Genomic DNA, 113,640 nt, shown 5'->3' with positions numbered 1-113,640 from the left:
GTGTCAGGACCGAGGTGCGTTCATGTACCGCCTCGACAATCCCTTTGACCCCTTCATGGGTACCGACACCAGGACGCCACACCACGCGATCACCGGTTACCAGTGAACGCAACGTACGGCGGATATTACAGCGATGCTGGGTGCCATCCGTTGCTTCAACGTCAGCGTGCATACCAAAACGGCTGATTACGATGCCGTCCTGCGGCTCGCCCAGTTGGGAATCATCCAGTTCCGGTTTGTTATCAGTGCGCTTCAGGCGACGTTGATGGTTCGCCTGCACGCGGCGTTCTTGACCTTTGGACAGTTTGTTCTTGCTCACTGCGCCTCACTTGAATCCGCTTTATCGCTCATGGCGACCAAAAAGACTATGATACACGCTATTTTATATTAAATAACCGTTGTTAGCCGCCACGCGCAGCGTACCTCTGCCAGCAAACAGCCAGCGTCGGTCGCCGCCTTGTCCACAGTTTGTTTATCTTTTGGCTTTTACGCAGGAAATATCATGACAGGAAACGAAAATAACCTGATTTGGATCGATCTGGAAATGACTGGGTTGGATCCTGAGCGCGATCGCATTATCGAGATCGCTACATTGGTCACTGACGCCAATCTGAACATCCTTGCAGAAGGGCCGGTAATCGCCGTACATCAATCTGATGAACAGCTAGGGCTGATGGATGACTGGAACGTGCGCACTCATACCGGCAGCGGACTGGTAGAGCGTGTGAAGGCCAGCCAGTTCGACGACCATGCCGCTGAGCTGGCTACCATTGCCTTTTTGCAGCAGTGGGTGCCTGCGGGCAAATCACCGATTTGTGGCAACAGTGTTGGCCAGGACCGTCGCTTCCTGTTCCGTTATATGCCAGAGCTGGAGGCTTACTTCCATTACCGCTATCTGGATGTCAGCACGCTGAAAGAGTTGGCGCGTCGTTGGAAGCCGGAAATCCTGAGCGGTTTTAAAAAGCAGGGGACTCATCAGGCGATGGATGACATCCGTGAATCGGTGGGTGAGTTGGCCTATTACCGTGAGCATTTCATCCAGTTGTAATGGATGTGGGCCCCCTCGACAGGGGCCGTATTACCAAAAGCGCTTTAATCCGCCGCTTAATTAATCAGTTTGCCGTTTTAATCAGCAATCAAACAAAAATCGTGTTTTTTTGCTTTCAGGGGCTTGCGGCAAAAAGGATTTCTCGTATAATGCGCACCCCGTACCGATGAAGAATTTCGTTTAGTTCCGACATCGATACGCCGGGCGGGAATAGCTCAGTTGGTAGAGCACGACCTTGCCAAGGTCGGGGTCGCGAGTTCGAGTCTCGTTTCCCGCTCCAAATTCAACAATGCTGCTTTTGTGGCGTGATGAATAAAAATAGTATCAAGTAGTACCCATGCGACGCGGGAATAGCTCAGTTGGTAGAGCACGACCTTGCCAAGGTCGGGGTCGCGAGTTCGAGTCTCGTTTCCCGCTCCAAAAAATTCAAAGGCCATGTTTTGTTTGATGGCCGGATGCCCAAAGCATCTCAATGCGGGAATAGCTCAGTTGGTAGAGCACGACCTTGCCAAGGTCGGGGTCGCGAGTTCGAGTCTCGTTTCCCGCTCCAATTTTATCTTCGATTTATCTCAGTCCAACGCCTTTACCGGCGCGGTTCCTTGCCCCGTTATACATATCCTGTCGAAATGTTGTGAACAGACTTATCCACAGGTAGCGTACATAATACCGTCAGCTCAAAAAATCAACGCCACACAAATGAAATATTTATTACATTGATTTGTAAGTATATTTATTTATCGGAAAACGTTATGCCGATCACTTGCTCTTTTTGTTGCAGTTGAAAGACAAAGCATTTTTATTTTTATGCACAAATCCACAGAGTGACTCTCGGGTCAGGATGAAAGCGTTTAGGCATCCCTCGGTAATCCTTTTTCCACAGCGCGTACCAATCGTTTTTTCTGCATTGTCTGCACTTCTACACCTTGCGCCTCACGCCGTATCCATTGCTGTTCAATAGCCCAATGGATATGTTCGTCCAGCATGGCGTTCTGTTCTAAGCGGGAACGCAGTGCCATCACCACGGCATCCTGATAAGGGGCATTGCCCAGTGCGACGGCGATATTACGCAGCCAGCGCAAATGGCCGATTCGCCTGATGGCAGAACCTTCGGTGATGCGTAGGAATTTTTCTTCGGTCCAACCAAACAGGTCTATGAGTTGTGGCGCATGCAGGGCGGCGCGTGGGCTGAAATCATCTTCGTCGGTGAGCTGTGAGAAGCGGTTCCACGGGCAAATCAGCTGGCAGTCGTCACAACCGTAAATGCGGTTGCCCAATAATGGGCGGAATTCTTCTGGAATAGCCCCTTCCAGCTCGATGGTCAGGTAGGAGATGCAGCGCCGGGCATCCACAGTATAAGGGGCGACGATGGCCCCCGTTGGGCAGGTGGTGATGCAGGCAACACAACGGCCACATTGCTCCTGCTGTGGTTCATCCACCGGTAACGGCAAATCGATAAGCAGTTCGCCGAGAAAAAACCAGGAGCCAGCCTCACGATTCAAAATAAGTGAGTGTTTACCAACCCAGCCAATCCCGGCCTTGGAGGCCAGTGCACGTTCCATCACCGGTGCGGAATCGACAAACGGGCGAAAATTAAGCTCCCCGCAATAGGCTTGGATCTGATCGCCGAGCTTTTTGAGCCGTTGGCGCAGTAGTTTGTGGTAGTCACGGCCCAGCGCATAGCGGCTGATGTAGCCCAGATTAGGGTTTTGGAGTGTGCTGGCAAAGGCCGCTTTGGCTGGCAGGTAATTCATGCGTACGCTGATCACTCGCAATGTCCCCGGTAGTAGCTCATGAGGGCGGGCACGTAACATGCCATGGCGCGCCATCCACTCCATCTCACCGTGATATTGTTTGTCCAACCATGCCTGCAGTTTGGGTTCTTCCGCACTGAGATCGGTGTCGCAGATGCCGACCTGCTGGAATCCTAGCGATTGACCCCATTGCTTGATATGTTGGGCGAGTTGATTGAGATCGAGGGGGTGAGTCATGACGGGCCACAGTGAAAAACAGTACTCTGACAGTTTATCACACTCTGTCTGGTCTGCGGACTGGATCCGGCGTTCGGAAGCGAGCGCCGCTGCTTCGCTGGGTATCTCGCTCTATCAACTGATGCAGCGCGCTGGTGAGGCGGCTTACGCCCTGGCGCGCGACCAATTTCCGGCTGGCCACCATTGGTTGGTGTTGTGTGGCCATGGCAACAATGGTGGCGACGGCTATGTTGTCGCTCGGCTGGCGGCGGCAACTGGCGTTAAGGTGAGCTTGATCGCCTGTGAAGGTACACGTCCATTACCGCCAGAAGCCGATGCAGCCAGGCAAGCTTGGCTGGCCAGCGGTGGTGAAATTCATCCGGCCAACACCCGTTGGCCAGAAGGCATTGATTTGATTATCGATGGTTTGCTAGGTACCGGATTAAGCAGTGCGCCGCGGGCGCCGTACGACGCTCTGATTGAAGCCGCGAATCGCAGTCTTGCGCCCGTGATCGCACTCGATGTTCCTTCAGGCCTATTGGCCGAAAGCGGTGCCGCTCCCGGTGCGGTCATCCGCGCGATGCACACGATTACTTTTATCGCCCTCAAACCTGGTTTGTTGACAGGCCAGGCACGTGATTGGGTCGGGCAACTTCACCAGAGTACGCTAGGATTATCTGGTTGGCTGGTGAAGCAACCGGCTCAGATTCAGCGGCTTACTGCTCAATCGTTGCCTCAGTGGTTAAAACCACGCCGTCCTTGCTCGCATAAAGGTGAACAGGGGCGCCTGTTGGTGGTAGGAGGCGATCATGGTTTTGGCGGTGCAATACGTATGGCGGCAGAAGCGGCTTTACGCAGCGGTGCGGGACTGGTGCGAGTGCTTACTCACATAGAGCATGTTGGCCCCTTACTGACCGCCAGACCAGAACTGATGGTACAACCGTTGAATGACGATGCGCTGCAACAGGCGCTCGACTGGGCAGATGTGCTGGTCGTGGGGCCAGGGCTGGGCCAGGGGGAATGGGCTAGGAATGCGCTGAAAGTATTGCAAGCCAGTGATAAACCGGCGTTATGGGACGCGGATGCGCTGAACTTACTGGCATTAAATCCCGAGAAGCGTCAGAATCGTGTAATTACCCCGCATCCTGGGGAGGCCGCCCGCCTACTAGGGTGCCGTACCGCTGATATTGAGAGTGACCGCTTACTTGCAGTACGCAATCTGGTGGCACGTTACGGCGGCGTTGCCGTGTTGAAAGGCGCGGGTACGCTGATCGCAGACGACCAGGGCCAGATGGCGATAGCTGACGTCGGTAATGCTGGTATGGCCTCCGGTGGTATGGGCGATGTACTGTCAGGCATAATCGGCGGTTTGGTGGGGCAAAAGCTCTCGCTGTATGATGCAGCCTGTGCCGGGTGTGTGGTGCATGGCGCAGCCGCCGATCGTGTGGCGGCAAGACAAGGAATAAGGGGAATGTTGGCGAGCGATTTAATGCCGGAAATTCCTTATTACGTTAATCCTGAGTTGGCATAAATAGAAACTATCGAATGAAAGAACTCGTTTTACCTCTGTCGGATGAGGCATCGACTGTCGCATTGGGTGCCGCCTTGGCTAAGGCGTGCGATCGCGCCAGCGTAATTTATCTTTACGGTGACCTGGGCGCCGGTAAAACCACCTTCAGCCGTGGGTTCCTGCAGGCATTAGGCCATCAGGGCAACGTTAAAAGCCCAACCTACACGCTGGTGGAGCCCTATGCGCTGCAACCGTTAGCGGTATACCATTTTGATCTGTATCGCTTAGCCGATCCGGAAGAACTCGAATTTATGGGCATTCGCGATTATTTTGCGCAGGATGCTATTTGCTTGGTGGAATGGCCGCAGCAGGGTACAGGCGTATTGCCGGAGCCGGATCTGGAGCTACATCTCAGCTATCAGGATCAGGGCCGAGAGGCAAAAATTCAGGCGGTTTCCGCCTACGGCAGCCAGCTTTTAGACCGTATTCACGGGCCACAGGAATGACGCCGCAATGACGTATGCGTTGAGAAAACTATTCGTAATCGCCCTGATCGCCGTATTGGGGCCTTTGGGTGCGGCTAGTGCGCTGGCTGCATCATCACTATCAGATATTAAAGTTACCAATGCCCAGCGAGAAGCTACGGTATCTGTGAGTTTCACCGGCCCGCCGGACTATGCCTTCTTCCCGTTACACGGTCCGGACCGCGTGGTTTTGGACGTTAATCAGAAAGGCAAGGTCGGTGGTTTGCCGCTGAATTTTAGCGGTCAGAACCTGGTGAAAAGCATTCGTTCCAGTACGCCGAAAGATGCCCAGAGTGTGCGTTTGGTGTTTGATTTGACTCAGCGCTCGAAGACTCGGGTCGCTACTCGTCAGAATGGCAGTGTCTATACCGTGGTGTTCACTATTGCTGCTGAAGGCAGTGCTAGTACCAACATCGTACGTAAAGCCCCTGCGCCTGCGCCGCTGGTTGTAAGCCAGCCGACGCGTAAAGCACCGGTGGTTGTGGAAGAGTCTGAGCCGGAACCGGTGCGTAAAGCGCCAAGCGGTTCGAATCCTTTCACTAATAAACCTACCGTTGTTGCAGGTACCGCATCAGAAGTTACGCCGCGCAGTAGCCGAGTCTCCGCAGGTTCTGGCGATCGGGTGGTAGTGGCGATTGACGCAGGTCATGGCGGGCAGGATCCAGGGGCGATCGGCCCGAACGGGCTGAAAGAGAAAAATGTCACTATCGCCATCGCGCGTCGTCTGCAAGCACTGTTGGATGCCGATCCCCAGTTTAAACCTGTGTTAACGCGTAATGGCGACTACTTCATCTCAGTAATGGGGCGTTCCGATGTGGCACGTAAGCAGGGCGCAAACGTGTTGGTGTCCATTCATGCTGATGCTGCACCAAATCGCAGTGCTAATGGGGCTTCTGTTTGGGTTCTGTCCAACCGCCGAGCTAACAGTGAGATGGCGGGTTGGCTGGAACAACATGAGAAACAATCTGAATTACTGGGTGGTGCGGGGGATTTACTGGCCAACAGCCAGGCGGATCCTTATTTGAGCCAAGCGGTACTGGATCTGCAATTCGGTCACTCACAACGTGTGGGTTACGATGTCGCAGTCAAAGTATTGCAGCAGTTGCAGAGTGTTGGTTCATTACATAAGCGTCGTCCAGAGCACGCCAGCCTTGGCGTACTGCGTTCGCCGGACATTCCATCATTGCTGGTGGAAACAGGATTTATCAGTAATAGCACGGAGGAGCGGCTGCTCGGCAGTAGCGCATATCAGGATAAAATTGCCAAGGCGATCCACAATGGCCTGCGCAGTTATTTCCTGGCGCATCCGCTACAAGCCGACCCAAAGGTGGAAAACCGACCGCTGGACGTCGCAGCGGCGGTTAAATCCTCAACACCAGACGTCGTCAGTCAGCCTACTCCGGTCGTTAGTTCGGCCGGGGGTAGCCGTATTAGCGGTAAAACACAGATTCATGTGGTGAAACGGGCGGAGACGCTCTCCGGTATTGCCGACAGTTATGGCACCACCATGGCGGCGTTGCGTGACCTGAACAAGCTGAAGAAGGATGGCGTGTGGGTCGGTCAGCGCCTCAAAGTGCCCGCGGGAAAATCCGCCGCCGTAGTTAGCACGGTCGCCAAGGCCAAACCCAGCGTGAAGAAGCCGTCGAAGCATAAAGTGGCCCGCGGTGATACGCTGACATCTATTGCTAACCGTTATGGTGTCAGTGTCAGTGACCTTAAACGTGTGAATAAACTGAAGTCGGACGTCGCGCCGCTGGATCGGACGTTGACCATTCCGCAGGCCTAGCGCCAATATTACAGGAGTCAGCATGCCCATCCAGGTGTTACCGCCCCAACTTGCTAACCAGATTGCCGCCGGTGAAGTGGTTGAACGGCCTGCATCAGTGGTCAAGGAACTGGTGGAAAACAGTCTGGATGCTGGGGCGACGCGTATTGATATTGATATCGAACGCGGGGGTGCCAAGCTGATTCGTATCCGTGATAACGGCTGTGGCATCGGAAAGGACGATCTGGCGCTGGCATTGGCCCGCCATGCCACCAGTAAAATCAGCACGCTTGATGATTTAGAAGCCATTGTCAGTCTCGGCTTTCGCGGTGAAGCGCTGGCCAGTATCAGCTCAGTTTCGCGTTTGACACTAACCTCACGTACCGCAGAACAAAACGAAGCTTGGCAGGCCTACGCCGAAGGCCGTGATCAGGCGGTGACGGTCAAGCCGGCGGCACATCCGATAGGTAGCACGCTGGAAGTTCTGGACTTGTTCTACAACACACCAGCGCGGCGCAAATTCATGCGTACCGAGAAAACCGAATTCGGCCATATCGATGAAGTGGTGCGCCGCATTGCGCTGGCGCGTTTCGATGTGGCGATCAACCTCAGCCACAACGGCAAACTGATCCGCCAATACCGCGCTGCGAAAGACGAGAGTCAGCATGAGCGACGGTTGGGCAGTATTTGCGGCCCGGCCTTTTTGCAGCATGCGCTGAATATCTCATGGCAGCATGGCGATCTGACCATTCGTGGTTGGGTGGCCGATCCTGCGGGCGCACGACAACTGGGTGAAATGCAGTATTGCTACGTCAACAGTCGCATGATGCGCGATCGTTTGATCAATCACGCTATCCGCCAAGCCTATCAGGATCAACTGAAAGACGACCAGCAGCCCGCTTACGTGCTGTATCTCGAGGTGGATCCCCATCAGGTTGATGTGAATGTTCACCCGGCTAAACACGAGGTGCGATTCCATCAGGCGCGGCTGGTGCACGATTTTATTTATCAGGCGGTAACCACCGTGTTGCAGCAGATCGGCAATGCGCCGTTGCCGCTGGCTGATGAACCGGATCAGGAACCTGTATCCGTTTGGCAGCCTGAAAATCGCATTGCTGCCGGCGGTAACCATTTCTCACAACCGGCACCGTATCGCGAGCAGCAATCTGCCGAACCCGCCGTCGTGCGTGAACGTGCCCCGCAACCTGTCTATCATGCAGGCGGTGGGTATCAAAAGCGTGAAGGCGAACTGTACGGCAAGCTGTTACAAGCGACTACGACGGCTGAACCTCAGCAAGAAACGCAGAAACAACCACTGTTTCCACCGGCCAAGTCCGCACAGGAAACACCGCTGTCTGGTAGCCAGCACAGCTTTGGACGCGTACTGATGATCCACTCACCCTGCTACGCGTTGATTGAAAACCGCCAGCAACTGATGTTACTTAATTTACCGGTGGCTGAACGCTGGTTGCGCCAAGCGCAGCTTAATCCGTCAGAAGAGGGGTTACGGCCGCAACCGCTGTTGATCCCTATCAAGCTGACGTTGAGCAAAAAAGAAGCGGCCGCCTGTGTGCATCATCAACCGTTGTTGGTCAAAATGGGGTTAGACCTGCAGTCTGATCATGGGCGTGTGACGCTGCGCGCAGTACCTTTACCATTGCGCCAACAAAATTTACAAAAACTGATACCCGAACTGTTAGGCTACTTGGCCGAGCATCAGGAGATGTCGCCCGCGGTGTTGGCAACATGGTTCGCCCGCCATTTAGGCAGTGAACACGAACAGTGGAACACCTCGCAAGCGATACAATTACTGACCGACGTTGAACGACTTTGCCCGCAGCTGGTCAAATCACCACCGAGCGGACTTTTACAACCTGTTGATTTACAGGCTGCACTGGCAGCCCTTAGGCATGATTGAAACTGAAATGACACCACGTCCCCCGGCTATTTTTATCATGGGGCCGACCGCCTCGGGCAAGACCGCGTTGGCGATCGCGCTGCGTGAACGCCTGCCTGTGGAATTGATCAGCGTGGATTCCGCGCTGATTTATCGCGGCATGGATATCGGCACTGCCAAACCGAGCGCTGAGGAATTGGCGCAGGCACCGCACCGGTTGATTGATATTCGCGATCCTGTTGAAGCCTATTCAGCAGCGGATTTTCGCGCTGATGCGTTGAAAGAGATGGCTGAAATCACCGCTGCCGGACGTATCCCGCTGTTGGTGGGGGGCACCATGCTCTATTTCAAAGCACTGTTGGAAGGATTATCGCCGTTACCCTCCGCGGATCCTGTGGTGCGTGAACGCATTGAACAGCAGGCTGCAGAGCTGGGGTGGGACGCTTTACACCGTCAGTTACAAGAGATTGATCCCGTTGCGGCATTGAGAATTCATCCGAATGATCCGCAGAGACTGTCCAGAGCACTGGAAGTTTTTTTTATTTCGGGTAAAACTTTAACGGAACTGACTAAAATTTCGGGTGAATCGTTGCCGTATCATGTTCACCAATTTGCGATAGCACCGACCAGCCGTGAGTTGATTCATCAACGCATTGAGCTGCGGTACAATCAAATGTTGGCGGCGGGTTTTGAGACGGAAGCGCGTGCACTTTTTGCACGGGGTGATTTGCATACGGATTTGCCTTCCATTCGCTGTGTCGGTTATCGCCAGATGTGGTCATATTTATCTGGTGAGATTAGTTACGATGAGATGGTTTATCGTGGTATTTGCGCAACGCGTCAGTTGGCCAAGCGCCAAATGACCTGGTTACGAGGCTGGAACTCGGTACATTGGCTGGACAGCGAGAAGCCGGGAGAGGCTTTGGACTCGGTAATACAGGTTGTTAGTGCATAGGTTGAGTGATTGTGTACAATTGATGAGTATTCAGCGCGCAAATTTTTTAGGTCGTTTATTTTAGAGCCGACAGGTTCTTAGTTAAAAACAACAAGCAAATAAGGAAAAGATAGAATGGCTAAGGGGCAATCTTTGCAAGATCCGTTCCTGAACGCATTGCGTCGTGAACGTGTTCCGGTTTCTATTTATTTGGTGAATGGTATTAAGCTGCAAGGCCAGATTGAGTCTTTTGACCAGTTTGTCATCCTGTTGAAAAACACGGTGAGCCAGATGGTTTATAAGCACGCTATCTCTACCGTTGTCCCGTCACGTCCGGTTTCGCACCATAGCAATACTCCGAGCGGCGGCACCAGTAACTATCACCATGGTAACAACCCGTCTGCGCCGCAACAGCCGCAGCAGGAAAGCGATGACGCTGAATAAAGCGCGTTGCGAGTCAACCATGACGGGGAGCATAAGCAGCCGTGGGCTGTTTATGTCCCCCAAACTCACGGGTTCCCGTTTGAGAGGTTGCACGCTTGTTTGACCGTTATGAAGCCGGTGAGCAGGCCGTCCTGGTTCATATCTATTTCTCGCAAGACAAAGATACAGAAGATCTCAGTGAGTTCGAATCCCTGGTGTCCTCTGCCGGTGTTGAAGCTTTGCAAGTGGTAACTGGTAGCCGCAAAGCCCCGCATCCCAAGTACTTTGTCGGTGAAGGAAAGGCCGAAGAAATCGCAGATGCGGTAAAAGCCAGTGGCGCATCTGTTGTCCTGTTTGATCACTCCCTTTCCGCAGCGCAAGAGAGAAATCTTGAACGCCTGTGCGAATGCCGGGTGATTGATCGCACCGGGTTGATTCTAGACATCTTTGCCCAGCGTGCCCGTACCCATGAAGGTAAGCTGCAGGTAGAGCTGGCGCAGTTGCGTCACATCGCCACGCGTTTGGTTCGTGGCTGGACGCACCTTGAGCGTCAAAAAGGGGGGATTGGCCTGCGCGGGCCAGGGGAAACCCAGTTAGAAACCGACCGTCGTCTGTTACGTGACCGCATTAGCTTGATTTTACGCCGCCTGGAGCGGGTAGCTAAGCAGCGTGAACAGGGCCGACGTGCGCGTACCCGTGCTGACGTGCCAACCGTATCGCTGGTGGGATATACCAACGCCGGCAAATCTACCCTGTTTAATCGAATAACGTCTGCCGATGTATATGCGGCAGACCAACTATTTGCCACCCTGGATCCGACTCTGCGGCGTATTGACGTCGCCGATGTGGGCGATACCGTGTTGGCGGATACCGTAGGGTTTATCCGACACCTGCCGCATGATTTGGTGGCCGCCTTTAAGGCAACGCTGCAAGAAACGCGTCAGGCATCTTTGCTGTTACATGTAATCGACGCCGCGGATACCCGCGTCGATGAAAACATTGAAGCGGTAAATACCGTGTTGGCAGAGATTGACTCGGATGAGATCCCTACACTGCTAGTGATGAACAAAATAGATATGCTGGATGATTTTGTCCCGCGTATCGACCGCAACGATGAAAACTTACCGATCCGGGTGTGGCTGTCCGCCGCCAGCGGTGAAGGTATCCCGTTGCTGTATCAGGCGTTGACGGAGCGCTTATCGGGGGAAATCGCGCATTATGAGCTGCGCTTACCGCCAGAAGCAGGCCGTCTTCGTAGCCGTTTTTACCAGCTTCAGGCAATTGAGAAAGAGTGGAACGAAGAAGACGGCAGCATTGGCGTGGTGGTTCGTATGCCTATCGTCGAATGGCGCCGCCTCTGCAAACAGGAACAGGAACTGATTAACTTTATAGTATGATCATATCCTGTTACATTTGAGCACTCGGTCCGCAGGCGTTATCGGCGCAGCACGTTTTTGGTGCGGTCAGCGCGCAAGAATCGGAGCGTACATCAAGTACGTGAGGATTCTGAGCACTGCTCAAACGAAAACGGGCAAGTAAGATAGCCTGCTGTAACTAAGCGTAAGCCTGAAGTACCCAATCACAGAATATGGAGCTAAAACATGGCGTGGAATCAGCCCGGTAATAACGGACAGGACCGCGACCCGTGGGGGAGCAGCAATAATAATGGCGGCAACTCTGGCGGTAATAACAAAGGCGGTCGCGATCAAGGGCCACCTGATTTGGACGATATCTTCCGCAAGCTGAGCAAGAAACTGAGCGGCTTGGGCGGAGGCAAAGGCTCCAACAGCAATAACAATGGCGGTACCGGTACCTCTGGTCCGGGCTTTAGTGGTCGTATCATCGGCATTGCTGCAGTTGCGGTGGTGGTGATTTGGGCCGCTAGCGGCTTCTACACCATCAAAGAAGCCGAGCGTGGTGTTGTCACCCGTTTTGGTAAGTTCAGCCACTTGGTGCAGCCGGGTCTGAACTGGAAGCCAACCTTCATCGATGAAGTGCGTCCGGTGAACGTGGAGTCAGTACGTGAACTGGCAGCCTCCGGCGTGATGCTGACTTCGGATGAGAACGTGGTGCGTGTAGAAATGAACGTACAGTATCGCGTGACTAACCCGGAAGCGTATTTGTTCAGCGTGACGAACGCCGACGATAGCCTGAGCCAGGCGACTGACAGCGCCCTGCGTGGCGTTATCGGCAAGTACACCATGGACAAGATCCTGACCGAAGGCCGTACTATCGTACGTAGCGATACTCAACGCGTACTGGAAGAGACAATTCGTCCGTACAACATGGGTATCACGCTGCTGGACGTTAACTTCCAGGCTGCTCGTCCGCCGGAAGAAGTGAAAGCCGCATTTGATGATGCGATTGCCGCACGTGAAAACGAGCAGCAGTACATCCGTGAAGCAGAAGCTTACGCCAACGAAGTTCAGCCACGCGCGAACGGTCAGGCACAGCGTTTGCTGGAAGATGCCAAAGCGTATAAAGACCGTACCGTCCTGGAAGCTCAGGGTGAGGTTGCACGCTTTGCCAAGCTGTTGCCGGAATACAAGTCCGCACCGCAGATTACCCGCGAGCGTTTGTATATCGAAACCATGGAAAAAGTCCTGAGCCATACCCGTAAGGTATTGGTGAATGACAAAGGCAACAATCTGATGGTGTTGCCGCTGGATCAAATGCTGCGCGGCCAAACTGGCGCGGCGGCTGACGGCAATAAAGACACCAGCCTGATTCGTCTCAATCCCGCTCCGTCTGCCAACAGCGGCGCCAGCTCTAGCAGCCAGCGCACAAGCAGCGGCTCGGTCATGGACCAGCGCCGGGCGAATGCGCAGCGTGACGACACCACTCGCGTAGGGAGAGAGTAATCAATGCGTAAGTCTTTTATAGTTATCGTCCTCGCGGTGCTGGTGGCGTTATACGCCTCTTTGTTCGTGGTTCAGGAAGGCCAACGTGGCATTGTGTTGCGTTTCGGCAAGGTATTGCGTGACAGCGACAACAAACCGCTGGTGTATGCACCGGGTCTGCACTTCAAGATTCCATTTATTGAATCAGTGAAAACCCTGGATGCGCGTATCCAGACTATGGACAACCAGGCTGACCGCTTTGTGACCAGCGAGAAGAAAGACCTGATTGTCGATTCTTATCTGAAATGGCGCATCAGTGATTTCAGCCGTTACTACCTGGCAACTGGCGGCGGTGATGTTTCACAAGCCGAAGTTCTGCTGAAACGTAAATTCAGTGACCGTCTGCGTTCCGAGATTGGTCGTCTGGATGTGAAAGACATCGTGACCGATTCGCGCGGTAAGCTGATGTCCGACGTACGCGATGCATTGAACACCGGTACTGTGGGTGATGATCAAGAGGTTGCAACCACGGAAGCTGATGATGCTATCGCTTCTGCTGCGGCGCGTGTTGAGAAGGAAACCACCGGCAACCTGCCGAAGGTTAACCCGAACAGCATGGCGGCACTGGGTATCGAAGTCATCGACGTACGTATCAAGCAGATTAACCTGCCGGCAGAAGTGTCTGACGCAATTTATCAGCGTATGCGTGCAGAGCGTGAAGCTGTAGCGCGTCGTCACCGTTCACAGGGTCAGGAAGAAGCTGAGAAGTTGCGTGCAACTGCAGACTACGAAGTCACGCGTACCTTGGCAGAAGCCGAACGTACAGCCCGTATCACTCGTGGTGACGGCGATGCCGAAGCGGCCAAACTGTTTGCTAACGCATTCAGCCAGGATCCGGACTTCTACGCCTTTATCCGTAGCCTGCGTGCGTATGAAACTAGCTTCAGCAGTAATAACCAAGACGTGATGGTACTGAGCCCGGACAGCGATTTCTTCCGCTACATGAAGTCGCCTGATTCCACGCGTAAGTAACCGCAACAGGTTAATGATCGAGGGCCCGTTTAAACGCGGGCCCTTTCTTTTGGGAGTCATTGATGAATTCAACGATTTGGCTGGCACTTGGGTTAGTTTTGGTGCTGGAAGGGCTGGGCCCGATGCTGTTTCCGCAGGCCTGGCGTAAAATGATACTGGCGATGACCCAGTTACCTGATGCCACACTGAGACGATTTGGTGGTGGAATAGTGGTTGCGGGCTGTGTGATCTACTACATGTTGCGTAGTCGCGCAGGGGTTTAAAGTTTAGCCTAAAAAATACGCAACCCTATGCTAAAAGTGCTGAAACTCACGAATTACGGTGGTAGAATCCATTTTTAAGCAACCGGTGATTTTTAAAATGGGTAAGAACGTCGTCGTACTGGGCACTCAATGGGGTGACGAAGGTAAGGGCAAGGTCGTAGACCTGCTGACCGAACGGGCTCAATATGTAGTGCGCTACCAAGGGGGCCATAACGCTGGCCACACTCTGGTTATTAACGGTGAAAAAACCGTCCTTCATTTGATTCCTTCAGGCATTCTGCGTGCAAACGTGACCAGCATCATCGGCAACGGTGTAGTTCTGGCGCCAGATGCATTGATGAAAGAAATGGGTGAACTCGAAGCGCGCGGCATCCCGGTACGCGAACGTCTGTTACTGTCCGAAGCCTGCCCGCTGATCCTGCCTTATCACGTTGCGCTGGATAACGCGCGCGAGAAAGCACGTGGCGCGAAAGCTATCGGTACCACCGGTCGCGGTATCGGCCCGGCTTACGAAGATAAAGTGGCTCGTCGTGGTCTGCGCGTTAGCGACCTGTTCAACAAAGAAACCTTCGCCGTTAAGTTGAAGGAAATTGTTGATTACCATAACTTCCAGTTGGTCAACTACTACAAAGTTGAAGCCGTTGATTACCAGGCAACACTGGATTACGTGCTGTCTATCGCTGATATTCTGACTGCAATGGTTGTTGACGTATCTGAACTGCTGGACGGCGCGCGTAAGCGTGGCGACCTGATCATGTTCGAAGGCGCACAAGGCACCTTGCTGGATATCGACCACGGTACCTATCCGTACGTGACTTCTTCTAACACCACTGCTGGCGGCGTTGCTACCGGTTCTGGTATTGGTCCGCGTTACGTAGATTACGTACTGGGCATCGTAAAAGCCTACTCCACCCGCGTGGGTGCAGGTCCATTCCCAACTGAGCTGTTCGATGAAACCGGCGAATACCTGTGTAAACAAGGTAACGAGTTCGGCGCTACTACTGGCCGCCGTCGTCGTACCGGCTGGTTGGATGCCGTAGCTGTTCGTCGCTCAGTGCAGATCAACTCCCTGTCTGGCTTCTGCCTGACCAAGTTGGACGTGCTGGATGGCCTGAAAGAAGTGAAAATCTGTGTGGGTTATCGCATGCCAGACGGCCGCGAAATGACCACCACTCCGCTGGCAGCTGAAGGTTGGGAAGGTATCGAGCCAATCTACGAAAGCATGCCGGGCTGGAGCGACACCACCTTTGGCGTGAAAGAGCACAGCAAACTGCCACAGGCGGCGCTGGACTACATCAAGCGTATTGAAGAGCTGACTGGCGTACCGGTAGACATTATCTCTACTGGCCCAGACCGTAGCGAAACCATGATTCTGCGCGACCCGTTCGACGCATAATCTGGCAATAAAATAAACCGGGCGTGTCCCGGTTTATTTTTATCATTATTCTCCTCAGTTGCGGTTTCACGTCAAAAACTCCCTTCTTAACCTGTTCATGAGCCCGACATGCGCTAAATAATTAGCGGCGAACTCTCCGGCTGGTTTATTATCCAATAAGTAATCTTTTGAATAATGCCGAAAATCGGCGTATCAGACGGGTAAAATGACACCCAGAGGTAGATGTGCAGTTAACAAGTTTTACTGATTATGGCCTGCGGGCGTTGATCTACATGGCCTCGCTGCCACCGGACAAAATGACCAGCATCTCGGAAGTCACTGAGGTCTACGGTGTGTCCAGAAACCATATGGTAAAGATCATCAATCAGTTAAGCAGGGTTGGGTTTGTGACCGCGGTGCGCGGTAAGAACGGTGGCATCCGTTTGGGCAAACCGGCCGAAACCATTCGCCTTGGCGACGTGGTAAGGGCGTTAGAACCGCTCTCACTGGTTAACTGCAACAGTGACTTTTGCCACATAACCCCTGCCTGCCGCCTGAAGCAGGTGCTGCAACAGGGCGTACAGAATTTCCTTGAAGAGCTGGACAGCCACACGCTGGCCGATATGGTTGAAGACAATCCATCGCTCTACAAGCTATTGCTTGTCGAATAAAGCGTCGCTGAGAAGACAAGGCTCAGCGGCACCCTGCTGATGACAACGGAGGAACCGCAATGTCACAAGATCCATTCCTGGAACGAGAAGCAGAAAAATATGAGTCCCCAATCCCGAGCCGTGAATTCATTCTGGCCCATCTGGCGAAAAGAGAAACGCCGGCCAGCCGCGAAGAGCTGGCCAAAGAACTGAATTTAACCGGGGAAGAGCCTTTAGAGGCATTACGCCGTCGTCTGCGTGCAATGGAGCGTGACGGCCAATTGATATTTACCCGTCGCCAGTGCTATGCACTGCCGGAACGCCTGGATCTGCTGCGCGGTACCGTCATTGGCCACCGTGATGGCTTCGGTTTCTTGCGTATTGAAGGCAGCAAAGACGACCTGTACCTGTCCGCCGAGCAGATGAAAATGGCGATCCACGGTGATGTGGTGCTGGCACAGGCGATGGCCGCAGATCGTAAGGGGCGTCGTGAAGCCCGTATTGTGCGCGTGTTGGTACCGAAAACCAGCCAAATCGTTGGCCGTTTCTTTATGGATGCCGGTACTGGCTTTGTCGTACCGGACGACAGTCGCCTGAGCTTTGATATCCTGATCCCGGCCGATGCGGTTAGCGGTGCGCGCATGGGCTTTATGGTGGTGGTTGAACTGACCCAGCGCCCGACCCGTCGTACCAAAGCGGTTGGCAAGATCGTTGAGATCCTCGGCGATAAAATGGGTACCAGCATGGCAGTGGATATCGCGCTGCGCACCCATGAAATCCCGCATGTTTGGCCACCGCAGGTGGAAAAGCAGGTTGCCGATCTCAGCGAGCAAGTGCCTGAAGCGGCCAAAAAAGGCCGTGTTGATCTGCGTCAGCTGCCGCTGGTGACCATTGACGGTGAAGATGCGCGCGACTTCGATGATGCAGTCTACTGTGAGAAAAAACGTGGCGGCGGTTGGCGCCTGTGGGTTGCCATTGCCGACGTCAGCTATTATGTACGTCCACGTACTGCACTGGATGACGAAGCGCGTAACCGTGCAACGTCGGTGTACTTCCCGTCGCAGGTTATTCCTATGCTGCCGGAAGTGCTGTCCAACGGGTTGTGTTCGCTGAACCCGCAGGTAGATCGCCTGTGTATGGTGTGTGAGATGACCATCTCCGCTCAGGGGCGCCTGTCGACATCCAAGTTCTATGAAGCGGTAATGAGTTCACATGCTCGCCTGACGTATAACAAAGTCTGGCATATTCTGCAGGGCGATCAGGAGCTGCGTGAGCATTATCACCCGCTGGTCAAACACCTGCAGGAACTTCACGCAATGTACAAGGTGCTGGATCAAGCGCGTGCGGAACGTGGGGGTATTGCTTTCGAAACTGAAGAAGCGAAGTTTATCTTCAACGCCGAACGTCGTATTGAGCGCGTCGAACCAACAGTACGTAACGATGCTCACAAACTGATCGAAGAGTGTATGATCATGGCGAACGTTGCCGCTGCACGCTTTGTTGAAAAGCATAACGAGCCAGCGCTGTTCCGTGTGCATGACCGCCCAAGCGACGATCACATTACGGCACTGAGAAGCGTATTGAGCGAGTTGGGCCTGACACTGGGTGGCGGTAACAAGCCGCAACCGAAAGACTACGCGACCTTGATGGATGAAGTGTCCGAACGTCCCGATCATGAAATGCTGCAAACCATGTTGCTGCGCTCCATGAAGCAGGCGATCTACGATCCTGAAAACCGCGGCCACTTTGGTTTGGCGCTGGCTTCTTATGGTCACTTCACCTCGCCAATCCGCCGTTACCCCGATCTGGCACTGCACCGCGCGATCAAATATGTGCTTGCCAAAGAGCACGGTCAACCGAAAGAGCGCTGGACGCCGACAGGCGGCTGGCACAGTGAGTTCGAAGAGATGCTGCAACTGGGCGAGCACTGTTCGATGGCTGAACGTCGCGCCGATGAGGCGACACGCAATGTCGCTGACTGGTTGAAGTGCGACTTTATGCAGGATCACGTCGGGGAAGTGTTCAGCGGTATTATTGCCAGCGTGACCGGTTTTGGTTTCTTTGTCCGCCTGAACGATCTGTTTATCGACGGTCTGGTACACGTATCATCGCTGGATAATGATTACTATCGCTACGATAATATCGGCCAGCGCCTGATTGGCGAATCTTCCGGCGTGGTTTATCGCTTGGGTGATACCGTTGAGATCCGTGTGGAAGCGGTGCATATGGATGAGCGTAAGATCGATTTCGCGTTGGTCTCCAGCACCCGTAAACCGCGCGGTGAAGGTAAAACTGAGCGCGATCGTGCCAAGAGCGGCCAACGCACCCTGCGTGGTGGCGCAGGCGCAGGTCGTACTCAAGCACCACGTAAACGTCGTGGTGGCAAAGCGCCAGCCAATTTTGAGCCTGACAGCGCCTTCCGTAAAGACGAAGCCAAACCCGCTGACAAGGTGAAGAAAGACAAAAAGGCGAAAGCCAAGAAAGTGTCCGACAAAACCCGGAAAATAGCGGCGGCGACCAAGGCCAAACGCGCCGGCAAGAAGAAAGGTGCTGAGCAGGCTTAAGCTGCCACACGTCATTATCACCGGCTGGCAAACGCCAGCCGCACAGTTAAAAGAGCATCATGAGCGAAATTATTTACGGTATCCATGCCGTCAAAGCCCTGTTAGATAACGATCCGCAACGCTTCCTGGAAGTGTTTATCCTCAAAGGGCGCGATGACCGCCGCTTGCAACCGCTGATCGCGGAGCTGGAAGCGACCGGTATTGTTATCCAGGTGGCAAACCGCCAGTGGCTGGATGATAAAGTCGAGGGCGCGGTGCACCAGGGGATTATCGCCCGGGTGCGTGAAGGGCGTCAGTATCAGGAAAATGATTTGCCGGCGCTGTTGGAAAGCGTGGATACGCCGTTCCTGCTGGTACTGGACGGCGTGACCGACCCGCATAACCTTGGCGCCTGTCTTCGCAGTGCCGATGCGGCCGGTGTACACGCGGTGATCGTCCCGCGCGATCGCTCTGCCCAGTTGAATGCGACTGCCAAGAAAGTGGCCTGCGGCGCGGCGGAAAACGTTCCGTTGATTCGCGTCACCAATCTGGCGCGTACCTTGCGTTTACTGCAAGAAATGAATGTCTGGGTCGTCGGCACGGCAGGCGAAGCCGATCACACTTTGTTCCAGAGCAAAATGACGGGCCCAATGGCGCTGGTGATGGGGGCAGAAGGCGAAGGTATGCGCCGTCTGACCCGTGAACACTGTGATGAGTTGATCAGTATCCCGATGGCCGGGACGGTGTCTTCACTGAACGTTTCAGTCGCTACCGGTATCTGTTTGTTCGAAGCAGTACGTCAGCGCAGTTGATTTACCCATAAGGGCGCAACGTATTGCGCCCTTATTAATTCGGTCCTCATTTCCCACCCTGTGATCTCATCTGCGGCAGAAATCGCCCTGACGACCATACTTACTCCTGACGCTTTTATCAGGGAGCAAGCTCATGGTCTGGAATACACACACCGTTTTTAATCAGCCGAAGCCGCTGGGTAACAGCAATCTATTCCTGTCCGACACGCCGTTGCATGAAGCCATACAGCGCGAGCAAGCCGGTTGGGATGCGGAGGTGCTGGCTTCGTTGGGGCAGCAGTTGGGTACTCAGGAATCGCTGGAGCTGGGGCGGTTGGCCAACGTCAATCCGCCGGAACTGCTGCGCTATGACGCCACCGGTCAGCGGCTGGATGATGTCCGCTTCCACCCTGCCTGGCATATTCTGATGCAAGGGTTGATCGCCAACCGTGTGCATAACCTGCCGTGGCAGGAGGATGCGCGTATTGGTTCGTTCGTGGCGCGCGCCGCGCGTTTTGTGCTGCACGCCCAGGTTGAAGCTGGCACCTTGTGCCCAGTGACCATGACTTTTGGTGCAATTCCATTACTGCAACGTTCATTGCCTGCTGAATTCCAGACTTGGCTGACGCCGCTGCTGTCTGATCGTTACGATGCACATTTGTTACCCGGCGGGCAAAAACGCGGATTGCTAATTGGCATGGGGATGACCGAGAAACAAGGTGGTTCCGATGTGTTAAGTAATACGACCACAGCTACGCCTTTGGCTGCACGTGGCCCGGGAGAAGCTTACAGGCTGGTAGGGCACAAATGGTTCTTCTCGGTGCCACAGAGTGATGCGCATCTGGTGCTGGCGCAGGCCGACGGTGGGCTATCTTGTTTCTTTCTTCCGCGTATTCTGCCTGACGGTACACGCAACGCAATACGGCTGGAACGTCTAAAAGACAAACTCGGCAACCGTTCAAATGCTAGCAGTGAAGTTGAATTCCAGGACGCCGCCGCCTGGCTGGTGGGTGAGGAAGGGGATGGTGTGCGGCATATCCTAAAAATGGGTGGCCTGACGCGATTTGACTGTGCATTGGGTAGCCATGGTTTGATGCGGCGTGGCTTATCGGTAGCGCTATATCATGCCTTGCAGCGACAGGCGTTTGGTAAACCACTGATCGAACAACCGATGATGCGCCAGGTGTTAGCGCGGATGGCATTGCGGTTAGAAGGGCAGACAGCGGCTCTGATGCGGTTAGCGCGTGCCTACGACAGCGTTGGCACCGGTGCGCCTTTGGAGCAGGCACTGTGCCGTGTGATGACCCCGGCTGCTAAGTTTGAAGTCTGCCGACAAGGCATCCCTTTTGTCGGTGAAGCGATGGAAGCGTTAGGTGGAATCGGTTACTGCGAAGAGAGTGAGCTGCCGCGACTGTACCGTGAAATGCCGGTAAACAGCATTTGGGAAGGGTCAGGCAATATCATGTGTCTGGACGTGATGCGTGCCTGGGGAAAGCTGCCGGTGGTGCAGGAGGCCCTGGAACTCGAATTTGTTGAGGTCAGGGGACAGAATCGCCACTTTGATCATCAGTGGCGACGGCTGCTCCAACTGATGCGTAAACCTCAGGAAGAACAAGGGCGCGCGGTCACCGGTGCGTTATTCAATCTGTTCGCCGCGGCGCAGCTTCTGCGTCACAGCTCTCCCCCGCTGGCAGAGGCCTGGTGTCAAATGATGCTAGATGCCCGTGGTGAAAGGGCATTGCCAGACCGGTTATGCGAAACGTTGTTTACCCGAGCGATGGGGGGCTAGGGAAAAGAGTGGCGCTACAGCGGGAAAAGCTTTTTAATTCAGCACTTGGCCCGTAAGGGATACTGACCTCTGACCAGGAAGCATGACATGGATATTCTTAGCGCGTTGGCGGCATTCGCCTCTTATTTCTTCAGTGGCTTTGCCATGGTTCTGGTGTTCTTGTTTGTTTATACCCGCATTACGCCACACGACGAATGGGCGCTGATTAAGGCCGACAATCAATCTGCTGCTTTCGGATTCGTTGGTGCTTGCTTGGGTTATGTGATCCCGTTGGCCAGTGCGGCGATCAACTCTGTCAGCCTGTTGGATTACTTGCTATGGGGTGTTGTGGCTTTAGTGGTGCAACTGCTGCTGTTTGCGGCGGTGAAAATCTACATGCCGCGCATCAGTGACAAAATTGAATCTAATCACGTGGCCGCCGGGATTTTCCTGGGGGGCGTTTCGATCAGCGGCGGCGTATTGAATGCGGCTTGCATGACCTATTAAAGATAGAGTATTGCCGAGGCGCGCCAGCCAGGTTGGTGCGCCTGTTCTTCCATCTTCAGGATGCGATAATAACTGGCCCCGTGCTCATCAGCCTTACGGGCTATCAGTTGTTCTACATCCTGAGGTGAGCCGGACAGGTTATTTAGCGTGATTTCAGCGATTTCACTGAGCGGAGTAACGCGATCTGCAGGTGCCAGTTCAGCGGACTGGGCGCTGGCGCTGAGTAACCCCATGGAAAGCAGGAGGGCGGTGAGTGCGGCGGAGCGTGTCATGGCGTTCCCCTTCGTCGGATCCTGGATCCACGCCGCAGGGTGCGGCGCGCTGTTTGCCAGTGTGCAATATCCAACTTCAGTCTGTGCAAAGCCAATGTAAATCTTATTAAAACTCTAAGAGCTACCGATACAGGATCGCCTGTGAATACCATTGGCCGGGAACCACGGTTTCACTGTTCATGATGATCATGTAATAGCGTGCCCCGCTGGCGTTGGCTTTCTGCTGTATTGCCGCTTCCACATCCATTGGACTACCGCGGACCAGCGCGCTGGTGGTACCCATTTTCACCAGGCTGCCGGTTTGTGCCCGGGTGATCTCCTGTGCTTGGCCGGTCGGTGGTGGTGGTGCTTTTGGTGTTGTGGTCATCATACCGCAGGCGCTAAGCAGCATAACCAGTGTTAAAGGGAGTAACAGGCGGGAACGTTTCATGAGCACCTCGGGAAAGTCGACAGCATGATTTCAGTGTAACCCATTATAAATTGGAACAGATTGAGCTAATGCTTTTTAGCGCAAGTTTGCCATTATGAAGGCAACAAATATGCAGAGGGAAAAACGGATGATTGAAATCTATGACGAGCGGGCAGGGAATATTGCCGTGATCCACGCGGTGCCTGCAGGGCAATATCATCAACCGCTGCCGACGATATTTTTCTACCATGGTTATACCTCATCGAAAGAAGTGTATGCCTACTTTGCCTATGCGTTAGCCAAAGCTGGGTTCCGCGTGGTGTTGCCGGATGCCGATCTACACGGTGAGCGCTTTGACGGTGATGAACAAAAGCGTCTGGCCAGTTTTTGGGAGATCCTGCGGCGTAATATTGATGAGTTACCTGTGCTCAAGGCACATTTTGAGCAACGTGGCCTGCTTGTGGAAGAGCGTATCGGCGTTGCCGGTGCGTCAATGGGCGGTATGACGACACTGGGTTGTTTTGCCCGTTATTCATGGGTGAAAGCGGCAGCCAGCTTAATGGGGGCCGGTTATTACACGTCCCTGGCGCAGACGTTATTCCCCCCGTTAGATGAGCAAGGACATCATTTGGCAAGCCGCGACTTTGATGCGCGTATTGCCGTGCTAGCAGATTATGGTTTGGAACATCAGTTGGCGAAAATTGTCGATCGTCCGCTGTTGTTGTGGCACGGGGAGGCGGATGATGTGGTCCCGGTGGCAGAAACCTTGCGATTGGCTACGGAGCTTCGCCAGAGCGGCTGGGATCAGCAATTGACGTTGCTTACGGAGCCTGACGTCAAGCACCGCATTACACCGCAGGCGCTCAGCGCAACGGCCGATTTCTTCATACGCACGTTGTAAAAAAAGCCCCCTGTATCCAGGGGGCCGACGACGACATTCACATTTTTATTTACCGCTTTTAGGCGCGGCTGACTTCCTGGCGTTGCATTTTCTCTTAGCGATACAGTTCGGCACTAACATGCATGGTGCTGTTGTTTTCAGGTTCATGCAGGGCAATGATCCGATAGGCAGTAGCGCCACGTTGCTCGGCTATTTTGTTCACTTGGCTACTGGCATCATCAGGGGAGACAACGTCCTGGTTTAGCGTGACGAACCCGACGCTTTGGCGTTGATCAGCCTGATGTGAAGTAATTTCAGTGGCGGCCATGACATGGGCGGAAAACAGTAAAGCAATGGCAGTAGCGATGGTAATGCGTTTCATAAGTGCCTCTCTTAACTGTTTGCTTCAACGGCCTGACAGCCGGTGCCAGTGCAGCAAAAAGTTATTTGCATGTATTGAATAACCTCGAATCTTTTTCGTCGCGCTGTCTGCGGCGGATAAGTACAATTTTAGACCTTCATGCAGGATTAAAAAGGGGGCTATTTTGACATCCTCTTTCAAAAAAAATGAATGAGATTTGCGAATCAGTGATGATTTCATTGAAAGATTTTTTGAAGTGATGGATCTGTGTACATAGGTTACGCAGGCAGCAAATCGTGCTATTTCCGTAGCAGGTTCGCATTACCTAGAATAAATCCCCTTCGGTCCTTGAGTTTCCTCGCTAGCGCAAGTATGATTACGCGTCATTTTTTCAGCCGCACACACATACACGTTCCTTGCTTCCATGGGCCGCGGTTGACCCTGACAGGAGGCTGAATAATCCGTAAGGAGCAATTCGATGCGTCATTACGAAATCGTTTTTATGGTCCATCCTGACCAAAGCGAACAGGTTCCGGGCATGATCGAGCGTTACAGTGCTACCATCACTAACGCTGCTGGTCAGATTCACCGTCTGGAAGACTGGGGCCGCCGTCAACTGGCTTACCCGATCAACAAACTGCACAAAGCTCACTACGTTCTGCTGAACGTTGAAGCTCCGCAGGAAGCGATCGATGAGCTGGAAACAAACTTCCGCTTCAACGACGCCGTTATCCGTAGCATGGTTATGCGCGTTAAGCACGCGGTAACTGAAGCATCTCCGATGGTTAAAGCGAAAGACGAACGTCGTGGCGATCGCCGCGAAGACTTCGCTAACGAAACCGCAGATGATGCAGATGCTGGGGATTCTGAAGAGTAATTGCTGCCGTGACATCTAATCGTCTGGTTTTGTCGGGCACTGTGTGCAAGACACCGGTTCGAAAAGTGAGTCCTTCCGGGATACCCCACTGCCAATTTGTGCTTGAGCACCGTTCGCAGCAAATGGAAGCCGGATTCAGCAGACAAGCATGGTGCCGAATGCCCGTGGTTGTCAGCGGACAACAGTCACAAGCACTAACTCAAAGATTAACGGTCGGCAGTCAGATAACCGTGCAAGGCTTTGTTAGCAGCCATCAAGGGCGCAACGGGCTGAACAAATTGGTTCTGCATGCCGAGCAGATTGAATTGATAGATTCTGGAGACTAGCCTAATGGCACGTTATTTCCGTCGTCGCAAGTTCTGCCGTTTCACCGCGGAAGGCGTTCAAGAGATTGACTATAAAGACATCGCTACGCTGAAAAACTACATCACTGAAAGTGGTAAAATTGTCCCGAGCCGTATTACCGGTACTCGTGCCAAATATCAGCGCCAGCTGGCCCGTGCTATCAAGCGCGCGCGCTACCTGTCTTTGTTGCCGTACACTGATCGTCATCAGTAATCGGCCACTGTCCATTAACGACTTTGAGAGGATAAGGTAATGCAAGTTATTCTGCTTGATAAAGTAGCAAACCTGGGCAGCCTGGGTGATCAAGTTAACGTTAAAGCGGGCTACGCCCGTAACTTCCTGGTACCACAGGGCAAAGCTGTTCCTGCTACCAAGAAAAACGTAGAGTTCTTCGAAGTACGCCGTGCAGAACTGGAAGCCAAACTGGCTGAAATTCTGACTGCTGCTGAAGCTCGCGCAACCAAGATCAACGAACTGGGTTCAGTCACCATCGCGTCTAAATCAGGCGACGAAGGTAAACTGTTCGGCTCTATCGGCACCCGCGACATCGCTGACGCAGTTACTGCGGCAGGCGTTGAAGTTGCCAAGAGCGAAGTTCGTCTGCCGAATGGCGTTCTGCGTACCACTGGTGAACACGAAGTTCAATTCCAGGTACACAGCGACGTATTCGCACAGCTGAATGTAGTTGTGGTAGCAGAAGCTTAATCGCTCCTGTTCACCAAGTTAAAACGCCAGCCTCGTGCTGGCGTTTTGCTTTTCTGCGTCCAGTAAAACGCGTTACCCTGCTAGCACCTTGGGTGAGGAGCAGTGGCAAATGGCAGTGATTTACTTAGAGCGAGTGTATGATTTTTCCGGCCCTGCGCCGGTTAACTGTTATCTGATTGACCGATTGTGGCCACGAGGTATCAGCAAGGAGCGGCTACAGGGGGTTCAATGGCTAAAGCAGGTCGCGCCAGATAATGCACTACGACAGTGGTTTCACCAGCACATAGATCAGTGGGAATTATTTGAAAGCCGTTACCGGCTGCAATTGGCAGAAAATGACGCCTGGCAGCCACTGGTGGCGTTATTACGGCAGGGAGAGCCCTTAACCTTGCTCTATGGCAGCAAAGACACACAGCACAACCACGGCATCGTGCTGCGCGACTTTTTATTGACGCAGATTTAGGCTGCCTGTCCATTGCGCGTGAATACGCGGTCAATGACGAGGCAGAATTTAACGCTCGCGGCGATAGCTGCCGTCGGCCTGGCGGCGGAACAACACCTGAGTGTTATCTGCGGCAGTGACCGATAACGCAGTAATCACGCCGTTAGTGTCACGTTCGATACGCACTTCCTGGCCGGCCTTCATGTTGCTGAGTGGCTTATCGTTACCTTCAACCTGGGCCATCGCGAAGACTTCATTCACCGGCAGACTATTGTCGCGGAACAGTTGCGCCAGCGTTTGCCCCGGTTGGATTTGGTAACGTTGCCAGTTACCGGCTGGCTCCGGTTCGGCAGCGTGCTGCTGCTGAGGATCATTTTGCAGATCGGCCTGCAGTGGTATGTTGTTGCCCTGCTGGGTGACCGGGAACGGCTGCTCGCTGTTTTCTGATGAATACGGCCACAGCAGTGCCAACAGCAAGATAATGCCGAAAATCAGGGTCCAGCGACGGTGGAAATAGGGTAATGGCTCCATCCAACCGAAGCCGTCCGGCAGGTGCCAGATCTTCAGCAGTAGCGCTTTGATGTTTTGCCCCTTACCGCTTGCCGGTGACTGTTCTGAATCCGGATCCTCTACTGCCTCTGGCGCGGAGCCTGGTTTCAGGCGCTGACTGAAGTTCAGCCAGGTGCGCAACAACGGCTGGTAGACTCGGGTGGTCTTCCTTCTCCTGGGCGAGATTCTGCCCATGGTAACCTCTCTTCAACGGCGTAAAAATATCACGGTACAAAAGGGTGTACCGCCGACCCGATGCCCTGCTTCCAGTATAGTCTGCTAACTGATTGAAGTGAAAGGCAGCAGCAAACCCATACCTGTTGCGACAGGCGATTCGCCTGGGCTCGCGGGAGCGGGTGTTAACTGAGGGTTATTGTTTCTTTTTCTACGACAAAAGTCATCATTCTCCACACAAGATTTTACCCGGCATTGCGGCGCTGTTATGCTGCGCTTTCGACTTTTTACAGACTAAAGGAAAACCCCATGACAACCCCTTCTTTTGACAGCGTTGAAGCGCAGGCGAGCTACGGGATTGGTTTACAGGTCGGCCAGCAGTTGCAAGAGTCCGGTCTGGAAGGTTTACAACCGGAAGCTTTGCTGGCAGGTTTGCGTGACGCGCTGGAAGGGAATGCCCCGGCGGTTCCGGTTGACGTGGTGCACCGTGCGCTGCGTGAAATCCACGAACGTGCGGATGCCGTGCGTCGTGATCGTCAACAGGCGATGGCTGTTGAAGGCCAGAAATTCCTGGAAGACAACGCCAAGCGTGACGAAGTGACGCTGACCGAATCTGGTCTACAGTTCTCCGTACTGGAGCAGGGTGATGGCCCAATCCCGTCCCGTCAGGATCGCGTGCGTGTGCATTACACCGGTCGTCTGATTAACGGCGATGTGTTCGACAGCTCTGTAGAGCGCGGCCAACCGGCAGAATTCCCGGTTAGCGGCGTGATCCCAGGCTGGATCGAAGCGCTGACCCTGATGCCGGTCGGTTCTAAATGGCAGTTGTATATTCCACACGACCTGGCCTATGGCGAGCGTGGTGCTGGCGCATCCATCCCGCCATTCAGCGCGCTGGTGTTTGACGTCGAACTGCTGGAAATCCTGTAATCCTCTGACAGGTTTCTCTGGGCGCCTTAATGGCGCCCTTGTTTTATGCGCCGTTCAGCGCGCGTGGGAACAACAGGCTGTTCTCCAGATTGATGTGTTCCATCAGGTCATCGATGAACTCGTCGATGCCGCCATACAGCGCCTGCCAAGTATTGCAGGCACCTTCTGGTGGCGTCACGTTGTTGGTGAGGAACTTCACCACTTCCAACTGTTCGCCCGCTTCGTCATGCTCATGTTCCATTACTGAGATCGGTCCAGCCGCTTGGCGTCCCATACCTTGCTTGATCATCGGGAACAGGATCTGTTCTTCTTTCATCATATGATTTTCCAGATCCAGCCGGATCAGGTTCAGCTGCTTCGCCAAGCCACGCGGACAGGTGGGTTTGTCGGCATGAACCCGTTCGACTTTTTCCGCCATGAGTACCAGTTCGGCTAACTGTTCGCGATGCCGCTGATGGAAGCGTGGCAGAATATAATCAATCACTTCACCGAGGGGCGCAGTATGCCAGTCATGACGTTGTTCTGGTGTGGAGGCGAGGGTGGCCAATTCGCTTTCCAGTTGCTCGATATCCAGCCCTTTACGCTCGGCAGCGCGTTGCAGTGTTTGTTTTCCACCACAGCAGAAATCTAAATCGTTCAGGCGAAACAGGCGTGATGCCCGGGGAATAGCGATGGCGAGAGCGCCGAGGGATTGGTTACGGTAATCCATAGGAGAGCCTCTTTAAATGAAAAAAATCATAACATGCATTTTAAATGCAATTTAAAGGGCGCGCCAGAGAGAAAAAGGGGTAGATGGCCGGAGGAAACGCAATTTCCCCTCCGGCCTGCTGCTTATTTGCTTCTTAAATCAATCTGATAAACTGCAAATCCGATGTTATCCGTACCTTCTGATTTCATTGGATACTGGGCATGGGTTTTGATAAACGCTGTGGCTTTTTCGCTTGGTGATGTTTCGAAGCGAATATCCAGTGGCTGCGGGCTGCTGAACGTCGCCAGACGCCAGTTATTATCTACCTGTGGCCGTACTGCACCCTGCTGCTTGGTTTCAGCGCTGATATAAGCGGCCAGTACCGAACGGTTCTCATCCGGTGAAGCGAAGGCAATATGCTGATCGCCTGTGCCGGCAAACTTACCGCCGTAGGCACGGTAATTATTGGTGGCAACCAGGAAGATGGCATTTGGATCAATAGGCTTGCCTTTGAACGTCAGACCTTTGATACGCTCCGCCTTATCGTTGATCAACTGGCATTCACCGTCGTAACGTGCAGGCTGGCTGACGTCGATCTGATAATTTACCCCGTCAATCACATCAAAGTTATAGGTGCGGAAACCATCCCAGTTGATCAGACCCTGTGGTTTGGTGCTGTTAATGTCAATCTGATTGAATTGCCCGGCGGAACATTCCAGCCATTCTTTCACCTCTTTGCCACTAGCTTTCACCACTACCAATGTATTGGGATAGAGGTAGAGATCCGAAGCGTTACGGAAGGTGAGCTGGCCTTTCTCCACTTCAACGAAGCTGGCCGGATCGTTTTTGCGTCCGCCAACTTTGAACGGCGCAGCGGCTGATAGAACTGGCAGGTCAGCCAGATCCGGATCGCCCTGAATATAATGCTCTACATAGGCTTTCTGCGCGTTATTCACGATTTGTACTGTTGGATCATCCTGAATCAGTGCCAGATAGCTGTACATGTTGTCATCTGCTTTGCCGACGGGCTTACTGACGAAATCACGTGTGCCTTTATGATCTTCGGCCAGTACTTTCACCAGATTGGCGTCTTCCGCGGCCAGTGACTTTTTGTTCTCTTTGTCGTAAATCGGCCGCGCTTGTGCTTTGGCCCCCGTGACTTTCCAGGCACCCCCGTCGTTATTCAGTTGCAAATCGACTACGCCGAGGTGATCACCCCATTGACCCGGCATCACCGCCGGTATGCCATTGAGCGTACCTTGTTCAATGTCTGCGCCTTTGATATTGGCAAAGTCCTTACTCGGGAACACCGCGTGAGCATGGCCGAACATGATGGCGTCAATACCTGGCACTTGGCTGAGGTAGTACACCGAGTTTTCCGCCATCGCTTTATAGGGTTCGCTGGACAAACCGGAGTGCGGAATCGCGACCACCAGATCGGCACCTTGTTTACGCATTTCTGGCACGTAACGTTTTGCGGTTTCTGTGATGTCGTTAACCGTAACTTTGCCCTGCAGGTTGGCTTTATCCCATACCAAAATTTGTGGCGGTACAAAGCCGATATAGCCAATTCGCAAAGTATGTTCTTTGCCATCACGGTCTTTTACCGGTGTATCGACGATAATGTAAGGTGTGAACAGGGGTTTCTGCGTTTTAGCGTCGATGACGTTAGCGTTGATATACGGGAATTTGGCTCCGGCAATGGCATTTTTCAGGTAGTCGAGCCCGTAGTTGAATTCATGGTTTCCGATGTTGCCAACCACATAGTTCAGGGTATTCATCGCTTTATACACTGGGTGTACATCACCGGGTTTCAAGCCTTTGGCCGCCATATAGTCGCCGAGCGGGCTGCCCTGAATAATGTCGCCGTTGTCGACCAGCACCGTATTAGCCGCTTGTTGGCGTGCCTGTTCAATCAGGCTGGCGGTACGGACCAGGCCGAATTTATCGGTTGGTTTATCCTTGTAGTAATCGAAGTCCATCATGTTGCTGTGCAGGTCGGTGGTTTCCAGCACGCGCAGATCGACCGTGGCCGCCTGCGCCGAGGCGCAAACCAGCACGGCAAGGGCAGACAATGTCAGCGAACGCTTCATCATTTTTGGCTTTCTCCATTCCATTTTTCGAGTTTTATCGCAGAGGGACATGTAATTAACATTGGTTGTCTCACCAAACTGTGAAGTGTGGCAGAAAATTGGCCGAGGTATCTGAGGAAATGTCACAGTTGTGACGGCAAAGACTTGAGTAATTACCGAAGGTTAAATCGTTATGATGGATATTCGACGCGAAAAAAACTAGGCTGCTAGCAATGAGAAAGGGGAAATGGCCCACGGAACCGTATACCCGTCATATTTGAAGCTGCTTCTTTGTTGGCAGCGCCTACTCACTGCGGTCACATAGTGGGCTATGCTCCCGGGGATTTGTAGAACTTGCCGCCGCGATGCAGCTCCAATTATTTAGGGTATTTATCTGAGGTGAATGATGTTAGAAAAAATTTGCCAACTGTCCCGCGAGGCGGGAGCCGCCATTATGGCGGTGTATAATGGTGAGCAACCACTTGATGTTGCACAGAAAAAAGATGATTCCCCGGTGACGGCGGCCGATCTGGCGGCGCACCACATTATCAAGCGTGGCCTGGCGGCGTTAACGCCGGATATCCCGCTGCTGTCGGAGGAAGACCCACCGGCGTGGTCTGAACGGCAGAGCTGGACGCGCTACTGGTTGGTCGATCCGTTGGACGGCACCAAGGAGTTCCTGAATCGCAACGGCGAGTTCACGGTAAATATCGCGCTGATTGAAGACGGGCAGGCGGTGATGGGCGTGGTTTACGCCCCGGCGATTGACGTGCTGTATTTGGCCGAACGTGGTAAAGCCTGGAAAGAAGAAAAAGGTCAGCGGCAGGCAATTGGCGTCAGCAATGCCCATCCACCACTGGTGGTGGTCAGCCGTTCGCACAGTGACGAAGAATTGAAAGATTACCTGAACCAGTTGGGTGAGCATCAGACGGTTTCTGTCGGATCCTCGTTAAAGTTTTGTCTGGTCGCAGAAGGCAAAGCGCAGCTCTACCCGCGGTTTGGACCAACTAATATCTGGGATACCGCTGCCGGTCATGCAGTCGCCGTAGCGGCCGGGGCACAGATCCACGATTGGCAGGGTAAACCTCTGCTCTACACGCCACGTGAATCGTTCCTTAACCCCGGCTTTCGGGTTTCGTTGTTCTAATTACTTTGCCAGAAGTTGGTGCAGTTGGGTCATGACCTGCTGCACTTCTTCCGGTGTCAGTGCGCCATCTTTGGCAAACTGGATCCTGCCTTGATTATCCAGCACAACAATGGCTGAGCCCTTCGGCTGCAAATCCCACGCTTTGCGTACGTTGCCGTTGCTGTCGACAATAAACTGCGACCACGGGAATTCTTTCTTGCTGTCTTCAATGCTGTTGCGCACAAACATCGCGGTGCCGAGCAGCGCATCGTCGGTATTCACAATTGTCGTCGTTTGGTAACGATCATGCGGTAGCTTAGCTTTCTTGATCGCTTCTATCAGTGGGTCGTTCATGTCTTTGGCGGAGCTGCGGCCAGCAATATGTTGTATGACTCGCACTTTCCCACTGAGCTGCGCGCTATTCCAGTTTTGATAGCTAAACTTATTATTAGCGTAATCCAACTCTCCCTTATCGCTGACGCCAACTGGCGCGACGCGTTGCTGGAGCTGGAAGTTGTGCGCGGAGGCGAAAAGGGGAGCAAACAGCAGGGATACAATGAGCATGTGGCTTTTTTTCATGCCTTCTCCTAAGGGGAAACGGTGCCGACAGCACCCGATAGCCTAAAGCATAGGCGGTGATCAGAGGTCTGTCCTGTTACCCGGATCGCAGTTTTTCCTTCTGGGGGCAAATGCCTGTATTTTGAAGGGATATACTGAAAAAGTTATATATTATCATATACAATTCTGTCAAAAAGTGTAAATCCAGTGCAGATCTCCAAGCGCAAATGAACGATATGGTCTTTACTGGGTCTACTACATGGCAATCACGTTGCGTTCTTACTTTAGAAGCTGCTGCCTTGGCGGCTCGCTGAGCGCATGGACAAACGGAGGAGAGTAATAGAATGAGAATCTTCCAGCGTTATAATCCGTTGAAAGTGGCAAAGTACGTAAAGACCTTGTTCCGTGGTCGGCTGTACATCAAAGATGTTGGTGCGTTTGAGTTCGATGAAGGAAAAATCCTGTTGCCAAAAATCCGCGACAGGCGCCATTTCAGTGTGATGTCAGAGGTAAACCGTCAGGTGTTACTGCTGCAATCCGAAATGGGGTGATTGGGCACAGAGCCCCAGTCAAAAAATACGGCCCCCAAGGGGCCGTTTATGTTTTTGCAGTAGGTGTCGTCAGACTGAAGGGGTTTCGTCCGGCGCTTTTGGCAGTGTTGCCGCCGGTTTATCGACCAATCGAGTGACCAGCAACTGGTCAATCTTGTAGCTGTCGATATCCACTACTTCAAACTTGTAGCCGGCATATTTGACGAAGTCGGTACGCTTAGGGATCTTGCGCAGCATATACATCATAAAGCCGCCAATGGTCTCGTAGTTACCTGCTTGCGGAAACTCGTCGATATCCAGCACACGCATCACGTCATCGATAGGCGTACCGCCTTCAATCAGCCATGAGTTCTCATCGCGTGCCACAATCTGCTCTTCCTGTCCCTGACCAACCAAATCGCCCATCAGCGTGGTCATTACGTCATTCAATGTGATGATGCCTACGACCAGCGCATATTCATTGAGAATGACCGCAAAGTCTTCACCTGCCGTTTTAAAGCTTTCCAATGCTTCAGACAGCGTCAGGGTATCTGGCACGATCAGCGCTGAGCGGATCTGTACGCCACTGCTCAGCACCAAACTTTGATTACCCAACACGCGGTTTAACAGGTCTTTGGAGTCAACGTAACCGACGACCTGATCGATATTGCCGTCACAGACCAGGAACTTGGAGTGCGGATGCGTTGAGACTTTTTCGATGATGCTTTCTTCGCTCTCGCGCAGATCAAAGTAAACCACGCTTTCGCGTGAGGTCATCGACGAAGGCACTGTGCGCGATTCCAGTTCGAAAACGTTTTCGATCAGTTCATGCTCTTGCTTACGCAGAACCCCAGCCAGTGCGCCGGCTTCCACCACCGCATAGATATCGTCTGAGGTGATGTCGTCTTTACGTACCATCGGCAGTTTGAACAGACGGAAAATCAGGTTTGCCATACCGTTGAAGAACCAAACCAGCGGTCGGAAAATCATGATCGAGAAACGCATCGGGTTGATGATCCGGACGGCGACCGTCTCTGGTGCAATCATACCGATGCGCTTCGGCGTCAAATCTGCGAACAGGATAAACAAGCTGGTCACCAGCACGAACGAGCAGATGAAGCTAACCTGCTCAGCCATCTCTGGGGATAAGAAACGGTCAAATAACACTTTAAAACTAGGAGAAAAGGCTGCATCACCGACGATACCACCAAGGATGGCCACGGCGTTCAGGCCAATTTGTACCACGGTAAAGAACAGCCCCGGGGTTTCCTGCAGTTTGAGGACTTTGGCGGCATTGACGTTACCTTCGTCAGCCATCAGTTTCAGTTTAATCTTGCGTGACGCGGCCAGAGATATTTCCGACAGTGAGAAAAACGCACTCACTGCGATCAGAAAAAGAATCAGTAAAATACTGTTTAACATAATCTATCCATACGTGCCGACGGGATGACGGCGCTCTTGAGGAAGGGTAGTACATTGTAAAAAAAGTAGTGATAACAACCAGAAAGGAGGCTATCAGGCCGCAGATGCGGCCCGCACAGTATAGCAGCAGCCCCACAGGAGCCGCCAGCGGTTAAAAAATTACCGCTGGCCAGTGGGTTAGCGTTGAGGGGGCAAGCAAACACCAATACCGCCCAAGCCACAGTACCCTTCTGGGTTCTTATACAGATATTGCTGATGGTCATCTTCGGCATAGTAAAATGGCAGCGCCGGAACGACCTCGGTGGTGATGACGCGTTTGTCACCCGCTTCGTTCATGGCTTGTTGGAAACGCTGTAGGCTGCTTTCGGCTTCGGCCTGCTGTTCTGGCGTTAGCGTATAAATTGCCGAGCGGTACTGAGTACCAACGTCGCCACCTTGGCGCATGCCCTGAGCCGGGTCGTGATTCTCCCAGAAGACGTGCAGCAACTGTTTATAACTGATGATCTTCGGGTCGAACACGACACGCACCACTTCGGTATGGCCGGTCTGGCCACTGCACACTTCACGGTAGGTTGGATTTGGCGTATAGCCGCCGCTGTAGCCTGCAGCAGTGCTGTATACCCCCTGCTGTTGCCAGAACAGGCGCTCCACCCCCCAGAAACATCCCATGGCGAAGATCGCCACCGCCATACCCTCTGGCACGTGAGTCATCGAATGATCGGTGACCACATTGAGTGTGGCAACCGGCATGGGAGTCGTGCGGCCAGGCAGTGCGTTCGCCTTGTCGACGGTTTGTGTTTTATCAAAAAATGGCACCACGGTTGACTCCTGTTGTCACAGTAAGAATTGGCCTAAGAGGCGGCAGTTCGGTTGTATCTAACCGCAACTTTGCCCACAATAAGCTACATATTCAGATTATGTATCAGATTAACGCAGTATTTAGAGCGCCAAAAGCGAAGAATGCGCCAGTTTACTGCGACAGTAAAACCGTAACATGCAGCGTCTGGAATAATGCTGAAAGGGTTGCCGTCTTGATAGCGCGGAGTATGCCCTGGTACCAGAGCGAGTGTTATTACAGGAAAGTAAAATAAATTAAGGAGAACGCGTGCCACGATACCGAGCCCTGTGCTTTTTGTGTGCGCTGCTCGCGACGCCTGCGGCGTATTCGGCGAATGTGCGGCTGCAGGTTGAAGGACTTAGCGGGGAACTGGAAAAAAACGTCCGGGTGCGTTTGTCATCCATCACGCCGGAAGAGGTCAGCACTGACGGCCGTTTCCGCGCACGTGTGGATGAAGCCGTCCGTCAGGGGCTACGAGCGCTTGGCTATTATCAGCCAACGATCGACTTTACCTTGGATGATCGCCCTGGGCTGTCGCGTCCGATACTGCACGCCAAGGTGAATCCAGGTGAACCCGTGCGGATTGCCGGTGCCAATATCGTGCTGGAAGGCGGCGCGAAAACCGATGATGACTACCTGGCACTGGTTAAAAAAGGCAGGCCAACGATAGGTGAGATCCTCAATCACGGCAAATACGACAGCTTTAAAGGGTCATTGACCGGCATGGCGCTTCGCAAGGGCTATTTCGATGCTGATATGACCAAAAGCCAGCTCGGCGTCGCAGAAGATCTGCATAAGGCCTATTGGGACATCGACTTCAATAGTGGGCAGCGTTATCGCTTTGGCCAAGTGAAGTTCAGCGGCTCGCAAATCCGTGAAGACTATCTGCAAAATCTGGTGCCCTTTCATCAGGGGGATTACTACAGCTCGGAGGATTTGGCCGAGCTGAACCGCCGTTTGTCCGCCACCAACTGGTTTAACTCGGTGGTCGTATCCCCTGATTTCCAAGATGCCAAAGAGAACAAGATTTTGCCGCTAGATGCGTTGGTGACACCACGCACCCGAAACACCATTGAAACCGGGGTGGGTTATTCCACTGACGTTGGCCCGCGTGTGAAGGGCACCTGGAAAAAACCGTGGCTCAACGATCGTGGCCACAGCCTGGAAACCAGCGCCAGCGTTTCGGCGCCAGAACAACAGCTCGATTTGACCTATAAAATCCCGTTGCTGAAGAATCCGCTTGAGCAGTACTACCTGCTGCAAGGAGGGTTCAAGAACGTTGATCTCAACGATACCAAATCTGTTACGTCAAAAGCCGTGGTTTCCCGTAACTGGGATTTGTCCAGTGGCTGGCAGCGGGCGTTAAACCTCACCTGGCGTCTTGACCACTTTACCCAAGGTACCGTGACCAATACCACTATGCTGCTGTATCCCGGTGTGAGTGTAAACCGGACCCGGTCCCGTGGTGGTTTGATGCCGACATGGGGCGACAGTCAACGTTATTCTATTGATGTATCTGACAGCACCTGGGGTTCTGATGTGGACTTCGCACTGATGCAGGCACAGAACGTCTGGATTCGTACGTTGGCCGACAAGCACCGTTTTGTTGCGCGTGGGCAGGTGGGGTGGATTGAAACCAACGACTTTGAAAGAGTCCCGCCAGACCTGCGATTCTTCGCCGGTGGGGACCGCAGTATCCGCGGCTATAAATATAAGGGCATTTCTCCTCGAGACGACGACGGCAAGTTGACCGGCGCCTCTAAAATGCTGACTGGCTCGCTGGAATATCAATACAACGTGACCGGAAAATGGTGGGGCGCAGTGTTTGTAGACTCCGGTGAAGCGGTGAACGATATCACTCAGAGTAATTTCAAAACCGGTGCTGGCTTTGGTGTGCGTTGGCAGTCACCGGTCGGCCCGGTGAAACTGGATATCGCTGCTCCGGTTGGTGATAAAGATACCCACGGGGTGCAGTTCTATATTGGTTTGGGGCCTGAACTATGAGCCTGATAAAAAAGATTTGTTTGGGTTTCCTGATTGTTCTGCTGCTGCTGATTGGCGGAATTGCGTTCTTATTGGGCACCACCAGTGGTTTGCATATGGTGATAAACGGTGCGGCACGCTGGGTGCCGGGACTGGATATCACCAGTGTCAGCGGTGGTTGGCGTGATCTGACGCTGAAAGGCGTGAAATATCAAATGCCGGGTGTCACCGTGAATGCCGGGCAGTTCCATTTATCACTCGATCTGGCCTGCTTTAAAAACAGTTCTTTGTGCGTCAATGCATTGACGGCACAGGACGTGGACGTCGTGGTGAAAACCAAAGAAATGACGCCATCCGCACCAGTCACAGAGACCAGCGAACCAACGACGAATCTGAGCACGCCATACCCGATTACTTTGCGCATGTTGGCGCTGAATAACGTTAAAGTCAGCGTAGACGACACGGCCATTTCGCTCGGCGAATTCCGTACCGGTGCACAGTGGCAGGAGCGTGCGTTGACACTGCTGCCCACCAAAATTAGCGGATTACTGATTGCACTGCCGAAAACGCCGCAAAACCCACTGCCGGAGGCTGTGCAGCCGGTGGTTGACGTAGCGAAAAAGGTAGAGGAAAAGGCCAATCAGGCAGCGAAGCCAGTACCACAGCCCGTAGAGAAGCCACTGGGCGAAACATTGAAAGAACTGTTCGCGAAACCGCTGCTGCCGGACCTGCCGGACATCCGCCTGCCGCTAGACATCACGGTCAAGGAGATCAGTGGTGAACAACTGCGGCTGACAGGGGACACCGACGTGCTGATCACAAGCTTGCTGTTGCAGGCCAGCACTCAAGATCAGCATATCAAGCTGGACAATTTCGATGTGAAATCCCCACAGGGCACGCTGTCGGCCCAGGGGCAGGCAACGCTGACCGGCAATTGGCCGGTGGAGATGGTAGCCAACAGTACGGTGAACATTGAACCGCTGAAAGGCGAAAAGATTAAACTGAACATTGGCGGCGGGCTGCGTGAAGAACTTAAGGTAGCGCTAAACCTGTCCGGTCCGGTCGGCGCGCAGCTTGATCTGCAAACCCAACTGGCCGAAGCCGGTTTGCCGCTGGCGTTGACGCTACAAAGTAAACAACTGAAATGGCCTCTGAGCGGTGAAGCTCAATATCAGATCAATGACTTCCGCCTGCGTTTCAATGGCAAGGCAACCGACTATGCGTTGTCGACTCGCGCCAATATCAAGGGCCAGGATCTGCCTCCAGCCGTATTGACGCTAGACGGTAAAGGCAACATAGAGCAATTTAAATTGGAACGCCTGCGTCTGGCAGCCTTGCAGGGTAATACCGATCTGACCGCGCTGGTGGATTGGAGCAAGGCCATCAGTTGGAATTCACAGCTGACGCTGAGCGGCATCAATACCGCCAAACAGTGGCCTGAGTGGCCGGCGAAGCTGGACGGCAAGATCACCACTCGCGGCAGTTTGCACGGTGGCAGTTGGCAATTGCAGGTCCCCGTGTTGCAACTCGACGGTAACGTGAAGCAGAACAAGGTCACAGCACGTGGCACGCTTAGTGGCAATGCCGCCGGCCAGTGGAAAATTCCGGGTATCGATCTGACCCTGGGACGCAACCAGCTGAACGTCAAAGGGCAACTGGACGAGAAGAGCTGGAATCTGGATGCGAACATTGACGCACCGCGCCTGGACGGTGCCTTGCCGGGACTGGGCGGTACGGCGAAAGGCCTGCTTAAACTACGTGGCAACCTGCAGGCGCCTCAGTTGCTGGCTGACCTGACCGCTTCTGGCCTGCAGTGGCAGGCATTACGCATCAACCGGGTGAAAATTGACGGCGACGTGCGTTCCAGTGACCAGATCCAGGGGCAACTGGCGGTACGTGTCGAACAGTTGAAGCAAGATGCACTGGACATCAACCTGCTTCAGCTTACTGCCAAAGGCAGTGAGAAACAGCATCAGTTACAACTGAAAATTGATGGGAAACCGGTATCCGGTCAACTGGCGTTGCAAGGTAGTTTTGACCGTCAGCAGCAACGCTGGCACGGCAATCTGAACAATACACGTTTCGATACGCCGGTGGGCGAATGGCGATTGACTCGCGCCATTGCGCTGGATTACCTGAATACTGCGCAGAAAATCAGTATTGGGCCGCACTGCTGGCAGAACCCGAATGCCGAACTGTGCGTGCCGAAAACTATCGAAGCTGGTCAGAGCGGCCAGGCAAGCGTCGTGTTGAACCGTTTTGATCTCGCAATGATTAAACCTTTCCTTGGCCCGGAGACGGCGCTGAGTGGGGTCTTCACCGGACGGGCAGACGTGAGCTGGAAGCCTGGTGGTGCACTGCCGGAGGCGAAGGTCTCGTTGGTGGGGAACGGGGTTAAAGTGGTACAGCAGGTACAGGGCAATGCGTTGCCGATTGCCTTTGACACGTTGAACCTCAATGCCGGTCTAACCCATGGCCGTGCGCAGGCCGATTGGTTGATCAAACTAAATAACAATGGCCAGTTTGACGGCAATATCCAGGTGGCTGATCCGCAGGTGCGCCGTAATATCAGCGGTAACGTCAATATCACTAACCTTTCACTGGCAATGATTAACCCTGCGCTGATGCAGGGGGAAAAAGCCGCAGGTATGCTGAATGCCAATCTGCGTCTGGGTGGCAGTGCACTGAAGCCTTTAGTGTATGGTCGGATGGCCTTGGATAAGGTGAAGGTGCAGGGGCACTGGATGCCGTTTGACATGACTGAAGGCCGGTTGGTGATGAATTTCGGCGGCATGACCTCAACGCTGGAAGGATTGGTTAGCACGACTCATGGTCAGCTTAATCTGTCCGGCGACGCTGATTGGCGTGATATCAACGCATGGCGTGCACGCATTGCCGCCAAGGGCGATAAATTACGGGTGACGGTGCCGCCGATGATCCGCATCGATGTTTCGCCGGATTTGATATTCGAAGCCACGCCGCAGCTGTTCTCACTCAATGGTTCGGTAGACATTCCGTGGGCGCGTATTACGGTACAAGATCTGCCGGAAAGCGCGGTCGGCGTCTCTTCCGATGAAGTGATGCTGGACGACCAGCTTAAACCGATACAGCCGAAAACGGCTTCGATCCCGATCAACAGCAACCTGATGATCCACGTTGGCAACGATGTGCGGTTGGATGCCTTTGGCCTCAAAGCGCGGCTGAAGGGGGATCTGAAAGTGGTGCAGGATAAGAACGGCCTGGGCCTGAACGGTCAGATTGACATCCCTTCCGGTCGCTTCCATGCTTATGGTCAGGATTTGATTGTCCGCAAGGGCCAGTTGATGTTCTCGGGGCCGCCGGACCAACCGTTGCTGAATCTTGAGGCGATCCGTAATCCGGACTCGACCGAAGATGACGTTACCGCCGGGGTTCGCGTCACCGGGTTGGCGGATGCGCCGAAGTTGGAAGTGTTCTCGGATCCGGCCAAATCTCAGCAGGAAGCGCTGTCTTATCTGTTGCGCGGGCAAGGATTGAGTAGCTCCGGCGCTGATGGCAACGCAATGACCTCAATGTTAATTGGGATGGGGGTTGCACAAAGTGGTCAACTTGTGGGTAAAATCGGCGAGGCATTTGGCGTAAGCAATTTGGCCCTGGATACTCAGGGGGTTGGCGACAGTTCCCAGGTTGTCGTCAGCGGTTATGTTCTCCCAGGCTTACAAGTAAAATATGGGGTGGGCATTTTCGACTCATTGGCCACACTGACGTTGCGTTACCGCCTGATGCCTAAATTGTATCTTGAAGCGGTGTCTGGTCTCGACCAGGCATTAGATTTGCTCTATCAGTTTGAGTTTTAGCGATGCGAATAATTGTCTACGGCAGTTTACGACGCAAACAGGGAAACAGCCATTGGATGACCAACGCCCAATGGTTAGGCGAGCATGAGCTCGAAGGCTATCAGATTTATAATCTGGGCCATTACCCGGCGGCGATCCCTGGAGAGGGCACGGTACATTGTGAGGTGTACCGCATCAACTCATCGATTTTGGCTGAGCTGGACGAACTGAAAAGCAACACCAAGGACTATAAGCGCGAGCTGATTCAGACGCCTTATGGAAGTGCGTGGATCTACCTGTATAAACACAGTGTGGACGGTTACCCGCGGATTAACAGCGGTGACTGGCTGAGGCGTCTCGACGAAAAGTAAAAAAAAAACACCGCTCACTGAGCGGTGTTTTTTTATCGGACGGCGGCTAAGAATTACTTCTTGGCAGCACGCTCGAAAGAGGCAACGATTTCAGCTTTGGCAGCGGCAGCGTCTGCCCAGCCTTCCACTTTCACCCATTTGCCTTTCTCCAGATCTTTGTAATGCTCGAAGAAATGAGAGATCTGTGCTTTCAGCAGTTCCGGCAGGTCGTTCACATCGTTGATGTGATCGTACTCTTTGCTCAGTTTGCTGTGCGGAACGGCAACCAGTTTCGCATCTTCACCGGCTTCGTCGGTCATCTTCAGTACGCCCACCGGACGGCAACGGATCACTGAGCCAGGCTGCAGCGGGTATGGCGTTGGCACCAGTACGTCAACCGGATCACCGTCCAGAGACAGGGTGTGGTTGATGTAACCGTAGTTGCACGGGTAGAACATCGCGGTGGACATGAAACGGTCAACAAACAGCGCGCCGGTGTCCTTGTCGATTTCATATTTGATCGGATCGGCATTGGCCGGGATTTCGATAACTACGTAGATGTCTTCTGGCAGGTCTTTGCCAGCAGGGACGTTAAGCAAGCTCATGTCGGTTTCCTTTAATCAAACCAGAAATGGAGTGGCGGCTATTATAGCGGACTCTTTTACGATTTCCTGCCCTTTTCATCAACGTGGTCCCGGCCCAGAGCCATCCATTGAATTTCCAGATTAATCCTCCGGCGATGTTAAGTTTTCACCGCGGTTGCCGATAACTTCATTAAATAATAATGAGTCGGCGAAGTCTGACTCTGCGTTTTACCTCCTCTACGTTAGATCTCACTATTTCTGAAGCCGGGAAGAACTCATGTTAAAAAAGATTACGGTCAAGGCAGGGCTGATTGCCTTGTTGAGCCTGATGACGCTGCTGCTGATTATGGTCAGCACCATCGGCGTCAACGCCATTAACGAAGGGTCGCGATCGTTGCACACCCTCAACCAGATTTTAGGCGAAGAACTGGGCTCGCTGGCCAGTAGCTCCAACCTGACGTTACGAGCCAGAACTGCTGCTTCGCTGGCAGTACGTCAGCGTGAAATCGGTCAGATTGAGGTATCCGACGCGACGGTTGGCCGTATTTATGACTACCTCGAACAGTCGAAACAGGAAATGGCGCGCTTTGTCCGTGTCGGCACCGTCACAGAACGCGGGCGTGAGCTGTCCACTCGCCTGCAAAATAGTTACCGCGCCTATCTGGAACAGGGTGTCAGACCGATGGCTGACGCCATCAAGGCCGGCAAAGTCGATGACTATTACGACATCCAGGAAACCAAAATCTCTGCCCTGAGTATCGCTTTTGAAAAAGACCTCAGCGATTTCCGCAGCTTTGCCATGAAGATTGGCCAGCAGCGGGTACATGAAGCGGAGAGCAACGCCAGTACCAAGATTACCCTGATTGTGATCGCCGGTCTGCTTAGTGTCTTGCTGGCGGTATTGGCCTGGTTTGCATTGAGGATGATTATCCTGCGCCCACTCGATGAATCTATTGCCCAACTGGAATATATCGCAGGTGGCGATCTGACTCACACCATCACTGGCGAAGGGAATACCGAAATGGGCCGTCTGGTGCGCGCAATGCAGCGTATGCAGCAGGCGCTGGCCAGTTCGGTTAGTAAAGTGCGTGACGCCAGCAGCCAGATTGACACCGGTTCACGCGAGTTGGCTGCCGGCAACCTGCATCTGGCCCAGCGCACTGAAGAATCGGCCGCCTCGCTGGAAGAGACGGCTGCCAGTATGGAGCAATTGACCTCGACGGTGAAAATGAATGCCGAAAACTGCGAACAGGCCAATCAACTGGCGTTGAGCGTATCCGGCATTGCCAATCAGGGCAGTGAGGTGGTGAGTCAGGTGATGAGCAAGATGCAGGCGATCACCGACAGTTCACGTCGCATCGCTGATATCATCAGTGTGATGGATGGTATCGCTTTCCAGACCAATATTTTGGCGCTGAATGCGGCTGTAGAGGCGGCACGTGCTGGCGAACAGGGCCGAGGTTTTGCGGTCGTGGCGGGTGAAGTTCGCAGTTTGGCCCAGCGCAGTGCGCAGTCAGCAAAAGAGATCAAAGGGCTGATTGAAGCGTCACAGAATCGCGTGCAGGAAGGCGAGCAGATGGCAGAGTCTGCGGCGAAAACCATGAATGGCATTACCGGCGAAGTCGGGCGTGTAACGGCGTTGATGCGGGAAATCTCTGCGGCTACGCGTGAACAAAGCAGTGGGATTGAGCAGGTAAACCTCGCGGTGGCTCAGATGGATCAGGTGGCGCAACAAAATGCGGCGTTAGTTGAAGAGTCAGCGGCGGCGACACGATCGCTGGAGGATCAGGCTCAGCAACTGGCGCAGAGTATGGCGGCGTTCAAATTATAATGTAGGGGTGCAGCATGCTGCACCCCTGGGGTCAATATGTAGAACCCCTACGTTGAACGCTTTATTCGTCCGGATTTTCGGCGATAAAGCGTTCTGCGTCTTCAACCATAGATTTGGTGCCGACGAAGAACGGTGCACGCTGGTGCAGTTTCACCGGGGTAATGTCCAAAATACGGTTTTTACCGTCACTGGCTTTGCCACCGGCTTGTTCTGCCAGGAACGCCATCGGGTTGCATTCATACAGCAGACGCAGCTTGCCTTGTGGGTGGCTAGCGGTGCTTGGATAAATGTAGATGCCGCCTTTCAGCAGGTTGCGGTGGAAGTCGGCAACCAGTGAACCGATGTAGCGGGAGGTGTAAGGACGTTGTGTTGCTTCGTCTTGTTCTTGGCAATACTTGATGTATTTTTTCACACCGCGCGGGAACTTGATGTAGTTACCTTCGTTGATGGAATACATATTGCCAGTGGCTGGGAAGCGCACTTTCTCATGGGACAGGCAGAACACGCCCAGAGACGGATCGTAAGTAAAGGCATGCACGCCATAACCGGTGGTGTACACCAGCATGGTGGATGAACCATAAACTACGTAGCCAGCAGCGACCTGAGCACTGCCCGGTTGCAGGAAGTCTTCTTCGGTCACCGGAATGCCTACCGGGGTAATGCGACGATAGATAGAGAAAATCGTACCGACCGAGACGTTGACATCAATATTGGACGAACCGTCCAATGGATCCATCAGTACCACATACTTGGCATTTTCAGCCCGCTCGCCGTCGAATATCACGATTTCATCTTCTTCTTCGGAAGCGATACCCGCAACTTCACCGCGCGCTTTCAACGCCGCTTTCAGCTTTTCATTGGCGTACAGGTCCAGTTTCATCTGAACTTCACCCTGTACATTGGAAACGCCGCTGGTGCCCAGAATATCAACCAGACCCGCTTTGTTGATATCGCGGTGGATGATTTTGGCGCCCAGTTTAATTGCAGAAAGTAGCGCAGTCAGCTCGCCGGTGGCGTGAGAGAAGTCGTGCTGTTTCTCGACGATAAATTCGCCTAACGTTTTCATGACACAATCCCTGAATCTACGGATGGGTAGCGGTTTGTTAACATACCGCCAACGTATTCGCGAGCAGTGTAGCCCAAAGATGAGCGCTATTCATAGGCAAATCCATTTCTTCTGGACGATTCTGGGCGTTAGAATAAGCCAACATTCGACGTACTCTATGAGAAAACTATGCGCATTCACATTCTTGGGATCTGTGGCACCTTTATGGGCGGGCTAGCGGTGCTGGCACGTTCGCTAGGGCATGAGGTGACCGGCTCTGACGCTAATGTCTATCCGCCGATGAGCACGCTGTTGGAAAAAGAAGGGATCGAACTGATCCAAGGCTACGATCCTGCTCAGTTGGATCCCATGCCGGATCTGGTGATCATTGGTAACGCCATGACACGCGGCAACCCCTGTGTTGAAGCGGTACTGGAGCAGGGGATCCCTTACGTTTCTGGCCCACAGTGGTTGCATGACTATGTGCTGCGCGATCGCTGGGTACTGGCCGTTGCCGGGACTCACGGTAAGACGACCACTGCCGGTATGGCAACCTGGATCCTTGAAGTCTGCGGATATAAACCGGGCTTTGTGATCGGCGGTGTTCCTGGCAACTTTGACGTTTCTGCTCGCTTGGGCGACAGCCCGTTCTTTGTGATCGAAGCTGACGAGTATGACTGCGCGTTCTTCGACAAGCGTTCCAAGTTTGTGCATTACAGCCCACGTACGCTGATCATGAATAATCTGGAGTTTGATCATGCCGATATCTTCGATGATCTGAAAGCAATCCAGAAACAGTTCCATCATTTAGTGCGTTTGGTGCCAGGCAAGGGCAAAATTATTTTGCCTGACAACGACAATCACTTGAAACAGGTGATGGCGATGGGCTGCTGGAGCGAGCAGGAGCTGGTCGGGGAAGAAGGCGCATGGCGTGCACAGAAGCTAACACCGGACGCCAGCCATTATGCGGTATTCCTTAATGGTGAGCAGGTGGGGGAAGTTAAGTGGTCGCTGGTGGGTGAACACAACATGCATAATGGTTTAATGGCCATTGCCGCTACGCGCCATGTTGGTGTGATGCCTGCGGATGCTTGCCGTGCGCTCGGTGATTTCGTCAATGCGCGCCGCCGTCTGGAATTACGTGGTGAAGCCCATGGTGTGACGGTCTATGATGACTTTGCCCATCACCCAACGGCTATCTTGGCGACCCTGGCCGCGCTGCGTGGCAAGGTCGGCGGTACTGCCCGAATTCTTGCCGTGCTTGAGCCCCGTTCCAATACCATGAAAATGGGCATCAGCAAGAACGACCTGGCCCCGTCGCTGGGCCGTGCCGATGAAGTATTCCTGTTCCAGCCGCACCATATCCCCTGGCAGGTGGCGGAAGTGGCCGAAGCCTGCGTGCAGCCAGCCCATTGGAGTGCCGATCTCGACACGTTGGTAGAGATGATTGTGAAAACGGCCCAGCCGGGTGACCATATTCTGGTGATGAGTAACGGCGGTTTCGGCGGTATCCACGATCGCCTGTTGGAGGCTCTGGCTCACAAGTCGGAACCGAAAGTCACCTATTGATAATATAGGGTGGCGTTAAAAACCTTTCTAAGGGCCGGCAGCGGCCCTTTTTTGCGCATAAAAAAGCCCTCGCGAGCGAGGGCAACGGGGTTCGTCGGATAGGACGACGAAGCTTCTTCAGGGAATCAGTGCTTACGACAGAACTCGGCAGTGGCAGTGACGAGGGTAATCAGTTCGGTAAGCATGTCCTCTGAATTGTTATTTATAGATTTCGGCAGTCGCATGCCAGTTGCCGTTTTCGTAGGCTTCGATCACGCGGTAGGCTTTAGCGCCTTGTTTGTCAGCCTTGTCAGACAGTGCCTGACGAATATCGGAAGGCGCGCCGGTAATGCCGCTGACGGTAATGGTACCGGCAGACTGAAGATTATTGGCCTGGTCATTTGTGATTAACGCAGCGGCAGAAGCACCGAAGGAAACAACTGACAGCAGGCTGAGTGCGACGAGGGTAGTTTTCATGCTCATGATATTAAGTCCTGTTGCGATAACCGCCTGGAAGGGCTTTTTCAGCGTTTTTATACTTGAAGGCTGTTATCGGGGTACTGGGTTCCAGAGTTCTATTGCCCGTTTCCGGGTAACGCCTTGTACTTATTTATAAATTTCTGCGGTAGCGTGGAAGTTGCCTTCGTTACGCGCTTCAATTACACGGTAAGCGGTTGCCCCTTTGGCATCGGCTTTCTCAGACAGTGCCTGACGGATGTCGGAAGGTGCACCGGCTACGCCGCTAACGGTAATTGTGCCTGCAGCCTGCATTTTTTCTGCTTGGCTTGCATCAACAGATTGTGCTGCAAATGCGCCGAAAGAAAGCATGGACAGAACGCTCATGGTTGCAATGGTAGCTTTAATTTTCATGGTTTGACCTCATCGTATTCTTTTATCAGTTCCAGTGAACTGTGATTTACGTCACGGAAATGAGTATACATCTAGTAACGCTAAAAATTAATAGTTAGCTAACAGTTTCTAGTGAAACTTTATTATGGAGTCACTCATTTTTTATAACTAAAAGGAATAAAAACAGGTTATAAAACGATCTTTTGATGTTAAATTTATGTAATTTCAATAAGGTAAGTTCTTTTGACCAAAAGTGCGGAAGATTGCAGTAGCTATCACTGGCTACACAGAAATGTCATTGAAAAGTGTTGTGGCGCGAAGGAAATCTAGAGTTATACGTGGTAGGGGATGAAGGGAACGTAAGGATAGGGTTAAAGAAACGCTAACAAAACGCGACGGCTAGCCGCATTTTGTTAGCGTTAAGCATCATAACTCTTGTTCAAACAGCGTCAGGATGGCTTCGTATAACTGGCGCGCGGTAAAACTGCTGGCTGGGGTAACAAAAATAGTGTCGTCACCGGCAATGGTGCCCAGGATCCCTTCGGATTTCCCTAATGAATCCAACAAACGGGCAATTAACTGTGCTGCGCCAGGGCTGGTATGGATGACGACCACGGCATCATTATGGTCGACATCAAGCACCAGGTTCTTCAGCGGGCTGGTGGTGGTCGGCACACCGAGTTCTGCTGGAAGGCAATACACCATTTCCATCTTGGCATTGCGCGTACGCACTGCGCCGAACTTGGTCAGCATGCGCGATACTTTGGATTGGTTGATGTTTTCGAAGCCTTCTTCTTGCAGCGCCAAAACGATCTCGCCTTGAGAACTGAATTTTTCTTCTTTCAATAACGCTTTAAACGCTTTGATCAGATCTTCCTGCTTTGCGGGATTACGCATTTTGCACCGTAGAATGTTGACAATGGAAGTGATTATTATGCATATAAATGAATTTTTATGCAATAAAAGGACGCCCAGGAAAAACAATAATGCCCGGACAATGAGGAAAGGGCGGCATTTTAACAAAATCCGTACCCCATGAATATGCCCTTTCAGTGACCTAAAAGTCGTCTGTGGTGGTAAAGAAAATGTTATTAAAATGATGTTGTTCTGATGTTATGTAAGGGTGTAATGTAACCGCCGGTTAACTTGCTCGTGAATAACCTCGCAATATTTTTGATTAGTGTGCGCTATGCCCTTAATGCGTAAGCTATTTAATCTAAAATGAGCGCGACATCGGTTGTTTTATTGCGCCAGTTCTCAAACGAACTGTTAAGAGATTGTTTTTAAAGGTGTAATAATCTAAGGTCCGTAACAAACATATTCACGGCGCTTTATATATTTAAGATAATAAAGGAGTATAGGATGAAAGTTGCAGTTCTCGGTGCTGCTGGCGGTATTGGCCAGGCCCTCGCCCTTCTACTCAAAACCCAGCTTCCTTCAGGTTCTGAACTCTCTCTCTACGACATTGCCCCTGTGACTCCAGGCGTTGCCGTCGATTTAAGCCACATCCCTACCGCAGTTAAAATCAAAGGCTTCAGTGGCGAAGACGCAACGCCAGCTCTGCATGGCGCAGACGTTGTGTTGATTTCTGCCGGTGTTGCACGTAAGCCAGGTATGGACCGTTCAGATCTGTTCAACGTGAACGCGGGTATCGTGCGTAATCTGATTCAGCAAGTGGCAACAACCTGCCCGAAAGCCTGCATCGGCATTATTACCAACCCGGTTAACACCACCGTGGCTATCGCAGCAGAAGTGCTGAAGAAAGCCGGCGTGTATGACAAAAACAAATTGTTCGGCGTCACCTCGCTGGACATTATCCGTTCTAACACCTTCGTAGCTGAGCTGAAAGGCAAGCAGCCAGAAGAGTTGAACGTGCCAGTTATCGGTGGGCACTCTGGTGTGACCATTCTGCCACTGTTGTCACAGATCCCTGGCGTGAGCTTTACCGAGCAGGAAGTGGCTGATCTGACCAAACGCATTCAGAATGCGGGTACCGAAGTCGTTGAAGCCAAAGCCGGTGGCGGGTCTGCAACGCTGTCAATGGGTCAGGCAGCGGCACGTTTCGGCCTGTCCCTGGTTCGTGCGCTGCAAGGCGAAAAAGGCGTGGTGGAATGTGCTTATGTGGAAGGTGATGGCAAATATGCTCGCTTCTTCGCACAGCCGCTGGTGCTGGGTAAAAACGGCGTTGAAGAACGCAAAGACATCGGCACTCTGAGCGCATTCGAGCAGAAAGCGCTGACAGACATGCTGGATGTGCTGCATAAAGATATTGAACTGGGCGAAAAGTTTATCAATAACTGATCAACCAACGACGTAAGAGTATGCATAAGCCGCCGGACAAGGTTCCGGCGGTTTTTTTATGCCTGCGGTTATGACCGAATGCGCGCTTTTCGATCCAGCAGATTATGGGTATGTGGATCGAAATAACGGCTTGGCCAGATCTCTGCAGGGTGTATGTCGAGACTTTCGGCAATTAACCATTCCCCTTTTGGCCAGGGGCGTGACAATGCATTTGCCAATGTTGATGAGCTAAGCCCCGCTTTGCGCGATACCGCTGCCAGTGTTGTCCCCTTCTTACGTAAAGCCGCAATGATATCCGCCGGGTGCCAGTCCTTGTTCTCTGAGTTCATGTTTGCATTCCTTTTTTTGATTAGCGAAAGTTCTGTTAGTGGTATAACTAACAGGTCAAGATTAATCGTTTAAACAACATGAATCGCTTATGCGGAAACTAGCATACCACTAAGTTTCTAAAAAAATACCCCAATAGTTTCCAAAAAAAGATATTTGCCAACTTTCCCAGAGATCATGGCTATGAAAAAAGAGTGGTTTGCCGCCAAGGAACTGACAGGCGTGGCAGGGTTACCTTCCTCACCACAGGGAATAAATTTGATGGCGCGCCGTGAAGGCTGGACCAGCCGACGCCGTAAAGGCGTACAAGGCAAGGCGCTGGAATATCATATCGACAGCTTGCCGAATAACACACGTAATCTTCTGATATTGAAAGAAGACTCTGCGCATTATGACGTTGAACGTCAGGATCCACTTACGGTGTGGATTGAGTATTTCTATCACCTGACAGAGAGCGAGCGTGAGAAAGTATTGACGTTCTTGATGCGTGAAGGGATCGGTGGCCTGTTGGCGAGAATCTTACCGGAGAAATGAGCAGACCCGCAGAGCGGGTCTGTGGAAACAGCAGATGTTTATTGTTTCTTAAAAATCACGTTGAACCGCAAGGTGTGCCAATCCTTCCAGCGCGGTGCGATGGGATGATTCTGGCAGGACCTGCAGTGCGGCAATGGCCTTGTCGGCTTCTTCCTCCGCGCGCTGGCGCGTGTATTCCAGCGAGCCGCATTGCTGCATGGCTTTTAGTACGGGTTCCAGCAAATGACGGCCGTTGCCTTGTTCAATTGCACCGCGGATCATGGCTTTCTGCTCGCCTTCACTATTATGCATGGCGTGCAGCAACGGCAATGTCGGCTTCCCTTCGTTGAGATCGTCACCGGTATTTTTACCCAGGGTGCTGCCATCGGCGCTGTAATCGAGCAGATCGTCGATCAGCTGGAAGGCGGTACCAAGATAGCGACCGTAATCCTGCAGTGCTTTTTCTTCTGCAACGCTTGCGTCTGAGAGGATTGCCGAAGATTGCGCTGCTGCTTCAAACAGGCGTGCGGTTTTGCTGTAGATCACCCGCATGTAGCTTTCTTCGGTGATATCCGGATCGTTCACGTTCATTAACTGCAGTACTTCGCCTTCTGCAATGACGTTAACGGCTTCGGACATCAGCGCCAACACGCGGAGAGATTCCAGGCTCGTCATCATCTGAAAAGCACGTGTATAGATGAAGTCGCCTACCAACACACTGGCGGCATTGCCGAAGGCGGCATTGGCTGTTGCCTTGCCGCGACGCATGTCGGATTCGTCCACCACGTCATCATGTAGCAAGGTGGCGGTGTGAATGAATTCGATCAGCGCAGCAACGGTAATGTGTTTATCACCCTGATAATGCAAAGCCCGGGCCGCCAGAACGGCGATCATCGGGCGGATGCGCTTACCGCCACCACTGATAATGTAATAGCCAAGCTGATTGATGAGCGTGACATCAGAATTCAGCTGTTCGAGAATTGTTGCGTTCACGGCCGCCATATCTTGCGCGGTTAACTCGGTAATTTGCTCTAGGTTCATTGTATTTTTTTCAGCTGTGTTTCTCTTCACCGCGTTGAGATCGCTGCTCACATCGGTACATGGCGGTAACTGTCCCCCTGATTGTACTTGAAAAACGGTTCAGATAAACGCCATGAAAGAAACTGTGCTTTTTTTCTTCTTTTTTCTGCTTCTGGTCTTATTCTGCTCTTGTCATATGCGGGATTATTGCGTAGAATTCGCGCCCTATTGTGAATATTTATAGCGCGCTCTGTACTAAACAGTTGGGCACGCGGAAAGCGGAGTTTTATATGTACGCGGTTTTCCAAAGTGGTGGTAAACAACACCGAGTAAGCGAAGGTCAAACCGTTCGCTTGGAAAAGCTGGACATCGCAACTGGTGAAGCTGTTGAGTTTGACCAGATTCTGATGATCGCTAATGGCGAAGATATCAAAATCGGCGTTCCTTACGTCGATGGCGGTAAGATCAAAGCTGAAGTAGTTGCTCACGGTCGTGGCGAGAAAATTAAGATCGTTAAGTTTCGTCGTCGTAAGCACCATCGTAAGCAGCAGGGCCACCGTCAGTGGTTCACTGACGTTAAAATCACCGGCATCAGCGCTTAAGTTAGGGGAGCAGATTAATGGCACACAAAAAGGCTGGCGGCTCGACTCGTAACGGTCGCGATTCAGAAGCTAAACGTCTGGGCGTAAAACGCTTTGGCGGCGAAGCAGTACTGGCAGGCAGCATCATCGTTCGTCAGCGCGGCACTAAATTCCACGCTGGTACCAACGTGGGTTGCGGCAAAGACCACACTCTGTTTGCTTTGAAAGACGGTAAAGTCAAATTCGAAGTTAAAGGCCCGAGCAATCGTAAATTCATCAGCATCGAAGCTGAATAATTTTTCGAGCCTTACTAAATAGATGTAAGCCCCGCAATTCGTTGCGGGGCTTTTTACATTCTAGGGTGTTGGGCTGCTTGCATGCAGACCCGTTAGCGCTGGCAAAGGTAAGATGGAAACGAAACAGCAGGTCGGAATTGGCATTTCTCTGGCGGTGACTACAGCGGTTTGCTGGGGCGCATTGCCAATTGCGATGAAAGAAGTGCTGGTAGTGATGGAGCCGTTTACCATCGTTTGGTATCGCTTTACCATTGCTGCGCTTGGGCTGGGTCTTATTTTAGCCGTGCGCGGCAGGCTGCCGCCAGTGACCCTGTTTCGTCAACCGCGCTGGTTGCTGATTCTGGCTATCGCTACAGCGGGCCTGCTGGGGAACTTCATTTTCTTCAGCTCTTCGCTGCAGTATCTCAGCCCGACAGCATCGCAGGTGATCGGCCAACTGTCACCGGTCGGCATGATGTTTGCCAGCGTACTGATTTTAAAAGAGCGCATGCGCATCACTCAGGTGATAGGCGCGTTGATGCTGATTTTTGGGTTGTTGTTATTTTTTAACGTCAGCCTGATTGAGATTTTCACTCGCCTGACAGATTACACCCTTGGGGTGCTGCTGGGCGTGTGTGCGGCGATGGTGTGGGTCACTTATGGCGTTGCGCAGAAAGTGTTGCTGCGCCGATTAGCCTCGCCGCAAATACTGGTAATGTTGTACACTTTATGTGCAATAGCCTTATTTCCTCTGGCTAAGCCAGAGGTGATTTTTCAGCTCAGCGGCTGGCAATTAGCCTGCTTGCTGTTCTGTGGCGCCAACACGCTGATTGGCTATGGTGCGCTGGCGGAAGCAATGGCGCGCTGGCAGGCGGCGCAGGTGAGTGCGTTAGTGACGCTGACACCGCTGTTTACCCTGCTTTTTTCAGATTTATTGGCGTTGGCTTGGCCACACGTATTCGCCGCCCCGACATTAAATGTCGTTGGCTATGTCGGTGCTTTCGTGGTGGTAGCGGGCGCCATGTTTTCCGCAATAGGTCACCGTTGGTGGCCGCGACGGGCAGAAACCCGCCTGGTTGCTCCTTTGAAGCAGCCCGGTGAATGATTTACGGAGACGGTAAATGAAGTTTGTAGATGAAGCAGCGATTTTGGTCGTTGCAGGTGACGGTGGTAATGGTTGCGTCAGCTTCCGCCGCGAAAAATATATCCCGAACGGCGGACCAGATGGTGGTGACGGCGGCGATGGCGGCGACGTCTATTTGTTGGCGGACGAAAACCTCAACACGCTGATCGACTACCGCTTTGAGAAATCTTTCCGCGCCGAACGTGGTCAGAACGGCCAAAGCCGTGACTGTACAGGTAAGCGTGGTAAAGACATTACGATCAAAGTCCCTGTCGGCACCCGTGTGCAAGATCAAGGCACTGGCGAAATCCTCGGCGACATGACCCGCCATGGTCAGCTTCTGATGGTCGCGAAAGGGGGTTGGCATGGTTTAGGCAATACCCGTTTTAAATCATCAGTTAACCGCGCCCCACGCCAGAAAACGCTGGGTACCGCTGGCGAAGCGCGCGACATCTTGCTGGAGCTGCTGCTGCTGGCCGATGTGGGCATGCTCGGTTTGCCAAATGCCGGTAAGTCGACGTTCATCCGTGCAGTATCCGCCGCCAAGCCGAAAGTAGCTGACTATCCGTTTACCACGCTGGTACCAAGCCTGGGTGTGGTACGTATGGATCACGAACAAAGCTTCGTGGTTGCCGATATCCCAGGGTTGATCGAAGGTGCTTCTGACGGTGCTGGGCTGGGTATTCGCTTCCTGAAGCATCTGGAACGCTGCCGCGTATTGCTGCATTTGGTGGATATCGCTCCTATCGATGAATCTGATCCGGTAGAAAATGCCAAAATCATCATCAATGAGTTGAATCAATACAGCGCAAATCTGGCAGATAAGCCACGCTGGCTTGTTTTCAACAAGATTGATGTGATTGGTGAGGAAGAAGCGGCCGTGCGTGCCAAGGCGATTGCAGAGAGCATGGGCTGGGAAGGCAAGTACTACATGATCTCCGCCGTTAATCGCGAAGGCGTCAACGCGCTGTGTTGGGATGTGATGAAGTTTATCAATAGCCAACCGAAGGCGATGGCGATCGAAGAGAGCGCGCCGGAGAAAGTCGAGTTCATGTGGGATGATTATCACCGTGAACAACTCGCAGAAGTGGAAGCTGAAGCGGATGACGACTGGGATGATGACTGGGACGAAGATGACGACGAAGGCGTCGAAATCGTTTACCAGAAGTAATCTTGTGAAGAGAAGGGCTCAGTTAACACTGGGCCCTTTTTTATCGACGTTACTTGTTCAGCACGTTTTCCGGTAGCCAGCATTGGGCATTTAGCCCACTGCTATCCTGACGGTTTTCCATCGTCAAGCGTCCTTGATGCAGTTGTACGATACGGGTCACTATATTTAGCCCCAATCCACTGCCGCCGTACCGCTGGTCCATACGACGAAACGCCTGGGTGAGCTCGCCCACCATTTTCTCTTTAATGCCGGGACCTTCATCAATCACTTGTAGCAAATAACCGTGTTTCTGCGCGGCAAGTTGTACCCGAATGTTGCTGCCTTTTGGGCTGTAACGATGGGCATTTTCCACCAAATTACGCAGCAAGAGGCGCAACAGTACTGGGTCACCGTGAACCGGCGCGGTTTCAGGCAGCTGCCATTGCAGTTTTTGTTCACGCTGTGCGACCAATTCTTCGAGCTCTTCCTGCAGGGGTTGGATTACGTTGTTTACCCAGTCGAACTGTTGGTAGTGGCCGCTGGCAAAATCTTGTCCGGCGCGCGCGAGCATCAGTAATTGTTCGACGGTGTGCATCAGTTGGTCAATGCGGGCAATTAACGGACCGCTTTGCGGAATACCCTGTTTTTCCATGAGTTCCAGATGCAGCCGGATCCCCGCCAGCGGCGTGCGCAGTTCGTGTGCGGCATCGGCAGTAAAAAGCCGTTCTTGCTGGATAGTGTTATCTAGTCGTGAGAACAGTTGGTTGAGTGTGGTGGTAACCGCCATCATTTCAAGACTGTCACTGTTGAGCGGGAGTGGTGTCAGGTTATCGGCGGAACGCTTCTCCAGTCGTTCCTGGAGTTGATTAAGTGGTCGGATAATCCAACTGATAGCCCAAAATGAGGCCAGCAGAGTGACTATCATCATGATTAACGAAGGAGCAAGTAGCGAGGCTATGGCTTCGGCGATCTCCGTATCGACACGTTCGGTGCGAACTTTAGCCGACAAGGTTTCATCTACCAGGAAGCTGATTTGCTCCTGACTTTCGTGCCAGAGCCAAAAGGCGCTAATGAGCTGGGTGACCAAAAGGATCAGCGCCAGCATCAGTAACAGACGGCGGCGCATGCTGATCATGATGAAGACTCCAGGCGGTAGCCGATACCACGCACGGTACGGATACGGTCCTTACCTAATTTGCGGCGCAGGTTATGAATATGAACTTCTAGCGTGTTAGAGCCCAAATCATCCTGCCAGGTATAAAGATCCTGCTGTAACAATTCGCGATTGACCGTTTGGCCGGCGCGCATCATCAGGCGTGACAGGATGGCAAATTCTTTCGGTGTGACTTCCACCGGTTGCTGCTGAACATACACCTGTTGGCTGGAAAGATTGAGCTGGAGATCATCCAACTGCATAAGATTGTCACTGTGGCCCTGATAGCGACGAATAAGGGCACGTACACGCGCTTGCAGTTCAACCAATGCGAAGGGCTTCACCAGATAATCGTCAGCACCGGCGTCTAGCCCATCTACACGGTCTTCAAGGGCATCGCGAGCCGTAAGGATGAGTACCGGTAAGTCGACTTGTTGACGGCGCCACTGCCGCAGCAGGCTGGCGCCATCCATGTCAGGCAGGCCCAAATCGAGGATGATCATGCTGTACTGGCTAGTGATGAGCAGGGCGCTGGCTTCCGCCGCCGTGGCGGCGCAGTCGCAGGCATAGCCTTCCCCAGCTAATGCCAGCGACAATCCTTGTTGCAGGAGCTCATCGTCTTCCACAATCAGCAGTTTCATCATTATCCTCAGTTATTCTGATAAATATCCCGGTACAGGCGGCTTTCAAAACGCACCAGCGGAGCGCGGCGCTGTTTTTGATCTTCCGGCGGTACGGCATAACCTGACAGATACTGTACGAATGCAAAGCGCTGACCGCTGGCGGTCGTAATAAACCCGGCCAGATTATATACGCCTTGCAGCGCACCGGTTTTTGCAGAAACCTTACCGTCAACACCGGCTTCGTGTAACCCGCCGCGGTAGCGCAGGGTACCGTCGTAGCCCGACAGCGGCAGCATCGAAATAAAGTTCAGCTCATTGTCATGCTGCGCAATGTACTGAAGTGCCTGCATCATGGTCGCTGGGGCCAGCAGGTTATGGCGTGACAGGCCTGAACCGTCCACCACGATGCTGTTGCCCAAATCGACACCGGCTTTCTGACGAAGTACCTGACGTACAGCATCAGCACCGGCACGCCAGGTTCCTGGGACACCAAAGCGTTCATGCCCGATCGTCCGGAACACGGTATCGGCGATCATGTTGTCCGACTTCTTCAGCATGATCTTCAGTAGTTCGTGTAGTGGTGCCGACTGCGCTTGTGCGATCACGGTCCCTTTAAGGCCCGGCTGGGTCTGGCGCTTCAGGTGACCGTCGATCTGTATGCCAGCCTGTGTCAGCTCATCTTTCAGGATGGCTCCGGCATAGCTGGCGCCATCCTGGATGGCGAAGGCCAACGGCAGTGGATCGCTACGTTGGGTCAGGCAGCCGGTCAGAGTAAAGCGATTTAGCTCACCGGGTACAACATCCAGCTCACAGTATTGAGCGTCTGGCGACCCTTTAGCCAGTGTACGAACCTGGCTGAACATATTGACCGGGTAATAAGAGGCCACGCGAATAAAAGCCATATCGCCCGGATTTGGCGCGCTGTACAGCGACACCGAGAAACAGTTTCGGTCGACAATCGCGGCTGCCGGCGGTGCGCTAAAACACTGCGTCAGGTCGTTCCACGGCCAACCAGGGGCTTTATCATGGCTGGCGAATACTGACGTATCGACCAGCACATCACCGGTAATTTGGCGCACACCCTGCTTTTTCAGGATGGCGACCATATTGCGCAGACTCTGGCGCTTAAAGGTCGGATCGCCGCTGAAGCGAGCAATCAAATTGCCGCGCAGTACGCCGTCGCTGATATCACCTTGGCTCTCCAGCGTGGTCGTGAAGCGGTAATCGGGGCCGAGCTGCAATAATGCAGCCAGCGCGGTCAGTACTTTTTGGGTACTGGCCGGTAACGCCATTTGCTGTGAATGATAATCGATGGTCGGCGTATCGGCGCCGATCTTCTGAACTACCAGGGCAAGGTTGGCCCCATCAGGCAAATATTGTGTGTAATCTTCAACCGGGGCCGCATTCGCATTTAGAACAAATGCGCAAGCCAATGCACTGACAATTCGTGAAAAACGCATAATCTCGGTATAACAGCTGGATAACGTGCCGTCATACTACGGTGCATTCAGGGAAAAAGTAAACGATGACCCTCAAGGAACTCTACGCTAAAATGCGTATCAAAATGCAAAATCGATCCTGACTTGGGCAACTGTTCCGAGTCAGGCTTCTTTTGTTTATCGCCTGGAGGCGGCGGGCATGTACCCTCCGTTTTTTCATACGAACACGTCAGGATGACGGCTATTTGAACAGGAAAGATTTAGAGGTATTTACACGATGAAACAGATTCCGATGACCTTGTTTGGCGCTGAAAAACTGCGCGAAGAGCTCGAATATTTGAAAGGCGTGCGCCGTCCGAAAATCATTGCGGATATCGCTGACGCCCGTGAACACGGCGATTTGAAAGAAAACGCAGAGTACCATGCCGCTCGTGAGCAGCAAGGGTTCTGTGAAGGGCGTATTCAGGAAATTGAAGCCAAGTTGTCGAACGCGCAGGTGATCGACATCACCAAGATGCCAAATAATGGCCGCGTGATTTTTGGCTCCACCGTTTCGGTGATGAACCTGGATAGCGAAGAAGAAGTGACTTACCGCATCGTTGGTGACGATGAAGCCGATTTCAAGAAAAATCTGATTTCGGTTAATTCTCCAATGGCGCGCGGTTTGATCGGTAAAGAACAAGACGATGTGGTCGTGATAAAAACACCGGGCGGCGATGTCGATTATGAGATCTTGAAGGTTGAATATCTCTGAACATTCGCTATTCGTTCAGAAATTCGCCAGGGTTTTGTAAAGAAAGGAAAAAGGCCGCACGCGGCCTTTTATCTGAATCAGGTGCATGGCACCTTTTCGTTAACCCAATGCTTATTAACGCGGTAGACTGATCTTGCGCTCTTTAGATGGGCGGTAAAGAATAAGAGTACTGCCGATAACTTGTACGTTGCAGGCACCCGTTTCACGCACGATAGCGTCGGCGATCAGGGTTTTGGTTTCGCGATCTTCAGCAGCGATTTTTACCTTGATCAGCTCATGATGTTCCAGAGCCTGTTCAATTTCAGCCAGCACCCCTTCGGTGAGACCGTTATTACCCAGCATGACAACCGGTTTTAACGGATGCGCCAGGCCTTTCAGGTGCTGTTTTTGTTTATTATTCAGATTCATTGTCTTTTTTGCTTAAGTTGGGATTGAAAACGGTACATTCTACCGCCATCTCATGTATATCACCAAATCGGTCTTCACCGGTGTGAGTCTACATGAGCAGCGAACCTGACATTAAGACTCTTTTTATGATAGTTGGAAAACGAGATGGCTAATAAAAAGCGTTCTGCTAGCTCCAGTCGCTGGTTACAAGAACACTTTAGCGATAAATATGTGCAACAGGCGCAGAAAAAAGGGCTGCGTTCGCGCGCCTGGTTTAAACTTGATGAAATACAGCAGAGTGACAAACTGTTTAAACCCGGCATGACCGTAGTGGACTTAGGTGCGGCACCGGGCGGTTGGTCGCAATATGTCGTGACCCAGATCGGCGGTTCCGGCCGCATTATCGCCTGTGATATTTTGCCAATGGATCCTATCGTTGGCGTCGATTTCCTTCAGGGCGATTTTCGTGATGAACTGGTGCTCAAGGCTCTGTTGGAACGTGTAGGTGAAAGCAAGGTTCAGGTAGTCATGTCTGACATGGCTCCGAATATGAGTGGCACTCCGGCCGTCGATATTCCAAGATCGATGTATCTGGTGGAATTAGCACTGGGAATGTGTCGTGATGTCCTCGCACCAGGCGGAAGTTTCCTGGTGAAGGTGTTCCAGGGAGATGGTTTTGACGAGTACCTACGGGAAATTCGCTCCCTGTTTACGAAGGTTAAGATTCGTAAGCCAGACGCTTCCCGCGCACGTTCGCGCGAAGTGTACATTGTAGCGACAGGGCGCAAGCTGTAGTACCCTAACGCTGTTTGTTAACACAGTTGTAATATGAGGTTAATCCCTTGAGTGACATGGCGAAAAACCTAATTCTCTGGTTAGTCATCGCGGTAGTGTTGATGTCTGTATTCCAGAGCTTTGGGCCCAGCGAGTCGAATGGCCGTAGGGTGGATTACTCTACCTTCATGTCCGAACTGACCCAAGATCAGGTTCGCGAAGCGCGAATCAACGGACGTGAAATTAACGTTACCAAGAAAGACAGTAACAAATACACGACCTACATCCCTGTCAACGATCCTAAGCTGTTGGATACGTTGTTAACCAAGAATGTGAAAGTTGTTGGTGAACCGCCTGAAGAGCCGAGTTTGCTGGCTTCTATCTTTATTTCATGGTTCCCGATGTTGTTGCTGATCGGAGTCTGGATCTTCTTCATGCGGCAAATGCAGGGCGGCGGCGGCAAGGGCGCGATGTCCTTTGGCAAGAGCAAGGCCCGCATGCTGACCGAAGACCAGATCAAAACCACGTTTGCTGACGTTGCAGGTTGTGACGAAGCAAAAGAGGAAGTGAGCGAACTGGTTGAATACCTGCGCGAGCCGAGCCGTTTCCAGAAGTTGGGCGGTAAGATCCCTAAAGGTGTGCTGATGGTTGGCCCTCCAGGGACCGGTAAAACGCTGCTGGCGAAAGCTATCGCCGGTGAGGCAAAAGTGCCGTTCTTCACCATCTCCGGTTCCGACTTCGTTGAAATGTTTGTCGGTGTTGGTGCTTCTCGTGTGCGTGACATGTTCGAGCAGGCGAAAAAAGCAGCGCCATGCATCATCTTTATCGATGAAATCGACGCCGTCGGGCGCCAGCGTGGCGCCGGTCTGGGTGGTGGTCACGATGAACGTGAACAAACGCTGAACCAGATGCTGGTTGAAATGGACGGCTTTGAAGGCAACGAAGGCATTATCGTCATCGCTGCAACTAACCGTCCAGACGTGCTTGACCCAGCGTTGCTGCGTCCAGGTCGTTTCGACCGTCAGGTGGTTGTTGGCTTGCCAGACGTACGTGGTCGTGAACAGATCCTTAAGGTGCATTCACGTCGTGTGCCATTGGCTCCAGATGTTGATGCCTCTGTGCTTGCACGTGGTACCCCGGGCTTCTCGGGTGCTGATTTGGCTAACCTGGTCAATGAAGCCGCACTGTTTGCTGCCCGTGGCAATAAACGAGTCGTGTCGATGGTTGAGTTTGAAAAAGCCAAAGACAAGATCATGATGGGTGCGGAACGTCGCTCCATGGTGATGACTGAAGCGCAGAAAGAGTCAACCGCGTATCACGAAGCAGGCCACGCCATTATCGGCCGTCTGGTTCCTGAGCACGATCCGGTACACAAGGTAACCATTATTCCTCGTGGCCGTGCATTGGGTGTGACCTTCTTCCTGCCGGAAGGGGACGCGATTAGCGCCAGCCGTCAGAAGCTGGAGAGCCAAATCTCTACTCTGTATGGCGGTCGCTTGGCTGAAGAGATCATTTACGGACCAGAGAAAGTCTCTACCGGTGCGTCGAACGACATTAAAGTGGCGACCTCGATTGCCCGCAATATGGTGACCCAATGGGGCTTCTCCGAGAAGCTGGGGCCACTGTTGTATGCGGAAGAAGAGGGCGAAGTGTTCTTGGGCCGTTCCGTCGCCAAGGCTAAACACATGTCTGACGAAACTGCGCGCATCATCGACCAGGAAGTTAAATCCCTGATCGAACGCAACTACATCCGTGCGCGTGCGTTATTGATGGAAAACATGGACATCCTGCATTCAATGAAGGATGCCCTGATGAAGTATGAAACCATCGATGCGCCACAGATCGACGATCTGATGAACCGTAAAGACGTGCGTCCGCCAGCGGGTTGGGACGATGCGGGTAAAGGCAGCAACTCCGACAATGGTGGCACACCAAAAGCCCCAACGCCGGTTGATGAGCCGCGTACGCCAAACCCAGGCAATACCATGTCTGAACAGCTAGACAAGTAACTTTAGCTGTGTAATAACATCGAACCCCGGCATGCCGGGGTTTTTTATTGCCCGGTGGGCAGTAAACCAGGCAATCAGGCAATAGTAAGGTGAATTAGCCATGCAGCTAACCGTGCGAGACATGACTCTCGATCTTTCCCATCCAAGGGTGATGGGGATCCTCAATGTAACTCCGGATTCTTTTTCTGACGGCGGCAAGCACAACCAGCTCAATCAGGCGTTGCTACATGCACATGCACTGATTTCGGCCGGTGCGACCATGATTGATGTGGGTGGTGAGTCGACCAGACCGGGGGCGGCAGAGGTCAGTGAAGAGGAAGAGATCGCACGCGTAGTGCCGGTAGTCGAAGCGATTGCTCAGCGTTTTGAAGTCTTTATCTCTGTGGATACCTCGAAAGCTGGGGTGATCCGTGAGTCGGCTCAGGCGGGCGCGCATCTGATCAACGACGTTCGCTCTTTGCAGGAGCCGGGTGCGCTGGCGGCGGCGGCAGAAAGTGGCCTGCCGGTGTGCCTGATGCACATGCAAGGGGAACCGCGCACCATGCAGCAGGCGCCGCACTACGATGACCTTATCGGCGATGTGCACGCATTTTTCCAACGGCATATCGAGCGTTGTCATGCTGCCGGAATTACAAATCAGAAATTGCTGCTCGACCCAGGATTCGGTTTCGGTAAGAATTTAGCGCACAATTATCAGCTTCTGGCCAGATTGTCAGAGTTTCATCGCTTCGGCCTGCCGTTACTGGTAGGGATGTCGCGCAAGTCGATGATTGGACAACTGCTGAATGTACCGCCTGATCAGCGGGTCATCGGCAGCGTGGCCTGTGCGGTGATCGCCGCCATGCAGGGCGCACAGATTGTCAGAGTGCATGACGTTAAAGAAACCGTCGAGGCGATGCGTGTCGTCGAGGCAACACTTTCAGCTAAGGGATGACAGAGACATGAGCGAGCGCAAATATTTTGGTACTGACGGCATTCGTGGCAAGGTCGGTGATAGCCCGATTACCCCTGATTTCGTTCTGAAGCTTGGCTGGGCGGCGGGTAAGGTATTGGCACGCCATGGTTCACGTAAAATTATCATCGGCAAAGATACCCGCATTTCCGGCTACATGCTGGAGTCTGCGTTGGAAGCGGGTCTCGCCGCTGCAGGTTTGTCTGCCTCCTTCACGGGCCCAATGCCGACGCCGGCGGTAGCCTATCTGACGCGGACCTTCCGTGCAGAAGCCGGTATTGTGATCTCGGCATCGCATAACCCGTTTTACGATAATGGCATTAAATTCTTCTCCATTGACGGGGCGAAACTGCCGGATCATGTTGAAGAAGCTATTGAAGCCGAAATGGAAAAGCCGCTGACCTGTGTAGAATCCTCAGAATTGGGTAAGGCTAGCCGAATCATCGATGCCGCTGGTCGTTATATCGAGTTCTGTAAAGGTACCTTCCCGAGTGAACTGAGCCTGAAGGGCCTGAAAATTGTGGTGGACTGCGCCAACGGCGCGACTTATCACATTGCTCCGAGTGTTCTGCGCGAACTGGGCGCCACGGTGATTGCTATCGGCGTTGAGCCGGATGGCATGAACATCAATGAAAAGTGCGGCGCAACAGACGTTCGTCAATTGCAGGAACGCGTGCTGTTGGAAAAGGCACATGTCGGTCTGGCGTTTGATGGCGATGGTGACCGCGTGATGATGGTGGATCACCTGGGCAACAAGGTTGATGGCGACCAGATTCTCTACATCATTGCCCGTGAAGGGCTGCGTCAGGGGCAACTGCGCGGTGGCGCCGTCGGCACGTTGATGAGCAACATGGGGCTGGAGCTGGCACTGAAACAGCTGGGTATCCCGTTTGCGCGCGCCAAAGTAGGCGACCGCTATGTACTCGAAAAGCTGCAGGAGCTGGGCTGGCGCATCGGCGCGGAAAACTCTGGCCACGTGATCTTGCTGGACAAAACCACTACGGGTGACGGTATTGTCGCCGGTTTGCAGGTGCTGACCGCTATTGTTCGCAATAGCATGAGTCTGCATGATTTGTGCAGCGGCATGAAATTGCTGCCACAGATTCTGGTCAATGTGCGTTTTGTCGGTGAACACAATCCGCTGGAGTCCGAGGAAGTGCGCAAAGTCACCGAGCAGGTTGAAACTGAATTGGCTGGTCGTGGCCGCGTCCTGTTGCGTAAATCTGGCACTGAACCACTGATCCGCGTGATGGTAGAAGGCGAAGATGAGCAGCAGGTGACTGCGCTGGCGCATCGTATTGCCGACGCGGTGAAGTCTGCAGGTTAATTGGTCATTACTGCGTTCGGGGCACTTAGCGCCCCCGGAAATCACAGCCTGCGCATTTTATTGGTGTTTTTTTCTGCAAACGCGCCGGTGGCTGCAAATTGCCCTTGCGCGGTTTGGCGCCTTTGGTTAGTATTCACACCCGCTTCAGTGGGCAGTTTGATATAACGCCTGCGACTTCTTATTAGAAAAGAAGCCTATGGGGTGTGAAGCATTTGGCACGCGGTGAAGCCGCAAGGATACGGGTACAACTATGTACGAAGCTCTTCTGGTAATTTTCCTGCTGATCTCAATCGGGCTGGTAGCTCTGATTATGCTGCAGCAAGGTAAAGGCGCTGATATGGGAGCCTCATTCGGAGCAGGTGCATCTGGCACATTGTTCGGTTCGAGTGGTTCCGGCAACTTCATGACCCGCATGACGGCTGTGCTGGCGACGTTGTTCTTCGTCATCAGTCTGATCCTGGGCAATCTGAGCACCAACCAGAGCAAGAAAGGCAGCGAGTGGGAAAATTTGGGTCAGCCAGTGAAATCTGAGCAGACTACCGCGCCGGCAGCACCAACCAAGCCGAGCAGCGATATCCCGCAGTAAGCGCCAGGCAGTAACAGAGTTTGAAAACGGTTGTTGTTACCTCGATATAAATAACAGCCGTTAGCAGTAAGAATCAGTACCGAGGTGGTGGAATTGGTAGACACGCTACCTTGAGGTGGTAGTGCCCTAACGGGCTTGTGGGTTCGAGTCCCATCCTCGGTACCAAATCCCAGAGATAACTTGCAATTTTGCGATTATCGGCGTAATATTTGCCACGTTTTCGGACGCGGGGTGGAGCAGCCTGGTAGCTCGTCGGGCTCATAACCCGAAGGTCGTCGGTTCAAATCCGGCCCCCGCAACCACTTTCCTTTAAGTGTTTATTTTCAAATACACTTTTCGATTGAATTCCGCTTTTCTCGATCAACATTTGAAAATGACACTTGTTAGAAAGTCGCACCGAAGCCGCTTAGCGGCAAACAGGGTCCAGTTGCATAAAGCCCCGAATTTTCGGGGTTTTTTGTTATTTGGCAACAGAATCACTGGGCTATTAGGCCCTTTTTTTATGTCTTGGGGGTGGGCTTGTCCACATTAGAGCAAAAATTAACAGAGATGCTTTCGGCACCGGTAGAAGCGTTGGGCTTTGAACTTGTAGGCATCGAATTTATTCGTGCGCGCCAATCGACGCTCCGTATCTATATTGATAGTGAAAACGGCATCAATGTTGACGATTGTGCTGATGTCAGCCACCAGGTCAGCGCTGTATTGGACGTTGAAGAGCCAATCACAGTCGCTTACAACTTGGAAGTCTCCTCTCCTGGCCTTGATCGCCCGATGTTCACCGCAGAGCACTATACTCGTTTCCTCGGTGAAGAAGTCAGCCTGGTCCTGCGCATGGCCGTACAGAACCGTCGCAAATGGCAGGGCATTATTAAGTCTGTCGATGGCGAGATGATCACGGTTACTGTGGAAGGGAAAGATGAAGTGTTCGCGCTGAGCAATATCCAGAAAGCGAACCTGGTACCCCACTTTTAAAGTTTGGATGAGGCAACTAGGATGAATAAAGAGATTCTGGCTGTTGTTGAAGCTGTTTCCAATGAAAAATCCCTTCCGCGTGAGAAGATTTTCGAAGCGCTGGAAACCGCATTAGCCACCGCCACCAAGAAAAAATACGAGCAGGAAATCGAAGTTCGCGTCAGCATTGATCGCAAAACGGGTGATTTCGATACCTTCCGCCGTTGGGTCGCCGTAGATGAAGTGACTCAGCCAACGCGTGAAATCACGCTGGAAGCTGCACAGTATGAAGAGCCAGGCATTGAGCTGGGCGGGTACATCGAAGATCAGATTGAGTCTGTTACCTTTGACCGTATCACTACTCAGACCGCAAAACAGGTTATCGTACAGAAAGTACGCGAAGCTGAGCGCGCCATGGTTGTTGATGCTTTCCGCCAGCACGAAGGTGAAATCGTCACCGGCGTGGTGAAAAAAGTTAACCGTGACAGCATTGCGCTGGATCTGGGTAGCAACGCTGAAGCAGTGATTGGTCGTGAAGACATGCTGCCACGCGAAAACTTCCGTCCGGGCGACCGCATCCGCGGCATCCTGTACGCTGTTCGTCCTGAAGCCCGTGGTGCACAGCTGTTTGTCAGCCGCTCCAGCGCTGAGATGCTGAAAGAACTGTTCCGCATCGAAGTACCGGAAATCGGCGAAGAAGTTATTGAAATTAAAGCGGCAGCCCGTGATCCTGGCTCCCGTGCAAAAATTGCAGTGAAAACCAACGATAAGCGTATCGACCCTGTCGGTGCTTGCGTCGGTATGCGCGGTGCGCGCGTTCAGGCCGTTTCGAGTGAGCTCGGCGGTGAGCGTATCGACATCATCCTGTGGGATGATAACCCAGCGCAGTTCGTCATCAACGCTATGGCGCCGGCAGACGTTGCCTCGATCGTTGTTGATGAAGATAATTGCACTATGGATATCGCCGTTGAAGCCAGCAATCTGGCACAGGCGATCGGCCGTAATGGCCAAAACGTGCGTTTGGCATCCCAGCTGTTAAAACAACATCGTGACGATGACCGTTGGGAACTGAACGTGATGACGGCGGACGATCTGCAGGCCAAGCACCAGGCCGAAGCTCATGCCGCCATTGATACCTTCACCAAACATCTTGATATTGACGAAGATTTCGCCACCGTACTGGTTGAAGAAGGCTTCTCTACTCTGGAAGAGTTGGCTTACGTGCCAATCAAAGAGTTGCTGGAAATCGACGGTCTGGATGAAGATATGGTTGAAGCGTTGCGCGATCGCGCCAAAGCTGCATTGACCACGCTGGCCCTGGCACAAGAAGAAAGCCTGGGCGACCAAAAACCTGCTGACGATTTGCTCAACCTGCCGGGTCTTGAGCGCAGCATGGCCTTTAAACTGGCCGCGCGTGGGGTTTGTACGCTGGAAGATCTTGCCGAGCAGGGTGTTGACGATCTGGCTGATATTGAAGGGCTTAGCGATGAGCAAGCCGGCGAGCTGATTATGGCCGCACGTAATATCTGTTGGTTTGGCGACAACGCGTAATAAACTGTAGCAGGAAGGAACAGCATGACGACAGATGTAACCGTAAAATCACTGGCAGCAGAGATTCAGACTCCAGTTGATCGCCTGGTACAGCAGTTTGCTGATGCAGGGATTAACAAGTCTGAGACAGACTCTGTAACCCAACATGAGAAAGAAGCCTTACTGGCGCACCTGAACCGTGAACACGGTAGTGCGCCGGGTAAGCTCACGTTGCAGCGCAAAACGCGCAGCACCTTGAATATTCCGAGCACCGGCGGTAAAAGTAAATCGGTGCAAATCGAGGTCCGCAAGAAACGCACTTATGTAAATCGCGATACGCCAGAAGCCCAACAGGCTGAAGCGGCAGAGCAGGCACAGCGTGAAGCGGAAGAGCAGGCACAGCGCGCAGCAGAAGAGCTGGCGAAACGCGAAGCAGAAGCAAAGCGCGCAGCCGAAGAGCAAGCCAAACGTGAGGCCGCGGAGATTGCTAAGCGTAATTCAGCGGAAAAAGAAAAAGTGACGAATCAACATACCGACGAAATGACCAAGCCAGCTCAGGCAGAAAAAGCACGCCGTGAAGCCGAAGCCGCTGAACTGAAACGTAAAGCGGAAGAGGAAGTACGACGTAAGGTTGAAGAAGACGCCAAACGTGTCGCAGAAGAAGCGCGCCGCATGGCCGAAGAGAAAGGCGAAGAATGGGCTGCTGCTGAGAAAGCCAGCGCAGCGGTTGAAACTGCCGATTATCATGTAACCACTTCCCAGCACGCCCGTGCTGCCGAAGACGAAAACGACGCTAAAGTTGAAGGCGAACGCCGCAGCCGTACCCGTGGTGGTAAAGCAACCAAGCAGAAGAAAGGCAATAAACTTTCCGAGTCTAAAGCAGACCGTGAAGAAGCGCGCGCCGTGACCCGTGGTGGTAAAGGCAAGCGTAAGCCAAGCACTCTGCAACAGGGCTTCAACAAGCCGGCTCAGGTGGTTAACCGTGACGTTGTGATCGGCGAAACTATCACCGTAGCTGAACTGGCTAACAAGATGGCGGTTAAAGGCTCTCAGGTCATCAAAGCGATGATGAAACTGGGCGCAATGGCGACTATCAACCAGGTCATCGATCAGGAAACCGCACAGCTGGTTGCCGAAGAGATGGGCCACAAAGTTATCCTGCGTCGTGAGAACGAGCTGGAAGAAGCGCTGATGAGCGACCGTGATACCGGTGCCGCTGCTGAGCCACGTGCGCCAGTCGTGACCATCATGGGCCACGTTGACCACGGTAAAACTTCTCTGCTGGACTACATCCGCTCCACCAAGGTGGCAGCAGGCGAGGCCGGTGGTATTACCCAGCATATCGGTGCTTACCACGTAGAAACCGAAAACGGCATGATCACCTTCCTGGATACCCCAGGCCACGCAGCGTTTACCTCAATGCGTGCCCGTGGTGCTCAGGCGACTGACATCGTTGTTCTGGTTGTTGCTGCTGATGACGGCGTGATGCCGCAAACCATCGAAGCTATCCAGCATGCGAAAGCAGCGCAGGTGCCGTTGGTTGTTGCAGTGAACAAAATTGACAAGCCGGAAGCTGATCCAGACCGCGTTAAGCAGGAACTGTCCCAGTACGGCGTTATGCCGGAAGAGTGGGGCGGCGAAGCACAGTTTGTCCACGTATCTGCGAAAGCCGGTACTGGCATCGACGAACTGCTGAACGCAATCCTGCTGCAGTCTGAAGTTCTCGAACTGAAAGCAGTACGCAGCGGCATGGCCAGCGGTGTGGTTATCGAATCCTTCCTGGATAAAGGTCGTGGTCCGGTTGCTACCGTACTGGTACAAGAAGGTACGCTGAATAAAGGCGATATCGTTCTGTGTGGCTTTGAGTACGGTCGTGTGCGTGCGATGCGTGACGAACTGGGTCGTGAAGTGACCTCTGCAGGTCCTTCTATTCCGGTTGAGATCCTGGGCCTGTCCAGCGTTCCTGCTGCCGGTGATGAAGCGACTGTTGTGCGTGACGAGAAGAAAGCGCGTGAAGTTGCGCTGTACCGTCAAGGCAAGTTCCGCGAAGTTAAACTGGCACGTCAGCAGAAATCTAAACTGGAAAACATGTTTGCGAACATGACCGACGGTGAAGTTTCTGAACTGAACATCGTACTGAAATCTGACGTACAGGGTTCTTGTGAAGCCATTATGGATTCACTGCTGAAACTCTCTACTGACGAAGTGAAAGTGAAGATTGTTGGCTCTGGTGTTGGTGGTATCACTGAAACCGACGCAACGCTGGCAGCTGCTTCTAACGCTATCATCCTGGGCTTCAACGTCCGTGCCGACGCTTCTGCGCGCCGCGTGATTGAAGCAGAAAGCCTGGATCTGCGTTACTACTCCGTGATCTATAACCTGATCGACGAAGTGAAGCAGGCGATGAGCGGTATGTTGGCGCCTGAGTACAAGCAGCAGATTATCGGCCTGGCCGAAGTACGTGACGTGTTCAAATCACCTAAATTCGGTGCCATTGCAGGTTGTATGGTTACCGAGGGTAATATCAAACGTCACAACCCAATCCGCGTTCTGCGCGACAACGTGGTTATCTATGAAGGCGAGCTGGAATCCCTGCGCCGCTTCAAAGATGACGTTAACGAAGTCCGTAACGGCATGGAATGTGGTATCGGCGTTAAGAACTACAACGACGTGCGCGTCGGCGACATGATCGAAGTGTTCGAAATCATCGAGATCCAACGCACCATCGCTTAACGCTAGCACATCTGCTTAAGTCTGTTCTGGGGGGCCTTGTGCCCCCCGATTTGTCTGGAGAATCCAAAATGGCAAAAGAATTCAGCCGCGGTCAGCGCGTGGCACAAGAGATGCAAAAAGAGATTGCTATCATTCTGCAGCGTGAAGTCAAAGATCCGCGTATCGGCATGGCTACCGTTTCTGGTGTAGAAGTTTCTCGTGATTTGGCTTACGCCAAAGTTTATGTCACCTTCCTGAACGTGTTGACTGAAAACGCCGATCCGGAACTGGTGCCTAACGGTATCAAAGCATTGCAAGACGCATCCGGTTATATCCGCACGCTGCTGGGTAAAGCTATGCGCCTGCGTGTAGTTCCAGAGCTGACCTTCGCTTACGACAACTCCCTGGTTGAAGGCATGCGCATGTCTAACCTGGTGACCAATGTAGTGAAGAAGGACGTCGAACGCCGTTCCGCATCAGGCGATGACGAGGAGGCTTAATGAGTCGCCCTCGTCGCCGCGGCCGTGATATCCACGGTGTCCTGTTGCTGGACAAATCGCAGGGTTTGTCATCCAACGACGCCCTGCAAAAAGTAAAACGCCTCTATAACGCTAACCGCGCGGGCCACACTGGCGCGCTCGATCCGCTGGCGACCGGCATGTTGCCAATTTGCCTCGGTGAAGCGACCAAGTTTTCACAGTTCCTGCTCGACTCCGATAAACGTTATCGTGTTATCGCCCGTCTTGGTCAGCGTACGGATACCTCGGATGCCGATGGTCAGATAGTGCAAGAGCGGCCGGTGAATTTCACCCAGGCACAGCTCGACGTAGCACTGGAAAGCTTCCGTGGCGATATCAAGCAAGTGCCTTCGATGTACTCGGCGCTGAAGTACCAAGGCAAGAAACTCTATGAGTATGCACGCCAGGGTATCGAAGTCCCGCGTGAAGCACGCAGCATTACCGTTTATGAATTGCAGTTTATTCGCTGGGAAGGGGATGAGCTGGAGCTGGAAATTCATTGCTCAAAAGGCACTTACATCCGCACTATCACCGATGACCTCGGTGAGCTGTTGGGTTGTGGTGCACATGTGATCTACCTGCGTCGTCTGCAGGTGGCGACCTACCCGACCGAACGCATGGTCACGCTGGAGCAGCTGAACGCATTGCTGGAGCAGGCGCAGGCGCAGGACATTGCGCCGGCAGAACTGCTCGATCCACTGCTGATGCCGATGGACAGTCCGGTAGAGAACTACCCGGAAGTGAATCTGCTACCCGTTGTTGCGGGTTACGTTAAGCAGGGGCAGCCAGTGCAGGTTGCCGGTGCACCGGCCTCGGGCATGGTGCGAATCACGGAAGGTGAAGAGCGTAAATTTATCGGCGTGGGTGACATTGCCGATGATGGTCGTGTGGCACCGCGCCGCCTGGTAGTCGAATATTTCGACTGAGGGTAGAAAACGCACTGCCTTGCGATCGCACTGCGCTAAGAGTAGAATGGCGCAGCTTATGCATTGGGTTGCTGAATTAGAGATCGGCGCCTGTATTTATTATCTATAATTCTGGAGTATGACAATGTCTCTAAGTGTTGAAGCTAAAGCTAAAATCGTAGCTGATTTCGGTCGTGGTACTAACGACAGCGGTTCTTCCGAAGTTCAGGTTGCCCTGTTGACTGCGCAGATCAACCATCTGCAAGGCCACTTCTCAGAGCACAAAAAAGATCACCACAGCCGTCGTGGTCTGCTGCGTATGGTTTCTCAGCGTCGTAAGCTGCTGGACTACCTGAAGCGTAAAGATGTAGCACGTTACACCAGCCTGATCGAGCGTCTGGGTCTGCGTCGCTAATCTAGCGAGTTTCAGTGGAAAGGGGCCTATTTTGGCCCCTTTCTTCTAGGAAGCATAAGCAAATCAGGTTAATGTATTACTGATGTTTCCAAATAGGATCTTCCATTACAGAGGTTCGCGCGGCTAATGAGAGGCTTTGTCTCAAGCTTGAGATAAGGATTGTCATTAGTCGCGAGGATGTAGTGAGAAGGCAAGTCGAGTCACTGGCGTGTCGAGTCGTCAATACGATTGCGCGCCTAATCAAAGGATATAATTTTGCTGACACCGATCATTCGCAAATTCCAGTATGGCCAGCATACCGTCACTATTGAGACGGGTATGATGGCTCGTCAGGCCACTGCCGCTGTTATGGTGAGCATGGATGACACCGCCGTATTCGTTACCGTGGTTGGCCAGAAAAAAGCCAAGCCAGGCCAGAGCTTCTTCCCACTGACGGTTAACTATCAGGAGCGTACCTACGCTGCTGGTCGTATCCCAGGCAGCTTCTTCCGTCGTGAAGGCCGTCCGAGCGAAGGCGAAACTCTGACCTCACGTCTGATTGACCGCCCGATCCGTCCACTGTTCCCAGACAGCTTCCTGAACGAAGTTCAGGTGATCGCGACCGTTGTTTCCGTCAACCCGCAAGTTAACCCAGACATCGTTGCGATGATTGGCGCTTCTGCAGCCTTGAGCCTGTCCGGTATTCCGTTCAACGGCCCAATCGGTGCTGCGCGCGTGGGCTACATCAACAACCAGTATGTGTTGAACCCAACTACCGACGAGCTGAAAGAAAGCAGCCTGGACTTGGTTGTTGCCGGTACCGCTGGTGCTGTACTGATGGTTGAATCCGAAGCTGACGTTCTGAGCGAAGATCAGATGCTGGGTGCTGTGGTCTTTGGCCATGAGCAACAGCAGATTGTTATCGAGAACATCAATTCACTGGTTGCTGAAGCTGGCAAACCTAAGTGGGACTGGCAGGCACCTGCAATCAACGAAGCGCTGCACACACGCGTTGCAGAACTGGCAGAAACCCGTCTGGGCGACGCTTATCACATCACCGAAAAACAAGAGCGTTATGCTCAGGTAGATGCGATCAAGAGCAGCGTTGTTGAAACGCTGTTGGCGCAAGACGACACTTTGGACGTGTCTGAAATTCAGGACATCCTGGGTAGCGTTGAGAAAAACGTCGTTCGTAGCCGTGTACTGCGTGGCGAACCACGTATCGATGGCCGTGAAAAAGACATGATTCGTGGTCTGGACGTGCGCACTGGCGTACTGCCGCGTACCCATGGTTCCGCGCTGTTCACCCGTGGTGAAACTCAGGCTCTGGTTACTGCAACGCTGGGTACTGCCCGTGATGCACAGAATCTGGATGAGCTGATGGGCGAGAAGACCGACAGCTTCCTGTTCCACTACAACTTCCCTCCGTACTCCGTTGGTGAGACTGGGATGGTAGGTTCGCCTAAACGTCGTGAAATTGGTCACGGTCGCCTGGCGAAACGTGGCGTATTGGCTATGATGCCTAAAGCAGAAGATTTCCCGTACACGGTGCGTGTGGTTTCTGAAATCACCGAATCCAACGGTTCTTCTTCTATGGCTTCAGTCTGTGGCGCTTCTCTGGCGCTGATGGACGCAGGTGTGCCAATCAAGGCTGCTGTTGCGGGTATCGCAATGGGCCTGGTTAAAGAACAAGACAACTTTGTTGTTCTGTCCGACATTCTGGGTGACGAAGACCACCTGGGCGACATGGACTTCAAAGTGGCCGGTAGCCGCGACGGTATCACCGCGCTGCAGATGGACATTAAAATTGAAGGCATCACCCGCGAAATCATGCAGGTGGCACTGAACCAAGCCAAGGGCGCGCGTCTGCACATCCTGGGCGTGATGGAACAGGCTATCAGCACCCCGCGTGGCGATATCTCTCAGTTTGCACCACGTATTCATACTATCCGCATCAACCCGGATAAGATCAAAGACGTGATTGGTAAAGGCGGCTCTGTCATCCGTGCGCTGACTGAAGAGACCGGTACTACCATCGAAATCGAAGATGATGGTACAGTTAAAATTGCTGCTACCGATGGTGAGAAAGCGAAATTCGCTATTCGCCGCATCGAAGAGATCACCGCGGAGATCGAAGTAGGCCGTATTTACCAGGGTAAAGTTACCCGTATCGTTGATTTCGGCGCATTCGTGGCGATCGGCGGCGGTAAAGAAGGTCTGGTTCACATCTCTCAAATCGCTGACAAGCGTGTTGAGAAAGTGACCGACTATCTGCAAATGGGTCAGGAAGTGCCGGTTAAGGTACTGGAAGTTGACCGTCAGGGCCGTGTGCGTCTGAGCATCAAAGAAGCGACAGCACCAGAAGCAGGTTCACCTGCGCCTGAAGCAGAATAAGTAGAAAAACTGTATAGATAGATTTACAGCTCCCCGCCATGGGGTTGGGAGCTGTTCGTATCGCGCGGGTAGGATGCTTGCGTATTAGCAAACGGATGACAGGACGTTCATCCAATGTTTGTCTTCGGGAGTGGGAAATGAAGCCTTTCTTGCGCTGGTGTTACGTTGCGACAGCACTCATGCTGGCAGGATGCAGCAACCATGATTGGCGTAAAGACGAAGTTTTGGCGATCCCGTTGCAGCCAACTCTGCAGCAGGAAGTGATCCTGGCGCGCATGGAACAAATACTTGCCAGCCGGGCACTGACGGACGATGAGCGTGCGCAGCTTTTATATGAGCGCGGTGTGTTGTATGATAGCCTCGGGCTACGTGCATTAGCGCGAAATGATTTTTCGCAAGCGCTAGCAATACGTCCTGATATGCCAGAAGTTTTCAACTACCTGGGCATTTACTTAACGCAGGCAGGCAATTTTGATGCTGCCTATGAAGCGTTTGATTCTGTACTAGAGCTTGATCCAACTTACAATTACGCGCGTTTAAACCGGGGCATCGCACTGTATTATGGCGGCCGCTTCCCGTTGGCGCAGGATGATCTGCAGGCGTTTTATCAAGACGACCCAAACGATCCCTTCCGTTCGTTGTGGCTGTATCTTGTGGAAAGAGAAATCGATCCCAAGAAGGCTGACGTAGCGCTCCAGCAGCGTTATGACAAAGCGAACCGAGGGCAATGGGGATGGAATATTGTCGAATTCTACCTGGGCAACATTAGCGAAAAAACGCTGATGGAACGCCTCAAGGCAGATGCAACGGATAACACTTCGCTCGCTGAGCATCTCAGTGAAACTGACTTCTATTTGGGTAAACACTACCTGAGTCTGGGGGACAAGGACACCGCTTCGGCGCTGTTCAAACTGACGGTTGCTAACAACGTTCATAACTTCGTTGAGCACCGCTATGCATTGTTGGAATTGGCGCTGTTGGGCCAAGAACAAGACGACCTATCGGAATCGGACCAGCAATAGCTGACGAACACCTCTACCCAAAAGATTTCAAGTTGCGGCAAGGCGGCAATCTAACGAATCCCTGGGAGCTTAGTTCACTAAGTGACGAGGATGCGGGAGAGCAGCCAAAACAGCGGCAGCTTGGAAGATGAAGGGTAATCAGCCTGAACGACATTGGTTTTACCGCCAAAGTTATCGCCTTTACGGGCGAGGGCTTTTTTGTTCGTTTTATAATCTAATTTGAGCCGGTTCACACTTTTCAATGAAAATGACTGAAAATTTTCTCGACGAGTTATGTAGACTGGCTGCCATTATTAATGAGGCACGTGTACATGACTACTGAGCTTGAAACCTCTTTTGTTGACCTGGGGCTGTCTGCTCCGATCATTTCTGCCCTGACCGATCTGGGCTACGAAAAACCGTCACCGATCCAGGCTGAGTGTATTCCTCACCTGTTGAACGGCCGTGATGTGCTGGGCATGGCACAGACCGGTAGCGGTAAAACTGCAGCATTCTCGCTGCCACTGTTGCACAACCTGAAAGCTGAGCTGAAAGCACCTCAAATCTTGGTGCTGGCACCGACCCGCGAATTGGCGGTTCAGGTTGCAGAAGCAATGACTGATTTCTCTAAACACATGCATGGCGTTAACGTCGTGGCCCTGTACGGTGGCCAGCGTTATGACGTGCAGCTGCGCGCTCTGCGTCAGGGCCCGCAAATCGTTGTAGGTACTCCAGGCCGTCTGCTGGATCACCTGAAGCGTGGCACCCTGAACCTCTCTAACCTGAGTGGTTTGGTGCTGGATGAAGCCGACGAAATGTTGCGTATGGGCTTTATCGAAGACGTAGAAACCATCATGGCGGAGATCCCGGCTGAACATCAGACCGCGCTGTTCTCTGCAACCATGCCGGAAGCTATCCGTCGCATTACCCGTCGCTTCATGAAAGATCCGCAGGAAGTGCGTATCCAATCTAGCGTCACTACTCGTCCTGACATCAGCCAGAGCTACTGGACTGTGCAGGGCATGCGTAAAAACGAAGCGCTGGTGCGTTTCCTGGAAGCAGAAGATTTTGACGCGGCGATTATCTTCGTTCGTACCAAAAACGCGACCCTGGAAGTGGCTGAAGCGCTGGAGCGCAGTGGTTACAGCAGCGCAGCACTGAACGGTGACATGAACCAGGCACTGCGTGAGCAGACTCTGGAGCGTTTGAAAGATGGTCGTCTGGACATCCTGATCGCAACTGACGTTGCTGCCCGTGGTCTGGACGTTGAGCGTATCAGCCTGGTTGTGAACTATGACATCCCTATGGATTCAGAGTCTTACGTTCACCGTATCGGCCGTACAGGTCGTGCAGGTCGTGCTGGCCGTGCGTTGCTGTTCGTAGAAAACCGCGAACGTCGTCTGCTGCGTAACATCGAACGCACCATGAAGCTGACCATTCCAGAAGTTGAACTGCCAAATGCAGAACTGCTGGGTGAGCGTCGTCTGGCCAAGTTCGCCGCTAAAGTACAGCAACAGCTGGAAAGCAGCGATCTGGACATGTACCGTGGCCTGCTGGCTAAACTGCAGCCGGGCGAAGAAGAGCTGGAAATGGAAACACTGGCCGCAGCACTGCTGAAAATGGCACAGGGTGAACGTCCTCTGATTCTGCCACCGGATCCAGTATTCAAACCGCGTCAACGTCGTGAATTCAACGACCGTGACGATCGCGGTAACGACCGTCGTCGTGATGCACGTCCAGACAGCCGTGATGGTGGCGCTGAGCGTCCACGTCGTGAGCGTCGTGACGTTGGCGAAATGCAGCTGTACCGCATTGAAGTGGGCCGTGATGATGGCGTGGAAGTTCGTCATATCGTTGGCGCGATCGCTAACGAAGGCGACATCAGCAGCCGTTACATCGGTAACATCAAGCTGTTCGCTGGCCACTCTACTATTGAGCTGCCAAAAGGTATGCCGGGCGAGATCTTGTCTCACTTCACCCGTACCCGCATCCTGAATAAGCCAATGAACATGCAACTGCTGGGCGATGCGCAGCCGCATGAGCGTCGTGAGCGTCCTGCCTCTGCCGGTAACGGCGAGCGTCGTGGCGGTGGTCGTCCATTCAACGGCGAACGTCGTGAAGGTGCAAACCCAGGTCGTCGTTCTTTCGGTGATCGTCGTGAAGGCGGTGCTGCTGCACCTGCTGGCAACGGTGGCGAGCGTCGTGGCGGTAACTTCAACCGTGATGGTCAGCGTGCACCACGTCGTGATGACGCCGCTCCGGCTACACCACGTCGTCGCTTCGGTGATGCATAACGCCTGATTTAACCGTTCGCGGTTGATCGGACTAAAAACCAGCCTTCGGGCTGGTTTTTTTATGCCTGAAATTCACCATTAAGTGCGGGAAAATGGCGTATCATTTATAAGGTTTTTTCTTATGGATACTATGCACGGGAGATGCCATGAGTTGGCAGCAGTTTAAGTCTCAATATCTGGTGCGTTTTTGGGCACCTTTACCTGCGGTGATTGCTGCGGGGATCCTTTCTACCTATTACTTCGGCTTGACCGGCACCTTCTGGGCAGTAACAGGGGAATTTACCCGTTGGGGCGGCCATGTATTGCAATGGTTTGGTTTCCACCCTGAGCAATGGGGTTACTTCAAAGTCATTGGCCTTGAGGGAACGCCACTGCAACGCATTGACGGCAGGATGATCATCGGTATGTTTGCCGGCTGTATCGCTGCGGCGCTGTGGGCCAATAACATCAAGCTGCGGCAGCCGCAGCATCGCATCCGCATTGTACAAGCGTTGCTGGGCGGTATCATCGCCGGTTTTGGGGCGCGTCTCGCGATGGGCTGCAATCTGGCTGCATTCTTTACCGGTATTCCTCAGTTCTCACTGCACGCTTGGTTCTTCGCGCTGGCAACCGCTGCGGGATCTTACTTTGGCGCTAAATTTACGCTGTTACCCCTGTTCCGCATTCCGATCAAATTACAGAAAGTGAAGGCTGCCGCGCCATTGACGCAAAAGCCTGAACAGGCTCGTCGCCGATTCCGTCTGGGGATGGTGATTTTTTTCCTGTCGATTGCCTGGTCATTATGGACGTTATTTGATGCGCCGAAACTGGGTATTGCCATGTTGTTCGGTATCGGTTTTGGCCTGTTGATTGAGCGAGCTCAGATCTGCTTTACCTCGGCGTTTCGTGATTTGTGGATCACCGGACGTACCCACATGGCAAAAGCGATCATTATCGGCATGGCGGTCAGCGCCATTGGTATTTTCAGTTATGTGCAGCTGGGTGTGGCGCCGAAAATCATGTGGGCTGGCCCGAATGCGGTGCTGGGCGGCCTGTTGTTCGGCTTTGGCATCGTGCTGGCTGGCGGCTGTGAAACCGGCTGGATGTATCGCGCGGTGGAAGGGCAAGTTCACTATTGGTGGGTTGGGCTTGGCAATATTATTGGTGCCACGCTGTTGGCTTACTATTGGGATGATTTGGCCCCGGCATTGGCAACGAATTACGACAAAGTCAATTTACTGGATACCTTCGGCCCGATCGGCGGTCTGCTGGTGACCTACCTGCTGCTGGCGTTGGCATTTGCCGCCATGCTGTGGTGGGAGAAACGCTTTTTCCGCGCCAAGCCCGACGCGCAGGTGGTTAATTTAAGGAGTGTGTCATGAAGCAAACGGCGATAGTGCCAGATTACCGGCTGGATATGCTCGGTGAGCCATGTCCTTATCCGGCGGTGGCGACGTTAGAAGCCATGCCGCAATTGAAGCCGGGGGAAATCCTGGAGGTGATCAGCGATTGCCCGCAGTCGATCAACAACATTCCTCTCGACGCACGCAATCATGGCTACAAGGTGCTGGATATCCAACAGGACGGGCCGACCATCCGCTATTTGATCCAGCGCTGATAAAATGAGGGCGCCGTAAAGGCGCCCAAAGCGTTTATCCTTTCACTAAATCGCCTTTGACGGCGGCCACAATCTCAAACGAATGTAGCCGTGCCTGATGATCAAAAATCTGGCCGTTGACCATGATTTCATCCGCTCCGGTTTCGCGCAGCAATGTCTGCAATCCGTTACGGACAGTGCTTTCATTACCGACAATCGACATGCGCAACGCCTGATCGACCCCGTATTGTTCACCGGCGGTCCACAGCGCGTGGATATTGTCCACTGGTGCGGGCAACGGACCAGGCGAGCCGCGACGCAGATTAATAAACTGTTGCTGCATAGAGGTGAACAGGAAGCGCGCATCGGCATCGCTGTCGGCAGCTACCACGTTGACGCATACCATGGCATGCGGCTGCTGGCATTGTTCTGAAGCCTTGAAGTTGTCGCGGTACAGGTTCAGAGCCTGGAACAGCATCTCCGGCGCAAAGTGGGATGCGAAGGCAAATGGCAGGCCGAGCTGGGCTGCCAACTGGGCGCTATACAGGCTGGAACCCAATAGCCAAAGTGGCACATGTAATCCCTGCCCGGGGACGGCCTGCACCGCCTGTCCTGGCTGCGCATCACAAAAGTAATGTTGCAGTTCTTGTACGTCGCGCGGGAAATTATCCACTTCGCCGGACAGATGGCGCCGAAGTGCCATCATCGTGCGTTGATCGGTGCCGGGCGCGCGACCAAGGCCCAGATCGATACGTCCAGGGTACAGCGATTCCAGCGTACCGAATTGCTCGGCGATCACCAGCGGCGAATGGTTAGGCAGCATTACGCCGCCGGAACCAAGGCGGATACTTTTGGTGCCAGCGGCCAGATAACCCAGCAGCACTGACGTTGCTGCGCTGCCGATACCCGTCATATTGTGGTGTTCAGCGAGCCAATAGCGTTGATAATCCCATTTCTCGGCGTGTTGTGCTAAATCTAAAGAGGCGTGAAACGCATCACGCGGTTTGGCCCCTTGTGGGATGGGGGATAAATCCAGTACCGAAACCGGTACCGCAGTTTTTTCAGTCATGTCATCGTCCATCAAAGAGTTGATCGCTTAAAGGGCGATTGCAGGGATCTGCAAACTACAAAGCCGAATGTGCTTTTAGTGTTAAAAGCATAATCCAATTTATAGTTATAAAAGAGGATATATGTGCTTGTAATATCCTTATGATAAAAATGGTTTTTTGGGAGCTTATTAAAATATGGACGTGTTGATTTCCGCCTGCCGCTTACCGCTCAGGGAGCTGAGATAATGAAAAAAAAGACATTGTTTACCCTGCTATTGATGGTGGTAGCGATCGCCATGGCGATTTTGTTCCGTGCCCATAATCAAGACCTGCTGCTGCAAGGGGAAGTGGATGCCCCCGAGGTGATAGTGGCGTCTAAGGCCAAGGGACGGGTAGTAGAGCGTTTGGTGGAACGTGGTGATGACGTCAAGGTCGGGCAGGTCATGATTCAGCTCGACAGCCCAGAACTGATGGCGCAACTGCGCTCTGCGCAGGCGACACGGGACGAAGCCAAGGCACAGCTCGATCAGTCGTTGCATGGTACGCGTGAAGAAAGCATTCGTAACTTGCGTGCCAATCTGGCGCAGGCCGAAGCCCAATACCGTAATGCGCAGAACGATTACAACCGCAACCTGAGCGTATCCGGCAAAGGGTATATTTCGAAGTCTGAGCTGGATAGCTCACGCCGTGCGCATGATACCGCCTTCCAGCAGGTGCAAGCGGCTAAGGCCAATCTGGACGAAGGGACCAACGGTGACCGTATCGAACTGCGTCAACAATATGCGGCGGCGTTGCGTGCAGCGGAAGAAAATCTGCTGCAAATCAAAGCACAAACGGACGATTTGCAGGTGTTAGCACCGGTCGATGGCGAAGTGGGGCCTATCCCGGCAGAGGTCGGGGAGCTGTTAAACGCCGGTAGCCCACTGTTGACGTTGATCCGTGTACCTGACGCCTATTTCGTGTTCAACCTGCGCGAAGACATTTTGGCTCACGTACGCAAGGGCGATAAGATCAAAATGCGTGTACCGGCGCTGAAGGACAAAATGATTGAAGCCGAAGTACGCTATATCGCCCCACTGGGTGATTACGCAACCAAACGCGCCACGCGAGCCACCGGTGACTTCGATCTGAAAACTTTCGAAGTGCGTTTGTATCCGTCACAGCCGGTGGAAGGCCTGCGCCCAGGGATGAGCAGCTTATGGCTATGGAAAGAGTAAGGGCAGGTTGGCGCTGCTTCAGCCACGCGTTCGATAATGAATGTCGCATGGCCTTTCGCAGCCCGGTTGTACACTGGCTAAGCTGGATCTTCCCGTTGATGCTGTTTGGTCTGATCAGCAGCAACTTTTCGGAAGGTACTTTGTTGGATCTGCCGGTGTCGGTGGTGGATAACGATCACAGCTCATTGTCCAAGTCGTTGACCCGGAGGCTGGATGCGGGCTCACATGCCCATGTTGAAGCCTATGACGGTGGATTGGGTGAGTCGCTGCACCGTCTGCGTAGTGCGCAGGATTACGCGTTGTTGTATGTGCCGCCGGATTTTGAAGCTGATGCGTTGGCGGGCAAGCAACCGAGTGTGGTGATGTATTACAACGCACTGTTCTACGGTGCCGGGCTGTACTCCACTCAAGATTTCAGTGGGTTGATGGCTGAAATTAACGCCAACTACCGTACTATTATCGCGGGTGAAATGGGTAAGACCTTACCGCCATTGGCGGACGTGACGCTATCGTATGGCAGTTTATTCAATGCCAGCGGCAGCTATATCTATTACCAGCAGTTCGCTGCCACCATCCATCTGCTGCAGTTGTTTGTCGTGACCTGCATGATTTACGTGTTGGCGCGCAGTAAATCGCTATTAAAAGCCCGGCCGTTTAGCCTGGCACTGCTCGGTAAACTGGCACCCTATACCCTTTGTTTCACCAGTCTGCTGATGGTTGAGATTGCTGCGTTAGTCGGTATTTTTGATGCTCGTGTTAGTGGCAACCCACTGTTTATGCTGATGATCGCTTTTTTCTATGTCATGGCAGCGCAAAGCATTGGCCTGCTGTTGTTTACTTTCACCAGCAGTACTATCACCGCTTACAGCCTGATCGCTATTTTGGTGAGTATTGCGCTGACCTTCTCGGGAATGGCGGTACCGGAACTGTCGATGCCGCTGCCTGCGCGTATCATCTCCAATATCGAGCCGCTGACTCATGCGCTGTACGCGATGTTTGACGTTTTCCTGCGTCAGGTGCCGGCCAGCGCCATTTTCAGCGTTTGTGCGTTGCTGTCGGTCTATCCTCTGGTGACCGCACTGTTAGTGCGTAACCGACTGTTGCCACGGCTACTGAAAGAGGGGGGCGCAGGATGAAAATCTATTGGCAAACCTTCATTCGGGTACTGCTCGGTATGTTGGAGCGGCCGATGTGGCTGATGCTGATCTTGTCGCTGTGTGTCATGAGCATGGTCTATGCCAACCGCACGGTGTGGGATTTGCCGGTGGGTGTTATCGATCAGGATCACAGCACGGCCAGCCGTCAACTGATCCGCCAACTGGACGCCACGTCAAAAATTGCCATCGTGACCTACGATAGCCTTGAACAGGCGAAGCTCGATCTCGGTTGGCGCAAGCTGTTCGCGGTGATCATCATGCCGGTGGATCTGGAGAAGAAGATCCTGAGTGGCCAAAACATCGTAGTGCCGGTTTACGGAGACGCCACCAACCGACTGGCCAACGGCCAGATCCAACAGGACGTGGTCGCGGCCTACCAACAGCTCCTGAATCAGTACAACAATGGGTTGCTGCTGCGTAGCGGATTCAGCGAACGGCAAGCGCAGGTGATCCTGACGCCGATACAAGGGCAAACGCTGGATGTATTCAACCCTGGCATCAGCTTTGCGGCGATCATCTTCCCCGGTCTGCTGGTGATGTTGTTGCAGCACTCGTTATTGATTGCCTGTGTACGCGTCAGCATTGCCATGAAAAGCATACCCGGCGGCAAGCCACCGTTGGCGGCTCATTTGGGCGGGCTGACGGCGTTGTTACCGATTTGGCTATTTTTGTCGATCGTGCTGTTTGTGCTGTGGCCGTGGGTATTGGGGTACCGTCAGACAGCGGGCATCCTGGAAATTTTGCTGCTGACCTTCCCGTTCTTGTTGGCGGTACTGGGGTTGGGCAAGTTGGTGACTGAGTGCTTGCGCAGCGTAGAGATGATCTACCTGACGCTGGCATTTATCACCACGCCGATATTTTATCTTTCAGGGACTATCTGGCCGCTACAGGCTATGCCAGCTTGGGTGCGGGCGATTTCCTACTGTATTCCCTCCACTTGGGCAACCAAGGCCGTTGCCGGGGTCAACCAAATGGGACTGTCGCTCAATGAAGTCTGGGGCGATGTGGCGATGCTACTGGTGCTGGGCGCCATTTATACGCTGTTGGGAATCGGTGTGGCACTGGTACGTAACAGCGTGGCGCTACGTAGCCTGTTCCGCAAACGGGCGAGTTAATTCAAAGGGCCTGAAGCCACCGTTTCCTTGACCCTTAACAAGGTGTGCAGGCCCGCGTTCTCCCATAATCACGCCCGTGGATCCTCTTACTGGTGTGATTGTATGGCTTACCAACTGAACCTGAACTGGCCCGAGTTTTTAGAGAAATACTGGCAGAAAAAACCTGTGGTTTTGAAAAATGCCTTCCCGAACTTTGTTGACCCTATCACGCCAGATGAACTGGCAGGGTTAGCGATGGAGCCGGAAGTTGACAGCCGTCTGGTCAGCCAGACAGGGGGGCAATGGCAGGCCAGCCACGGTCCGTTTGAAGATTTCGATGATCTTGGCGAAACAGATTGGTCCTTGCTGGCGCAAGCTGTTAACCATTGGCATGCGCCCTCAGCCGAGCTGGTGCGCCCGTTTCGTGTCTTGCCGGACTGGCGTCTGGATGACCTGATGATTTCCTTCTCGGTACCGGGTGGGGGTGTGGGGCCACACATCGACAATTACGATGTGTTCATCATTCAGGGAATGGGCAGCCGTCGCTGGCGAGTAGGTGATGCCTTACCGATGCGTCAGTTCTGCCCGCATCCGGCACTGCTGCACGTTGATCCGTTCGAGCCGATCATTGATGAAGATTTGGAGCCGGGCGACATCCTGTACATCCCGCCAGGTTTCCCACATGACGGTTTCACCCACGAAACTGCGCTTAACTATTCAGTAGGTTTCCGTGGGCCAAACGACCGCGACCTGATCAGCAGCTTTGCCGACTACGCGCTGGAAAATGATCTGGGCGGTGCGCACTACAGCGATCCTGATTTAACCGTGCGTGAACATCCAGGGCGGGTGGAAGAATATGAGCTTGAGCGTCTACGCTCAATGATGGTCGACATGATCAGCCAGCCGGAAGACTTTAAGCAATGGTTTGGTCGCTTTGCCACCACGCCGCGTCATGAGCTGGATATCGCTATGGCGGAGCCGCCCTATGAAGCACAAGAGGTGCTAAATGCGCTGATGGAGGGGGAAACCCTGACCCGTTTGAGTGGCTTGCGTGTGCTGCATATCGGCGATAGCTTCTTTATCAACAGTGAGCGCCTGGACACTGTGGATGTACATGCGGCCGATGCGCTGTGTCGTTATACCGAACTGGGCAAGCCGGAATTAGGCGATGCGTTGCAAAACCCGGCATTTGTGGATGAGCTGACGGAGCTGATGAATCAGGGCTACTGGTTCTTTAAAGAGTAGTCGCCGCTGCCTGCTTAACTGCCGGGTGGCACTATGCTTACCCGGCTTGCAGCACTAGACTCCAATTTCGTTGACTGCCTTTTACTGCACCAACTCCAGCCCGGCAACCCGCCGCCAGTAACCGTTGCAGTCGGCCTGATCGGTGAGCGTTAACGGCTGCGCACCATGTTCGTTAGCACGGAAGTGCTCGACCAGCGCCAGCGTCTCGGAACCCTGTGGCGAAAGACGCACAATGTCCACCAACCCTTGCATACCGGCCAGTTCGTTGCCCAGGTTGTAGCAGTAACCACTCATGGTCTGAATGCCATTGAGTACAAACACCTGCTGCTGTTCTTGCGAACGCATAACTCGCCCTTGTGGGTATTTGATGCAGCAGGTTTCGCATTCATCCTTGGCGCGATCTTCCGAGCGTGCGGTAAAGCAGCGTGCAGAATAGGCCAGTGGCAGATGACCATAGCTCAGTACTTCAACCTCAAACTGCTGGCGAAAGCCCAGTTCATCGCACTGTTCCAGCAGCTTAGCCAGCCAGTCACGTGACAGTTCGACAGGCATACACCAGCGCATCATGCCCTGACGGTGCAGCAGGCGCAGAGTGTAGGCGTTGTAGCAGTTCAGCGCATGACCAGCGACGAACGGCAGGCCGCGCTCCGCCGCCATGTTCACGCTACCCAAATCGTTGGCTTCAATCAGGAATTCACCGTTCTCCACATAACGCTTCAGTTCATTTAGCTCAGACGGTGCCTGCAATAGCGCCAGAGTAGAGAGCACCACTTGTTTACCGCTGTGGGCGATCTCTTGTGCCAGCGCTAACCAGTCGCCTACTTTCATCTCGCGTCGTTTGGTACAGACACTTTCGCCGAGATAAATAATCTCGGCACTACTATTCACCGCTTGTCGGTAAAAATCTTCGACCTCGGTTTTCGGCCAGTAGTACAGCACCGGGCCTAATGCGTATTTCATGTTTCCTCCTGCTACTGCCATTTGCGGTGATAGGCGCCTAGCGTCGTTTGCGTACCTTCAGACATCGCTCCAAGGGCTTCCATCCAGCCAGCATCGGCCTGATAGGCAGCGGGATCGGCTTGACAGCGATCAATAGCCTGACGCCAAACGCGGGCGACCTGACTGACATAGGCCGGACTGCGTTGACGACCTTCAATCTTCACCGACGCGATATTGGCAGCCAGCAGTTCCGGCAGCAGTTCCAGCGTATTGAGGCTGGTGGGTTCTTCCAGCGCGTGGTAACGCACGTCATCGACCAAATAGCGCCCCTTGCACAGCGTTGGGTAGCCGGCATTCTCATCGTCGCGATAACGGTCGATCAGCACACCATTCAGGCGTGACTCCATGCCTTGAGGGGTTTGTTGCCAGCGTACATAGCGCGCCGGTGAACAGGCGCCGACGGTATTAGGCGACTCTCCTGTGAGATAAGAGGAGAGGTAGCAGCGTCCTTCGGCCATGATGCATAGACTGCCGAAGGCAAATACTTCCAGCGGTACTAGGCTGGTGCGTGCCAACTGTTTGACCTGATGCATCGATAACACGCGCGGCAGTACGACCCGGCCGACATCGAAATGGCGCTGATAAAAGCGGATTGCCTCTTCGTTGGTGGCAGAAGCTTGCACTGACACATGACGTTCCAACTGTGGGTAACGTTCGGCGGCATATTCCAGCATGGCCAAATCAGCCAAGATCAACACGTCAGCGCCCAACTGTGCTGCCATGTCTACTGCGCGCTGCCAGCGGGCATAACCGTCCGGGTGGGCGAAGGTATTGATGGCAATATGCAGCTTACGGTTGTGACGGTGCACGTAGTCAACCGCTTCCTGCAGCTTTTTCTCGGTAAAGTTGAGGCCGGCAAAGTGGCGCGCGTTGGTATCATCTTTCAGGCCGATATACACGGCGTCGGCGCCGTTATCTACCGCGGCCTTCAGGGCCGGCAGATTACCGGCGGGACAAAGCAGCTCCATAGATTTATCCTGACTCAGCCGCACACCCGTGGCGGGCGTAGGCTGTCACAATGGTTGCCGGTGTCCGTTTTCAACCGGCAAACGCTAATCGGGAGGCAATTTTAGTGAAAGCGCGATGAACAGGCTTTGATTTGGGGCAGCTTCTGGCGTATTGATAAAGCTGGCGGTGAAATGCACTATTTGTTGATATAGAGCGCTTCAGCCGCGCGTCATTGTGGCAAAATAGCACAAGTCTGTATTGAAAGGAGTGAACGACAGTGTTGGAACAATTACGAGCGCGCATTGTGCGCCAGGGGCCGTCGCTGCTGCGCGTACCGCTAAAATTCACGCCGTTTGTTTTACAGCGTCAACTTCTGGAACAGGTGTTGGGCTGGCAGTTCCGTCAGGCGTTAGCGGATGGCGATCTGGCGTTTCTCGAGTCGCGCTGGTTAAAGATCGAAGTTCGCGATCTGGCGCTACACTGGTTTATGACGGTAGAAAACGACAAACTGGTTGTCAGCCAACACGCCGAGGCTGATGTTAGCTTCAGCGGGGATGCCAACGATCTGATTCTGATCGCGGCGCGTAAGCAAGATCCGGATACGCTGTTCTTTCAGCGTCGGCTGCAGATTGAAGGGGATACCGAATTGGGCCTGTATGTAAAAAATCTGATGGACGCCATCGAACTGGAAGCCATGCCTATGCCATTGCGCGTGGGTCTGCTGCAACTGGCGGAATTTGTGGAAGCAGGACTGCAGGAGGGCACGGTGCAAACTTCCCGTGTGCCGGTAGCATGCTAATCCGCGTAGAAATTCCGGTAGATGCCGCGGGGATCGATGCTCTGCTGCGTCGCGCTTTCGGGCGTGATGACGAGGCCGATCTGGTGCAACAATTGCGCGAAGATGGCTTGCTGACGTTAGGCATCGTCGCCACCGACGATGAAGGCGGTGTCGTGGGTTATGCCGCGTTCAGCCCAGTGGATGTGGCCGGTGAAGATCGCCAATGGGTCGGTCTGGCTCCGCTGGCGGTAGATGAAAGTCTGCGTCGACAGGGGTTGGGCGAAAAGCTGATTTACGAAGGGCTGGATGCGCTTAACGAGTTTAGTTATGCCGCGGTAGTCGTACTGGGCGAACCGGCTTACTACGGGCGATTTGGCTTTAAGCCTGCCGCCGCCTACGGTCTGAAGTGTCGCTGGCAAGATACCGAGGCTGCGTTCCAGGTTTACCCACTGGCGGAAGATGCCTTGACCGACGTAAGCGGATTAGTTGAGTACTCAGAGCCGTTTAACCGGCTTTAGCGTTAACGTCCGGCAGTAAATAATCCAATGAAAGAGGCGGGTGGCTCACCAGCCTCTCTTTTTGCGTTTTGCTTAGTTGCTTGACCCGATATTCCAGTCTCAATGCTTTTGAGCGATCCCCCGCCTGACAGTGAAAAGCCAGCACCAGTTGGCCTTTACCCCGTAGCGCCTTGGCCCCTTTGCCCGCCTGATGCTGCGCCAGCCGCCGCGTTACGTCGGTAGTAATGCCGGTATACAGCATGCCGCTGGGCATACGCAACATATACAGGTGCCAGATACTGGTGTTGGTCATATAAGTTCCCGCAAAGAATTGAGCGTTACTATAGTCAACCCGGTCCCATCGCTGAACCCTTTTTTCTGGCCTAATTTAATTCATTGATTTTTAATGTCTTTAATCTGAGGGTGAAAAAAGCCTTTTTGACCAAATAGCGATGTTACTCTTCAACAATCAGCCAATTAGCGCTAATCTTCAACGGTTCACTGCCGTACAGGCAGCTTAGAAATGGCGGCAGCGGGGGCAATAGCGAACCTGGCGAGTTCACTGCCGTACAGGCAGCTTAGAAAATTCTGGCCCATACCCCCACTCAATAGGATCGGTTCACTGCCGTACAGGCAGCTTAGAAATACTTAACAGTTACGCCCGCTGGTATTTCTAAGTTCACTGCCGTACAGGCAGCTTAGAAATATTAATATGACGGCCTGATATGTAGCAGTAAGTTCACTGCCGTACAGGCAGCTTAGAAACGGAGTTATCAGCAGGTTTACATCTGCCCAAAGTTCACTGCCGTACAGGCAGCTTAGAAAGCACCGGCATAGCCAGCTTGGCGCGGAGTTCTGTTCACTGCCGTACAGGCAGCTTAGAAAGACAGGCTGCGCCTCACGGTTAGCCAGGATTTGTTCACTGCCGTACAGGCAGCTTAGAAAGGGCGCGCATCAAGGCCGCCAAGGCGCTGGATGTTCACTGCCGTACAGGCAGCTTAGAAATGCTGCAAGCGTCTGCCCTGGCCGTTGGCCTGGTTCACTGCCGTACAGGCAGCTACAGCGGTGCGGACATCCAACGCGTTGTGGGTCCCAAACAAACGGCCACGTAAACCATGAGAGCAATGAAGATGAAAGCGTGTACGGTGTGGGGAATATTAGTTTTCAACTTGAAAACAACCCCGTCAGGGGCTACAGTGTTTTCAAGATGAATACATAAGCGAGGGATTCGCGGTGCATGTGATCAGTAGACAGCCCTTTAATGAGGCTGCAGGGAAATACCCTAATAGCGCGTTGGCGCTTCTTGATCTGATGAGGGTTCTGGAAAAAAAGACCTTCAACAGCCCGGATGAGATGAAAAGAGCGATCCCGTCACTGGATAACTTCAAGTACCGTAAAAAGTGGTGGGTGATTGATGTGTCCGGGAACACGTTGCGGCTGATGGCCTTCATTGACTTTGAAAAGCAAAAGGTTTTTGTAAAGCACATTGAGACTCATGCCGAATACGACAAGTTAACAAAGTATTATAGGGAGCATAAAGAATGACTGTTGCCACTCATATCGACGCCGACAGTGCCGAAGGCATGATCGCGACATTTGCCAACGCGGTGAAATGCATTCCTCTGATGACGGGTAATAAAAGCGAGGCTGAATATAAAAAAGCTCTTGAGTTGATTGAATATCTTGTCGATCGTGACGAGCTGAACAACCCGCTTTTTGAACCGCTTGCGGCCAAAATTACAGAATATGAAAACAGCGTCCCGGAATTCGAGGCGTTTAACCGTCGCGTGGCGGAGATCCCTACTGGGATCGCCGCGTTGCGAACCCTGATGGATCAGAAGGGTTTAAAAGCCGCTGATCTGGAAGATGAGCTGGGATCTAAAAGCAATGTCAGCAACATTCTCAACGGTCGCCGCTCATTGACTGTACAGCACATCAAGGCGCTGGCGACGCGTTTTGATGTCCCTGCTGATTTGTTTATTTGATGGGGAGGGAGGGTTCCTGGTGACCTGCCTGTCCAAACCCTAATGATTGAAATCACGAGGCGGCGCCTGTGGCGCCGTTTCTGTTCCCATTCGTCCAGTCTGGAATTTCCTTTTTAGCTGCCCTGTTCCTTAGCGGGTATGTTGCCGAAATATCGTTCCTGAGTCTCAGTGCTAAGCTAATCAAGCACCAGGGTTACAGGCAGCATAATTCCCCATCAATAATGATATTTTGTCGGTTAGTAACGGTTTTTCCATGTTGGGTATGATAAAAGCGTAACTTGTTCAGTTATACCCGTCATCTTTCAAGCCGCAGCGTTGTTACCTGCACTCGCTCTCACCCCAGTAACTTACTCGAGTAAGCGCCTGGGGATGAGCGAGCTAGTCGCCTAGCTGCAACTTGAAAGCTATAGGGTATAGTCGGTGATGCATTCGCTCTATTGACCAATCTCGAATCATTTAAATTATGGATAATTCAAGACATGAATGACTCATTCTCGCCGTCCGATTTAAAAACAATCTTGCATTCCAAAAGAGCCAATCTTTATTACCTGCAATATTGCCGTGTTTTAGTTAATGGCGGACGAGTTGAGTATGTTACTGATGAAGGGAAACAGTCTCTTTATTGGAATATCCCCATTGCTAATACTTCTGTTGTCATGCTCGGAACTGGCACTTCAATTACGCAAGCCGCAATGCGCGAGTTTGCCAAAGCGGGTGTCTTGGTTGGCTTCTGTGGTGGTGCAGGTACACCTTTATATGCGGGCAATGAAGTGGAAGTCGCCGTTTCTTGGTTATGCTCACAAAGCGAATATCGGCCAACAGAATATTTGCAACATTGGGTGAGCTTCTGGTTTGACGATAACCAACGCTTAGCTGCGGCGATAGCTTTTCAACGTGTACGTATTGAGCAAATAAAAAAACACTGGTTAAACGCCAGAATGGAGCGGGAAACCGGTTTTGCCATAGACGAAAACCGTTTGCTGGCCTTGCTGGATAAATATGAAAATAATCTGACGGCATGCCGTAATAGTACCGACTTGCTCGCGCAAGAAGCGGTGATGACCAAAGCCTTATATAAGCTGGCTGCTACGGCGGTGGGATACGGTGACTTTACCCGTGCCAAACGCGGTGGTGGTGTAGATATTGCAAACCGTTTTTTGGATCACGGCAATTACCTGGCCTACGGTTTGGCTGCCGTGGCAACCTGGGTAATTAGGTTGCCACATGGGTTAGCGGTGTTACATGGTAAAACGCGTCGCGGTGGCCTGGTATTTGACGCCGCAGATCTGATCAAAGACGCGTTGGTATTACCGCAGGCGTTTATTGCCGCGATGCAGGGGGAAGAGGAGCAAGAGTTCCGCCAGCGCTGTATTAATGGATTTCAAAAGGCAGATGTTCTGGATGTCATGATTGAGGCACTGCAAACGACTGCCCAGCAGTTAAGCCAGGTGGGGCGGTGAATATTCTTTTGGTTGCTCAGTGTAATAAACGTGCCTTAACGGAAACTCGTCGAATATTAGATCAATTTGCCGAGCGCAAGGGCGAACGTACCTGGCAAACCGCCATCACCTACGAAGGTTTGAACACCTTGCGTAAACTGTTACGTAAAAGCGCCCGGCGTAATACGGCAGTGGCTTGCCACTGGATTAAAGGGGCTAATCAAACGGAATTACTCTGGATCGTCGGCAATCAACGTCGTTTTAATGCCGAAGGTGCGGCACCCACTAATACCACTGAACGTGATATTTTGAAAAGCCACAGTGAAAACCAATGGCATAATCTGGAAAGTATCAGCTTACTGGCGGCCATTGCGGGTTTATTCCATGACTTTGGCAAGGCCAACCAGTTATTCCAGAACGGTTTACGTGGTGTGGGGAAAAGCTTCCAGCCCTATCGCCATGAGTGGGTTTCATTGCGGTTGTTTTGTGCCTGGGTGGGTAAACGAAGCGACAAGGAGTGGCTCGCGGCCCTGGCAATGATTGAGGCGCACGATGAAGAACTGATGCTGGAAAGCCTGGTCAAAGATGCCATCGATGAGTTTATAAATCCTTTCATATCATTACCTCCGCTGGCAACGACCATTGCCTGGTTGATCGTTTCCCATCACCGTTTACCGGCTTACCCAACGCGTGTTGAAGGCAATCCACCCCAATTGTCGGCAATCGACACTTGGTTGACACAGCAATTAACCGCTGATTGGAACTCGACTAACCACCAGATTGAGGGCTGGACACCAGATGAACGCCGTGCGGTATGGGTTTTCCCTCAAGGCACCCCGATGCGCAGTATTATCTGGCGGGAAAAAGCGCATAAATTTGCTCAACGAGCGTTGCAACAATCTTCATTGATGGATTTTGGCGTGTTGGAGCAGCGCTTCACCTGCCATATGGCACGTCTGGTGCTGATGTTAGCGGACCATCACTACTCATCCTTACCACCAACGGTGGGTTGGCAAGATACCGGGTATCGGGTGTATGCCAATACTGACCGCCAAACCGGTGAATTGAAGCAGCAACTGGACGAGCACAATATCGGCGTAGGGCAAAATGCACTATTGCTGGGACGTAGCTTACCGCATATCCGAGCCACGCTGCCGGCTATTACGCGGCATAAAGGGTTTAAACAGCGCAGTAAAACCGAGAGGTTTCGTTGGCAGGATAAAGCCTACGATCTCACGTATTCAGTGCGTGAACGTTCGGTTAATCAGGGTTTCTTTGGCGTTAATATGGCCTCTACCGGCTGTGGCAAAACTTTTGCCAACGCCCGCATTATGTATGGCTTGGCCGATGAGAAGGCAGGTTGCCGTTTTTCTGTGGCATTAGGGCTACGAACCTTAACGCTGCAAACCGGCGATGCGCTGAAAGCCAAGCTTACTCTGGAAGAGGACGATCTGGCGGTGTTGGTTGGCTCTGCGGCGGTGCGGCAATTACATCAACTCAACAATGATAAATTGGAGCGGCGCGGCACCGGCAGCGCTTCGGCAGATGAGCTGTTCGCGGAGCATCATTATGTCAGTTACGGTGGCAGTCTGGATGATGGACGTTTAAGCCGTTGGCTACAAGATAGCGACAAATTGCACAAATTACTGAGTGCACCGGTATTGGTGACTACTATTGATCATCTGATTGGTGCGACGGAGGGTGTGCGCGGTGGTAAGCAAATAGCGCCGATGCTGCGTTTGTTGACCGCCGATTTAGTGCTGGATGAGCCAGATGATTTTGATATTGCCGATCTTCCCGCGCTATGCCGAGTGGTCAATTGGGCAGGAATGTTGGGTTCCCGCGTTTTACTTTCTTCTGCAACCCTACCGCCTGCGCTGGTTCAGGCTCTGTTCAATGCTTATAAATCCGGGCGAGCGGATTATCAACAAGGGTGTGGTCTGCCAGGCACACAATTGAATGTTTGTTGTGCCTGGTTTGATGAGCATGATGCCGTGCAGCATGATATTCAGGATGCCAAAGGCTTTAAGGCGGCGCATGAGGCCTTTGTTGGCAGGCGGGTGGGTAAATTGCAGAATGTGCCAGTACTGCGTCGCGCACAGTTGGTAGCGGTTCAACCAACTGGCCTGCGTGAAAGCGCGGTATTGGATAGCGTCTCGGAAACGCTATTCGCGTCGATGCAACAATTACACTCACTTCATCATCAAAAGCACCCAACGGGTAAAACCGTCTCGTTGGGGTTGATCCGTATGGCCAATATCAATCCGCTAGTGGCAGTAGCACAGCGATTATTCAATACGGCAGCGCCTGACAATACCTGCATCCATTATTGCGTTTACCACAGCCAGCACCCGTTGGCGATGCGTTCGTATATAGAACAGCGGTTGGACGAAACTTTGACGCGTTATTCTGAAGCCGCACTGTGGCAAATGGCGGAGATTGATCGCGCATTGACGGATTATCCGCAGCAGCACCATCTGTTTGTGGTGCTGGCCACCTCGGTTGCGGAGGTGGGGCGCGATCATGATTACGATTGGGCGATTGCCGAACCGAGCTCAATGCGCTCGCTGATCCAATTGGCAGGGCGTATTCAACGCCATCGGCAGCAACCCTGCGAGTATCCGAATCTGCATATTTTGCAAAAGAACGTTAAGGCGCTGAAAGGCAACCAGCCGGCTTATTGTCGGCCGGGGTTTGAGTCAACGTTCTATCAGATCCAGCTACAGAGTCATGATCTGACGGAAATATTACCGCCTGAACAATATAAAGTGATCAGTGCGATTCCGCGCGTTCAGGAGGCATTGGTACTAAAGCAGCACCATAATCTGGTCGATCTTGAACATGCCTGTCTGCGAACGGTTTTACAGGGGCGAAAGCAGCTTGATAAATACTACGCCGCGCTTTGGTGGCGCAAACAGGCAACCTGGTGCGGTGAACAACAGCGTTTGACGCCATTTCGCCAGTCTACCGAGGAGGAACCACACTACCTGTGGATAGCGGACGAAGGGGATGCGCCGTGTTTTAAATTTCCGGATGTTGTCCCTGGCCAATGGAAAACCAGCGATAACTTCCGTCAGGTTGAAGTGACCTTTGCTGAAGGCGTAGGCGCCTGGCTCACCGCAGACTATGGCGCCATTTACCAAGGATTGGCCGAAAAGCTGGATATGGAACTGACAGAGGTTAGCCAGAAATTTGGCGAAATTAATCTGAGGAAAGATAAGGCCGATCAATGGCATTTCCACCCGCTGTTAGGGGTGTTTGGCGCACTCGAATGAGTGCGCCGCTGCCTGTACGGCAGTTGACTCTTACATCTATAGAACATATTTCTAAGCTGCTTGTTCAGCAGTGTGATGATGGTAAACGCCTCAAAAAGCAAATGCTAGAATTTCCTTTTCCATCCGTATTATTTATAGAACATAGGATAATTTTGGCGTAGGCTATCTCCTATCGAACATGCGGAGGTGTCAAAATGAAACAAGGATGGACGGATAAAATTGGCAGAGTCGTTCAACTGCTGACTGTATGTATTGTTTGTATAAACCCGCTGATTCAGAGCGATGGAAACAAGTCAGACTCGCTCGGTAAGTCGAAGGTGATATCAATCCTGACTATCAATATCAACAAATGACCGCAGCTGCTGGCTCTCTTGTCGAGCCAGGGAGGCAAGGAGTGTTTATGGCCGATAATGGATTAACCGCGTTGATCGTAGAATATATCGCCAGTCGCAAGCAGCCCAAGCTGGAAGCGCTGGAAAAGGATCTTGCGAAGAAGCTGGCGGGGCTGACTGAGGCTGAAGAGATCGCGGTTGCTAGGCAAAGCGCCTTGGAACAGCGGCAAGAATTAGAGAGAAATTATACTCCACGCCATTGGCTGACTGACGCCGCCAGCCGTGCAGGGCAAATCAGTCTTGTCACTCACGCCCTAAAATTTACCCACAGCGATGCCAAAGGCAGCAGTATTTTTGCTGCGGATAGCGAGTCACATGCTACAGACCGACTTTCGAGCGCAAGCTTATCCCAACCGGCTATCGACGCCGTGGGCAATGCCGCAGCGCTGGATGTGGCGAAGTTGCTGCAATTGGAATATGAAGGCGAATCGCTGATTGCGTGTTTAAGCCGTGGCGATAGCACTCCGCTAGCGGCGTTAGCCGAAAACCCAGAGCAACTGGAACTGTGGATGGCGGGTTTCAAACAGGTGTTAGTGAATAAAAACCTTTCTTCCCATACTCTGGCTAAACAGCTTTATTTCCCGGTTGGGCCGAACGAATACCATCTGCTTAGCCCGCTATTCTCCTCCTCGTTAGCACAGGCGGTGCACCAGCGCATCAGCGATGTGCGCTTTAGCGATACTGCCAAAGAGTGTTATCAGGCCCTAAAAGCCGGTGAGTGGTACCCAGAACCTCGGGTGATCTACCCCAAAACCGCAGTGCTAAATATGGGGGGCACCAAGCCACAGAATATTTCCTATCTCAACAGCGTACGCGGTGGCCGCGTCTGGTTGCTGCCGTGTTCTGCGCCAGTGTGGTTAACCGTCAGCAAGCTGCCGTTAAACCAACAGTCTATTTTTCAGGAGCGGAAAGAGTTCTCCGCGTTGGCGAGGGATGCGGTATGGCAACTAAAACAGCACCTGCGCGATGCTAACAAGGTTCCAGGGAATAACGTAGAGATCCGTCAGCAGCGTAGCGCCTACGTCGATGAGGTTATCGATATTCTGTTTAGTTATGTGGCCGGCATTCAAAATCGGCAAGAATGGCAATGCTGGAGCCAGCGTGAGGCGTGCCAACTTTCCCGCGCACAACAGCTTTGGCTTGATCCCTGGCGGATGAAGCAGGATGAGGACTTCCGCTTTGAACGTGAAGGCGGTGGCTGGAAAAAGGAAATCGCTCTGGATTTCGGCGTTTGGCTCAATCACCAGCTAAAAAGCGAAGAGATGAAATTCAGTGAAGTTGAACGGCGCGAATGGTCGACTGCCCCCTTGTTTAAACGTCGCCTGCGTGAATTTGAAGCAGAGTTTAAGGGAGATTTTTCATGGGAGCTTTGATCGTACTGCGTCACGTACGGGTTGAGAACGCCAATGCCATCGCTGGCCTAACCTATGGTTTCCCGGCAATCACCCATTTTCTCGGTTATACCCATGCGCTATCCCGCAAGTTGCAGCAGAGCCACGGTTTGACCCTGACTGGCTGCGGCGTCATTTGTCATCAGTATCAGCTGCATGCTCATTCCTCCGGGCGTGATTATGCTTTTGCGTTAACACGTAATCCCTTGACCAAAGAGGCTAAAACGGCGGCGTTCAATGAAGAAGGCCGGATGCACATGACAGTATCCTTGCTGCTCGAGTGTCATGGAGCCATCGCTAATGGCGATGAGGGCGCCAGAGCTCTGGAAAAATATCTCGCCGATCTGTGCCCAGCTCAGCGTTTGGCTGGTGGTGTGATTACCGACATCGGTACGATCAAAGTTATGGGCACCCCTGAAAAGCCAGCGGACTTGCGCAGGCTGATGCATCGTTTACTGCCCGGGTTTGCTCTGCTCGATCGTAGCGAGCTGTTGGCCAACCATTATCAAACGCTGCAAGAGAGCAACCCGCAGGCCGAACTGTTGGACGCCTGGCTGGATTTTGCCGCAGTAAAATATCAACCCGCCAGCGAACAAGATCCCCAATGGCGTTACGTGCCGAAACCGGCTTCGGGTTATTTGGTACCAATGCAAACCGGCTATCGGGGGATCTCTTCACTATATGCACCGGGTGAGGTAGCAAAAACGCGCGATCCTTCAACACCTTTCCGTTTCGCCGAGCCGGTTTACGGCATTGGCGAGTGGCGCAGCTTGCACCGTATTACCGAACTGAATCAGTTGTTATGGCAATACCATCATCAAGGCGATGACTACCTATGTCGCAGTGCCGTACCTGCCGTGATGGAAACCTACGAATTTAACGATGAAGAATAATTTAAAGGATTAATAACTATGGCTACTGTAAAGACCGCTTCTGTATTGGCATTTGAGCGTAAATTGGCAAACTCGGACGCCATCATGTACGCCGGTAATTGGCAACAACCTGAATGGACACCGATTGCCATTCAAGAAAAAGCGGTGCGTGGCACCATTTCTAACCGTTTAAAAAATGCTGTCGCTAGCGATCCTGCTAAATTGGACGCCGAAATTCAAAAGCCTAATTTGCAGCGGGTGGACGTAGCGGCATTGCCGTTTGACGCCGATACCTTGAAAGTGAGTTTTACCCTGCGTGTACTGGGTAATCTGGCACAGCCATCGGTATGTAACGATCAGGATTACCAGGCTGAATTAGCGCGAGTGATCCAGGGGTATATCAAGGAGCAGGGGTTCAAAGAACTGGCCGGGCGCTATGCTGAAAACCTGGCGAACGGACGTTTCTTGTGGCGCAATCGCGTTGGCGCTGACGAAATTACTATTACCGTTAAAGGCAAAGAGAAGACCTGGCAATTTAACGCTACTGATTACAATTTGCGTGAGTTTAGCCAACCGAATAAGGCACTGGCTGAACTGGCCAAGGAAATTGAGCAGGGCTTGTCTGGGGAGAGTTTCTCTTTCTTCAGCGTCGATGCTGAAGTGCGTTTGGGCAAAGGACAGGAAATTTTCCCTTCGCAAGAATTGGTATTGGACAGTAATAGCAAGAAAAGCAAAGTGTTATATCAGGTCGATGATATTGCCGCCATGCACTCACAGAAAATTGGTAACGCGCTGCGTACCATCGATAGCTGGTATCCCGAAGCTGAAACGTTGGGATTGGGGCCGATCGCGGTGGAACCTTATGGTTCGGTGACTAGCCGTGGGCAAGCCTATCGTCAGCCAAAACAGAAAATGGATTTCTACACTTTGCTGGATAATTGGGTCACTAAAGGCAAAGTCCCCGATGTGGCGCAACAGCACTATGTGATGGCGATTTTAATCCGTGGTGGCGTGTTTGGCGAGAAGGGTGAATAAGGGGGCTAACATGGATCATTATCAGGATATTCGTGTATTGCCCGATCCTGAGTTCAGCGAACCCATGTTGATGGCTGCGCTATTCGCCAAGCTGCATCGGGCGTTAGCTTCCTATGCTCAAGGGAATATCGGCGTCAGCTTCCCAGACATGCAGCGTACGCCGGGTGCTGTTTTACGGCTGCACGGTAGCGGTAAGGCGCTGATGGAACTTCAGGAAAGCGGTTGGCTGAAAGGGTTGCGCGACTATACCGGCGTAGACCCCATTCAGACTGTGCCAGCGGGCGCTCAATACCGAACGGTCAGCCGGGTTCAGGTCAAGAGCAGTGCAGAGCGCCTGCGAAGGAGGTCGGTCAATAAAGGTTGGTTAACTGAGGAACAGGCCAGAGAAAAGATCCCGATGACCAGTGAACAACGCTCTTCACTTGCGTTTATTGCGTTGAAAAGCCTCTCTTCGGGGCAAAGTTTTCGCCTGTTTCTAAAGCAGGGAGCATTGCGGAAAACGCCGGTGGAAGGAAAGTTTAGTTTCTATGGCTTAAGCCCATCAGCCACGGTGCCATGGTTCTGACCCTATATTTTGTGGCAGGGATAACTTATTGATTTTATTATCTCTGCCCCATGCCTGGAAAATTTGGGTTAAAGCATGAAATAACCAATATTTTATTTAATAGTCAGTTTGTTACTGGTTATTTCGTACAGTTCACTGCCGTACAGGCAGCTTAGAAAAATCTGGCCACTCTTCCAGGGGCTGGACAATTGTTCACTGCCGTACAGGCAGCTTAGAAATAACATTACGTTACCAAGGGTCTGAGCAGTAGGTTCACTGCCGTACAGGCAGCTTAGAAATGGATGCGTACCGTACTGGCGTCGTGCTGTTCGTTCACTGCCGTACAGGCAGCTTAGAAATCGGCCAGATACGGTGGTATAGAAGCCGACAGGTTCACTGCCGTACAGGCAGCTTAGAAATGGCCCCAATACTGACACTGACAAGCCCAATGGTTCACTGCCGTACAGGCAGCTTAGAAAGTGACCCGTCACGATGGGAAGCAGAGCACGGCGTTCACTGCCGTACAGGCAGCTTAGAAACGTATGGCCGTCGGTGACGGTAACGGCACGTTGTTCACTGCCGTACAGGCAGCTTAGAAAAGTGCGCGATTGTTCGGGATCATACGCACAGCGTTCACTGCCGTACAGGCAGCTTAGAAATTCCGCGCGCCCGCGTGTACTGACATCACAGCGTTCACTGCCGTACAGGCAGCTTAGAAACAAAACGCGGTAACTGTAGCCGCGTCGCAAATGTTCACTGCCGTACAGGCAGCTTAGAAACAAATTGTTGGCGCTTGATATCGACAGCATTGGTTCACTGCCGTACAGGCAGCTTAGAAACACGTTGATGATGATCTTTGTGATGCCCTGTTGTTCACTGCCGTACAGGCAGCTTAGAAAAGTGCAACCGCTACGCGATGCCACAGAGTCACGTTCACTGCCGTACAGGCAGCTTAGAAATCACAGTAACCATGCGTATCATGAATGGGGTGGTTCACTGCCGTACAGGCAGCTTAGAAAAGACATCAAAAAAATCTGCTGGGTACCAACCAGTTCACTGCCGTACAGGCAGCTTAGAAAAATCAGTGCGGTAATTGGATTGCGGCATAACAGTTCACTGCCGTACAGGCAGCTTAGAAATTAGCCAAAGTCGGGCAGTTATGCGGCTTGATGTTCACTGCCGTACAGGCAGCTTAGAAATGATGATTTCGCCTGGCACCCAGTAAGTAAATGTTCACTGCCGCACCGGCAGCATAGGGAAGCCTTTCTGGACAAGGATATACAGCAACGTTGGTGGCCAGGGACGGATTATGATGGCATGTTCCCCGTCGTAATCCTATCCCCGACCACCCATGGCTTATTACCGCTAGCCTTTTTTCCCTGCCATTTCAAAACGAGGTGAAACCAGACCGTACAACGTCCAACCGAGGAAGGTGGCAATTGCGCCCCACATCATGGCTTCTTCGCCGGAGCTGTAGAGTGCATAGAAGCTGTAGAGTGCCCCAATACCGGCGATGATATTGGCAATCCGCGCTTTGTTCTCCGGTACTTTTGCCACCTTCTGAATGATGATCAGCGCTGCCATCGACAAGATGTAAGGGATGATATTGGTCACCACAGCCAGATTCACCAACACGTTGAACTGCTTATTCAGCGACGGGCTGATGGTCATCAGAGACAGCACGCTCTGGATCACCACGATGGTCAACATACCTTTAACCGGAGCATCGGCCTTGCTGAGTTTGGAGAAAATTTTCGGGAAGAAACCGCTGTCGGCAGAGGATTTGAACACCTGCGCAATGGTGAACTGCCAGCCCAGTAGTGAGCCGACGCAGGACATGATCATCAGTGCCATGATGATCTTACCGACTGTCGGGTTGAACATGTGTGAAAACGCTAGCCCGAAAGGCGCGGTCGAGTTAGCCAGGTCCATATTGGGTACGATACCTGCAATGACGTTGGTTGAAACGATGTAGATAACCGCAGCACTGAGAGTACCGCCGAGTACGGCGATCGGAACATTACGTTCAGGGTTTTCCACGACGTCAGTATTGGCACAGGCGGATTCAAGACCCAGGAAGGCCCACAGTGTCATGGAGATAGAAGCCCCAATGGCTTCAAACGTTGGCACCGAATGCGGATTCCAGGCGGCGATATAGGCGCTGCCACTGAACCAGTGCCAGCCGATGATCGAGATTCCCACCACCGGGATAATAACGCCCCAGACCGTGATACCGCTGATCCTGCCGGTAATGCGTGCACCACCGAAGTTAGCGACCGTGGCCAGCCACAGCACACCAATGGTGGCGATACAGATCCCTAATGGGCTTAGATTGGCGCCAAACAGTTCAGTGCCGTAGCCGACGGCGGAAATAGCGATGGCGATATTGGCAATCAGCAACGATACACCGTAGGTGTAGTTCGCCATGAAATTCCCTGATTTACCGAAGGCGTATTCGGCATACCCGCCCATGCCGCCGGATTTTCGGCTGAACATGCCGCATTTGGCAAAAGCATAAGCGAGCGCCATTGAACCTATGGCAGTGACCAACCAGGATACGATGGAAATTGTGCCTACTTCGGCCAGTTTGGTTGGCAGCATAATTATGCCAGAACCCATCATGTTCACTGCGGTTAGGATCGTTAACTGAACGACCCCCATTTTATTATTAGACTTACTCATGATCATTCTCTCTTTTATAATGCGATCTGGGCGGTGAAGGGTATTCACCGCCTTGTAATGTGTTTAATTTTTCATTACATAACCGTACGCGCGGTTCCAGCCATCTTCATCTTTCTGGATATACACGCCTTGTAATTCCGGTGCGAAACCAGGCAATAAATTGATGCCTTCTTCCAATGCCAGGAAATAACGCTGTGCAGCGCCACCCCAAATTTCACCAGGTACTACACACAAAACACCTGGGGGATAAGGCAAAGCACCTTCAGCGGCAATTCTGCCTTCGGCTTTCGCCAATGAGACCAATTCCACATTGCCGCGAACAAACTCGGTGTTTGCATCTTGTGGATTCATGGTTACGCGAGGGAAATAACTTTTCCTGAACATTTCTTTTTGCAGTTCTTTAACGTCATAGCTTACGTAGAGGTCATGCATTTCTTGGCAGAGTTGGCGAAGGGTATAGTTTTCATAACGCTGCTGATTGTTTTTATAAACCGCAGGCAAGACTTCGCTAATTAAAGAGTCTTGTTCGATATGTTTTTCAAAACGAGCAATAAGCGCCACCAAATGCTGCATTTTGGCGATGTCTTCGGCCGGTGTGAGCAAGAACAAAATAGAATTGAGGTCGCATTTCTCCGGCACGATGCCGTTTTCGCGCAGATAGTTGGCCAGGATAGTCGCCGGAATACCGAAATCGCTGTAGTTGCCACTTGCCGTATCAATACCCGGCGTGGTGAGTAGTAACTTGCATGGATCGACAAAATACTGTGACTCTGCATAGCCTTCAAAGGCGTGCCATTTCTCGCCGGGAATAAAGTTGAAGAAACGCAAATCGTTGGCCATTGCTTCGGTGTCATAAGATTGCCAGGCTTTGCCGTCGATCTGGTCCGGTACGAAAGGTTTGATTAAGCTACAGGTGTCCAGCAGCATTTTGCGCGCTTCAATGCCTACGCGAACGCACTCTTTCCACAGACGTTGACCACTCTTACCTTCATGCATTTTGGCATTGACGTCCAGTGCGGCAAACAGTGGGTAGAATGGGCTGGTGGAAGCATGCAGCATAAAGGCATTGTTAAAGCGTTTGTGGTTGCAGTAACGATCTTGCCCCTTGATATGCTTGTCTTTCTTGTGAATTTGCGAGGTTTGTGAGAACCCGGCCTGCTGCTTATGGACAGACTGAGTCACAATGATCCCAGGATCGTTTTCATTGAGTTCAAGCAGCAAAGGCGAGCAGTCTTTCATCATCGGAATGAATTGCTCATAGCCGACCCAGGCCGAATCGAACAGGATGTAATCGCACAGATGGCCAATTTTATCGACTACCTGACGGGCGTTATAAATGGTGCCGTCATAGGTGCCCAACTGAATGATCGCCAAACGGAAAGGTCTGGCTTCATTGGCGCGTTCAGGGGCGACTTCGCGGATCTGCTGGCGCAAATAGCGCTCTTCAAAGCAATGGGCGTCGATTCCGCCGATGAACCCGAACGGATTGCGGGCGGTTTCCAGATATACCGGCGTCGCGCCTGCCTGAATCAGCGCACCATGATGGTTGGATTTATGGTTATTACGGTCAAATAGCACCAAATCACCGCGTGTCAGCAGGGCATTGGTCGCTACTTTGTTTGAGGCAGATGTACCGTTGAGAACAAAATAGGTTTTATCAGCGTTAAACACTTTAGCGGCATGCTGTTGTGCTGCGCAGGGAGCGCCTTCATGAATCAATAAATCCCCCAATTTCACGTCTGCGTTGCACATATCAGAACGGAAAAGGGTCTCGCCGAAGAAGTCAAAGAACTGGCGTCCTGCCGGATGTTTACGGAAGAATTCGCCCCCCTGATGCCCTGGGCAAGCAAAGGTCGCGTTACCCATCTCGACATATTGCGTGAGCGTATTAAAGAATGGTGGCAGCAACTCACTTTCATATTTTACCGCTGCGGCTTCCAGCTGTTTGCCATAGAACTGGGTATTTTTGCCACAGAGTTCAAATACACCATGCAGGGCTGGGAGTATGGCGTTGTCCAACTCTTCTTCGCAGCAAACTGCGACAAACAGAGGAATATTCAAGCCGATCTCTTCGAGGTGTGCCACCATACCCTGAGTGACGTCTTCTACCGACAGCACGATGGCAGCAATATCATTGAAGTCACTCTGATGGACATCGACAATTTCACGAGAGGTTTCAAAACAGCCTACTGTTTTGATATTGGCGGCAATTTTCAATTTATTCATTTTTATCATTCTTCAGACAAAGGTATTCCAGCAACAAGATTAATGATCTTATTGTGATTACCTTATATAAAATAAAAGTGTGAGAAGAACATGACAGTGCTTAATAGCACAGCCTGAGTTCTCTCTATTGTATTTTCTGATGCTGCGTTTACGCGATACAGCTATTCACTTGCACGATTTACTGAAAAATTGATGTGCATATCCGTCCTGATTTCTCAGGATAAATAATGTAGACGTAATAGTGATCGGCTGCTTTGGGTAAAGCGAGAGGGGGTGTTATCTGAAGTTAAAGAAGGCAAAGCTAAAGCAGCTGCGATGAGCCATCATCATAATATGCGTAGTGCGCCTAATATGTGCCATTTTTCGGTTGTTATTTTCCATTTCTAATCCACCTTGCTGAGTGAAAAGATGGCGCTATTTTAACGCCCTTCAGACTAAAATGTGTGACGTTAGTCACGTAAATATGGCAATTGATAAATAATTATTCACTTGTTATTCAGTGATGTGCATAAACAGTGAGTGATGCCATTTTTTGCATGTAAATAGATTGATAAAAAAAAAGGATTTTTTGCATCATGTCTTGCCGGTGATAGAGAGTGGACAAAAAAATTGCGTCTAAACTGGCTGTATAATGCACATATGAAGATGCTTTGTTTTTTTAATGTTATAAATACACTCACGATGTTTTGGAATATTAATTCATGTTTAGTGTTTTTATATTCGTTTTTAATTTTTGCTGGCATTATCGTTATTTGTGACCCTCCTCAACAACGCAAGGTAAGATGAGGAGAGATGAAAGGGAGAATTGACGTTGAAAACGACTGAAGAGCAACAACAGATCGTACATTTCCTCAGTAAGCAGCATGTGCTAACGCTTTGCGCCGGTAATGGTATGGACATGTGGTGCGCCAACTGTTTTTACGTGCTTGATGCCGAGAATATGGCGCTGTGGCTGATGACGGAAACGCACACTCGTCATGGCGAGTTGATGCTGCAAAATAGCCGAGTGGTCGGCACTATCGCACCAAAGCCGAAGACTATCGCGTTGATCCGCGGCGTACAGTATCGCGCTGAAGCGGTGATGCTGAGCGGCGATGAAGAAATGCGGGCACGTGCGCGTTACTGCAAGCGTTTTCCAATAGCCAAGATGATGAAAGCGCCGATTTGGCGGCTGGCTCTACAAGAAGTGAAAATGACCGACAACACCCTCGGCTTCGGCAAGAAACTGCATTGGGCGCGGATCTGACGTAATAAACTATACTTTTCAGAGTGATCAATCGGCAGGAGGGTATATGGCACGGGTATTCATTGTAGGGGCTACCGGGTTGGTGGGGCGCGAATTGTTGCGCCTGTTGCAGGCCGATCCGCAGGTCACGGCGATCGTGGCGCCAACGCGCAAGCCGCTGCCGGCGCATGGAAAATTAGTCAACCCCGTGGGTGATGACCTGTTCGCACTACTGACAAAGCAGGAGCAGCCGGTCGATATTGTTTTCTGTTGCTTAGGCACCACACGACGTGAGGCAGGCAGCGATGCTAATTTCCACTACGTCGACTACACACTGGTGATCGAAAGCGCGTTGACCGGCCGGCGGTTGGGCGCCCAGCACTGTCTCGTTGTCAGTGCGCTAGGGGCGAATATCCGTTCCACCTTCCTCTATAACCGTACTAAAGGGGAGATGGAGCAGGCATTGCGTGAGCAAAACTGGCCGCGACTGACGTTGGTGCGCCCATCGATGTTGTTGGGCGAGCGTTCATCGCCACGTTTGCTTGAACGTATCACCGCGCCACTGTTCACATTGTTACCCGGCAAATGGCGCGCAGTTGCCGCAAAAGACGTGGCGCAAACGCTGTTGGAGCAGGCGTTCAGCCCCGGCAGCGGCGTTAAGGTATTGGAATCCGATCGGCTGCATTGCTTTCACAGCGCACACTGAGATTATCGAACGCCAGCTCCAGGTCGAGTGGTAATTCGTTATCCATCAGCCACAGATCGAGATGATGGCTGATATGCGTAAGCAAAGTGCGGCCTGGCTGCAGGCGCTGCTGAATCTCCAACGCGCGGGTTAAATCGTTATGATTACGTGGCATCTGGGGTTGGGGCGGCAGACTACAGTCGAGTATCAGCAAATCCAGCGGTACCTGGCGCAGGAAAGCGTCGGTATCCGGCGGCAAACCGACAGTATCGGTCAGGTAGGCCAGCGATTTCCCTGCGGCCTGGATCAGATAACCCAGTGTGAGTTTCGAATGATGCAGAGGCAGCGGCGTGACGAGCAATCCTCCCAACTCAAGGGTTTCGAAAGGTTTGAACGGAGGTTGAAATGCCAGAATACCGGGGTGCTTAAAGAGATCATCGCAACCCTGTTCATCTGCCGGACCGTACACGGGGATGAAATTTCCGCACCCCCAACGCAAAGGAAATAACCCCTGTACGTGATCCATGTGGTAATGTGTCAGTAAAAAACGTTGAATTTCCCCCGCCGAAAAGCGCCGTTCTAACGACGGTAATCCTGCATCCAGCAAGGTCGTTTCTCCCTGAAATTTAAGCATCGCGCTGCAAGGTCTGCGCCTGAATGCAGGCTCGCGTCGCGCCCGCTGACAGACTAAACAATCGCAACCAAACACGGGGATCTGTTGCGCGCCGCCGGTACCGAGAAACGTCAGTTGCATGTCGTCACTCCCATCCTCTTTGCCTTTCACGCCACAGCCTTGTTGGCTGCAACGTGAAATTCATTGGGTAAGATTGATAAGGCTCTAGAGATATTTTTCTGCAAAGGCATGAATGTCGCGAAAATCTGCCAGCCGTTGCTGTAGCGTCTGATGATCCCAATGCCACCACTGGCTACGTTCGATACGTTCAATCAGTGCATCATCAAAACGCATGCCGATCTTTTTGGCCGCCACCCCGGCGACAATCTCATAAGGGGCCACATCCTTGGTCACCACGGCGGCACTACCAATTACCGCACCGTTGCCGATGCTGACGCCGGGCATCACGATGGCGTTATGGCCGATCCACACATCGTGGCCTATGGTCACATGGTGCTCACGTCGCCAGTCGAAAAATGCCTCGTCATCTTCACCCAGATCGTACTCTGAAGCACGGTAGGTGAAATGATGTTGGGCGATGCGTTGGTAGGTTGGGTGGTTGCCAGGATTGATGCGTGCGTAAGAGGCGATTGACACAAATTTGCCGATGGTAGCGTAGAAAATCTGGTTATGTCCGGCAGTGTAGGAATAGTCGCCCATTTCCACTTCTTCCAGAATCGCGTCATCAGCCAGGTGGACATACTGACCGAGTCGACTGCGGGTTAGGGTTACGTTGTCGCCGATTCTCGGTTGTGCAAAGTCGCTCATAGTATGGCGTCCTGAGGGTATTTTGTGGATGAAGGAAGCAGCGCGAAAAGCGCTGCCAAAGTGTCATCGAGGTTGCCGTCGTTATCCAACAAACGGCAATGGGTGGGCAGATGCTGTTGATACTCCGCTGCCCGTACCAGTCGCTGCTCGATCTGGTCGGCACTTTCACGTCCACGGTTCTGTAGACGCTGACGCAGAATATCGGTGCTGACTTGCAGGCACACCGGCAGCAGTTGTACACCGTAGCGCTGCTGCGCCTGCGGCAGGTGGGCGCGCGAACCATTGACCACCACGTCGATCCCCTGAAGTAACCAGAGATCCACCTCGATCCCAAAGGCGTAATGGTGTTGGTGCGCTTGCCAGTCGAGGGCAAAAAGCCCCTTGGCACGGCGGCGCAGGAACTCCGGTTCGCTAAGTGCAATATGGTTCTCGCAGCCGGCGTCTGCCGGTCTGGTGATATAGCGGTGCGCGACCAGCGGCGCGTTATCAGCATCGGCACGCAGTGCAGCCAGCAGGCTGTCTTTACCCGAGCCGGAAGGCCCCACCAGATAGATAAGATGCGCCATCAGAACACCTGCTTGCCCTGGCGCCACACGTTTTGCACGTAGATGTGCTCGCCGTGCGACCGTGCTAATACCAGATCCGCGCGTAATCCTTCGGCGATGGTACCGCGATCCTGCAAATCCAACGCCCTGGCCGGGTTGCGGGTGATCATCTGTACCGCTTGCGGCAAGTTATAGCCATTGCGCTCATCGGCGGCGATGCGAAATGCTGCATCCAATAGACTGGCCGGGTAATAATCTGAGGATAAGATATCTAGCACCCCCAGCGTCGCCAGATGGTGCGCTGCAACGTTGCCGGAATGTGAGCCGCCACGCACGATGTTCGGTGCGCCCATCAGCACCTGCAATCCTTGTTGGTGCGAAGCAAGGGCAGCATCTTCGGTAGTGGGGAATTCGGCAATCACACTACCCAGTGCGCAGGATTCGTTGACGTGGGCGGCGGTAGCATCGTCGTGGCTGGCGAGCGAAATTTTACGCGCCCGACAATGGGCGGCAATGGCTTCGCGATTCGGCGTGGCCCAGCGGCCAGAAAGCTCGACCTGCCGCTCTTCATACTCGCTCATCTGCTGATCATTGAGATGATATTTGCCCTGATAATACTCCCGGTATTTTTCGCGTGAGGCGAACTGGCGCTGGCCCGGTGAATGGTCCATCAACGACACCAGCGACACGCCGGGTTTGTCCATCAGTTGTTCGAACAGCGGCAGGGTACTTTCGTTGGGCAGTTCGCAGCGCAGGTGCAACCGGTGTTCGGCGCGATTGACCCCGGCGCGCTGGCTGTGGATCACCGCGTCGATCATTTTTTGCAGGTTTTCCAGACGATGACCGCCGTCACGTACGTCACCTATCGCCACCGCGTCCAGCACCGTGGTGATGCCGTTGGCCACCATCAGTGCATCATGGCTGCTCATCGCCGAATGCGCTGGCCAGTCGACATTTGGGCGCGGGGTGAAAAACTTGTCTAAGTTATCGGTGTGCAGTTCAATTAACCCCGGCAGCAGCCAGCCGCCTTCGCCGTTCAGTGCTTGTGGCAATTGGCTTGGCGTATCGGCAAAGCTGCGAATAATACCGTCGCTTACCTCCAGCGATCCTTCTACGATCTGATCTTCCAGCACCAGTTTAACGTTATTGATGATCATCAGAGGATCTCCAGCGCCTGTGGCGCCTGCATGTCATATAACCGGTCGGCGACCTGTTGGCGGACGCCTTCGTCATGGAAAATACCGACGATCGCCGCGCCGCGTTGTTTAGCCTGTTCGATCAGCCCGACCACTGCCGCGCTGTTGCGGCTGTCGAGTGACGCGGTCGGCTCATCGAGTAGCAGGATCGGGTAGTCGACAATAAAGCCGCGCGCGATGTTCACCCGTTGTTGTTCACCACCGGAGAAGGTGGAGGGGGCCAACTGCCACAGGCGCTGCGGTACGTTGAGCTGATTGAGCAGCGTCTCGGCGCGTTCGCGGCATTCGGCGCGGTTTACGCCCTGTTCCAGCAGCGGCTGCATCACGACGTCCAGCGCGCTGATCCGCGGGATCACCCGCAGAAATTGACTGACCCAGCCGAGGGTATGGCGGCGAACCGCCAGGATCTGGCGCGCTTCGGCCTGCACCATGTCCAGCCATTCCCCCTGATGATTGACCCAAATATGGCCGCTGTCGGGCAGGTAGTTAGCGTACAGCGAACGTAATAGAGTCGATTTTCCGCTGCCGGAATGCCCGTGCAGCACCACGCATTCGCCACTGCTGACGGTCATGTTGGCATCGTGTAGCACCGGCAGTTGTGTGCCGTGCTGCTGGTGGAGCACAAAGGTTTTACTAAGGTGTTCAACCCGGATTTGAATAGTCATCTGTTATCACCTTGCGTTACGACAGCACCGAAGAAACCAGCAGTTGGGTATAGGGATGATGCGGATCGTCCAGCACCCGGTCGGTCAGGCCACTTTCCACCACTTCGCCCTGTTTCATCACCAGCAACCGGTGTGCCAGCAGACGTGCTACGCCGAGATCGTGGGTAACGATCACCGCCGCCAACTGCATCTCCACCACCAGGGTGCGCAGTAGGTCGAGCAGTCGCGCCTGTACTGAAACGTCCAGCCCGCCCGTAGGTTCATCCATAAATACCAGCTTCGGGTGGGTCACCAGATTACGGGCGATCTGCAATCGCTGCTGCATGCCACCGGAGAAGGTGGTTGGCAGATCGTCAAGGCGCGATACCGGGATCTCGACGTCTTCCAGCCATTGGGCAGCCTGGCGGCGGATGTCACCGTAGTGGCGCTGGCCGATAGCCATCAGACGTTCACCAATGTTGCCACCGGCAGAAACCTTGGGGCGTAGCCCGTCGAGCGGATGCTGATGCACCACGCCCCAGTCGGTGCGCAGCAAACGGCGGCGATCGCTTTCCGCCATCGCGTACAGGTCGTGCTGTTGTCCGGCTTGCGGACGGTAGATGATCTGTCCATTCTGCGGCGCCAGCCGTGCAGAGATCGATTTCAGTAGCGTGGTCTTGCCAGATCCAGATTCACCGACGATGCCCAGCACTTCACCGGGATAAATATCGAAAGACACATCGCTAAAACCTTTGCCGGGTGCGTACAGGTGAGTAAGGTTAGCCACCGACAGTAGCGGTGTGGTGCTCAAAGGGGTGGAAGTCATCAGTGCTGCACCTTTTGCGAAGGTTGCGCCAGTTGCTGCTGGCAGTAATCGGTATCTGAGCAGACGAACATGCGGTTGCCCTGGTCGTCGAGCACCACTTCATCCAGATAGCTGTGGCGTGAGCCGCACAGCGCACAAGGCTCGTCCCACTGTTGTACGCTGAACGGATGATCGTCGAAGTCCAGGCTCTCTACCTTGGTAAAGGGTGGCAGGGCATAGATACGTTTTTCGCGCCCAGCGCCAAACAGCTGTAATGCGGGCATCATGTGCATCTTCGGGTTATCGAATTTCGGTATCGGCGACGGGTCCATCACGTAGCGGTCATTGACCTTTACCGGGTAGGCATAGGTGGTGGCGATATGACCGTAGCGCGCGATGTCCTCATATAGTTTCACCTGCATCACGCCATACTCTTCCAGTGCGTGCATCTTGCGGGTTTCGGTTTCACGCGGTTCGATAAAGCGCAAAGGTTCGGGGATCGGCACCTGATAAATCAGGATCTGGTCCTCGCGCAAGGCGGTTTCTGGAATACGGTGTCGGGTCTGGATCAGCGTAGCCTCCGGCGTGCGTTCGGTGGTGGCAACCCCGGCGACACGCTGGAAGAAGCGGCGGATGGAGACGGCGTTAGTGGTGTCGTCGGCCCCCTGGTCGATCACCTTCAGCACGTCGGCGCGGCCAATCACGCTGGCAGTCAACTGAATACCACCGGTGCCCCAGCCGTAGGGCATTGGCATCTCACGGCCGCCGAACGGCACCTGATACCCGGGGATCGCCACCGCTTTCAAAATAGCGCGGCGGATCATACGTTTGGTCTGTTCGTCCAGATAGCCAAGGTTATAGCCGGTTAATACTTCACTCATCGCGGACCTCCTGACGCTCGCTAAACTCCTGCCGCAGACGTTTGAGCAATTCCAGTTCGGCCTGGAAATCGACGTAGTGTGGCAATTTGAGATGGGAAACAAAGCCTGCGGCTTCGACATTGTCGGCATGGGCCAGAACGAACTCTTCGTCTTGCGCCGGGCTGGCGATGCCTTCGTCGTATTCAGGGCTTTGCAGAGCACGGTCCACCAGTGCCATCGCCATTGCTTTGCGTTCAGCACGGCCAAACACCAGGCCGTAGCCGCGGGTGAAATGTGGTGGTTGGTCTGCTGGGTCAATGAAACCGTTGACCATTTCGCACTCGGTTAACAGGATCTCGCCGATATCTACGGCGAAACCCAACTCTTCGGGCACTATCTCGACGGAAACATAACCCGTGCGGATTTCACCGGCGAACGGATGGGTACGGCCGTAACCACGCTGAGTGGAATAGCTCAGTGCCAGCAGGAAACCTTCGTCACCACGTACCAACTGCTGTAAGCGTGCCGAGCGGGAGCAGGGGTAAACCGGAGGATTGCGGGTGATATCATCCGGCGTGCTGCCGTCATCCTGTTCCGCCAGTGCTAACTGCTGCTGGCTGAGCAGACTGAACACGTGCGCGCAGTTCTCTGGCAAGGGTTCGTCGGCATGGGGTGCACGCGGCGCTTCACCTTCCGCCAACAGGGCAAAATCCAGAAGGCGGTGGGTGTAATCGTAGGTGGGGCCCAGGACCTGCCCGCCGGGCAAGTCCTTGTAAACCGCAGAGATACGGCGTTCCAGCCGCATATTAACGGTCTCTAAAGGTTCGCTGACCGCCAGCCGTGGCAAGGTGGTGCGATAGGCGCGCAGTAAGAAAATCGCCTCGACCAGATCACCGCTCGCCTGCTTGATCGCCAGTGCTGCCAATTCCGGGTCGTAGATACCCCCTTCGGTCATCACGCGATCTACCGCTAATCCCAACTGTTGTTCAATTTGTTGGGTGCCGAGCGCCGGTACGCTGTCGTCACCGCGTCGCAGTTGCTCTTGTAACTGATGGGCGGCCTCAATGGCTTTTTCGCCCCCTTTAACGGCAACGTACATCAGCACACCTCCACGCGGGTGGTCCGCGGTAACGCCAGAAGACGTGCACCGCAGGTCAGTAGAAAGTCCAACCCTAGCGGGAAGCGCTGCGGGCGGTTGATGAGATAGTCCAGTAGTGCTGGAGGTAACGACGGTGAGATAATCCGTTGATGTTCAATGCCGGGGCCGGTGAGTCGCAAAGCTGCGCCCTGTTCCAAACTCTCGAGCTGCACCACGACGGTGGTACTGAATTCGGGGGAGATCTCACTGCCGTGCGGCAATGCTTGTAAATCAGTGGCTTGCAGTTGCGCATCGAACAGGGCAAAACACACCTGATCAGCCTGTGTCGCCATTGGTGCACCGCTATGGAAGCGAATGTTTGTTAGCACTTGCTCACTTTCTAGCGCTGAACACAGTTGCAGTGGGGTCTCCTGATCCGCCAGCGTCAGCAGTGCGGCGGTACTGGCGGCATTCAATGTGCCCCAGGCCGGGCTGCCCGGAAGCGTGACGACATGCCCTGGCTCGCTTAACGCCTTAAGAATCAAACGGAAAGCTTGTTGCGATTGTTCTATCGGTTGTGCAAAACCTGTCAGTAGGCTCATTGGTTAATCCCCTCGCACCAGCGTAAAGAAGTCCACCCGGCTGGACGCAACTGCCCGCGCGCGCAGCTGGCGCTGTTCATGCTGTAGGGCAGCCAGCGGCTCAATCAGTTGTTGTTGCAGTAACTCGGCTTGATCTGGCTGTTGCAGCAGAGCATCTGCCAGTGCGCAGAGTTCGGCATGTGCTTTGTCACGTCCGGCGATATAGCTGTAGCCGTAACCGCCGTTTTCCAGTTGCACCACCGCACGGGTGACCGTCATATCACCCAATACAAAGCGGCGGCCGGTAGCGCCCATGCGCCCTTGTAACTGCGCAAGGCCAATCTCTGGTGCGCGAATGGTTTGGAAGCGCGGGCTGAGGTTCAGCGCCTGCCAGTGACTGCGTAGCTGGGCGGGTTGGCTGTGCGCCAGTACTGACATCCAGCGTTGTCTAGGCTGTAAGGCTTGCATTCAGTGCTCCATCGTCAGTTCAATCATGTCGGCGCGCGCCAGGCTGACGGAGTATTCCGCCACGTTGTCACTGCCGGTGCAGACGTTCAGGGTGCGCACGCACAGCAGCGGCGCGTGGGTGGCTATCTCCAGCAGTTGACTCTCTTTGGCCTGAGCGCGGCGGGCACTGATACGCGTCTGGCTGCGGGTCAGCGGCTGGTGGATGTTGAGTTCGATAAATTCGTGCAATGAGCCGCTATGGAACTGCTGTAACGCAGGCCACCAGTCCAGATCGGGCAGATAATGGTCGATCAGGCTCATCGGCACGCCGTTGACCCGACGCAGGGTACGCAGGTGGATCACCGTTTCGCCTTCTTCACGCGACAGTGCACTGGCAACATGCCCATTACACGGGCGTAATACAGCGAGTAAGCGCTCACTGGTGGGGTGGCTGCCCTGCTCGAACAGGTTCTGACTGAACCGGGTATTGGCATGTAGCGGATAGTCATAGGGGCGCATCAGCACCAGAATGCCGATACCGTGTCGGCGTTGCAGCCAGCCGCGATCCACCAATTGGTCGACTGCGCGGCGAAGGGTATGGCGATTTACCTGATAGCGCTCCGCCAGTTGCTGTTCGGAAGGCAGATAGTCGCCACAGCGGTATTGGGTACGCAGCTCTTGCTCAAGCTGCGCGGCGATTTGCTGGTAGCGGGTAGGGA

Annotated in this window: 111 protein-coding genes, 5 tRNA genes and 2 CRISPR repeat arrays (2 of these 118 running past the window's edge); of the genes, 76 read left to right on the top strand and 40 right to left on the bottom strand. The window is 53.0% G+C overall.

Annotated elements, in window-relative coordinates; all coding sequences use genetic code 11:
• A protein-coding gene (gene rsgA / locus SGR01S_RS11615) for a small ribosomal subunit biogenesis GTPase RsgA (RefSeq protein ID WP_061807517.1) crosses the window boundary here: on the bottom strand, positions 1-319 show its start. Its footprint begins 731 nt before the window's first position; 319 of the gene's 1,050 nt are visible here — the first part of the coding sequence; its start codon is at positions 317-319; its stop codon lies beyond the left edge, outside the window.
• A 183-nt stretch (positions 320-502) separates the two neighbouring features.
• Between rsgA and orn the strand changes: the two genes are divergently transcribed.
• From orn to SGR01S_RS11595, 4 genes are all read left to right on the top strand, one after another.
• Positions 503-1,048: an oligoribonuclease gene (gene orn, locus SGR01S_RS11610; RefSeq protein WP_061807516.1), complete on the top strand. Its 546-nt coding sequence runs from the start codon at positions 503-505 to the stop codon at positions 1,046-1,048.
• A gap of 204 nt (positions 1,049-1,252) precedes the next feature.
• Positions 1,253-1,328 (top strand) — tRNA-Gly (locus SGR01S_RS11605).
• Positions 1,329-1,392: 64 nt separating this feature from the next.
• Positions 1,393-1,468 (top strand) — tRNA-Gly (locus SGR01S_RS11600).
• Positions 1,469-1,522: 54 nt separating this feature from the next.
• Positions 1,523-1,598: transfer RNA gene (locus SGR01S_RS11595), tRNA-Gly, on the top strand.
• Positions 1,599-1,896: 298 nt separating this feature from the next.
• Here SGR01S_RS11595 and queG read toward each other — a convergent pair.
• Positions 1,897-3,036, bottom strand: coding sequence for a tRNA epoxyqueuosine(34) reductase QueG (gene queG / locus SGR01S_RS11590; RefSeq protein WP_037426493.1), 1,140 nt, complete (start codon positions 3,034-3,036; stop codon positions 1,897-1,899).
• On the opposite strand from queG, the gene nnr reads away from it, so the two are divergent.
• The 16 genes from nnr (at position 3,035) to SGR01S_RS11510 (ending at position 21,837) form a co-directional block, all read left to right on the top strand.
• Positions 3,035-4,546, top strand: a complete 1,512-nt coding sequence (gene nnr, locus SGR01S_RS11585; protein ID WP_061807515.1) for a bifunctional ADP-dependent NAD(P)H-hydrate dehydratase/NAD(P)H-hydrate epimerase — start codon at positions 3,035-3,037, stop codon at positions 4,544-4,546. The genes queG and nnr overlap by 2 nt on opposite strands.
• Before the next feature lie 14 nt (positions 4,547-4,560).
• On the top strand, positions 4,561-5,031 hold the full coding sequence (gene tsaE / locus SGR01S_RS11580) for a tRNA (adenosine(37)-N6)-threonylcarbamoyltransferase complex ATPase subunit type 1 TsaE (RefSeq protein ID WP_037426487.1): 471 nt from the start codon (positions 4,561-4,563) through the stop codon (positions 5,029-5,031).
• A gap of 7 nt (positions 5,032-5,038) precedes the next feature.
• Positions 5,039-6,835 carry an N-acetylmuramoyl-L-alanine amidase AmiB gene (gene amiB / locus SGR01S_RS11575; RefSeq protein WP_061807514.1) on the top strand — a complete coding sequence of 599 codons (1,797 nt, stop codon included), beginning with the start codon at positions 5,039-5,041 and terminating at the stop codon, positions 6,833-6,835.
• A gap of 22 nt (positions 6,836-6,857) precedes the next feature.
• A complete protein-coding gene (mutL, locus tag SGR01S_RS11570; RefSeq protein WP_061807513.1) occupies positions 6,858-8,732 on the top strand; it encodes a DNA mismatch repair endonuclease MutL in 1,875 nt (624 codons plus the stop codon).
• Entirely contained in the window at positions 8,725-9,666 is a 942-nt protein-coding gene (gene miaA, locus SGR01S_RS11565; RefSeq protein WP_061807512.1) for a tRNA (adenosine(37)-N6)-dimethylallyltransferase MiaA, read from the top strand. Before mutL ends, miaA begins: the two co-directional genes overlap by 8 nt.
• A gap of 114 nt (positions 9,667-9,780) precedes the next feature.
• Positions 9,781-10,089, top strand: coding sequence for an RNA chaperone Hfq (gene hfq / locus SGR01S_RS11560; protein ID WP_012004894.1), 309 nt, complete (start codon positions 9,781-9,783; stop codon positions 10,087-10,089).
• Between the two features lie 95 nt (positions 10,090-10,184).
• Positions 10,185-11,465 (top strand): ribosome rescue GTPase HflX, encoded by a 1,281-nt coding sequence (gene hflX / locus SGR01S_RS11555; protein ID WP_037426478.1) that lies wholly within the window; start codon positions 10,185-10,187, stop codon positions 11,463-11,465.
• Between the two features lie 204 nt (positions 11,466-11,669).
• On the top strand, positions 11,670-12,929 hold the full coding sequence (gene hflK / locus SGR01S_RS11550) for an FtsH protease activity modulator HflK (protein WP_037426476.1): 1,260 nt from the start codon (positions 11,670-11,672) through the stop codon (positions 12,927-12,929).
• 3 nt (positions 12,930-12,932) lie between these two features.
• Positions 12,933-13,940, top strand: coding sequence for a protease modulator HflC (gene hflC, locus SGR01S_RS11545; protein WP_037426474.1), 1,008 nt, complete (start codon positions 12,933-12,935; stop codon positions 13,938-13,940).
• 62 nt (positions 13,941-14,002) lie between these two features.
• Complete coding sequence (locus tag SGR01S_RS11540) at positions 14,003-14,203, top strand: DUF2065 domain-containing protein (RefSeq protein ID WP_020438320.1); 201 nt, start codon at positions 14,003-14,005, stop codon at positions 14,201-14,203.
• A gap of 97 nt (positions 14,204-14,300) precedes the next feature.
• Positions 14,301-15,599: an adenylosuccinate synthase gene (locus SGR01S_RS11535; RefSeq protein WP_061807523.1), complete on the top strand. Its 1,299-nt coding sequence runs from the start codon at positions 14,301-14,303 to the stop codon at positions 15,597-15,599.
• A 224-nt stretch (positions 15,600-15,823) separates the two neighbouring features.
• On the top strand, positions 15,824-16,249 hold the full coding sequence (gene nsrR, locus SGR01S_RS11530; protein ID WP_061807511.1) for a nitric oxide-sensing transcriptional repressor NsrR: 426 nt from the start codon (positions 15,824-15,826) through the stop codon (positions 16,247-16,249).
• A gap of 59 nt (positions 16,250-16,308) precedes the next feature.
• Complete coding sequence (gene rnr / locus SGR01S_RS11525; RefSeq protein ID WP_037422566.1) at positions 16,309-18,792, top strand: ribonuclease R; 2,484 nt, start codon at positions 16,309-16,311, stop codon at positions 18,790-18,792.
• Positions 18,793-18,851: 59 nt separating this feature from the next.
• Positions 18,852-19,583: a 23S rRNA (guanosine(2251)-2'-O)-methyltransferase RlmB gene (gene rlmB / locus SGR01S_RS11520; protein WP_037422563.1), complete on the top strand. Its 732-nt coding sequence runs from the start codon at positions 18,852-18,854 to the stop codon at positions 19,581-19,583.
• A 133-nt stretch (positions 19,584-19,716) separates the two neighbouring features.
• Positions 19,717-21,351 carry an isovaleryl-CoA dehydrogenase gene (locus SGR01S_RS11515; protein WP_037422560.1) on the top strand — a complete coding sequence of 545 codons (1,635 nt, stop codon included), beginning with the start codon at positions 19,717-19,719 and terminating at the stop codon, positions 21,349-21,351.
• Between the two features lie 87 nt (positions 21,352-21,438).
• A complete protein-coding gene (locus SGR01S_RS11510) occupies positions 21,439-21,837 on the top strand; it encodes a DUF350 domain-containing protein (RefSeq protein WP_037422557.1) in 399 nt (132 codons plus the stop codon).
• Here SGR01S_RS11510 and SGR01S_RS11505 read toward each other — a convergent pair.
• Both SGR01S_RS11505 and bsmA read right to left on the bottom strand, forming a co-directional pair.
• Positions 21,834-22,109 (bottom strand): YdgH/BhsA/McbA family protein, encoded by a 276-nt coding sequence (locus SGR01S_RS11505; protein ID WP_037422554.1) that lies wholly within the window; start codon positions 22,107-22,109, stop codon positions 21,834-21,836. The genes SGR01S_RS11510 and SGR01S_RS11505 overlap by 4 nt on opposite strands.
• Positions 22,110-22,230: 121 nt before the next feature.
• Complete coding sequence (gene bsmA / locus SGR01S_RS11500) at positions 22,231-22,539, bottom strand: biofilm peroxide resistance protein BsmA (protein ID WP_073963434.1); 309 nt, start codon at positions 22,537-22,539, stop codon at positions 22,231-22,233.
• A 127-nt stretch (positions 22,540-22,666) separates the two neighbouring features.
• Here bsmA and yjfP point away from each other — a divergent pair, with 127 nt between their 5' ends.
• Positions 22,667-23,419, top strand: a complete 753-nt coding sequence (gene yjfP, locus SGR01S_RS11495) for an esterase (RefSeq protein WP_061807509.1) — start codon at positions 22,667-22,669, stop codon at positions 23,417-23,419.
• A gap of 94 nt (positions 23,420-23,513) precedes the next feature.
• Here yjfP and SGR01S_RS11490 read toward each other — a convergent pair whose 3' ends face one another.
• Positions 23,514-23,780: a YdgH/BhsA/McbA family protein gene (locus SGR01S_RS11490; protein ID WP_037422545.1), complete on the bottom strand. Its 267-nt coding sequence runs from the start codon at positions 23,778-23,780 to the stop codon at positions 23,514-23,516.
• A gap of 457 nt (positions 23,781-24,237) precedes the next feature.
• On the opposite strand from SGR01S_RS11490, the gene rpsF reads away from it, so the two are divergent.
• The 5 genes from rpsF to SGR01S_RS11465 all read left to right on the top strand — a co-directional run bounded on the left by rpsF (position 24,238) and on the right by SGR01S_RS11465 (position 26,149).
• Positions 24,238-24,636, top strand: a complete 399-nt coding sequence (rpsF, locus tag SGR01S_RS11485; protein ID WP_006317459.1) for a 30S ribosomal protein S6 — start codon at positions 24,238-24,240, stop codon at positions 24,634-24,636.
• 8 nt (positions 24,637-24,644) lie between these two features.
• Positions 24,645-24,962, top strand: a complete 318-nt coding sequence (priB, locus tag SGR01S_RS11480) for a primosomal replication protein N (protein WP_037422542.1) — start codon at positions 24,645-24,647, stop codon at positions 24,960-24,962.
• Positions 24,963-24,966: 4 nt separating this feature from the next.
• Entirely contained in the window at positions 24,967-25,194 is a 228-nt protein-coding gene (gene rpsR, locus SGR01S_RS11475; protein ID WP_000135199.1) for a 30S ribosomal protein S18, read from the top strand.
• Positions 25,195-25,233: 39 nt separating this feature from the next.
• Complete coding sequence (gene rplI, locus SGR01S_RS11470; protein WP_012004910.1) at positions 25,234-25,686, top strand: 50S ribosomal protein L9; 453 nt, start codon at positions 25,234-25,236, stop codon at positions 25,684-25,686.
• 109 nt (positions 25,687-25,795) lie between these two features.
• Positions 25,796-26,149: a DUF488 domain-containing protein gene (locus SGR01S_RS11465; RefSeq protein WP_061807508.1), complete on the top strand. Its 354-nt coding sequence runs from the start codon at positions 25,796-25,798 to the stop codon at positions 26,147-26,149.
• Between the two features lie 48 nt (positions 26,150-26,197).
• Here SGR01S_RS11465 and SGR01S_RS11460 read toward each other — a convergent pair whose 3' ends face one another.
• Entirely contained in the window at positions 26,198-26,872 is a 675-nt protein-coding gene (locus SGR01S_RS11460) for an OapA family protein (RefSeq protein WP_037422536.1), read from the bottom strand.
• A gap of 288 nt (positions 26,873-27,160) precedes the next feature.
• On the opposite strand from SGR01S_RS11460, the gene bamJ reads away from it, so the two are divergent.
• Positions 27,161-27,781 (top strand): BamJ family beta-barrel-assembly machinery protein, encoded by a 621-nt coding sequence (gene bamJ / locus SGR01S_RS11455; RefSeq protein ID WP_012004913.1) that lies wholly within the window; start codon positions 27,161-27,163, stop codon positions 27,779-27,781.
• A 43-nt stretch (positions 27,782-27,824) separates the two neighbouring features.
• Here the strand turns inward: bamJ and ytfE are convergent, their stop codons facing one another.
• Together ytfE and SGR01S_RS11445 are read right to left on the bottom strand one after the other, a co-directional pair.
• Positions 27,825-28,490, bottom strand: a complete 666-nt coding sequence (ytfE, locus tag SGR01S_RS11450; protein ID WP_037423249.1) for an iron-sulfur cluster repair protein YtfE — start codon at positions 28,488-28,490, stop codon at positions 27,825-27,827.
• A 122-nt stretch (positions 28,491-28,612) separates the two neighbouring features.
• Positions 28,613-30,565 carry a bifunctional 2',3'-cyclic-nucleotide 2'-phosphodiesterase/3'-nucleotidase gene (locus SGR01S_RS11445; protein WP_061807507.1) on the bottom strand — a complete coding sequence of 651 codons (1,953 nt, stop codon included), beginning with the start codon at positions 30,563-30,565 and terminating at the stop codon, positions 28,613-28,615.
• 382 nt (positions 30,566-30,947) lie between these two features.
• On the opposite strand from SGR01S_RS11445, the gene cysQ reads away from it, so the two are divergent.
• Positions 30,948-31,688, top strand: a complete 741-nt coding sequence (cysQ, locus tag SGR01S_RS11440; protein WP_037423243.1) for a 3'(2'),5'-bisphosphate nucleotidase CysQ — start codon at positions 30,948-30,950, stop codon at positions 31,686-31,688.
• On the opposite strand, the gene SGR01S_RS11435 is transcribed toward cysQ, so the two are convergent.
• Entirely contained in the window at positions 31,689-32,246 is a 558-nt protein-coding gene (locus tag SGR01S_RS11435) for a YtfJ family protein (RefSeq protein ID WP_037423240.1), read from the bottom strand. It lies immediately after the preceding gene.
• A gap of 323 nt (positions 32,247-32,569) precedes the next feature.
• Between SGR01S_RS11435 and SGR01S_RS11430 the strand changes: the two genes are divergently transcribed.
• Positions 32,570-32,776 (top strand): DUF1107 domain-containing protein, encoded by a 207-nt coding sequence (locus tag SGR01S_RS11430; RefSeq protein WP_037423237.1) that lies wholly within the window; start codon positions 32,570-32,572, stop codon positions 32,774-32,776.
• A 69-nt stretch (positions 32,777-32,845) separates the two neighbouring features.
• Here the strand turns inward: SGR01S_RS11430 and paeA are convergent, their stop codons facing one another.
• Entirely contained in the window at positions 32,846-34,177 is a 1,332-nt protein-coding gene (gene paeA, locus SGR01S_RS11425; protein WP_037423234.1) for a polyamine export protein PaeA, read from the bottom strand.
• A 177-nt stretch (positions 34,178-34,354) separates the two neighbouring features.
• A complete protein-coding gene (gene msrA / locus SGR01S_RS11420; protein ID WP_061807506.1) occupies positions 34,355-34,996 on the bottom strand; it encodes a peptide-methionine (S)-S-oxide reductase MsrA in 642 nt (213 codons plus the stop codon).
• 286 nt (positions 34,997-35,282) lie between these two features.
• Here msrA and tamA point away from each other — a divergent pair, with 286 nt between their 5' ends.
• Genes tamA through SGR01S_RS11405 form a run of 3 tightly spaced genes read left to right on the top strand, consistent with a single transcriptional unit; the run spans position 35,283 to position 41,184 of the window.
• Positions 35,283-37,019 carry an autotransporter assembly complex protein TamA gene (tamA, locus tag SGR01S_RS11415; RefSeq protein WP_061807505.1) on the top strand — a complete coding sequence of 579 codons (1,737 nt, stop codon included), beginning with the start codon at positions 35,283-35,285 and terminating at the stop codon, positions 37,017-37,019.
• Positions 37,016-40,834, top strand: a complete 3,819-nt coding sequence (gene tamB / locus SGR01S_RS11410; protein WP_061807504.1) for an autotransporter assembly complex protein TamB — start codon at positions 37,016-37,018, stop codon at positions 40,832-40,834. Before tamA ends, tamB begins: the two co-directional genes overlap by 4 nt.
• 2 nt (positions 40,835-40,836) lie before the next feature.
• A complete protein-coding gene (locus tag SGR01S_RS11405; protein ID WP_061807503.1) occupies positions 40,837-41,184 on the top strand; it encodes a gamma-glutamylcyclotransferase family protein in 348 nt (115 codons plus the stop codon).
• A gap of 53 nt (positions 41,185-41,237) precedes the next feature.
• Here the strand turns inward: SGR01S_RS11405 and ppa are convergent, their stop codons facing one another.
• The gene (gene ppa / locus SGR01S_RS11400) at positions 41,238-41,768 is read right to left on the bottom strand and encodes an inorganic diphosphatase (RefSeq protein ID WP_037423219.1); all 531 of its coding nucleotides are present in this window, start codon (positions 41,766-41,768) and stop codon (positions 41,238-41,240) included.
• 256 nt (positions 41,769-42,024) lie between these two features.
• Here ppa and SGR01S_RS11395 point away from each other — a divergent pair, with 256 nt between their 5' ends.
• Positions 42,025-43,578, top strand: a complete 1,554-nt coding sequence (locus tag SGR01S_RS11395) for a methyl-accepting chemotaxis protein (RefSeq protein WP_061807502.1) — start codon at positions 42,025-42,027, stop codon at positions 43,576-43,578.
• Positions 43,579-43,639: 61 nt separating this feature from the next.
• Here SGR01S_RS11395 and fbp read toward each other — a convergent pair whose 3' ends face one another.
• Positions 43,640-44,644 carry a class 1 fructose-bisphosphatase gene (gene fbp, locus SGR01S_RS11390; RefSeq protein WP_012004925.1) on the bottom strand — a complete coding sequence of 335 codons (1,005 nt, stop codon included), beginning with the start codon at positions 44,642-44,644 and terminating at the stop codon, positions 43,640-43,642.
• Positions 44,645-44,812: 168 nt separating this feature from the next.
• Here fbp and mpl point away from each other — a divergent pair, with 168 nt between their 5' ends.
• Entirely contained in the window at positions 44,813-46,192 is a 1,380-nt protein-coding gene (gene mpl / locus SGR01S_RS11385) for a UDP-N-acetylmuramate:L-alanyl-gamma-D-glutamyl-meso-diaminopimelate ligase (RefSeq protein WP_061807501.1), read from the top strand.
• 198 nt (positions 46,193-46,390) lie between these two features.
• Here the strand turns inward: mpl and yhcN (SGR01S_RS11380) are convergent, their stop codons facing one another.
• The 3 genes from yhcN (SGR01S_RS11380) to argR all read right to left on the bottom strand — a co-directional run bounded on the left by yhcN (SGR01S_RS11380) (position 46,391) and on the right by argR (position 47,917).
• Positions 46,391-46,654 (bottom strand): peroxide/acid stress response protein YhcN, encoded by a 264-nt coding sequence (gene yhcN, locus SGR01S_RS11380; protein WP_037423210.1) that lies wholly within the window; start codon positions 46,652-46,654, stop codon positions 46,391-46,393.
• A gap of 123 nt (positions 46,655-46,777) precedes the next feature.
• Positions 46,778-47,041, bottom strand: coding sequence for a peroxide/acid stress response protein YhcN (gene yhcN / locus SGR01S_RS11375; protein WP_037423207.1), 264 nt, complete (start codon positions 47,039-47,041; stop codon positions 46,778-46,780).
• Positions 47,042-47,446: 405 nt separating this feature from the next.
• Positions 47,447-47,917: a transcriptional regulator ArgR gene (gene argR, locus SGR01S_RS11370; protein ID WP_020824937.1), complete on the bottom strand. Its 471-nt coding sequence runs from the start codon at positions 47,915-47,917 to the stop codon at positions 47,447-47,449.
• A 465-nt stretch (positions 47,918-48,382) separates the two neighbouring features.
• Here argR and mdh point away from each other — a divergent pair, with 465 nt between their 5' ends.
• Positions 48,383-49,321, top strand: coding sequence for a malate dehydrogenase (mdh, locus tag SGR01S_RS11365; protein WP_037423203.1), 939 nt, complete (start codon positions 48,383-48,385; stop codon positions 49,319-49,321).
• 68 nt (positions 49,322-49,389) lie between these two features.
• Here the strand turns inward: mdh and SGR01S_RS11360 are convergent, their stop codons facing one another.
• Positions 49,390-49,650 carry a helix-turn-helix domain-containing protein gene (locus tag SGR01S_RS11360; protein WP_037423200.1) on the bottom strand — a complete coding sequence of 87 codons (261 nt, stop codon included), beginning with the start codon at positions 49,648-49,650 and terminating at the stop codon, positions 49,390-49,392.
• Between the two features lie 181 nt (positions 49,651-49,831).
• On the opposite strand from SGR01S_RS11360, the gene SGR01S_RS11355 reads away from it, so the two are divergent.
• Complete coding sequence (locus SGR01S_RS11355; RefSeq protein ID WP_037423198.1) at positions 49,832-50,182, top strand: DNA-binding protein; 351 nt, start codon at positions 49,832-49,834, stop codon at positions 50,180-50,182.
• Between the two features lie 48 nt (positions 50,183-50,230).
• Here SGR01S_RS11355 and ispB read toward each other — a convergent pair whose 3' ends face one another.
• On the bottom strand, positions 50,231-51,202 hold the full coding sequence (gene ispB, locus SGR01S_RS11350; RefSeq protein WP_037423195.1) for an octaprenyl diphosphate synthase: 972 nt from the start codon (positions 51,200-51,202) through the stop codon (positions 50,231-50,233).
• A 269-nt stretch (positions 51,203-51,471) separates the two neighbouring features.
• Between ispB and rplU the strand changes: the two genes are divergently transcribed.
• From rplU to cgtA, 4 genes are all read left to right on the top strand, one after another.
• On the top strand, positions 51,472-51,783 hold the full coding sequence (gene rplU / locus SGR01S_RS11345) for a 50S ribosomal protein L21 (protein WP_037423192.1): 312 nt from the start codon (positions 51,472-51,474) through the stop codon (positions 51,781-51,783).
• Positions 51,784-51,800: 17 nt separating this feature from the next.
• Positions 51,801-52,058: a 50S ribosomal protein L27 gene (gene rpmA, locus SGR01S_RS11340; RefSeq protein ID WP_004933559.1), complete on the top strand. Its 258-nt coding sequence runs from the start codon at positions 51,801-51,803 to the stop codon at positions 52,056-52,058.
• A 112-nt stretch (positions 52,059-52,170) separates the two neighbouring features.
• Positions 52,171-53,142 carry a DMT family transporter gene (locus SGR01S_RS11335; RefSeq protein WP_061807500.1) on the top strand — a complete coding sequence of 324 codons (972 nt, stop codon included), beginning with the start codon at positions 52,171-52,173 and terminating at the stop codon, positions 53,140-53,142.
• 16 nt (positions 53,143-53,158) lie between these two features.
• Positions 53,159-54,331: an Obg family GTPase CgtA gene (gene cgtA / locus SGR01S_RS11330; protein ID WP_037423186.1), complete on the top strand. Its 1,173-nt coding sequence runs from the start codon at positions 53,159-53,161 to the stop codon at positions 54,329-54,331.
• 49 nt (positions 54,332-54,380) lie between these two features.
• Here cgtA and pmrB read toward each other — a convergent pair whose 3' ends face one another.
• From pmrB to dacB, 3 genes are read right to left on the bottom strand one after another with little or no spacing between them, the layout of a single operon-like run.
• On the bottom strand, positions 54,381-55,445 hold the full coding sequence (gene pmrB / locus SGR01S_RS11325) for a two-component system sensor histidine kinase PmrB (protein WP_037423184.1): 1,065 nt from the start codon (positions 55,443-55,445) through the stop codon (positions 54,381-54,383).
• The gene (pmrA, locus tag SGR01S_RS11320; protein WP_037423181.1) at positions 55,442-56,104 is read right to left on the bottom strand and encodes a two-component system response regulator PmrA; all 663 of its coding nucleotides are present in this window, start codon (positions 56,102-56,104) and stop codon (positions 55,442-55,444) included. The genes pmrB and pmrA overlap by 4 nt, the downstream gene beginning before the upstream one ends.
• An 8-nt stretch (positions 56,105-56,112) precedes the next feature.
• The gene (dacB, locus tag SGR01S_RS11315) at positions 56,113-57,546 is read right to left on the bottom strand and encodes a serine-type D-Ala-D-Ala carboxypeptidase (protein WP_061807499.1); all 1,434 of its coding nucleotides are present in this window, start codon (positions 57,544-57,546) and stop codon (positions 56,113-56,115) included.
• Between the two features lie 256 nt (positions 57,547-57,802).
• Between dacB and greA the strand changes: the two genes are divergently transcribed.
• Positions 57,803-58,279 (top strand): transcription elongation factor GreA, encoded by a 477-nt coding sequence (gene greA / locus SGR01S_RS11310; RefSeq protein WP_037423174.1) that lies wholly within the window; start codon positions 57,803-57,805, stop codon positions 58,277-58,279.
• 114 nt (positions 58,280-58,393) lie between these two features.
• Here greA and yhbY read toward each other — a convergent pair whose 3' ends face one another.
• Positions 58,394-58,687, bottom strand: coding sequence for a ribosome assembly RNA-binding protein YhbY (gene yhbY, locus SGR01S_RS11305; RefSeq protein ID WP_004933536.1), 294 nt, complete (start codon positions 58,685-58,687; stop codon positions 58,394-58,396).
• A gap of 144 nt (positions 58,688-58,831) precedes the next feature.
• Between yhbY and rlmE the strand changes: the two genes are divergently transcribed.
• The 19 genes from rlmE to yedF all read left to right on the top strand — a co-directional run bounded on the left by rlmE (position 58,832) and on the right by yedF (position 78,610).
• Entirely contained in the window at positions 58,832-59,461 is a 630-nt protein-coding gene (rlmE, locus tag SGR01S_RS11300; RefSeq protein ID WP_012004940.1) for a 23S rRNA (uridine(2552)-2'-O)-methyltransferase RlmE, read from the top strand.
• A 56-nt stretch (positions 59,462-59,517) separates the two neighbouring features.
• The gene (gene ftsH / locus SGR01S_RS11295) at positions 59,518-61,449 is read left to right on the top strand and encodes an ATP-dependent zinc metalloprotease FtsH (protein WP_037423171.1); all 1,932 of its coding nucleotides are present in this window, start codon (positions 59,518-59,520) and stop codon (positions 61,447-61,449) included.
• Between the two features lie 100 nt (positions 61,450-61,549).
• Positions 61,550-62,383, top strand: a complete 834-nt coding sequence (gene folP, locus SGR01S_RS11290; RefSeq protein WP_037423168.1) for a dihydropteroate synthase — start codon at positions 61,550-61,552, stop codon at positions 62,381-62,383.
• A 7-nt stretch (positions 62,384-62,390) separates the two neighbouring features.
• Positions 62,391-63,728: a phosphoglucosamine mutase gene (glmM, locus tag SGR01S_RS11285; RefSeq protein ID WP_061807498.1), complete on the top strand. Its 1,338-nt coding sequence runs from the start codon at positions 62,391-62,393 to the stop codon at positions 63,726-63,728.
• Between the two features lie 250 nt (positions 63,729-63,978).
• Complete coding sequence (gene secG, locus SGR01S_RS11280; RefSeq protein WP_020824951.1) at positions 63,979-64,314, top strand: preprotein translocase subunit SecG; 336 nt, start codon at positions 63,979-63,981, stop codon at positions 64,312-64,314.
• A gap of 78 nt (positions 64,315-64,392) precedes the next feature.
• Positions 64,393-64,479 (top strand) — tRNA-Leu (locus SGR01S_RS11275).
• A gap of 60 nt (positions 64,480-64,539) precedes the next feature.
• A tRNA-Met gene (locus tag SGR01S_RS11270) sits at positions 64,540-64,616 on the top strand.
• A gap of 217 nt (positions 64,617-64,833) precedes the next feature.
• On the top strand, positions 64,834-65,286 hold the full coding sequence (gene rimP / locus SGR01S_RS11265) for a ribosome maturation factor RimP (RefSeq protein ID WP_004952852.1): 453 nt from the start codon (positions 64,834-64,836) through the stop codon (positions 65,284-65,286).
• 21 nt (positions 65,287-65,307) lie between these two features.
• The gene (nusA, locus tag SGR01S_RS11260) at positions 65,308-66,816 is read left to right on the top strand and encodes a transcription termination factor NusA (protein ID WP_012004946.1); all 1,509 of its coding nucleotides are present in this window, start codon (positions 65,308-65,310) and stop codon (positions 66,814-66,816) included.
• A gap of 24 nt (positions 66,817-66,840) precedes the next feature.
• Positions 66,841-69,528: a translation initiation factor IF-2 gene (gene infB, locus SGR01S_RS11255; RefSeq protein WP_037423159.1), complete on the top strand. Its 2,688-nt coding sequence runs from the start codon at positions 66,841-66,843 to the stop codon at positions 69,526-69,528.
• Between the two features lie 68 nt (positions 69,529-69,596).
• Positions 69,597-70,007, top strand: a complete 411-nt coding sequence (rbfA, locus tag SGR01S_RS11250) for a 30S ribosome-binding factor RbfA (RefSeq protein ID WP_037423156.1) — start codon at positions 69,597-69,599, stop codon at positions 70,005-70,007.
• Positions 70,007-70,951 carry a tRNA pseudouridine(55) synthase TruB gene (gene truB / locus SGR01S_RS11245; RefSeq protein WP_061807497.1) on the top strand — a complete coding sequence of 315 codons (945 nt, stop codon included), beginning with the start codon at positions 70,007-70,009 and terminating at the stop codon, positions 70,949-70,951. Before rbfA ends, truB begins: the two co-directional genes overlap by 1 nt.
• Before the next feature lie 124 nt (positions 70,952-71,075).
• Positions 71,076-71,345 (top strand): 30S ribosomal protein S15, encoded by a 270-nt coding sequence (gene rpsO, locus SGR01S_RS11240; protein WP_012004950.1) that lies wholly within the window; start codon positions 71,076-71,078, stop codon positions 71,343-71,345.
• Between the two features lie 255 nt (positions 71,346-71,600).
• Complete coding sequence (gene pnp / locus SGR01S_RS11235) at positions 71,601-73,718, top strand: polyribonucleotide nucleotidyltransferase (RefSeq protein WP_061807496.1); 2,118 nt, start codon at positions 71,601-71,603, stop codon at positions 73,716-73,718.
• A gap of 137 nt (positions 73,719-73,855) precedes the next feature.
• Entirely contained in the window at positions 73,856-74,740 is an 885-nt protein-coding gene (nlpI, locus tag SGR01S_RS11230) for a lipoprotein NlpI (RefSeq protein ID WP_012004952.1), read from the top strand.
• 241 nt (positions 74,741-74,981) lie between these two features.
• The gene (yrbN, locus tag SGR01S_RS24650; RefSeq protein ID WP_096335046.1) at positions 74,982-75,062 is read left to right on the top strand and encodes a protein YrbN; all 81 of its coding nucleotides are present in this window, start codon (positions 74,982-74,984) and stop codon (positions 75,060-75,062) included.
• On the top strand, positions 75,052-77,013 hold the full coding sequence (locus SGR01S_RS11225) for a DEAD/DEAH family ATP-dependent RNA helicase (RefSeq protein ID WP_061807495.1): 1,962 nt from the start codon (positions 75,052-75,054) through the stop codon (positions 77,011-77,013). The genes yrbN and SGR01S_RS11225 overlap by 11 nt, the downstream gene beginning before the upstream one ends.
• Positions 77,014-77,159: 146 nt before the next feature.
• On the top strand, positions 77,160-78,374 hold the full coding sequence (yedE, locus tag SGR01S_RS11220; protein WP_037423147.1) for a selenium metabolism membrane protein YedE/FdhT: 1,215 nt from the start codon (positions 77,160-77,162) through the stop codon (positions 78,372-78,374).
• Positions 78,371-78,610 carry a sulfurtransferase-like selenium metabolism protein YedF gene (gene yedF, locus SGR01S_RS11215; protein WP_012004955.1) on the top strand — a complete coding sequence of 80 codons (240 nt, stop codon included), beginning with the start codon at positions 78,371-78,373 and terminating at the stop codon, positions 78,608-78,610. The genes yedE and yedF overlap by 4 nt, the downstream gene beginning before the upstream one ends.
• Before the next feature lie 34 nt (positions 78,611-78,644).
• Here the strand turns inward: yedF and SGR01S_RS11210 are convergent, their stop codons facing one another.
• Positions 78,645-79,658 carry a luciferase-like monooxygenase gene (locus SGR01S_RS11210; protein WP_172479768.1) on the bottom strand — a complete coding sequence of 338 codons (1,014 nt, stop codon included), beginning with the start codon at positions 79,656-79,658 and terminating at the stop codon, positions 78,645-78,647.
• A gap of 225 nt (positions 79,659-79,883) precedes the next feature.
• On the opposite strand from SGR01S_RS11210, the gene SGR01S_RS11205 reads away from it, so the two are divergent.
• From SGR01S_RS11205 to SGR01S_RS11190, 4 genes are all read left to right on the top strand, one after another.
• A complete protein-coding gene (locus SGR01S_RS11205; protein WP_061807494.1) occupies positions 79,884-80,855 on the top strand; it encodes an HlyD family secretion protein in 972 nt (323 codons plus the stop codon).
• On the top strand, positions 80,837-81,991 hold the full coding sequence (locus SGR01S_RS11200; RefSeq protein WP_061807493.1) for an ABC transporter permease: 1,155 nt from the start codon (positions 80,837-80,839) through the stop codon (positions 81,989-81,991). The genes SGR01S_RS11205 and SGR01S_RS11200 overlap by 19 nt, the downstream gene beginning before the upstream one ends.
• Positions 81,988-83,127 (top strand): ABC transporter permease, encoded by a 1,140-nt coding sequence (locus SGR01S_RS11195; protein WP_061807492.1) that lies wholly within the window; start codon positions 81,988-81,990, stop codon positions 83,125-83,127. Before SGR01S_RS11200 ends, SGR01S_RS11195 begins: the two co-directional genes overlap by 4 nt.
• A gap of 102 nt (positions 83,128-83,229) precedes the next feature.
• Positions 83,230-84,351 (top strand): ribosomal protein uL16 3-hydroxylase, encoded by a 1,122-nt coding sequence (locus SGR01S_RS11190; RefSeq protein WP_061807491.1) that lies wholly within the window; start codon positions 83,230-83,232, stop codon positions 84,349-84,351.
• An 81-nt stretch (positions 84,352-84,432) separates the two neighbouring features.
• Here the strand turns inward: SGR01S_RS11190 and SGR01S_RS11185 are convergent, their stop codons facing one another.
• Both SGR01S_RS11185 and ubiU read right to left on the bottom strand, forming a co-directional pair.
• Complete coding sequence (locus tag SGR01S_RS11185) at positions 84,433-85,311, bottom strand: U32 family peptidase (RefSeq protein ID WP_061807490.1); 879 nt, start codon at positions 85,309-85,311, stop codon at positions 84,433-84,435.
• Between the two features lie 11 nt (positions 85,312-85,322).
• Positions 85,323-86,318: a ubiquinone anaerobic biosynthesis protein UbiU gene (gene ubiU / locus SGR01S_RS11180; protein ID WP_061807489.1), complete on the bottom strand. Its 996-nt coding sequence runs from the start codon at positions 86,316-86,318 to the stop codon at positions 85,323-85,325.
• A gap of 257 nt (positions 86,319-86,575) precedes the next feature.
• On the opposite strand from ubiU, the gene ubiT reads away from it, so the two are divergent.
• Together ubiT and SGR01S_RS11170 are read left to right on the top strand one after the other, a co-directional pair.
• On the top strand, positions 86,576-87,097 hold the full coding sequence (gene ubiT / locus SGR01S_RS11175) for a ubiquinone anaerobic biosynthesis accessory factor UbiT (protein ID WP_037423121.1): 522 nt from the start codon (positions 86,576-86,578) through the stop codon (positions 87,095-87,097).
• The gene (locus SGR01S_RS11170) at positions 87,091-87,594 is read left to right on the top strand and encodes a GNAT family N-acetyltransferase (RefSeq protein ID WP_061807488.1); all 504 of its coding nucleotides are present in this window, start codon (positions 87,091-87,093) and stop codon (positions 87,592-87,594) included. Before ubiT ends, SGR01S_RS11170 begins: the two co-directional genes overlap by 7 nt.
• Here SGR01S_RS11170 and SGR01S_RS11165 read toward each other — a convergent pair.
• Entirely contained in the window at positions 87,581-87,886 is a 306-nt protein-coding gene (locus tag SGR01S_RS11165) for a GIY-YIG nuclease family protein (protein ID WP_147284268.1), read from the bottom strand. The two genes, SGR01S_RS11170 and SGR01S_RS11165, sit on opposite strands and share 14 nt — an antisense overlap.
• A 183-nt stretch (positions 87,887-88,069) precedes the next feature.
• Positions 88,070-88,578: direct repeats of the CRISPR family, unit length 28 nt; unit sequence GTTCACTGCCGTACAGGCAGCTTAGAAA.
• Between the two features lie 228 nt (positions 88,579-88,806).
• Between SGR01S_RS11165 and SGR01S_RS11160 the strand changes: the two genes are divergently transcribed.
• The 8 genes from SGR01S_RS11160 (at position 88,807) to cas6f (ending at position 98,527) form a co-directional block, all read left to right on the top strand.
• Positions 88,807-89,118: a type II toxin-antitoxin system HigB family toxin gene (locus SGR01S_RS11160; protein ID WP_061807487.1), complete on the top strand. Its 312-nt coding sequence runs from the start codon at positions 88,807-88,809 to the stop codon at positions 89,116-89,118.
• Positions 89,115-89,558: a helix-turn-helix domain-containing protein gene (locus SGR01S_RS11155; RefSeq protein ID WP_061807486.1), complete on the top strand. Its 444-nt coding sequence runs from the start codon at positions 89,115-89,117 to the stop codon at positions 89,556-89,558. The genes SGR01S_RS11160 and SGR01S_RS11155 overlap by 4 nt, the downstream gene beginning before the upstream one ends.
• 479 nt (positions 89,559-90,037) lie before the next feature.
• A complete protein-coding gene (cas1f, locus tag SGR01S_RS11150) occupies positions 90,038-91,018 on the top strand; it encodes a type I-F CRISPR-associated endonuclease Cas1f (RefSeq protein ID WP_061807485.1) in 981 nt (326 codons plus the stop codon).
• Entirely contained in the window at positions 91,015-94,272 is a 3,258-nt protein-coding gene (cas3f, locus tag SGR01S_RS11145) for a type I-F CRISPR-associated helicase Cas3f (RefSeq protein WP_061807484.1), read from the top strand. The genes cas1f and cas3f overlap by 4 nt, the downstream gene beginning before the upstream one ends.
• 400 nt (positions 94,273-94,672) lie before the next feature.
• The gene (csy1, locus tag SGR01S_RS11140; RefSeq protein WP_061807483.1) at positions 94,673-96,037 is read left to right on the top strand and encodes a type I-F CRISPR-associated protein Csy1; all 1,365 of its coding nucleotides are present in this window, start codon (positions 94,673-94,675) and stop codon (positions 96,035-96,037) included.
• Positions 96,025-96,948: a type I-F CRISPR-associated protein Csy2 gene (gene csy2 / locus SGR01S_RS11135; RefSeq protein ID WP_061807482.1), complete on the top strand. Its 924-nt coding sequence runs from the start codon at positions 96,025-96,027 to the stop codon at positions 96,946-96,948. Before csy1 ends, csy2 begins: the two co-directional genes overlap by 13 nt.
• A gap of 12 nt (positions 96,949-96,960) precedes the next feature.
• Positions 96,961-97,962: a type I-F CRISPR-associated protein Csy3 gene (csy3, locus tag SGR01S_RS11130; RefSeq protein WP_115185130.1), complete on the top strand. Its 1,002-nt coding sequence runs from the start codon at positions 96,961-96,963 to the stop codon at positions 97,960-97,962.
• Positions 97,963-97,972: 10 nt separating this feature from the next.
• Complete coding sequence (cas6f, locus tag SGR01S_RS11125) at positions 97,973-98,527, top strand: type I-F CRISPR-associated endoribonuclease Cas6/Csy4 (RefSeq protein ID WP_061807480.1); 555 nt, start codon at positions 97,973-97,975, stop codon at positions 98,525-98,527.
• A 130-nt stretch (positions 98,528-98,657) separates the two neighbouring features.
• Positions 98,658-99,765: direct repeats of the CRISPR family, unit length 28 nt; unit sequence GTTCACTGCCGTACAGGCAGCTTAGAAA.
• Between the two features lie 106 nt (positions 99,766-99,871).
• On the opposite strand, the gene potE is transcribed toward cas6f, so the two are convergent.
• From potE to speFL, 3 genes are all read right to left on the bottom strand, one after another.
• Positions 99,872-101,188, bottom strand: coding sequence for a putrescine-ornithine antiporter (gene potE / locus SGR01S_RS11120; RefSeq protein WP_082797620.1), 1,317 nt, complete (start codon positions 101,186-101,188; stop codon positions 99,872-99,874).
• A 63-nt stretch (positions 101,189-101,251) separates the two neighbouring features.
• Positions 101,252-103,414, bottom strand: a complete 2,163-nt coding sequence (gene speF, locus SGR01S_RS11115) for an ornithine decarboxylase SpeF (RefSeq protein WP_061807479.1) — start codon at positions 103,412-103,414, stop codon at positions 101,252-101,254.
• Positions 103,415-103,690: 276 nt separating this feature from the next.
• Positions 103,691-103,795, bottom strand: a complete 105-nt coding sequence (gene speFL / locus SGR01S_RS24185) for a leader peptide SpeFL (protein ID WP_112363015.1) — start codon at positions 103,793-103,795, stop codon at positions 103,691-103,693.
• A 430-nt stretch (positions 103,796-104,225) separates the two neighbouring features.
• On the opposite strand from speFL, the gene SGR01S_RS11110 reads away from it, so the two are divergent.
• On the top strand, positions 104,226-104,660 hold the full coding sequence (locus SGR01S_RS11110) for a YhbP family protein (protein WP_061807478.1): 435 nt from the start codon (positions 104,226-104,228) through the stop codon (positions 104,658-104,660).
• Between the two features lie 46 nt (positions 104,661-104,706).
• Positions 104,707-105,345: an NAD(P)H-binding protein gene (locus SGR01S_RS11105; RefSeq protein ID WP_061807477.1), complete on the top strand. Its 639-nt coding sequence runs from the start codon at positions 104,707-104,709 to the stop codon at positions 105,343-105,345.
• Here SGR01S_RS11105 and phnP read toward each other — a convergent pair.
• From phnP to phnF, 11 genes are all read right to left on the bottom strand, one after another.
• Positions 105,296-106,078 carry a phosphonate metabolism protein PhnP gene (phnP, locus tag SGR01S_RS11100; protein WP_037423256.1) on the bottom strand — a complete coding sequence of 261 codons (783 nt, stop codon included), beginning with the start codon at positions 106,076-106,078 and terminating at the stop codon, positions 105,296-105,298. The two genes, SGR01S_RS11105 and phnP, sit on opposite strands and share 50 nt — an antisense overlap.
• Positions 106,079-106,162: 84 nt before the next feature.
• Positions 106,163-106,765, bottom strand: a complete 603-nt coding sequence (locus SGR01S_RS11095; protein ID WP_037423100.1) for a DapH/DapD/GlmU-related protein — start codon at positions 106,763-106,765, stop codon at positions 106,163-106,165.
• Complete coding sequence (gene phnN, locus SGR01S_RS11090) at positions 106,762-107,331, bottom strand: ribose 1,5-bisphosphokinase (RefSeq protein ID WP_061807476.1); 570 nt, start codon at positions 107,329-107,331, stop codon at positions 106,762-106,764. Before phnN ends, SGR01S_RS11095 begins: the two co-directional genes overlap by 4 nt.
• A complete protein-coding gene (phnM, locus tag SGR01S_RS11085) occupies positions 107,331-108,467 on the bottom strand; it encodes an alpha-D-ribose 1-methylphosphonate 5-triphosphate diphosphatase (RefSeq protein WP_037426038.1) in 1,137 nt (378 codons plus the stop codon). The genes phnN and phnM overlap by 1 nt, the downstream gene beginning before the upstream one ends.
• Positions 108,467-109,171, bottom strand: coding sequence for a phosphonate C-P lyase system protein PhnL (phnL, locus tag SGR01S_RS11080; RefSeq protein ID WP_037426035.1), 705 nt, complete (start codon positions 109,169-109,171; stop codon positions 108,467-108,469). Before phnL ends, phnM begins: the two co-directional genes overlap by 1 nt.
• A gap of 16 nt (positions 109,172-109,187) precedes the next feature.
• Positions 109,188-109,976, bottom strand: coding sequence for a phosphonate C-P lyase system protein PhnK (gene phnK / locus SGR01S_RS11075; protein ID WP_037426032.1), 789 nt, complete (start codon positions 109,974-109,976; stop codon positions 109,188-109,190).
• A complete protein-coding gene (locus SGR01S_RS11070; protein WP_037426030.1) occupies positions 109,976-110,836 on the bottom strand; it encodes an alpha-D-ribose 1-methylphosphonate 5-phosphate C-P-lyase PhnJ in 861 nt (286 codons plus the stop codon). Before SGR01S_RS11070 ends, phnK begins: the two co-directional genes overlap by 1 nt.
• Complete coding sequence (locus tag SGR01S_RS11065) at positions 110,829-111,914, bottom strand: carbon-phosphorus lyase complex subunit (protein WP_061807475.1); 1,086 nt, start codon at positions 111,912-111,914, stop codon at positions 110,829-110,831. Before SGR01S_RS11065 ends, SGR01S_RS11070 begins: the two co-directional genes overlap by 8 nt.
• Positions 111,914-112,495, bottom strand: coding sequence for a phosphonate C-P lyase system protein PhnH (gene phnH, locus SGR01S_RS11060; RefSeq protein WP_061807474.1), 582 nt, complete (start codon positions 112,493-112,495; stop codon positions 111,914-111,916). Before phnH ends, SGR01S_RS11065 begins: the two co-directional genes overlap by 1 nt.
• 3 nt (positions 112,496-112,498) lie before the next feature.
• Positions 112,499-112,942 (bottom strand): phosphonate C-P lyase system protein PhnG, encoded by a 444-nt coding sequence (gene phnG / locus SGR01S_RS11055; protein ID WP_037426023.1) that lies wholly within the window; start codon positions 112,940-112,942, stop codon positions 112,499-112,501.
• Positions 112,943-113,640, bottom strand: the 3' portion of a protein-coding gene (phnF, locus tag SGR01S_RS11050; protein ID WP_172479798.1) for a phosphonate metabolism transcriptional regulator PhnF. It continues 28 nt past the right edge of the window; the window shows 698 of its 726 coding nt (coding positions 29-726); the start codon falls outside the window, past its right edge — the gene reads right to left on this strand; the stop codon is at positions 112,943-112,945.

The sequence above is a fragment of the Serratia grimesii NBRC 13537 genome (assembly GCF_001590905.1).
GTDB classification, from domain to species: domain Bacteria; phylum Pseudomonadota; class Gammaproteobacteria; order Enterobacterales; family Enterobacteriaceae; genus Serratia; species Serratia grimesii.
The sequence above is the reverse complement of the archived record's forward strand: the minus strand, read 5'-3'. Positions and strand labels throughout refer to the sequence as shown.

Excerpts from the sequence above, each read along its gene's own strand:
- orn (WP_061807516.1), top strand. The coding sequence starts at position 503 with ATGACAGGAAACGAAAATAACCTGATTTGGATCGATCTGGAAATGACT.
- nnr (WP_061807515.1), top strand. The coding sequence starts at position 3,035 with ATGACGGGCCACAGTGAAAAACAGTACTCTGACAGTTTATCACACTCT.
- queG (WP_037426493.1), bottom strand. The coding sequence starts at position 3,036 with ATGACTCACCCCCTCGATCTCAATCAACTCGCCCAACATATCAAGCAA.
- tsaE (WP_037426487.1), top strand. The coding sequence starts at position 4,561 with ATGAAAGAACTCGTTTTACCTCTGTCGGATGAGGCATCGACTGTCGCA.
- amiB (WP_061807514.1), top strand. The coding sequence starts at position 5,039 with ATGACGTATGCGTTGAGAAAACTATTCGTAATCGCCCTGATCGCCGTA.
- mutL (WP_061807513.1), top strand. The coding sequence starts at position 6,858 with ATGCCCATCCAGGTGTTACCGCCCCAACTTGCTAACCAGATTGCCGCC.
- miaA (WP_061807512.1), top strand. The coding sequence starts at position 8,725 with ATGATTGAAACTGAAATGACACCACGTCCCCCGGCTATTTTTATCATG.
- hfq (WP_012004894.1), top strand. The coding sequence starts at position 9,781 with ATGGCTAAGGGGCAATCTTTGCAAGATCCGTTCCTGAACGCATTGCGT.
- hflK (WP_037426476.1), top strand. The coding sequence starts at position 11,670 with ATGGCGTGGAATCAGCCCGGTAATAACGGACAGGACCGCGACCCGTGG.
- hflC (WP_037426474.1), top strand. The coding sequence starts at position 12,933 with ATGCGTAAGTCTTTTATAGTTATCGTCCTCGCGGTGCTGGTGGCGTTA.
- SGR01S_RS11540 (WP_020438320.1), top strand. The coding sequence starts at position 14,003 with ATGAATTCAACGATTTGGCTGGCACTTGGGTTAGTTTTGGTGCTGGAA.
- SGR01S_RS11535 (WP_061807523.1), top strand. The coding sequence starts at position 14,301 with ATGGGTAAGAACGTCGTCGTACTGGGCACTCAATGGGGTGACGAAGGT.
- rnr (WP_037422566.1), top strand. The coding sequence starts at position 16,309 with ATGTCACAAGATCCATTCCTGGAACGAGAAGCAGAAAAATATGAGTCC.
- rlmB (WP_037422563.1), top strand. The coding sequence starts at position 18,852 with ATGAGCGAAATTATTTACGGTATCCATGCCGTCAAAGCCCTGTTAGAT.
- SGR01S_RS11515 (WP_037422560.1), top strand. The coding sequence starts at position 19,717 with ATGGTCTGGAATACACACACCGTTTTTAATCAGCCGAAGCCGCTGGGT.
- SGR01S_RS11510 (WP_037422557.1), top strand. The coding sequence starts at position 21,439 with ATGGATATTCTTAGCGCGTTGGCGGCATTCGCCTCTTATTTCTTCAGT.
- SGR01S_RS11505 (WP_037422554.1), bottom strand. The coding sequence starts at position 22,109 with ATGACACGCTCCGCCGCACTCACCGCCCTCCTGCTTTCCATGGGGTTA.
- bsmA (WP_073963434.1), bottom strand. The coding sequence starts at position 22,539 with ATGAAACGTTCCCGCCTGTTACTCCCTTTAACACTGGTTATGCTGCTT.
- yjfP (WP_061807509.1), top strand. The coding sequence starts at position 22,667 with ATGATTGAAATCTATGACGAGCGGGCAGGGAATATTGCCGTGATCCAC.
- SGR01S_RS11490 (WP_037422545.1), bottom strand. The coding sequence starts at position 23,780 with ATGAAACGCATTACCATCGCTACTGCCATTGCTTTACTGTTTTCCGCC.
- rpsF (WP_006317459.1), top strand. The coding sequence starts at position 24,238 with ATGCGTCATTACGAAATCGTTTTTATGGTCCATCCTGACCAAAGCGAA.
- rpsR (WP_000135199.1), top strand. The coding sequence starts at position 24,967 with ATGGCACGTTATTTCCGTCGTCGCAAGTTCTGCCGTTTCACCGCGGAA.
- rplI (WP_012004910.1), top strand. The coding sequence starts at position 25,234 with ATGCAAGTTATTCTGCTTGATAAAGTAGCAAACCTGGGCAGCCTGGGT.
- SGR01S_RS11465 (WP_061807508.1), top strand. The coding sequence starts at position 25,796 with ATGGCAGTGATTTACTTAGAGCGAGTGTATGATTTTTCCGGCCCTGCG.
- SGR01S_RS11460 (WP_037422536.1), bottom strand. The coding sequence starts at position 26,872 with ATGGGCAGAATCTCGCCCAGGAGAAGGAAGACCACCCGAGTCTACCAG.
- bamJ (WP_012004913.1), top strand. The coding sequence starts at position 27,161 with ATGACAACCCCTTCTTTTGACAGCGTTGAAGCGCAGGCGAGCTACGGG.
- ytfE (WP_037423249.1), bottom strand. The coding sequence starts at position 28,490 with ATGGATTACCGTAACCAATCCCTCGGCGCTCTCGCCATCGCTATTCCC.
- SGR01S_RS11445 (WP_061807507.1), bottom strand. The coding sequence starts at position 30,565 with ATGATGAAGCGTTCGCTGACATTGTCTGCCCTTGCCGTGCTGGTTTGC.
- cysQ (WP_037423243.1), top strand. The coding sequence starts at position 30,948 with ATGTTAGAAAAAATTTGCCAACTGTCCCGCGAGGCGGGAGCCGCCATT.
- SGR01S_RS11435 (WP_037423240.1), bottom strand. The coding sequence starts at position 32,246 with ATGAAAAAAAGCCACATGCTCATTGTATCCCTGCTGTTTGCTCCCCTT.
- SGR01S_RS11430 (WP_037423237.1), top strand. The coding sequence starts at position 32,570 with ATGAGAATCTTCCAGCGTTATAATCCGTTGAAAGTGGCAAAGTACGTA.
- paeA (WP_037423234.1), bottom strand. The coding sequence starts at position 34,177 with ATGTTAAACAGTATTTTACTGATTCTTTTTCTGATCGCAGTGAGTGCG.
- tamB (WP_061807504.1), top strand. The coding sequence starts at position 37,016 with ATGAGCCTGATAAAAAAGATTTGTTTGGGTTTCCTGATTGTTCTGCTG.
- SGR01S_RS11405 (WP_061807503.1), top strand. The coding sequence starts at position 40,837 with ATGCGAATAATTGTCTACGGCAGTTTACGACGCAAACAGGGAAACAGC.
- ppa (WP_037423219.1), bottom strand. The coding sequence starts at position 41,768 with ATGAGCTTGCTTAACGTCCCTGCTGGCAAAGACCTGCCAGAAGACATC.
- SGR01S_RS11395 (WP_061807502.1), top strand. The coding sequence starts at position 42,025 with ATGTTAAAAAAGATTACGGTCAAGGCAGGGCTGATTGCCTTGTTGAGC.
- fbp (WP_012004925.1), bottom strand. The coding sequence starts at position 44,644 with ATGAAAACGTTAGGCGAATTTATCGTCGAGAAACAGCACGACTTCTCT.
- mpl (WP_061807501.1), top strand. The coding sequence starts at position 44,813 with ATGCGCATTCACATTCTTGGGATCTGTGGCACCTTTATGGGCGGGCTA.
- yhcN (WP_037423210.1), bottom strand. The coding sequence starts at position 46,654 with ATGAGCATGAAAACTACCCTCGTCGCACTCAGCCTGCTGTCAGTTGTT.
- yhcN (WP_037423207.1), bottom strand. The coding sequence starts at position 47,041 with ATGAAAATTAAAGCTACCATTGCAACCATGAGCGTTCTGTCCATGCTT.
- argR (WP_020824937.1), bottom strand. The coding sequence starts at position 47,917 with ATGCGTAATCCCGCAAAGCAGGAAGATCTGATCAAAGCGTTTAAAGCG.
- mdh (WP_037423203.1), top strand. The coding sequence starts at position 48,383 with ATGAAAGTTGCAGTTCTCGGTGCTGCTGGCGGTATTGGCCAGGCCCTC.
- SGR01S_RS11360 (WP_037423200.1), bottom strand. The coding sequence starts at position 49,650 with ATGAACTCAGAGAACAAGGACTGGCACCCGGCGGATATCATTGCGGCT.
- SGR01S_RS11355 (WP_037423198.1), top strand. The coding sequence starts at position 49,832 with ATGAAAAAAGAGTGGTTTGCCGCCAAGGAACTGACAGGCGTGGCAGGG.
- ispB (WP_037423195.1), bottom strand. The coding sequence starts at position 51,202 with ATGAACCTAGAGCAAATTACCGAGTTAACCGCGCAAGATATGGCGGCC.
- rplU (WP_037423192.1), top strand. The coding sequence starts at position 51,472 with ATGTACGCGGTTTTCCAAAGTGGTGGTAAACAACACCGAGTAAGCGAA.
- rpmA (WP_004933559.1), top strand. The coding sequence starts at position 51,801 with ATGGCACACAAAAAGGCTGGCGGCTCGACTCGTAACGGTCGCGATTCA.
- SGR01S_RS11335 (WP_061807500.1), top strand. The coding sequence starts at position 52,171 with ATGGAAACGAAACAGCAGGTCGGAATTGGCATTTCTCTGGCGGTGACT.
- cgtA (WP_037423186.1), top strand. The coding sequence starts at position 53,159 with ATGAAGTTTGTAGATGAAGCAGCGATTTTGGTCGTTGCAGGTGACGGT.
- pmrB (WP_037423184.1), bottom strand. The coding sequence starts at position 55,445 with ATGATCAGCATGCGCCGCCGTCTGTTACTGATGCTGGCGCTGATCCTT.
- pmrA (WP_037423181.1), bottom strand. The coding sequence starts at position 56,104 with ATGAAACTGCTGATTGTGGAAGACGATGAGCTCCTGCAACAAGGATTG.
- dacB (WP_061807499.1), bottom strand. The coding sequence starts at position 57,546 with ATGCGTTTTTCACGAATTGTCAGTGCATTGGCTTGCGCATTTGTTCTA.
- greA (WP_037423174.1), top strand. The coding sequence starts at position 57,803 with ATGAAACAGATTCCGATGACCTTGTTTGGCGCTGAAAAACTGCGCGAA.
- yhbY (WP_004933536.1), bottom strand. The coding sequence starts at position 58,687 with ATGAATCTGAATAATAAACAAAAACAGCACCTGAAAGGCCTGGCGCAT.
- rlmE (WP_012004940.1), top strand. The coding sequence starts at position 58,832 with ATGGCTAATAAAAAGCGTTCTGCTAGCTCCAGTCGCTGGTTACAAGAA.
- ftsH (WP_037423171.1), top strand. The coding sequence starts at position 59,518 with ATGGCGAAAAACCTAATTCTCTGGTTAGTCATCGCGGTAGTGTTGATG.
- folP (WP_037423168.1), top strand. The coding sequence starts at position 61,550 with ATGCAGCTAACCGTGCGAGACATGACTCTCGATCTTTCCCATCCAAGG.
- glmM (WP_061807498.1), top strand. The coding sequence starts at position 62,391 with ATGAGCGAGCGCAAATATTTTGGTACTGACGGCATTCGTGGCAAGGTC.
- secG (WP_020824951.1), top strand. The coding sequence starts at position 63,979 with ATGTACGAAGCTCTTCTGGTAATTTTCCTGCTGATCTCAATCGGGCTG.
- nusA (WP_012004946.1), top strand. The coding sequence starts at position 65,308 with ATGAATAAAGAGATTCTGGCTGTTGTTGAAGCTGTTTCCAATGAAAAA.
- infB (WP_037423159.1), top strand. The coding sequence starts at position 66,841 with ATGACGACAGATGTAACCGTAAAATCACTGGCAGCAGAGATTCAGACT.
- rbfA (WP_037423156.1), top strand. The coding sequence starts at position 69,597 with ATGGCAAAAGAATTCAGCCGCGGTCAGCGCGTGGCACAAGAGATGCAA.
- truB (WP_061807497.1), top strand. The coding sequence starts at position 70,007 with ATGAGTCGCCCTCGTCGCCGCGGCCGTGATATCCACGGTGTCCTGTTG.
- rpsO (WP_012004950.1), top strand. The coding sequence starts at position 71,076 with ATGTCTCTAAGTGTTGAAGCTAAAGCTAAAATCGTAGCTGATTTCGGT.
- nlpI (WP_012004952.1), top strand. The coding sequence starts at position 73,856 with ATGAAGCCTTTCTTGCGCTGGTGTTACGTTGCGACAGCACTCATGCTG.
- yrbN (WP_096335046.1), top strand. The coding sequence starts at position 74,982 with ATGAAAATGACTGAAAATTTTCTCGACGAGTTATGTAGACTGGCTGCC.
- SGR01S_RS11225 (WP_061807495.1), top strand. The coding sequence starts at position 75,052 with ATGACTACTGAGCTTGAAACCTCTTTTGTTGACCTGGGGCTGTCTGCT.
- yedE (WP_037423147.1), top strand. The coding sequence starts at position 77,160 with ATGAGTTGGCAGCAGTTTAAGTCTCAATATCTGGTGCGTTTTTGGGCA.
- yedF (WP_012004955.1), top strand. The coding sequence starts at position 78,371 with ATGAAGCAAACGGCGATAGTGCCAGATTACCGGCTGGATATGCTCGGT.
- SGR01S_RS11210 (WP_172479768.1), bottom strand. The coding sequence starts at position 79,658 with ATGACTGAAAAAACTGCGGTACCGGTTTCGGTACTGGATTTATCCCCC.
- SGR01S_RS11205 (WP_061807494.1), top strand. The coding sequence starts at position 79,884 with ATGAAAAAAAAGACATTGTTTACCCTGCTATTGATGGTGGTAGCGATC.
- SGR01S_RS11200 (WP_061807493.1), top strand. The coding sequence starts at position 80,837 with ATGGCTATGGAAAGAGTAAGGGCAGGTTGGCGCTGCTTCAGCCACGCG.
- SGR01S_RS11195 (WP_061807492.1), top strand. The coding sequence starts at position 81,988 with ATGAAAATCTATTGGCAAACCTTCATTCGGGTACTGCTCGGTATGTTG.
- SGR01S_RS11190 (WP_061807491.1), top strand. The coding sequence starts at position 83,230 with ATGGCTTACCAACTGAACCTGAACTGGCCCGAGTTTTTAGAGAAATAC.
- SGR01S_RS11185 (WP_061807490.1), bottom strand. The coding sequence starts at position 85,311 with ATGAAATACGCATTAGGCCCGGTGCTGTACTACTGGCCGAAAACCGAG.
- ubiU (WP_061807489.1), bottom strand. The coding sequence starts at position 86,318 with ATGGAGCTGCTTTGTCCCGCCGGTAATCTGCCGGCCCTGAAGGCCGCG.
- SGR01S_RS11170 (WP_061807488.1), top strand. The coding sequence starts at position 87,091 with ATGCTAATCCGCGTAGAAATTCCGGTAGATGCCGCGGGGATCGATGCT.
- SGR01S_RS11165 (WP_147284268.1), bottom strand. The coding sequence starts at position 87,886 with ATGACCAACACCAGTATCTGGCACCTGTATATGTTGCGTATGCCCAGC.
- SGR01S_RS11155 (WP_061807486.1), top strand. The coding sequence starts at position 89,115 with ATGACTGTTGCCACTCATATCGACGCCGACAGTGCCGAAGGCATGATC.
- cas1f (WP_061807485.1), top strand. The coding sequence starts at position 90,038 with ATGAATGACTCATTCTCGCCGTCCGATTTAAAAACAATCTTGCATTCC.
- csy1 (WP_061807483.1), top strand. The coding sequence starts at position 94,673 with ATGGCCGATAATGGATTAACCGCGTTGATCGTAGAATATATCGCCAGT.
- csy2 (WP_061807482.1), top strand. The coding sequence starts at position 96,025 with ATGGGAGCTTTGATCGTACTGCGTCACGTACGGGTTGAGAACGCCAAT.
- cas6f (WP_061807480.1), top strand. The coding sequence starts at position 97,973 with ATGGATCATTATCAGGATATTCGTGTATTGCCCGATCCTGAGTTCAGC.
- potE (WP_082797620.1), bottom strand. The coding sequence starts at position 101,188 with ATGAGTAAGTCTAATAATAAAATGGGGGTCGTTCAGTTAACGATCCTA.
- speF (WP_061807479.1), bottom strand. The coding sequence starts at position 103,414 with ATGAATAAATTGAAAATTGCCGCCAATATCAAAACAGTAGGCTGTTTT.
- speFL (WP_112363015.1), bottom strand. The coding sequence starts at position 103,795 with ATGGAAAATAACAACCGAAAAATGGCACATATTAGGCGCACTACGCAT.
- SGR01S_RS11105 (WP_061807477.1), top strand. The coding sequence starts at position 104,707 with ATGGCACGGGTATTCATTGTAGGGGCTACCGGGTTGGTGGGGCGCGAA.
- phnP (WP_037423256.1), bottom strand. The coding sequence starts at position 106,078 with ATGCAACTGACGTTTCTCGGTACCGGCGGCGCGCAACAGATCCCCGTG.
- SGR01S_RS11095 (WP_037423100.1), bottom strand. The coding sequence starts at position 106,765 with ATGAGCGACTTTGCACAACCGAGAATCGGCGACAACGTAACCCTAACC.
- phnN (WP_061807476.1), bottom strand. The coding sequence starts at position 107,331 with ATGGCGCATCTTATCTATCTGGTGGGGCCTTCCGGCTCGGGTAAAGAC.
- phnM (WP_037426038.1), bottom strand. The coding sequence starts at position 108,467 with ATGATCATCAATAACGTTAAACTGGTGCTGGAAGATCAGATCGTAGAA.
- phnL (WP_037426035.1), bottom strand. The coding sequence starts at position 109,171 with ATGACTATTCAAATCCGGGTTGAACACCTTAGTAAAACCTTTGTGCTC.
- phnK (WP_037426032.1), bottom strand. The coding sequence starts at position 109,976 with ATGACTTCCACCCCTTTGAGCACCACACCGCTACTGTCGGTGGCTAAC.
- SGR01S_RS11070 (WP_037426030.1), bottom strand. The coding sequence starts at position 110,836 with ATGAGTGAAGTATTAACCGGCTATAACCTTGGCTATCTGGACGAACAG.
- SGR01S_RS11065 (WP_061807475.1), bottom strand. The coding sequence starts at position 111,914 with ATGTACGTTGCCGTTAAAGGGGGCGAAAAAGCCATTGAGGCCGCCCAT.
- phnH (WP_061807474.1), bottom strand. The coding sequence starts at position 112,495 with ATGAGCCTACTGACAGGTTTTGCACAACCGATAGAACAATCGCAACAA.
- phnG (WP_037426023.1), bottom strand. The coding sequence starts at position 112,942 with ATGCAAGCCTTACAGCCTAGACAACGCTGGATGTCAGTACTGGCGCAC.